This window comes from Pseudomonas sp. GW822-FHT04H02 (genome assembly GCF_058800645.1).
In genome coordinates, this window is record NZ_JBXAMM010000003.1 from 1 (window position 1) to 115,343 (window position 115,343).

General features: G+C 65.1%; 97 protein-coding genes (1 of these 97 running past the window's edge). 60 read left to right on the top strand and 37 right to left on the bottom strand.

Features of this window, described 5'->3' with window-relative positions; all coding sequences use genetic code 11:
- The first annotated feature begins 227 nt into the window (after positions 1-227).
- Positions 228-1,115 carry a threonine/homoserine exporter RhtA gene (rhtA, locus tag AC1RMG_RS12265; protein WP_011062422.1) on the top strand — a complete coding sequence of 296 codons (888 nt, stop codon included), beginning with the start codon at positions 228-230 and terminating at the stop codon, positions 1,113-1,115.
- 158 nt (positions 1,116-1,273) lie between these two features.
- Positions 1,274-1,555: a hypothetical protein gene (locus AC1RMG_RS12270; protein WP_011062423.1), complete on the top strand. Its 282-nt coding sequence runs from the start codon at positions 1,274-1,276 to the stop codon at positions 1,553-1,555.
- Positions 1,556-1,564: 9 nt separating this feature from the next.
- On the opposite strand, the gene AC1RMG_RS12275 is transcribed toward AC1RMG_RS12270, so the two are convergent.
- Positions 1,565-2,134: a TetR/AcrR family transcriptional regulator gene (locus tag AC1RMG_RS12275; protein ID WP_015636462.1), complete on the bottom strand. Its 570-nt coding sequence runs from the start codon at positions 2,132-2,134 to the stop codon at positions 1,565-1,567.
- 93 nt (positions 2,135-2,227) lie between these two features.
- Between AC1RMG_RS12275 and AC1RMG_RS12280 the strand changes: the two genes are divergently transcribed.
- Positions 2,228-2,968 (top strand): SDR family oxidoreductase, encoded by a 741-nt coding sequence (locus AC1RMG_RS12280; RefSeq protein WP_019092954.1) that lies wholly within the window; start codon positions 2,228-2,230, stop codon positions 2,966-2,968.
- Positions 2,969-3,005: 37 nt separating this feature from the next.
- Complete coding sequence (locus tag AC1RMG_RS12285; RefSeq protein WP_011062426.1) at positions 3,006-3,602, top strand: 2-hydroxychromene-2-carboxylate isomerase; 597 nt, start codon at positions 3,006-3,008, stop codon at positions 3,600-3,602.
- An 84-nt stretch (positions 3,603-3,686) separates the two neighbouring features.
- On the opposite strand, the gene AC1RMG_RS12290 is transcribed toward AC1RMG_RS12285, so the two are convergent.
- The 5 genes from AC1RMG_RS12290 to AC1RMG_RS12310 all read right to left on the bottom strand — a co-directional run bounded on the left by AC1RMG_RS12290 (position 3,687) and on the right by AC1RMG_RS12310 (position 8,309).
- Entirely contained in the window at positions 3,687-5,495 is a 1,809-nt protein-coding gene (locus tag AC1RMG_RS12290; RefSeq protein ID WP_015636465.1) for an aminopeptidase P family protein, read from the bottom strand.
- A 55-nt stretch (positions 5,496-5,550) separates the two neighbouring features.
- Positions 5,551-6,720 (bottom strand): cysteine desulfurase family protein, encoded by a 1,170-nt coding sequence (locus AC1RMG_RS12295; RefSeq protein WP_053159622.1) that lies wholly within the window; start codon positions 6,718-6,720, stop codon positions 5,551-5,553.
- 210 nt (positions 6,721-6,930) lie between these two features.
- Complete coding sequence (locus AC1RMG_RS12300) at positions 6,931-7,545, bottom strand: LysE family translocator (RefSeq protein WP_015636467.1); 615 nt, start codon at positions 7,543-7,545, stop codon at positions 6,931-6,933.
- 101 nt (positions 7,546-7,646) lie between these two features.
- Complete coding sequence (locus AC1RMG_RS12305; RefSeq protein WP_019092950.1) at positions 7,647-7,907, bottom strand: hypothetical protein; 261 nt, start codon at positions 7,905-7,907, stop codon at positions 7,647-7,649.
- Positions 7,908-8,090: 183 nt separating this feature from the next.
- Positions 8,091-8,309 carry a hypothetical protein gene (locus tag AC1RMG_RS12310; protein ID WP_370057823.1) on the bottom strand — a complete coding sequence of 73 codons (219 nt, stop codon included), beginning with the start codon at positions 8,307-8,309 and terminating at the stop codon, positions 8,091-8,093.
- Here AC1RMG_RS12310 and msuE point away from each other — a divergent pair.
- From msuE to AC1RMG_RS12330, 4 genes are all read left to right on the top strand, one after another.
- Positions 8,308-8,871: an FMN reductase gene (gene msuE / locus AC1RMG_RS12315; RefSeq protein WP_015636469.1), complete on the top strand. Its 564-nt coding sequence runs from the start codon at positions 8,308-8,310 to the stop codon at positions 8,869-8,871. The genes AC1RMG_RS12310 and msuE overlap by 2 nt on opposite strands.
- A 9-nt stretch (positions 8,872-8,880) precedes the next feature.
- On the top strand, positions 8,881-10,020 hold the full coding sequence (ssuD, locus tag AC1RMG_RS12320; RefSeq protein WP_011062432.1) for an FMNH2-dependent alkanesulfonate monooxygenase: 1,140 nt from the start codon (positions 8,881-8,883) through the stop codon (positions 10,018-10,020).
- Between the two features lie 134 nt (positions 10,021-10,154).
- Entirely contained in the window at positions 10,155-11,342 is a 1,188-nt protein-coding gene (locus AC1RMG_RS12325) for an acyl-CoA dehydrogenase family protein (RefSeq protein ID WP_011062433.1), read from the top strand.
- A gap of 24 nt (positions 11,343-11,366) precedes the next feature.
- Positions 11,367-12,467, top strand: a complete 1,101-nt coding sequence (locus tag AC1RMG_RS12330) for a sigma-54 interaction domain-containing protein (RefSeq protein WP_011062434.1) — start codon at positions 11,367-11,369, stop codon at positions 12,465-12,467.
- On the opposite strand, the gene AC1RMG_RS12335 is transcribed toward AC1RMG_RS12330, so the two are convergent.
- Complete coding sequence (locus AC1RMG_RS12335) at positions 12,464-12,829, bottom strand: antibiotic biosynthesis monooxygenase (RefSeq protein ID WP_011062435.1); 366 nt, start codon at positions 12,827-12,829, stop codon at positions 12,464-12,466. The two genes, AC1RMG_RS12330 and AC1RMG_RS12335, sit on opposite strands and share 4 nt — an antisense overlap.
- 108 nt (positions 12,830-12,937) lie before the next feature.
- Between AC1RMG_RS12335 and soxR the strand changes: the two genes are divergently transcribed.
- From soxR to AC1RMG_RS12360, 5 genes are all read left to right on the top strand, one after another.
- Positions 12,938-13,411: a redox-sensitive transcriptional activator SoxR gene (soxR, locus tag AC1RMG_RS12340; protein ID WP_011062436.1), complete on the top strand. Its 474-nt coding sequence runs from the start codon at positions 12,938-12,940 to the stop codon at positions 13,409-13,411.
- Between the two features lie 343 nt (positions 13,412-13,754).
- Complete coding sequence (locus tag AC1RMG_RS12345; protein ID WP_493169329.1) at positions 13,755-15,593, top strand: AAA family ATPase; 1,839 nt, start codon at positions 13,755-13,757, stop codon at positions 15,591-15,593.
- Positions 15,590-16,234, top strand: coding sequence for a 4Fe-4S cluster-binding domain-containing protein (locus AC1RMG_RS12350; protein WP_011062437.1), 645 nt, complete (start codon positions 15,590-15,592; stop codon positions 16,232-16,234). Before AC1RMG_RS12345 ends, AC1RMG_RS12350 begins: the two co-directional genes overlap by 4 nt.
- Before the next feature lie 15 nt (positions 16,235-16,249).
- On the top strand, positions 16,250-22,567 hold the full coding sequence (locus AC1RMG_RS12355; protein WP_493169331.1) for an AAA domain-containing protein: 6,318 nt from the start codon (positions 16,250-16,252) through the stop codon (positions 22,565-22,567).
- The gene (locus AC1RMG_RS12360; RefSeq protein WP_493169332.1) at positions 22,564-23,898 is read left to right on the top strand and encodes a coiled-coil domain-containing protein; all 1,335 of its coding nucleotides are present in this window, start codon (positions 22,564-22,566) and stop codon (positions 23,896-23,898) included. The genes AC1RMG_RS12355 and AC1RMG_RS12360 overlap by 4 nt, the downstream gene beginning before the upstream one ends.
- A gap of 168 nt (positions 23,899-24,066) precedes the next feature.
- On the opposite strand, the gene AC1RMG_RS12365 is transcribed toward AC1RMG_RS12360, so the two are convergent.
- The 3 genes from AC1RMG_RS12365 to AC1RMG_RS12375 form a co-directional block, all read right to left on the bottom strand.
- The gene (locus tag AC1RMG_RS12365; protein ID WP_011062440.1) at positions 24,067-24,837 is read right to left on the bottom strand and encodes a MetQ/NlpA family ABC transporter substrate-binding protein; all 771 of its coding nucleotides are present in this window, start codon (positions 24,835-24,837) and stop codon (positions 24,067-24,069) included.
- 82 nt (positions 24,838-24,919) lie between these two features.
- Positions 24,920-25,585, bottom strand: a complete 666-nt coding sequence (locus tag AC1RMG_RS12370; protein ID WP_011062441.1) for a methionine ABC transporter permease — start codon at positions 25,583-25,585, stop codon at positions 24,920-24,922.
- Positions 25,586-25,588: 3 nt separating this feature from the next.
- Positions 25,589-26,812, bottom strand: coding sequence for an SfnB family sulfur acquisition oxidoreductase (locus AC1RMG_RS12375; RefSeq protein ID WP_015636476.1), 1,224 nt, complete (start codon positions 26,810-26,812; stop codon positions 25,589-25,591).
- A gap of 283 nt (positions 26,813-27,095) precedes the next feature.
- Between AC1RMG_RS12375 and AC1RMG_RS12380 the strand changes: the two genes are divergently transcribed.
- From AC1RMG_RS12380 to AC1RMG_RS12425, 10 genes are all read left to right on the top strand, one after another.
- A complete protein-coding gene (locus tag AC1RMG_RS12380; protein WP_011062443.1) occupies positions 27,096-27,563 on the top strand; it encodes a VOC family protein in 468 nt (155 codons plus the stop codon).
- Positions 27,564-27,859: 296 nt separating this feature from the next.
- On the top strand, positions 27,860-29,083 hold the full coding sequence (locus AC1RMG_RS12385; RefSeq protein WP_053159635.1) for a PepSY-associated TM helix domain-containing protein: 1,224 nt from the start codon (positions 27,860-27,862) through the stop codon (positions 29,081-29,083).
- Positions 29,080-29,622, top strand: coding sequence for a PA2404 family protein (locus tag AC1RMG_RS12390; protein WP_011062445.1), 543 nt, complete (start codon positions 29,080-29,082; stop codon positions 29,620-29,622). Before AC1RMG_RS12385 ends, AC1RMG_RS12390 begins: the two co-directional genes overlap by 4 nt.
- Complete coding sequence (locus AC1RMG_RS12395; RefSeq protein ID WP_210458288.1) at positions 29,619-29,957, top strand: hypothetical protein; 339 nt, start codon at positions 29,619-29,621, stop codon at positions 29,955-29,957. The genes AC1RMG_RS12390 and AC1RMG_RS12395 overlap by 4 nt, the downstream gene beginning before the upstream one ends.
- Entirely contained in the window at positions 29,954-30,526 is a 573-nt protein-coding gene (locus tag AC1RMG_RS12400; protein WP_370057827.1) for a DUF6162 family protein, read from the top strand. The genes AC1RMG_RS12395 and AC1RMG_RS12400 overlap by 4 nt, the downstream gene beginning before the upstream one ends.
- Before the next feature lie 35 nt (positions 30,527-30,561).
- Positions 30,562-31,491, top strand: coding sequence for a metal ABC transporter substrate-binding protein (locus AC1RMG_RS12405; protein ID WP_011062448.1), 930 nt, complete (start codon positions 30,562-30,564; stop codon positions 31,489-31,491).
- Complete coding sequence (locus AC1RMG_RS12410) at positions 31,488-32,231, top strand: metal ABC transporter ATP-binding protein (RefSeq protein ID WP_015636481.1); 744 nt, start codon at positions 31,488-31,490, stop codon at positions 32,229-32,231. The genes AC1RMG_RS12405 and AC1RMG_RS12410 overlap by 4 nt, the downstream gene beginning before the upstream one ends.
- Complete coding sequence (locus AC1RMG_RS12415; RefSeq protein ID WP_047288112.1) at positions 32,231-33,130, top strand: metal ABC transporter permease; 900 nt, start codon at positions 32,231-32,233, stop codon at positions 33,128-33,130. Before AC1RMG_RS12410 ends, AC1RMG_RS12415 begins: the two co-directional genes overlap by 1 nt.
- On the top strand, positions 33,131-34,114 hold the full coding sequence (locus AC1RMG_RS12420; protein ID WP_011062451.1) for a metal ABC transporter solute-binding protein, Zn/Mn family: 984 nt from the start codon (positions 33,131-33,133) through the stop codon (positions 34,112-34,114).
- Positions 34,115-34,325: 211 nt separating this feature from the next.
- The gene (locus tag AC1RMG_RS12425; protein ID WP_493169335.1) at positions 34,326-35,153 is read left to right on the top strand and encodes a class I SAM-dependent methyltransferase; all 828 of its coding nucleotides are present in this window, start codon (positions 34,326-34,328) and stop codon (positions 35,151-35,153) included.
- A 154-nt stretch (positions 35,154-35,307) separates the two neighbouring features.
- Here the strand turns inward: AC1RMG_RS12425 and AC1RMG_RS12430 are convergent, their stop codons facing one another.
- The 4 genes from AC1RMG_RS12430 to AC1RMG_RS12445 all read right to left on the bottom strand — a co-directional run bounded on the left by AC1RMG_RS12430 (position 35,308) and on the right by AC1RMG_RS12445 (position 39,266).
- Complete coding sequence (locus tag AC1RMG_RS12430; protein WP_011062453.1) at positions 35,308-35,532, bottom strand: MbtH family protein; 225 nt, start codon at positions 35,530-35,532, stop codon at positions 35,308-35,310.
- A gap of 82 nt (positions 35,533-35,614) precedes the next feature.
- Positions 35,615-37,027, bottom strand: coding sequence for an aspartate aminotransferase family protein (locus AC1RMG_RS12435; protein WP_493169337.1), 1,413 nt, complete (start codon positions 37,025-37,027; stop codon positions 35,615-35,617).
- Positions 37,028-37,262: 235 nt separating this feature from the next.
- The gene (locus tag AC1RMG_RS12440) at positions 37,263-38,588 is read right to left on the bottom strand and encodes an ATP-binding protein (protein WP_011062455.1); all 1,326 of its coding nucleotides are present in this window, start codon (positions 38,586-38,588) and stop codon (positions 37,263-37,265) included.
- The gene (locus AC1RMG_RS12445) at positions 38,589-39,266 is read right to left on the bottom strand and encodes a response regulator (RefSeq protein WP_011062456.1); all 678 of its coding nucleotides are present in this window, start codon (positions 39,264-39,266) and stop codon (positions 38,589-38,591) included.
- A gap of 153 nt (positions 39,267-39,419) precedes the next feature.
- Between AC1RMG_RS12445 and dsbD the strand changes: the two genes are divergently transcribed.
- From dsbD to dsbG, 3 genes are read left to right on the top strand one after another with little or no spacing between them, the layout of a single operon-like run.
- Entirely contained in the window at positions 39,420-41,171 is a 1,752-nt protein-coding gene (dsbD, locus tag AC1RMG_RS12450; RefSeq protein ID WP_019092940.1) for a protein-disulfide reductase DsbD, read from the top strand.
- On the top strand, positions 41,171-42,034 hold the full coding sequence (locus AC1RMG_RS12455; RefSeq protein ID WP_493169340.1) for a prolipoprotein diacylglyceryl transferase family protein: 864 nt from the start codon (positions 41,171-41,173) through the stop codon (positions 42,032-42,034). Before dsbD ends, AC1RMG_RS12455 begins: the two co-directional genes overlap by 1 nt.
- The gene (gene dsbG, locus AC1RMG_RS12460) at positions 42,010-42,777 is read left to right on the top strand and encodes a thiol:disulfide interchange protein DsbG (RefSeq protein WP_493169342.1); all 768 of its coding nucleotides are present in this window, start codon (positions 42,010-42,012) and stop codon (positions 42,775-42,777) included. Before AC1RMG_RS12455 ends, dsbG begins: the two co-directional genes overlap by 25 nt.
- A gap of 114 nt (positions 42,778-42,891) precedes the next feature.
- Here dsbG and AC1RMG_RS12465 read toward each other — a convergent pair whose 3' ends face one another.
- From AC1RMG_RS12465 to AC1RMG_RS12500, 8 genes are all read right to left on the bottom strand, one after another.
- Positions 42,892-43,704 carry an alpha/beta fold hydrolase gene (locus tag AC1RMG_RS12465; protein WP_125063501.1) on the bottom strand — a complete coding sequence of 271 codons (813 nt, stop codon included), beginning with the start codon at positions 43,702-43,704 and terminating at the stop codon, positions 42,892-42,894.
- Positions 43,705-43,811: 107 nt separating this feature from the next.
- Positions 43,812-44,168 carry a DUF6124 family protein gene (locus AC1RMG_RS12470; protein WP_125063500.1) on the bottom strand — a complete coding sequence of 119 codons (357 nt, stop codon included), beginning with the start codon at positions 44,166-44,168 and terminating at the stop codon, positions 43,812-43,814.
- A 409-nt stretch (positions 44,169-44,577) separates the two neighbouring features.
- Entirely contained in the window at positions 44,578-47,019 is a 2,442-nt protein-coding gene (locus AC1RMG_RS12475; protein WP_015636487.1) for a TonB-dependent siderophore receptor, read from the bottom strand.
- An 86-nt stretch (positions 47,020-47,105) separates the two neighbouring features.
- Positions 47,106-48,065, bottom strand: a complete 960-nt coding sequence (locus AC1RMG_RS12480; protein ID WP_015636488.1) for a FecR family protein — start codon at positions 48,063-48,065, stop codon at positions 47,106-47,108.
- Positions 48,062-48,568 carry a sigma-70 family RNA polymerase sigma factor gene (locus AC1RMG_RS12485; protein WP_041752437.1) on the bottom strand — a complete coding sequence of 169 codons (507 nt, stop codon included), beginning with the start codon at positions 48,566-48,568 and terminating at the stop codon, positions 48,062-48,064. The genes AC1RMG_RS12480 and AC1RMG_RS12485 overlap by 4 nt, the downstream gene beginning before the upstream one ends.
- A 111-nt stretch (positions 48,569-48,679) precedes the next feature.
- Entirely contained in the window at positions 48,680-49,729 is a 1,050-nt protein-coding gene (locus AC1RMG_RS12490) for a hypothetical protein (RefSeq protein ID WP_053153012.1), read from the bottom strand.
- A 119-nt stretch (positions 49,730-49,848) separates the two neighbouring features.
- A complete protein-coding gene (locus tag AC1RMG_RS12495; protein WP_493169346.1) occupies positions 49,849-50,886 on the bottom strand; it encodes a hypothetical protein in 1,038 nt (345 codons plus the stop codon).
- Between the two features lie 227 nt (positions 50,887-51,113).
- Positions 51,114-64,130, bottom strand: coding sequence for a non-ribosomal peptide synthetase (locus tag AC1RMG_RS12500; protein WP_493169348.1), 13,017 nt, complete (start codon positions 64,128-64,130; stop codon positions 51,114-51,116).
- 373 nt (positions 64,131-64,503) lie between these two features.
- Between AC1RMG_RS12500 and AC1RMG_RS12505 the strand changes: the two genes are divergently transcribed.
- Entirely contained in the window at positions 64,504-65,052 is a 549-nt protein-coding gene (locus AC1RMG_RS12505) for an RNA polymerase factor sigma-70 (RefSeq protein ID WP_011062465.1), read from the top strand.
- 33 nt (positions 65,053-65,085) lie between these two features.
- On the opposite strand, the gene AC1RMG_RS12510 is transcribed toward AC1RMG_RS12505, so the two are convergent.
- From AC1RMG_RS12510 to AC1RMG_RS12520, 3 genes are all read right to left on the bottom strand, one after another.
- A complete protein-coding gene (locus tag AC1RMG_RS12510) occupies positions 65,086-65,445 on the bottom strand; it encodes a hypothetical protein (protein WP_041774396.1) in 360 nt (119 codons plus the stop codon).
- Between the two features lie 90 nt (positions 65,446-65,535).
- A complete protein-coding gene (locus tag AC1RMG_RS12515) occupies positions 65,536-66,330 on the bottom strand; it encodes a substrate-binding periplasmic protein (RefSeq protein ID WP_019095084.1) in 795 nt (264 codons plus the stop codon).
- 96 nt (positions 66,331-66,426) lie between these two features.
- Entirely contained in the window at positions 66,427-67,050 is a 624-nt protein-coding gene (locus AC1RMG_RS12520) for a TetR/AcrR family transcriptional regulator (RefSeq protein ID WP_015636493.1), read from the bottom strand.
- Between the two features lie 186 nt (positions 67,051-67,236).
- On the opposite strand from AC1RMG_RS12520, the gene AC1RMG_RS12525 reads away from it, so the two are divergent.
- From AC1RMG_RS12525 to ppnP, 8 genes are all read left to right on the top strand, one after another.
- Complete coding sequence (locus AC1RMG_RS12525) at positions 67,237-69,027, top strand: acyclic terpene utilization AtuA family protein (protein ID WP_015636494.1); 1,791 nt, start codon at positions 67,237-67,239, stop codon at positions 69,025-69,027.
- A gap of 10 nt (positions 69,028-69,037) precedes the next feature.
- Positions 69,038-69,907 (top strand): SDR family oxidoreductase, encoded by an 870-nt coding sequence (locus tag AC1RMG_RS12530; RefSeq protein WP_019095082.1) that lies wholly within the window; start codon positions 69,038-69,040, stop codon positions 69,905-69,907.
- Positions 69,908-69,910: 3 nt separating this feature from the next.
- A complete protein-coding gene (atuC, locus tag AC1RMG_RS12535) occupies positions 69,911-71,527 on the top strand; it encodes a geranyl-CoA carboxylase subunit beta (protein WP_072450595.1) in 1,617 nt (538 codons plus the stop codon).
- A 41-nt stretch (positions 71,528-71,568) separates the two neighbouring features.
- A complete protein-coding gene (gene atuD / locus AC1RMG_RS12540) occupies positions 71,569-72,726 on the top strand; it encodes a citronellyl-CoA dehydrogenase (protein WP_077934576.1) in 1,158 nt (385 codons plus the stop codon).
- Positions 72,723-73,520: an enoyl-CoA hydratase/isomerase family protein gene (locus AC1RMG_RS12545; RefSeq protein ID WP_125063824.1), complete on the top strand. Its 798-nt coding sequence runs from the start codon at positions 72,723-72,725 to the stop codon at positions 73,518-73,520. The genes atuD and AC1RMG_RS12545 overlap by 4 nt, the downstream gene beginning before the upstream one ends.
- A gap of 57 nt (positions 73,521-73,577) precedes the next feature.
- Entirely contained in the window at positions 73,578-75,533 is a 1,956-nt protein-coding gene (locus AC1RMG_RS12550; RefSeq protein WP_401022515.1) for an acetyl/propionyl/methylcrotonyl-CoA carboxylase subunit alpha, read from the top strand.
- A 149-nt stretch (positions 75,534-75,682) separates the two neighbouring features.
- Positions 75,683-76,222, top strand: a complete 540-nt coding sequence (locus AC1RMG_RS12555) for a 3'-5' exonuclease (RefSeq protein WP_011062475.1) — start codon at positions 75,683-75,685, stop codon at positions 76,220-76,222.
- A gap of 74 nt (positions 76,223-76,296) precedes the next feature.
- Entirely contained in the window at positions 76,297-76,581 is a 285-nt protein-coding gene (gene ppnP / locus AC1RMG_RS12560) for a pyrimidine/purine nucleoside phosphorylase (RefSeq protein ID WP_011062476.1), read from the top strand.
- 76 nt (positions 76,582-76,657) lie between these two features.
- On the opposite strand, the gene AC1RMG_RS12565 is transcribed toward ppnP, so the two are convergent.
- Together AC1RMG_RS12565 and AC1RMG_RS12570 are read right to left on the bottom strand one after the other, a co-directional pair.
- Entirely contained in the window at positions 76,658-77,461 is an 804-nt protein-coding gene (locus tag AC1RMG_RS12565) for an MOSC domain-containing protein (RefSeq protein ID WP_011062477.1), read from the bottom strand.
- Positions 77,462-77,543: 82 nt separating this feature from the next.
- Complete coding sequence (locus AC1RMG_RS12570) at positions 77,544-78,479, bottom strand: chemotaxis protein CheV (protein WP_011062478.1); 936 nt, start codon at positions 78,477-78,479, stop codon at positions 77,544-77,546.
- 561 nt (positions 78,480-79,040) lie between these two features.
- On the opposite strand from AC1RMG_RS12570, the gene AC1RMG_RS12575 reads away from it, so the two are divergent.
- The 3 genes from AC1RMG_RS12575 (at position 79,041) to AC1RMG_RS12585 (ending at position 81,565) form a co-directional block, all read left to right on the top strand.
- Positions 79,041-79,478: a hypothetical protein gene (locus tag AC1RMG_RS12575; RefSeq protein ID WP_015636500.1), complete on the top strand. Its 438-nt coding sequence runs from the start codon at positions 79,041-79,043 to the stop codon at positions 79,476-79,478.
- A 537-nt stretch (positions 79,479-80,015) separates the two neighbouring features.
- Positions 80,016-80,909, top strand: a complete 894-nt coding sequence (locus AC1RMG_RS12580; RefSeq protein ID WP_011062480.1) for a sensor histidine kinase — start codon at positions 80,016-80,018, stop codon at positions 80,907-80,909.
- Positions 80,906-81,565, top strand: a complete 660-nt coding sequence (locus AC1RMG_RS12585; RefSeq protein ID WP_011062481.1) for a response regulator — start codon at positions 80,906-80,908, stop codon at positions 81,563-81,565. The genes AC1RMG_RS12580 and AC1RMG_RS12585 overlap by 4 nt, the downstream gene beginning before the upstream one ends.
- A gap of 1 nt (position 81,566) precedes the next feature.
- Here the strand turns inward: AC1RMG_RS12585 and yegS are convergent, their stop codons facing one another.
- Positions 81,567-82,466 (bottom strand): lipid kinase YegS, encoded by a 900-nt coding sequence (yegS, locus tag AC1RMG_RS12590; RefSeq protein ID WP_072450599.1) that lies wholly within the window; start codon positions 82,464-82,466, stop codon positions 81,567-81,569.
- Between the two features lie 437 nt (positions 82,467-82,903).
- Here yegS and AC1RMG_RS12595 point away from each other — a divergent pair, with 437 nt between their 5' ends.
- From AC1RMG_RS12595 to AC1RMG_RS12655, 13 genes are all read left to right on the top strand, one after another.
- Positions 82,904-84,337, top strand: a complete 1,434-nt coding sequence (locus AC1RMG_RS12595; protein ID WP_258611044.1) for an undecaprenyl-phosphate glucose phosphotransferase — start codon at positions 82,904-82,906, stop codon at positions 84,335-84,337.
- Complete coding sequence (locus AC1RMG_RS12600; RefSeq protein ID WP_015636503.1) at positions 84,338-85,795, top strand: mannose-1-phosphate guanylyltransferase/mannose-6-phosphate isomerase; 1,458 nt, start codon at positions 84,338-84,340, stop codon at positions 85,793-85,795.
- Between the two features lie 68 nt (positions 85,796-85,863).
- Positions 85,864-86,640: a polysaccharide biosynthesis/export family protein gene (locus AC1RMG_RS12605; RefSeq protein ID WP_072450601.1), complete on the top strand. Its 777-nt coding sequence runs from the start codon at positions 85,864-85,866 to the stop codon at positions 86,638-86,640.
- Between the two features lie 18 nt (positions 86,641-86,658).
- Positions 86,659-88,653: a lipopolysaccharide biosynthesis protein gene (locus tag AC1RMG_RS12610; protein WP_072442890.1), complete on the top strand. Its 1,995-nt coding sequence runs from the start codon at positions 86,659-86,661 to the stop codon at positions 88,651-88,653.
- Complete coding sequence (locus AC1RMG_RS12615; RefSeq protein WP_011062487.1) at positions 88,653-89,849, top strand: glycosyltransferase; 1,197 nt, start codon at positions 88,653-88,655, stop codon at positions 89,847-89,849. Before AC1RMG_RS12610 ends, AC1RMG_RS12615 begins: the two co-directional genes overlap by 1 nt.
- Positions 89,839-91,134 (top strand): cellulase family glycosylhydrolase, encoded by a 1,296-nt coding sequence (locus tag AC1RMG_RS12620; RefSeq protein ID WP_315868963.1) that lies wholly within the window; start codon positions 89,839-89,841, stop codon positions 91,132-91,134. Before AC1RMG_RS12615 ends, AC1RMG_RS12620 begins: the two co-directional genes overlap by 11 nt.
- 2 nt (positions 91,135-91,136) lie before the next feature.
- On the top strand, positions 91,137-92,354 hold the full coding sequence (locus AC1RMG_RS12625; protein WP_015636507.1) for a glycosyltransferase family 4 protein: 1,218 nt from the start codon (positions 91,137-91,139) through the stop codon (positions 92,352-92,354).
- The gene (locus AC1RMG_RS12630; protein WP_493169354.1) at positions 92,345-93,445 is read left to right on the top strand and encodes a glycosyltransferase family 4 protein; all 1,101 of its coding nucleotides are present in this window, start codon (positions 92,345-92,347) and stop codon (positions 93,443-93,445) included. The genes AC1RMG_RS12625 and AC1RMG_RS12630 overlap by 10 nt, the downstream gene beginning before the upstream one ends.
- A complete protein-coding gene (locus tag AC1RMG_RS12635; protein ID WP_493169356.1) occupies positions 93,445-94,863 on the top strand; it encodes an O-antigen ligase family protein in 1,419 nt (472 codons plus the stop codon). Before AC1RMG_RS12630 ends, AC1RMG_RS12635 begins: the two co-directional genes overlap by 1 nt.
- Positions 94,860-95,681 carry an acyltransferase gene (locus AC1RMG_RS12640; RefSeq protein ID WP_493169358.1) on the top strand — a complete coding sequence of 274 codons (822 nt, stop codon included), beginning with the start codon at positions 94,860-94,862 and terminating at the stop codon, positions 95,679-95,681. The genes AC1RMG_RS12635 and AC1RMG_RS12640 overlap by 4 nt, the downstream gene beginning before the upstream one ends.
- A 9-nt stretch (positions 95,682-95,690) precedes the next feature.
- Positions 95,691-97,106, top strand: a complete 1,416-nt coding sequence (locus tag AC1RMG_RS12645) for a lipid II flippase MurJ (RefSeq protein WP_019095070.1) — start codon at positions 95,691-95,693, stop codon at positions 97,104-97,106.
- Positions 97,107-97,122: 16 nt separating this feature from the next.
- Positions 97,123-98,049: a glycosyltransferase family 2 protein gene (locus AC1RMG_RS12650; protein ID WP_041119361.1), complete on the top strand. Its 927-nt coding sequence runs from the start codon at positions 97,123-97,125 to the stop codon at positions 98,047-98,049.
- Positions 98,050-98,176: 127 nt separating this feature from the next.
- Entirely contained in the window at positions 98,177-98,431 is a 255-nt protein-coding gene (locus tag AC1RMG_RS12655; RefSeq protein WP_493169361.1) for a hypothetical protein, read from the top strand.
- 45 nt (positions 98,432-98,476) lie between these two features.
- Here AC1RMG_RS12655 and AC1RMG_RS12660 read toward each other — a convergent pair whose 3' ends face one another.
- Both AC1RMG_RS12660 and moaB read right to left on the bottom strand, forming a co-directional pair.
- The gene (locus AC1RMG_RS12660; RefSeq protein WP_493169703.1) at positions 98,477-99,664 is read right to left on the bottom strand and encodes a molybdopterin molybdotransferase MoeA; all 1,188 of its coding nucleotides are present in this window, start codon (positions 99,662-99,664) and stop codon (positions 98,477-98,479) included.
- A 22-nt stretch (positions 99,665-99,686) separates the two neighbouring features.
- On the bottom strand, positions 99,687-100,226 hold the full coding sequence (gene moaB, locus AC1RMG_RS12665; RefSeq protein ID WP_015636514.1) for a molybdenum cofactor biosynthesis protein B: 540 nt from the start codon (positions 100,224-100,226) through the stop codon (positions 99,687-99,689).
- Between the two features lie 242 nt (positions 100,227-100,468).
- On the opposite strand from moaB, the gene AC1RMG_RS12670 reads away from it, so the two are divergent.
- Entirely contained in the window at positions 100,469-100,690 is a 222-nt protein-coding gene (locus tag AC1RMG_RS12670) for a YgdI/YgdR family lipoprotein (protein ID WP_015636515.1), read from the top strand.
- Between the two features lie 73 nt (positions 100,691-100,763).
- On the opposite strand, the gene AC1RMG_RS12675 is transcribed toward AC1RMG_RS12670, so the two are convergent.
- The 6 genes from AC1RMG_RS12675 to AC1RMG_RS12700 form a co-directional block, all read right to left on the bottom strand.
- Entirely contained in the window at positions 100,764-101,654 is an 891-nt protein-coding gene (locus tag AC1RMG_RS12675) for a pseudouridine synthase (protein WP_041119365.1), read from the bottom strand.
- A 79-nt stretch (positions 101,655-101,733) separates the two neighbouring features.
- Positions 101,734-102,054, bottom strand: a complete 321-nt coding sequence (locus AC1RMG_RS12680) for a hypothetical protein (protein WP_011062499.1) — start codon at positions 102,052-102,054, stop codon at positions 101,734-101,736.
- A gap of 40 nt (positions 102,055-102,094) precedes the next feature.
- Complete coding sequence (locus AC1RMG_RS12685; protein ID WP_011062500.1) at positions 102,095-102,541, bottom strand: S24 family peptidase; 447 nt, start codon at positions 102,539-102,541, stop codon at positions 102,095-102,097.
- Positions 102,542-102,653: 112 nt separating this feature from the next.
- Positions 102,654-102,890 carry a glutaredoxin family protein gene (locus AC1RMG_RS12690; protein ID WP_011062501.1) on the bottom strand — a complete coding sequence of 79 codons (237 nt, stop codon included), beginning with the start codon at positions 102,888-102,890 and terminating at the stop codon, positions 102,654-102,656.
- A gap of 69 nt (positions 102,891-102,959) precedes the next feature.
- A complete protein-coding gene (locus AC1RMG_RS12695) occupies positions 102,960-103,931 on the bottom strand; it encodes an acyltransferase family protein (RefSeq protein WP_053153057.1) in 972 nt (323 codons plus the stop codon).
- Between the two features lie 36 nt (positions 103,932-103,967).
- Positions 103,968-105,062 (bottom strand): acyltransferase family protein, encoded by a 1,095-nt coding sequence (locus tag AC1RMG_RS12700; protein WP_015636519.1) that lies wholly within the window; start codon positions 105,060-105,062, stop codon positions 103,968-103,970.
- Positions 105,063-105,282: 220 nt separating this feature from the next.
- On the opposite strand from AC1RMG_RS12700, the gene AC1RMG_RS12705 reads away from it, so the two are divergent.
- Entirely contained in the window at positions 105,283-107,238 is a 1,956-nt protein-coding gene (locus tag AC1RMG_RS12705) for a monovalent cation:proton antiporter-2 (CPA2) family protein (protein ID WP_493169364.1), read from the top strand.
- A 62-nt stretch (positions 107,239-107,300) separates the two neighbouring features.
- On the opposite strand, the gene AC1RMG_RS12710 is transcribed toward AC1RMG_RS12705, so the two are convergent.
- On the bottom strand, positions 107,301-108,509 hold the full coding sequence (locus tag AC1RMG_RS12710) for an ammonium transporter (RefSeq protein WP_011062505.1): 1,209 nt from the start codon (positions 108,507-108,509) through the stop codon (positions 107,301-107,303).
- Positions 108,510-108,844: 335 nt separating this feature from the next.
- Here AC1RMG_RS12710 and AC1RMG_RS12715 point away from each other — a divergent pair, with 335 nt between their 5' ends.
- From AC1RMG_RS12715 to AC1RMG_RS12745, 7 genes are all read left to right on the top strand, one after another.
- The gene (locus AC1RMG_RS12715) at positions 108,845-109,159 is read left to right on the top strand and encodes an ElaB/YgaM/YqjD family protein (RefSeq protein WP_011062506.1); all 315 of its coding nucleotides are present in this window, start codon (positions 108,845-108,847) and stop codon (positions 109,157-109,159) included.
- Position 109,160: 1 nt separating this feature from the next.
- Positions 109,161-109,550 (top strand): phage holin family protein, encoded by a 390-nt coding sequence (locus AC1RMG_RS12720; protein ID WP_011062507.1) that lies wholly within the window; start codon positions 109,161-109,163, stop codon positions 109,548-109,550.
- Complete coding sequence (locus AC1RMG_RS12725) at positions 109,547-109,888, top strand: hypothetical protein (RefSeq protein ID WP_011062508.1); 342 nt, start codon at positions 109,547-109,549, stop codon at positions 109,886-109,888. Before AC1RMG_RS12720 ends, AC1RMG_RS12725 begins: the two co-directional genes overlap by 4 nt.
- 125 nt (positions 109,889-110,013) lie before the next feature.
- The gene (locus AC1RMG_RS12730) at positions 110,014-111,177 is read left to right on the top strand and encodes an EAL domain-containing protein (RefSeq protein WP_493169366.1); all 1,164 of its coding nucleotides are present in this window, start codon (positions 110,014-110,016) and stop codon (positions 111,175-111,177) included.
- Positions 111,178-111,402: 225 nt separating this feature from the next.
- Positions 111,403-112,734, top strand: coding sequence for a deoxyguanosinetriphosphate triphosphohydrolase (locus tag AC1RMG_RS12735; protein ID WP_103406973.1), 1,332 nt, complete (start codon positions 111,403-111,405; stop codon positions 112,732-112,734).
- Between the two features lie 769 nt (positions 112,735-113,503).
- Positions 113,504-115,228, top strand: a complete 1,725-nt coding sequence (locus tag AC1RMG_RS12740; protein ID WP_011062511.1) for a ShlB/FhaC/HecB family hemolysin secretion/activation protein — start codon at positions 113,504-113,506, stop codon at positions 115,226-115,228.
- Between the two features lie 104 nt (positions 115,229-115,332).
- Positions 115,333-115,343 carry the 5' end (the start) of a hemagglutinin repeat-containing protein gene (locus AC1RMG_RS12745; protein ID WP_493169369.1) on the top strand. It continues 4,948 nt past the right edge of the window, so the window shows 11 of its 4,959 coding nt (coding positions 1-11); the start codon lies at positions 115,333-115,335; the stop codon falls past the right edge of the window.

The window sequence follows — 115,343 nt, forward strand, 5'->3', positions numbered from 1 at the left end:
CAAGGAGTTTTCCGTTTCGACTGCGCCGGAAGTGGGGCGAATTATAGACCTGTAGAATCTGCCGTCAAGGGTTAATTTGCATTTTCTATGATCAGCCGCAAAACAGCCCATTCGCAGCTTCTATATAGAGGCGTAAAAAAGACCATGCGCACTATATTGCTCATCCGTGATTAGTTGAGCATCATGTTCCAGGTGCCCCTCCCCCAACACTCTGGATGACCCCTTGCATGAATGACCAACCGCGCAGCCTTGCCTCGACCCTGTTTCCGGTGGGGCTGCTGCTTATTGCCATGGCCTCGATTCAATCAGGAGCCTCACTGGCCAAGAGCATGTTCCCAATCGTTGGCGCACAAGGAACCACAACCCTGCGGCTGATTTTCGCCAGCATCATCATGCTGCTTCTATTAAGACCCTGGCGCGCCAAGTTCACCACCAACACCCTGCGCACCGTGATCATCTACGGCATGGCCCTGGGCGGCATGAACTTCCTCTTCTATATGTCCCTCAGGAGTGTCCCTCTGGGCATCGCCGTCGCCCTCGAGTTCACAGGCCCCCTCGCAGTAGCCATCTATGCGTCACGCAAGGCCATAGACTTCCTGTGGATCGCTCTGGCTATCGTCGGGCTGCTACTGCTTATTCCCACCGGAGCCACAGAAACAGCCATCGACCTGGTCGGTGCAGGTTATGCACTGGGGGCCGGGGTCTGCTGGGCGCTGTACATACTCTTCGGACAGAAGGCCGGAGCCGAGAACGGCATTCAGACCGCCGCCCTGGGCGTCATGATTGCTGCTCTCTTTGTTGCACCCATAGGCATAGTCCATGCCGGCGCCGCACTACTGACTCCCTCCCTGATCCCGGTTGCCCTGGGAGTCGCCATCTTGTCCACAGCCCTCCCCTATAGCCTGGAGATGGTTGCCCTGACTCGCATGCCAGCCCGGACCTTCGGCACCCTGATGAGTATCGAGCCCGCTTTCGGCGCGCTTTCGGGCCTGTTGTTCCTCCACGAGTACCTGTCCCTGTCCCAGTGGACGGCAATCGCTTGCATCATCCTGGCTTCCGTAGGCGCCACCATGACCATGCGCCGCGAGGCCAAACCAATAGTTGCAGTTGATTGAGATTCAACTCTGGTAATTGGTGCTCATTTAGGCCATGTTTAGCCGGCTACTCAACGTCGCCCAGGGAGTTGCCGGACAGGGATATCGCACACGCAAAAGACGACAGGTAATGCAGTCACACTCGGACGCCAGATCCGGGGCTAGCGATAAGGACGGGGATGAAACGATTTTTGATACTGTTGGCCGTACTTGCAATTGCAGGCTGCGCGGCGACCGCGAAAACCGAAGTCAAACGGGGCAAGAAAGGACTCCACATCAACTGCTCGGGCTTATCTTCTTCCTGGGAAAAGTGCTACACCAAGGCGACTGAGTCCTGCGGCCCCAAAGGCTACAAGGTCATCGCCAAGTCCGGTGATGCCGTGGAAGACCCAGGCGACTACCCCTTCGGCCTGAACCCTGCCGGCTACACCAGCCGCAGCATGATCGTCATCTGCAAATAGCCTTGCCGGTCAACTTGCGGGCAGCCGCTCCAGCTGCCCGATGATCTGCTCATGGCTGGACGCCAGTACCTGATGCTGAATGGCGGGGTTCACCAGCATTCGCGCTACCACCAACGCGCCAACGCACTGGGACAGGATCGACCAGGCCAGGCTCTCGCTGCCCAGAGTCTGCGCCCAAGCCTGGTGCAAGCGGCAGATCCAGTCCTGCGCCTCCTGCCGCACCTCTAGGGTCCCCCGGGCAATCTCCGCACCCAATGCCGGCAGTGCGCAGCCAGCACCCGGCTGTTGCAGATGCGCCACGCTCAAGTACTGCTTCAGGCAGCGACGCAACTTCTCCTGATTCTGCTGCCCCTCCCCGCCCAGGCGCGCCAGGCTCTGGCTCAACTCGCGCTCGACAATCGAGCTGAACAATTCGTCCTTGGAGGTGAAGTGGCTATAGAAAGCCCCGCCACTCAGGCCAATGGCTTTCATCAAGGCATCCACCCCCACAGTGGAAAAACCTTCGTTCTTGGCCTGCGCCGCGCTGCTTTGCAGCAGACGCTCGCGGGTTTCCTGCTTGTGACTGGCTGAATAACGCATTCCCTGACGGGCTCCCAAGTTTTCTTGACGACGGAAAAATCATAGCATAACGTTCGTTTAGTTAACGATCGTTTACCAAAGAGCGAACCTCCCATGACTGCAACCTTGAACAAGAACAAAGTCGTACTGGTAGTGGGTGCCGGCGACGCGACCGGCGGTGCCATTGCCAAGCGTTTCGCCGCCGAAGGCTTTATTGCCTGCATGACCCGCCGCAGCGCGGACAAACTGCAACCCCTGGTGGACGCCATCCAGCAGTCCGGCGGCCAGGCCCATGGTTTTGGCTGTGATGCACGCAAAGAGGAAGACGTGATCGCGCTGATCGAGCAGATCGAAACCCAGATCGGCCCTATCGAGGCCTTTGTCTTCAATATTGGCGCCAATGTGCCCTGCAGCATTCTTGAAGAAACCGCACGCAAGTATTTCAAGATCTGGGAAATGGCCTGCTTTTCGGGCTTTCTCAATGCCCGGGAAGTGGCCAAGCGCATGGCCAAACGCCAACGCGGCACTATTCTGTTCACCGGCGCCACCGCAGGCGTACGCGGTGCCGCCGGCTTTGCCGCCTTCGCCGGGGCCAAGCACGGCATTCGCGCCCTGGCCCAGAGCATGGCGCGGGAACTGGGCCCCCTGAACATCCATGTCGGCCATGTCATCGTCGACGGTGCCATCGACACCGACTTCATCCGTACCAGCTTTCCCGAAAAATACGCCCTCAAGGACCAGGACGGCATCCTCAACCCCGAGCATATCGCCGAAAACTACTGGTACCTGCACAGCCAGCCCCGGGACGCCTGGACCTTCGAGTTGGACCTGCGCCCGTGGAACGAACGCTGGTAAGGCCTTCTCCGATAACAACAATCAAGGAGTCTGAAACATGAGCAAAAAGGTGGAGTTCTTCTTCGACCTGGGCAGCCCGACCTCATACCTGGCCTATACCCAACTGCCAAAAATCTGCGCCGAAACCGATAGCCAGCTGGTGTATCAGCCCATGCTGCTGGGCGGGGTCTTCAAGACCACCGGCAACGCTTCCCCCATCAGTGTTCCCGCCAAGGGCCGGTACATGCTGCACGACCTGGCGCGCTTTGCCCGGCGCTATGGGGTGGAGCTCAACTTCAATCCGCACTTTCCCATCAATACCCTGCTGCTGATGCGCGCCACCACCGGGGTTCAACTGCGCCTGCCGGAACGTTTCGGCGAATTCCTCGACTGCCTGTTCCGTGCGCTCTGGGTGGACAAACGCAACCTCAACGACCCGGCCACCATCACCCAGGTCCTGGAGCAAGGTGGCTTCGACCCGCAGCAGATCCTCGACCTGAGCAATGACGAAGAGGTCAAGGCCGCCCTCAAGGACAAGACCGAACAGGCGTTGCAAAAAGGTGTGTTCGGCGCGCCCAGCATGTTCGTGGGAGACGAACTGTTCTTTGGCCAGGACCGCCTGGATTTCGTCCGCGAAGCCTTGAACGCGCCGTAACCTGCCCTGTCCCTGGCAGCGGCCGCGCCATTGCCAGGAGCCCATCGCGTGACGTCACCCGCCTTGCGCGGGTGACATCTTTCCTCAGATAGCCGCAGTACGAACCTGCAACCACTCCAGGGCCGGGCCCTCCAGCAGCGGGCTGAGGCGCCGGCGGACTTCGGCGTGATAGCCGTTGAACCATTCGCGCTCATCCTCGGTGAGCAGCGATGGCTCCAGGCAACGGGTATCGATCGGGCACAGGGTGAGGGTTTCGAAGTTCAGAAACTCACCGAACTCGGTCTTGCCCGCCTCACGGTTGAGCGCCAGGTTCTCGATTCGTACGCCCCAGCGGCCAGGGCGGTAGGTCCCGGGTTCGATCGAAGTGATCATCCCCGGTTGCATCGCGGTCTGCGGCGTCGCTGCGGCCTGATAGGCAATCACCTGCGGGCCTTCGTGAACGTTGAGAAAATAACCGACGCCATGCCCGGTGCCGTGCCCGTAGTCCACACCCTCGGCCCAGATCGGCGCCCGGGCGATGGCATCCAGCAACGGCGACAGAATGCCCCGCGGAAACTGCGCCCGGGACAGCGCGATAACGCCCTTGAGCACCCGGGTGCAATCGCGCTTCTGCTCGGCACTCGGAGTCCCCACCGGCACCATGCGCGTGATATCGGTGGTGCCCCCCAGGTACTGGCCGCCGGAATCGATCAGCAACAGGCCATCACCCTCGATCACCGCATGCTCTTCAGGCGTGGCGTGGTAATGGGGCATGGCGCCGTTGGCGTTGAACGCAGCAATGGTATTGAAACTCAGCGAGACATAACCCGGGCGCCGTTCACGGGCGGCCGTCAGGCGCTCATCGATGGTCAGTTCGGTAATGCGTTCACGCCCCAGGGCGCTGTCCAGCCAGGCGAAGAATTCGCAGAGCGCCGCACCATCCTGCTCCATGGCCTGGCGAATGTGCTCGGCGTCCGCCAGGCTCTTGCGCGACTTGGCCAGGGTGGTGGGGTTGAGCCCCTCCAGCAGCTTCACCCCGGGGTTCAGGTGCTCCAGCAAGCCCGCGGTGACGCGCGCCGGGTCGATCTGCAACGCTACGCCTTCCGGCACTGCCTGCAAGGCCGCGGACACCTCTGAATAGTCGCGCAGGCTGACGCCATCCACCTCCAGTTGCGCGCGCAATGCCTCATCGACCTTGCTCAAGGCCACGAACAAGGTCGCCTGCTGCTGGCTGATCAGGGCAAAGGAGACAAACACCGGGTTGAAGGACACATCGGCGCCGCGCAGGTTGAACAGCCAGGCAATGTCATCGAGGGTAGCGATGAAATGCCAGTCGGCGCCACGCTCCTTGAGAGTTGCGCGCAACGCCGCAAGCTTCTCGACCCGGCTCTGGGTGGCCTGGGGCGGCAGATGCTGATAGACCGGTTGATCGGGCAATGACGGGCGGTCGTCCCAAGCTTCTTGTAGCAGGTCGATATCGGTACGCAAGCTGGCCCCGCGTTCCTGCAGCTTGCTGCCCAGGGTACGGGCCGAAGCCAAGGCCATGACCGCGCCGTCCACCGCCACCACCGCACCTTGCGGGGTCTGTTCGGCCAGCCAGTCCAGGGGCCCGGGCTGGCCCGGTTGCAACTTCACCAGTTCGATGCCGCTGCCCTTGAGTTCCTTGGTGGCCTGCTCCCAGTAACGGCTGTCGGCCCATACGCCGGCAAAGTCAGCGGTCACGATCAAGGTCCCGACCGACCCATGAAACCCCGACAGCCACTGGCGCCCTTGCCAGTAGCCCGGCAGGTATTCCGACAGGTGCGGGTCGGCCGAGGGCACCAGCAAGGCGTGAATGCCTTCGCGGCTCATCAGCTGACGGACATGCGCCAAGCGCTGGGGGACCACTCCATTGGTCGAAGGCTGGGTACTCATTGTGTCTCCTTAACCGGCTTAATCATTGTTATGGAAGATCGAAGTCACTCGACCCTCAAGGTTGTGTTGTGGCCCAGAACGCAGGGGCTGAGGCGGTCGCCGCCTGGATCAGTTGAGCGGCGCGATCCACATCCTGTTCGCAGGTGAAACGCCCGAGGCTCAAGCGGATGGTCCGCGCGGCCTGCCCGGCATCATGCCCTAGCGCCAGCAATACATGGGAAGGCGCATTGCTTGCCGAGTTGCAGGCCGAAGTCGCGGAAAAGGCCAGGGCCGCGCCCAACGCCGCCCCATCAAAACCTCCCTCGGTGAAGGTCAGGCTCAGAGTGTGGGGAATGCGCTGGGTGACACTGCCATTCAAGCGCAGGCCGGCGATACCCGCCAGTTGCTCCAGCAGGCGCCCGCGCAGACGCACTATGGCGGCGGTTTCTTCCTCGAACAGTTCGCCGGCCAGGGCGAAGGCGGCGCCCATGGCCGCGATCTGGTGGGTGGCCAGGGTTCCGGAGCGCAAGCCGCCCTCATGGCCGCCGCCATGAATCTGCGCCTGCACGTGTTGCTGCGCCCGCGGCCCGACATACAGCGCGCCGATGCCCTTGGGGCCATATAGCTTATGGGCCGAGAACGACATCAGGTCCACCGGCCACCGGGCCAGATCGATGGCCACCTTGCCCGCACCCTGGGCGGCATCCACATGCAACAGGGCGCCACGCTCACGCACCACCTGGCCAATGGCCGGAATGTCGTTGAGGGTGCCCAGTTCGTTGTTCACCAGCATCAGCGACACCAGGAAGGTGTCGTCGCGCAGGGCTTCGCTGACCGCTTGCGCGGTGATCAGGCCATCGGCATCCGGCACCAGGTAGGTCACTGCGACCCCGGCCTCCTGCAGTTGCCGGGCGGTGTCGAGCACCGCCTTGTGTTCGATCTGGCTGGTGATGACATGGCCGCCGCTCACGCCCCGGGCCTGCATCACCCCCTTGAGGGCCAGGTTGTTGGATTCGGTAGCGCCGGAGGTCCAGACAATCTGCTCGGGCTGCGCGCCGACCAGTTGTGCCACTTGTTGCCGGGCGCGCTCGACGTAACCCCGCGCTTCCCGGCCGAAGGCGTGTGAACTGGACGCCGGATTGCCGAAATGGGCGTTGAAACCCAGGCACTCCAGCATGACCTGAATGACTCGCTCATCCACCGGCGTGGTGGCGGCGTAGTCGAAATAAAGAGGACGCTTGTTCATGACTGAAAACCCGCAGAGCTTGTTCCAGGGTCGGCATATGCTGGCAAAAAGGCGAGGCAGCCACGCGCCGTGCATAGGCTGCGCGGCAAATGCTGGCCTTGAGCAATACCCGATCGGATGCAGTTAAAGAAGAACATCTTCGTTTAAAAGTGCGTAGGAACGCTCCTGCATCGCAGCTTACAGGCTCGAGGCAGCGCCATGAAGCGCCGTTCAACTCATCTTTTCGAACAACAGCGGTGCCAGGGAAAGCACCAGCAAGGCGGCCATCAACAGATTGAACAGGCGCAACCAGCGCGGGTTGCGCAACACATTGCGCAGCAGGCTGCCGCACGCAGCCCAGAGGCTCACCGTGGGCGCATTGATCAGCGCGAACACCGCGGCAATCACCAGCACATTGGTGAAGTAGCCCTGCAATGGGGTGTAGGTACTGATGGCCCCCACTGCCATGACCCAGGCCTTGGGATTGACCCACTGGAACGCCGCGGCGCCCCAATAGCCCAGCGGCCGGCCGTGGTGCTGCTGTTCATCGGACAGCGGCCCGGAACGGGCAATCTTCCACGCCAGGTACAGAAGGTACGCTGCGCCAACGTAGCGCAGCACGCTGTACAGCAGCGGGTAGGCCTCGAACACCGCGCCCAGGCCCAGGCCGACCGCCAGCACCAGGACAAAGAAGCCGCAGCTGATGCCGAGGATGTGGGGAATGGAACGGTTGAAGCCGAAGTTCACCCCCGAGGCCAGCAACATGGTGTTGTTGGGACCGGGCGTGATGGAAGTGACCAGGGCAAACAGGGCGAAGGCCAACAGCAGGTCAGGGGAAAGGCTCATGGGGCAAGGTCCGGGGCAGGTCGATCAGGCCTCGACCCTAACCCAGCCTCAGGCTGAAACCCACGGACAGTTGCTGAAAACTTGGACCAGTACAGTTCTTCTCAACTGGCAGGTTGATGGCGACTGATATTGCGCTGCGCACTCATTTCACCCTGGCTGTCGAAGCTCGCCGGGCGGCCCAGCAACTCGGCCTTTTTCTGCTGGTATTCATCGAAGGACAAACCGCGCCGGTTCAACGCCTCCATAGCCAGCTCCCGGGTTTCCTGCGCGGTATAGGGCCGCAACTCCGGTGCACCGGGGCTGGCACAACCGGCCAGCACACTGGAAACCAACAACAGCAAGACAGCAGAGAAAGCCTTCATGGCGAGCACCTGGGGCGGGTTGCGAACAATGGACACAGGCTACTCGCGCGCCATCAGCGGCAAAAATCACCCTGCTCGATAGTGGCTATCGATCGTTCCAAGGCCAGGGCGCTGCTCACCCTTATATTCCATAAAACTCTATAAATATGGAAACAAGCTCTTTTGAGGAATAACAACAAGCCTTTATAACAGTCCCATCTCGCCCGCCAACTGTTGCCAGAGCAACTGTTGGCCAGGCAACAGCCGATCAACAAAACAGCGGTTGGGCAACAGCACCCGGCAACTGCAGATCAGCGCAAAACCGCGCCGTACAAGGGCTGCAAGTCTTTGGTACAGCTCTTGCTCCATTGCCTGGGACCTGCCACTGCTCGTTGAGCCACTGTTTAAAAAGGAACTGATCATGTCCCGCCCCTTGAACGTCGTAGCCCTTTCCGGTGGAACCTGGCGCCCATCGCGCACCCTGGTGCTGACCCAGGCCCTGCTGGCTGAACTGTCCGGGCACCTGTCCTTCAACGCCCACCTGATCGAACTGGGGGATATCGCCCGCCCGGTGGGTGCCGCCCTGTCGCGCCAGGAACTGCCGGCCGAGGTTGAAGCCGAACTCCAGGCCATCGAGAACGCCGACCTGCTGATCGTCGCCGCCCCGGTGTATCGCGGTTCCTATCCCGGCCTGCTCAAGCACCTGTTCGACCTGATCGATCTCAATGCCCTGATCGACACCCCGGTGCTGCTGGCCGCGACGGGTGGCAGCGAACGCCATGCCCTGGTTCTGGATCACCAGCTACGCCCACTGTTCAGTTTCTTCCAGGCCCTGACCCTGCCGATCGGCGTGTACGCCACCGAGGCCGACTTCAGCAATTACCAGATCACCAGCGACCTGCTCAAAGCGCGCATCCAGCTCGCCGCCGAACGGGCCGCGCCGCTGTTTCGCGCCCACCCGACCCACCTGCTGAAAATCGCCTGAGGAGCTGTCATGGATGTGTTCTGGTTTCTTCCGACCCACGGCGACGGCCATTTCCTCGGCACTGCCCAGGGCGCGCGCCCGGTCACCCTCAACTACCTCAAGCAAGTGGCGCAGGCCGCGGACAGCCTGGGCTACCACGGTGTGCTGATTCCCACCGGGCGCTCCTGCGAAGACTCCTGGGTGATCGCCTCGGCCCTGGTGCCCCTGACCGAACGCCTGCGCTACCTGGTGGCGATCCGCCCGGGGATCATCTCCCCCACGGTTTCCGCGCGCATGGCCGCGACCCTGGACCGGCTGTCCAACGGCCGCCTGCTGATCAACGTGGTCACCGGCGGCGACCCGGACGAAAACCGCGGCGACGGCAGCTTCCTCAGCCACAGCGAACGCTATGAAGTCACTGACGAATTCCTGCAGATCTGGCGTCGGGTGCTGCAAGGCGAAGCCGTGGACTTCGAAGGCAAGCACCTGCATGTGCAGAACGCCAAGGCGCTCTACCCGCCCGTGCAGAAACCCTACCCGCCGCTGTACTTCGGCGGTTCCTCCGAGGCCGCTCATGAACTGGCGGCGGACCAGGTGGATGTCTACCTGACCTGGGGCGAGCCACCGGCGGCGGTGGCGCAGAAACTGGCCGACGTACGCGAACGTGCAGCGCGCAAGGGCCGCACGGTGAAGTTCGGCATCCGCCTGCATGTGATCGTGCGTGAGACCGAGGACGAAGCCTGGAAAGCCGCGGACAAGCTGATCGAGCACATCAGCGACGACACCATCGCCGCCGCCCAGCAGTCCTTTTCCCGCTTCGACTCCGAAGGCCAGCGGCGCATGGCAGCGCTGCACGGCGGGCGCCGCGACCAGTTGCAGATCGCCCCCAACCTCTGGGCCGGGGTCGGCCTGGTGCGCGGTGGCGCCGGTACCGCCCTGGTGGGCAACCCGCAGCAAGTGGCCGAGCGCATCAAGGAGTACGCGGACCTGGGAATCGAGAGCTTCATTTTCTCCGGCTACCCGCACCTGGAAGAAGCCTATCGCTTCGCCGAGCTGGTGTTCCCGCTGCTGCCGGAGCCCTATGCCAGCCTGGCCGGCCGCGGTGTCACCAACCTCACCGGGCCGTTCGGCGAAATGATCGCCAACGACGTGTTGCCCAACAGCCGCTGAAATCCCCAATGCTGTTGCAGGAGCCGGCTTGCCGGCGAAGGCGATCTTCCGGCCCGCTTCGCTGGCAAGCCAGCTCCTGCAGCTCGCAGCACCTTTTCCCGGCCGCCACAACGGCCACGAACGAGGAACACCGCGTGACTGCCAAACCGCAAAGCGCCCTGTTGTCCCCCCTGCAGACCGCCCGCCAACTGGCCGCCGAGTTTGCCCTGACCGCCGTCGAACGCGACGAGCGCGGCGGCACCCCCAAGGCCGAGCGCGACGCGCTGCGCCAAAGCGGCCTGCTGGCCCTGAGCATTCCCAGCCAGTTCGGCGGGCTCGGCGCGCCCTGGAGCGAGACGCTGAACATCGTCCGCGAATTCGCCCGGGTCGACAGCTCCATCGCCCATGTCTTCGGCTTCCACCACCTGATGCTGGCCACCGTGCGCCTGTTTGCCAAACCCGAACAGTGGCAACCCTGGTTCGAACAGACCGCACGCAAGAACTGGTTCTGGGGCAACGCCCTGAACCCACTGGACACCCGCACCGTGGTCCGGAACCTGGGGGGCTGGCGCGAGTTTTCCGGCAAGAAGAGCTTCTGCTCCGGTGCCAGCGACTCGGAAATGCTCATTGCCTCGGCAGTAGATGAAAGCAATGGCGGCAAGTTGCTGATCGCCGCGATCCCCAGCGGCCGCAGCGGCATCACCCTGCACCACGACTGGAACAACATCGGCCAGCGCCAGACCGATAGCGGCAGCGCCACCTTCGAACGGGTACGGGTGGAGGAGTCGGAACTGCTGCTGGACCCCGGCCCGCTGAGCACGCCATTCGCCTGCCTGCGCCCGCTGATCGCCCAACTGACCTTTACCCACATGTTCCTCGGCATCGCCGAAGGCGCCTTCGAAGAAGCCCGGCAGTACACCCTCGGCGAAACCCGGGTCTGGCATAAGTCCAGCGCCCAGGACGTGCGCCAGGACCCCTACATACTCAGCCACTACGGCGAATTCTGGGTCGCCCTGGAAGGCATCCGCCTGCTGGTGGAGCGGGCCGCCGCGCTGCTGGACCAGGCCTGGGCGAAGGGCCCGGCCCTCAGCGCCGAAGAGCGCGGGCACCTGGCCACGGCCATCGCCACCGCCAAGGTCGCCGCCAGCCGCCAGGGCCTGGAGCTGTGCAGCCGCCTGTTCGAAGTCACCGGCGCGCGCTCGACCCACGCCTCCCTGGGCCTGGACCGGCACTGGCGCAACCTGCGCACCCAGACCCTGCACGACCCGCTGGACTACAAGCTTCATGAGCTGGGCGACTGGGCGCTGAACCAGTCCCTGCCAACCCCGACTTTCTACTCCTAGCCTTCTGTTCGACGGAGAGTGCCGATGCAGCTTCTGACCCTACCCCCTTCGCCCGCCCTGGCGACCTCGATCCGCGCCACCGCCCAGGTGTTCGAGGACCCGAAATCCCAGGCCCTGCTGGCGCACCTGCAACAGGTGGCACCGAGCGAAGCCAGCGTGCTGATCATTGGCGAAACCGGGACCGGCAAGGAGCTGGTGGCGCGCCATATACACAACCTCAGTGCCCGGCGCAACCGACCGTTCGTGGCGGTGAACTGCGGTGCCTTCTCCGAATCCCTGGTGGAGGCGGAACTGTTCGGCCATGAGAAAGGCGCCTTTACCGGCGCCCTCAGCGCCAAGGCCGGGTGGTTCGAAGAGGCCGACGGCGGCACCCTGTTCCTCGACGAGATCGGCGACCTGCCCATGGCCATCCAGGTCAAGCTGCTGCGGGTGCTGCAGGAGCGCGAAGTGGTGCGCCTGGGTTCGCGCAAGAGCATTCCCATCGATGTGCGCGTACTGGCCGCCACCAACGTGCAACTGGAAAAGGCCATCAACGCCGGGCATTTTCGCGAAGACCTGTATTACCGCCTGGACGTGGTCAGCCTGGAACTGAGCCCGCTGCGCGAGCGCCCCGGCGACATCCTGCCGCTGACCCGGCACTTCATCGAGGCCTACAGCCAGCGCCTGGGCTACGGCAGCATCAGCATCAGCCCCGAGGCCGAGCACAAGCTCAAGAGCTACAGTTGGCCGGGCAACATCCGCGAGTTGGAAAACGTCATCCACCACACCCTGCTGATCTGCCGCAACGGGGTGATCCAGCGCGACGACCTGCGCCTGTCGAACATGCGCATCGAACGCGCCGACGACAGCCACCCGAGCCACGACGACTCTGCCGAGGCCCTGCTGGAACGGGCCTTTGAAAAACTCTTCGCCGAACAGGCCGGGGCCCTGCACGAAAAGGTCGAGGATGCCTTGCTGCGCGCGGCCTACCGCTTCAGCCACTACAACCAGGTGCACACCGCCAACCTGCTGGGCCTGAGCCGCAACGTCACCCGGACCCGGCTGATCAAGATCGGCGAACTGGCGGTGAACAAGCGGCGCCCCATCGATGCGCCCAACGAGCGCACCCTGCAACTGTCGATCTAGCCCGGCAGGTCGCAGTGCAAGGCATTGTCGTGGCTACGGGCGATGCTGCTGCGCACTTGGAATGAACCGAAGGTCACGGTCTTGGCCTGGTGGGCGAGGATCAACTGCCAGAAATCCTGCTCGCCGTTCTCGAAGCGCCGGAACGCCGCTTCGCCGGCTTCCCGGGATTGCCATTGCAGGTAATTGAGCACCCGCCGGCCATCGTCGCTGGCCTGCACGCTGGCACTCAGAAAACCGCCATAGCCCTGGGCCAAGCGCTCGGTCTGCTCGGCCAGGGCCGATACCAGGGCCTGTTGCTGATGGGGCTCGATCTCGAACTCGATCAATTGGGTAAAGCTGCGGGTCTTTTCAAAGGCGCTCATGGATCACTCTCCACTGGGGGCAAACAGAATATTGCTGTTGAATGCGCCGCAGGGTAAAACCTCTAGTTAAGTCAAGGTCAAGCGTATTTTTCCTCCCGAGGTCCACTGATGATCGAACCCGACTCCCGACATAAAGAGCTGAGCGTCGGCCAACTGTCGGCCCGCAGTGGCGTAGCCGTCACCGCGCTGCATTTCTACGAAACCAAGGGCCTGATCCACAGCCATCGCAACGCGGGCAACCAGCGCCGCTACCCACGTTCGGTGCTGCGCCGGGTGTCGCTGATCAAGGTGGCCCAGCGCCTGGGCATTCCCCTGGCAGAGATCGGCCAGGCCCTGGCGACCCTGCCCGCCGACCGCGCGCCTACTGCCGCGGACTGGCAGCGCCTGTCGGAACAGTGGAGCCGCGAACTGGACGAACGCATCCGCCAACTGAGCCTGCTGCGCGAGCGGCTGAACCAGTGCATTGGCTGTGGCTGCCTGTCCATGGAAGGGTGCCCGCTGCGCAACTATGGAGATGCCCTGGGAGACGCCGGCCCGGGCGCCCGCCTGCTGGAGCCCGACGCCGCCACCGACACCCCGTAGCCGGCTTCCCTCGCAGGAACCGGCTTGCCGGCCAAGGCTGACTCTCGGGCCTCTTCGCTGGCAAGCCAGCTCCTACAGCCACATCGCCTTCATACCCGTAGGAGCCGGCTTGCCGGCGAAGGCGATCTCACGGACTTTTTCGCTGGTAAGCCAGCTCCTACAGCCACATCGCCTTCGTACCCGTAGGAGCCGGCTTGCCGGCGAAGGCGATCTCACGGGTCTCTTCCCTCGCAAGCCGGATTCCCGCTCAGCGCTGACAGGTAAGAAAACCTGTGCAGCATCGTAAGTAAAAACGTCCCTATGCTAATGTCGCGTCCTGCTTCCTACGACGAGCTCCGCTTCCATGCCAAGGACTGCCACTTTCGAAAAGCCACGCTGGCTGCGCGATCTGCTGCGCTTTCTACCCCTGAAAAGCCAATTCGTCCTGTCCGGCAACGTCCGCGACCTGCAAGCCAGTGAGGTGGCCCCCGGGGTCATTACCCCCCAGCCCTTCAACCTCAATCTGCGCGACGAACTGCTGGCAGCGGGCTATGCCCAGGTGCTGAGCTGGGATCCCCTTGGCGGCCTCAGGGTTTTGCTGCCCCCCGGCAGCGAGCCGGCCCAAGCCGACAACCTGCTGCGCGAGCTGGGCCTGACGCCGGTGGAAGGAGCGGCGCCGGCAGGCCTCGACCTGTTGTCGGCGACCTTGCCGCGCCTGGTGGAGCGCCAAGGCGCCCCCCTGGCCCTGATTGTCGATTTCGCTTCACGCCTGGTGATCCGCAACGACGCCCTGAGCGCCGCAGAACACCAGCTGTTCACCCAAGCCCTGGTGCTGTCCCACCAGGCCCGCAGCCGCCCGGCCGGGGAACAGCGCACGCCGTTCTTCAACAGCATTCTCTGGGTGGTGGAAAAGGAAGGCGACCTGCCCGACTGGATGCTGATCGACAACCCACGCCTGCGGCCCATTCCCGTGTCCAAACCCGACCAGCAGGCCCGCCAGGCCCTGGCTCCGGCGCTGTTGCGCGGCCTGCCCGGCGCCCAGGAGGCCAGCGAAGAAAGCCGCGACAGCGCGGTGCGGGCCTTCGTCGAAAACACCGAGGGCCTGCTGCTGCTCGACCTCAACGCGATCGTCCAGCTGGCCCGGGTCGAAGGCCTGGCCATGGAACGCATCGGCGATGCCGTACGCCGCTATAAAGTCGGGGTTACCGAAGACCCCTGGCTGAAGATCGACCGCCAGCGCATCCGCCAGGCCGACGGCTTCATTCGCCAGCGGGTCAAGGGCCAGGGCCACGCCGTGACCCACATGCTGGATATCGTCAAGCGCGCCATGACCGGGGTCGGCGCCAGCCGCAAGGGCAACCGGCCCCGGGGCGTGGCCTTTCTTGCCGGGCCCACCGGGGTCGGCAAGACCGAACTGGCCAAGACCATCACCAGCCTGCTGTTTGGCGATGAAAGCGCGTATATCCGCTTCGATATGTCGGAATTCAGCGCCGAACACGCGGACCAGCGCCTGGTAGGCGCGCCACCCGGCTATGTCGGCTACGACGTGGGCGGCGAACTGACCAACGCGATCCGCGAAAAACCCTTCAGCGTGGTGCTGTTCGACGAGATCGAAAAGGCTCACCCGCGGATCCTCGACAAGTTCCTGCAGATCCTTGATGACGGTGTGCTTACCTCAGGCCGGGGCGACCGGGTGTACTTCTCCGAGGCGCTGATCGTCTTCACCTCCAACCTGGGCATCTACCGCCAGGGCGACAACGGCGAGCGAGTCGCCAACGTCCAGCCCGGCGAAGCCTTCGAAGCGGTGCAAGGCAAGGTCCAGGGCGAGATCGAGCGCTATTTCAAACTGGTGCTCAACCGCCCGGAAATCCTCAACCGGATCGGCGAGAACATCATCGTCTTCGACTTCATCCGCCCGGACATCGCCGAGCAGATCTTCCAGCAGATGGTCGGCAATATCCTCGCCGACCTGGCGGCCCAGGCCCTGCATGTGCAGCTCGATGACGACTCGCTGCACAACCTGCGCCAGCTGTGCCTGCAGGACCTGTCCAACGGTGGCCGGGGCATTCGCAACCAGTTGGAGGCGCACCTGCTCAACCCCCTGGCCCGGGCCCTGTTCGACCAGGATGCGCAGCCCGGCCAATCCTTCGAAATCCGCCAACTGCAGGCCGGCGGCCTGCAACTGCTTGCCCGCGCCTCGTGAACATCAGCCTGTCGCGGGTGCACTTCCCGGTCACCACCCTGGGGCCGGGGCAACGCCTGGGCCTGTGGTTCCAGGGGTGCAGCATCCGCTGTGCAGGCTGCATTTCCGCGGACACCTGGGGGCCGGGCAAGCACCCCTTGCCGTTGGCCCAGGTGCTGGACGACCTGCAACCCTGGCTGGCCCGGGCCGAAGGCATCACCCTGTCCGGCGGCGAGCCCTTCGACCAGCCCGAGGCGCTGCTGGCCCTGCTTCGAGGCCTGCGCGAGCGCACCGGGGTCGACATCCTGGTCTACAGCGGCCACTCCCTGGAAACCCTGCAACCGCTATTGCAACAAGCCGAAGGCCTGCTGGATGCATTGATCTGCGACCCCTTCGAGCAACAACAGGCGCAAACGCTGGTCCTACGGGGCAGCGACAATCAGCGCCTGATCTTCTTGACCGAGCTGGGCCGCCAGCGCCTGTCCACCTACCAGCGCCCGCTGCACCACGAAGACCGCGCGCTGGATGTGATGTTCGACGACGACGGCAGTGTCTGGATGGCTGGAATTCCCCGGCGTGACGACGTGCTGCGTCTGCGCGACCTGCTGCACGACCAGGGCCACCAACTCCAGATCAGCGCCCACACCTCACGCCGCCGTTAACCGGAACCGCTATCGATGATACGTTTTTGCCCCAATTGCCAGACTGAACGCCCACTGGCCGAAATTTTCTGTGAAGGCCAGGTAGACAACCGGGCCTGCGGCTGGGAACTTTCCGCCGAAGCGATTCATCCCGAAGGCTGGCGCCCACAACCGGTCATCACCCTCGAAGCGCTTGAGCCGCAGCCACCGGTCGCGGCGGACAGCGGCTCCCCCCTGCTCTGCGGCAACGGTCATGCCATGGCGGACGGCGACTTGATGTGCCTGGTCTGCGGCGCCGACCCGCTCGCCCCGGAGCAACAGCCACCCGCAGCGCCCCCAGCCGCCGACAGTGAAACCGTGATCGAAGGCTGGCGCCTGCTGCGCCAGATCAGCAGCGGCGGCGTGCGCGAGCGCTTTATCGCCGAGCACCGGGAAACCGCGCACCAGGCGGTGCTGACCCTGTACCAGGCCGGCGCCGAACCCGACCCGTCGGTGTACGAAGCCCTCAAGCGCCTGCCCCGGGAACACGTGCCGGAAATCATCCTCACCGGCCGCTGGGACGAGCGCGCCTTCGAAGTGGCCGAGGAACTCACCGGCGGCACCCTGGCCGACCTGGGGATCGTGGTCAGCGACAGGGCCGCGGTGCAGCACATCGTCCGTGAACTGGGCCAGGCCCTGCATGCCTTCAGCGAAGCCGGCCTGCGCCACCGCGACCTGCGCCCGGCCACCTTGCTGGTGCGCAGCCGCGAGCCCCTGGACCTGGTGATCAGCGGCTTCGGTTCGGCGCGGCTGTCGGAGTTCGACCTGGACATCGTCTCGCCCCTGGAAACCAGCCGCTACATGGCCCCCGAAGCCATTGCCGGGGGCGTAGCCGCAGCCTCCGACTGGTGGAGCCTGGGGATGATCCTGCTGGAACAACTGACCCAGGGAGAATGCTTCGCCGGCATCAATGCCAACGCCTACCTGATCCACATTCTGGCCAATGGCGTACTGCTGCCGGACGACCTCGACCCGCGCCTGGAACTGCTGCTGCGCGGCCTGCTGGCCCGGGACCGCCACCAGCGCTGGCAATGGCCCCAGGTGCAGGCCTGGCTCCAGGGCGAAAGCCCCAGCGTCCCGGCCTCGGTCGCCAGTGAAGAGGACGCCGAGGAAGGCGCCAGCATCGCCCTGGGCAGCCGGCGCTTTCGCCGGCCAGGGCCGTTCGCCCTGGCTGCCGCCGAAGTCGAACACTGGCCCCAGGCCCTGGATCATCTGCTGCGCGGGGTGATCGTCACCTGGGCCGAACAGGCCGGTTTGCCCGCACGGCAGCTGGCGGGCCTGCGCCAGGTGGCCCAGCACGAAGGGCTGGACGATGACACCCGGCTGATGCTCGCCTTGAAACTGCTGAACCCGGAAATGCCCCTGATCCAGCGCGGCGAGATCGTCACCCCCGGCTGGTTGCTGGAGCATCCCCTGGACGGTTACCGCTTGATCAGCGGCCCGACCCCGGACCTGCTGGAACGCCTGGAGACCGAGCACTGGCTGTCGCGGCTCAAGCTGCGGGCCGAACAGGTACGCCAGCGCGCCCAGCACCAGGCCATCGAACTGGACGAGGAGCAACTGCGCATCTACCTGCTCTCCAGCTCCCGCGCCCGTCTGGCCGCACAGTGGGAAGAACGCCAGCGCCTGCTGCCGGACAGCGAGCACAACGGCATCCTGTCCCTGGCGGACCGCCGCTCCATCAGCGAAGAAGACCTGATCGTGCTGCTCAGCGCCGCCATCGGGCAGTTCCGCTCGGTGGACGCAATCCTCGAAGAAGCCGCCACCCTGGCCCGCGAAGCCGTGGTCCTGAGCTTCGATGCGGCCAGTGCGCGTGCCCTGCTGGGGCTGCCGCGCCCGGCCTTGTACCGTGAAGTCGACGAGCGCATCAGCGGCTTTGCCCGTTGTGGCGTGCCGAGCGTCGATGAATGGGCCGAGCAGTTCCGCCTGGAACGCCGCATGCCCCTGGCCAGGGCCCTGGTGCTGCTGGCCATCGGCGCAGAGCAGTGGCTGGAGCCGCAAAAGCAGCACTACGTGTCGCAGATCCTCGACTTCTTCGAGAAGAAGGTCGCCAGCGTGGTGCTGCGCGGCCCGCTGGTGCGCATGAGCATCGGCAAGACCACCGCCCGGGTCGACCTCAACGAATTGCACAGTGAGCGCAGCCCGGCCCCGGCGCTGCTGGATCACCTGGTGGCGCGCAACGCCCAGCCCATCAGCCTCGACCCGGCGTGCTTCGCCGAAAACCCGCAGCTGGATGCACGGCTCAACAGCCTGTACCGCCAGAGTTCGCTGTACAAGCGCGACACCGGGATCGATGGCCTGTACCTGGGCTTCCCTTTCCTCCTGACCCGGGACGCGCGTGGCACCACTCGCACTCGCATCGCGCCGTTGCTGCTGTGGCCGGTCAAGCTGCTGCTGGAAGTCGGCAGCCGCGGCAAGGTGGCCCTGGTCTTCGACAGCGAGCGTGAAGAGGTGCGCTTCAACCCGGGGCTCGACACCTTGCTGGGCATCGATGCCGCCAAGCTCTGGCGCAAGGCCGCCGACGAACTGCTGGGGCGCTCGGCGCTCAAGGCCGCCGACGTGATGGACGCCTTCGGCATGCTGGCCACGGCCAGCTCCCGAGTGCTCGGCAGCCTGCCGCCGCCGAGCACCGAAGTGCAGCCCTACCAGGATCAACTGGCCTGTGCCGCCGTGCTGTTCCATGTGGCCTTCATGGGCCAGGCCATTGGCGAGGACCTGCGCCAGCTCAAGGCCCTGCCTCCCGGCGGCACCGGCCTGGAAACCGCCCTGCGCCTGAGTCCGACGGAACCAGACAGCAGCGAAAGCCAGGCCACCCCGCTCCCGCCTGAACTGCAGCGCTTCTTTACCGTGGCCAGCGACCCTTCCCAGGAAGCCGCGGTGCTCCAGGCCCGCCACGCCCCTGGGTTGCTGGTGGAAGGCCCGCCCGGCACCGGCAAGAGCCAGACCATCGTCAACATGGTGGCCGATGCCATCGGTCGCCAGCGCAGCCTGCTGATCGTCTGCCAGAAACACGCCGCCCTGGAAGTGGTGCACAAGCGCCTGGTGGCCGAAGGCCTGGGCAACCGGGTGGTGATGCTCAACGACATCAACCGTGACCGCGAACCGGTGATCCGCAGTGTCCGCGAACAGCTTGAGGCCCTGTTCAAGGACGATGCCGTCCAGCAACCCTGGCTGCACCAGCGTGAACGCCTGGCGGCACGCATCGAAGCCCTGGAGGGCGAACTGGATCGCTTCCACCAGAGCCTGCACCGCATCGATGAACACTGTGGCTTGAGCTACCGCCAGTTGATCGGCGAGCTGATCGGCCTGGAACAGGGGCCAGCGGCCCTGGATGTCCCGGTATTGCGCCAGCACCTGGCGGCCCTGGACATCGCCAGCCTGACCCGCCTGGAAGAGGCCTGCGCGCCGCTGATCCGCCTGTGGCTGCCGGCCCGCTATGAACACAGCGCCCTGGCCCAGCTCCAGCCCTTCCCCACCGACGCCGCCACGGTGCAAGCGTTCAACCAGGGCTTCGAGCGCCTGCTGAGCTGCGAGGAACAGCGCCTGGAAACCCTGCAGGCGCACCCGGCCGACTTCGAAGTCGACGACCCGGCGCCCTACCGCGCCTGGCTCGACCAGCACCTGCACAGCCTGCTGGGCCTGGACGATGAGCGTCGCCAACGGCTGGCACGCTGGCTCCCGCTGTTTCGTGGCAGCAACGGCCAGGCCGCAGAAGGCGACGGGCTGATCCAGGCCCTGCAGGCACTGGCTCAACAACTGGAACAGTGCGACGCCACCGCTTACCAGGCCGACCTGGCGCCGGGCCTCAGCGCCCTGCCCGCGGCCCAACTGCGCACCCTGCAGCAACGCGCCCGCGCCGTTATCCAGGGTCGCTCCTGGCTGGCGCGGCTCAACCCGCTGCGCCTGATCCGCCAGCGCCAGTTGCTGGCCTTCCTCGCCGAACAGGGCGCCGCGGCCCAGCCGCAGCGCCTGCCGGAATTGCTGGCGGCGGCCCTGCTGGAAAGCCAGTGGCGACCCTTGCGCGCGCAGTTGCAACACCTGCATCAGCAACTGAGCCTTGCACAAATCGCCAGCGATTGCGGCCCGGGCCTGCTGCCGCAGGTACGCCAGGACCTCGGGCAACTGCAAGAAATGCGCGCCCTGGCCATGACCCTGGCGCAAGCCCCCCGGGTGGAGCAGTTGGATGCGGTGGTACTGACCGGCGAGCGGCGCTCTCTGGACAGCCTGCTGGCCGGCTACGACGCCGCGTTTATCCGCCACAGCGTGCGCCAGGACAGCCTGAATGCCCTGCAGCGCCTGGATCAATGGCTGCAACCCGAGCTGCTGGGCCAACTGCGCCAGCGCGTGGAGCACAACCAGGGCAATCAGTCGGCCCTCAACCGCCTGCGCGACGCCTTGCCGACCCTGAGCGCCTACCAGGCTTTCCGGGCCCGGGCCGGCCAGCTGTCGCCGGCGGACCTGGAGTTGCTGGTAGTCCTGCGCGATTACCAGGACGCGCTCGACGCCATTCCCGCCGAGCAACTGGAAGCCGTGGTGCGGCGCATGCTCAACCGCGAAGCACGGCTGGGCTGGAAGCGCCAGATCGAACAACGCCAACCCGAGCTGATGCTCGAGCACAGCGAAACCGCGGCGAAGATCGCCAGCCTGGGCGAAGCCGACACCCAGATGCGCAGCCTCAACCGCCAACTGCTCAGTGAAGGCATCGAGCTGTCGCGCCTGGGCACCCGCAAACAGTGGGAGGACGTCACCCGCCTCACCGGACGGCGTTCGCGCAGGCTGCGCGAGTTCATGGAAATGGGCGCCGGCCTGGGGCTGATGAGCCTGCGACCGGTGTGGCTGATGAACCCGGACGTAGCCAGCCGGGTGCTGCCGCTCAAGCCCGGGCTGTTCGATACGGTGATCTACGACGAAGCCTCGCAGATGCCGGTGGAGTTCGCCCTGCCGACCCTGTACCGGGGCCGGGTCACAGTGGTCAGCGGCGACGAGAAGCAGATGCCGCCCACCGCCTTCTTCTCCAGCCGGGTGGAAAGCGACGAAGCCGAACTGTTCGATGGCGACCAGCCGGACGCCGATGCCGACGAGGAACAACGGGAGGCCTTCGAAGATACCTGGAACCGCCGCGAAATCAAGGACTGCCCGGACCTGCTGCAACTGGCTCGCAGCTCTCTACCCGCCACCACCCTGCAGATCCACTACCGCTCGGCCTACCGCGAGCTGATCGGTTTCTCCAACGCCTCGTTCTACGGCAACCGCCTGAGCATCCCGGTACGCCATCCCCAGGCCAATATCCTCGCCATCAAGCCGCTGGAGCTGATCCGCGTGGACGGCGTCTATCAGCAGCAGGTCAACCCCGACGAGGCCGAACGGGTGGTCGACTACCTGGCCGAGCTCTGGCAGGCGCCCTATGCCGAACGCCCCTCGGTGGGGGTGGTGACCTTCAACCGCAAGCAGGCCGACCTGATCGAAGAGCGCCTGGAGCTGCGCGCCGAGCAGGACCCGGCGTTTCGTGCGGCCTACAGCCAGGAGCGCGAACGCAGCGAGGACGGCGAGGACATGTCGGTGTTCGTCAAGAACGTCGAAAACGTCCAGGGCGATGAACGCGACATCATCGTGTTCTCCTCGACCTTCGGGCGTAACAGCCAGGGCAGTTTCCGGCGCAACTTCGGGGTCCTGGGACAGACCGGCGGTGAACGCCGGCTCAATGTGGCGGTGACCCGGGCCCGGCGCAAAGTGGTGATGATCACCTCGATGCCGATTGCCGATATCTCCGACATGCTCACCACCCAGCGCCCACCCGCCAGCCCGCGAGACTACCTGCAAGGCTACCTGGAGTACGCCCGTGCCCTGTCGGCCGGTGAGTTCGCCAGCGGCCACAACCTGCTGGGGCGCCTGGTCACCGAGCGCCAGGATGCAAAGGTCCAGCACAACGCCCACAGCGACGGTTTCACCCAGGCGGTAGCGGCATTCATCCGCACCCTGGGCTGGAGCCCGGTCAGCGCCAACGAGGGGGATGCCTTTGGCCTGGACTTTGCCATCGAGCATCCCGATACCGGGCTCTATGCCCTGGGCATCGAATGCGACACCCCGCGCCATGGGCTGCTGACCCGCGCCCGCTCCCGGGAAATCTGGCGGCCATCGGTACTGCGCCGGGCCATTCCCCATCTGCATCGGGTCTCGTCGCAGGCCTGGTACCACGACCCGCAAAGCGAACGCGCTCGCCTGCAGGCCGCCATCGAGCAGGCCTTGCAGCCGCTGGCCGGCAGCGCATCACAGACGCAACCCCAAGCCCTGGCTGACACGGAGCAAACCCCATGAGCGGCCCGAAAGTGGTGCGTATCGTCACCCGCGAAGAAATCCTGGAAATCTGCGCCGGCCACCTGCGGCGCCTGGAACAGGCGATTGCCCGCTGGGAAGAACAGGCCCAGCGCCTGGGGCAACTGACCGAACAGGAGCGGGCCGCCACCCACGAGCGGTTCAAACAGTTGCGCCAATTGATCGAGGCCGATCGCCTGCAGGACCTGCAACAGCAGGTGCCGATCGAGATCGAGTTCCTCAAGGACGATCTGCAACAACGGGAAAACCGCGCGGTGCAGCAAGCCACGCAACAGCGCCAACTGGCCCGCCGCCAGCGGGAAAACGCCGCCACCCTGTTGGGCGCCCTGCAAGGCAAGCCGCTCGCAGCCCAATTGCTGGAGCCGTTGCGAGCGATTGCCGAGGGGCAGCCGATGCCGGCTGTGGAGTCGATCCTGGCCCAGGGTTTCGCCAGCCTGGGGGCGGCAGTCGAAGAACAGGGCCTGAGCGAGGCCCAGCAGCAACTGGCCCGGCGCCTGCAAGGCGAAACCCCAACCCAGACCCTGGCGCAGTGGCGCGCCGCCCATGAGCAAGCGGAACCCAGACTGGAACGCATCGAGCAGCACATTGCCCAGTTGCTGACCCTTGATGATCAGGCCAGCGCCGAACCCTACCTGGCCAAGTTGCGCCAGATAGATGCAGAAACCCGCGTGCAGCAGCGCAACCTGCTGCTGGACAGCCTGGTGCTGGAGCTGGCCCAGGCCACCCGCGACAGCCAGGAGCGCCGCGCGCGCCTGGCGCGCCTTGAGGAACTGGCCAGCGAAGTGGCGACCTTGTGCCCCGCAACCGCCGAGAACGAGCTGGCCCAGGCCGGCCAATGCAGCCTGGCCCATATGGCGCCAGTGGACGGGCTGATTGCCCGTTTCAGTGCGCTGATCGAAGCCGAGCTGCAACAACGCGCCGCCCTGGCCCGCCGCCAGGCGGTACTCGAAGGGCTGGCCAGCCTGGGCTACGAAGTTCGCGAGGGCATGGCCACCGCTTGGGCCCAGGACGGCAGGGTGGTGCTGCGCAAGGGCGCCACTCCGGGGTATGGCGTGGAGGTGGGCGGCAATGCCGACAACGGCCGGTTGCAGGTACGCGCGGTAGCCCTCAGCGCCCAGCGCGATACCCAGCGCGACAAAGACATCGAGACCATCTGGTGCGGCGAGTTCCAGCGGCTGCAAGCCCTGCTGGCGGCCCGTGGCGACGACCTGAGCATCGAGAAAGCCCTGGCCGTAGGGGCGGTGCCGCTCAGGGAGGTGCTGCTGGACGACACCCAGCAGCAATACCGGGAGCAGGCGCAACAGCGCACCTGACCCGCCTCGCCCTGTGGGAGCCTGCTTGCCGGCGAAGGCGATCTCGCGGGCCTCTTCGCTGGCAAGCCAGCTCCTACAATCCGCCTCCCCGTAGGAGCCGGCTTGCCGGCGAAGGCGATCTCGCGGGCCCGTTCGCTGGCAAGCCAGCTCCTACAAGGGGGCAGATGCTCAGAAGCCGGGGGCGATCTGGCCTTTGTAGCGGGTCAGGATGAACTGGCGCACGGCATCGGAGTTCAGCGCCTTGGCCAGTTTCTGGATCCGCGGGTCGTTGATGTTGTCCGGGCGCGCCACCAGAAATTCGATGTACAGGTCCTTGCCCTTCTCCACGATCAAGGCGCTGTTGGTATCGATCCCGGCTTCCAGGGCGTAGTTGGCGAAGACAAACGCCAAGTCCACCTGGCTTACCGAGCGGGCCAGCAAGGCGCCTTCCAGTTCACGGATCTTCAGGTGCTTGGGGTTCTCGACAATGTCGCGCTGGGTGGCCAGGGTGTTGCTCGGGTCCTTGAGCTTGATCAGCCCCGCTTCATCCAGCAGCACCAGGGCCCGGCCGGTGTTCACCGGGTCGTTGGGAATCGAAACGCTGGCCCCGTCCTTGAGCTCGGCGATGCTCTTGATCCTGGTGGAATAGGCGCCGAACGGTTCGATGTGCACCCCCACCACGGGCACCAGGTCGGTGTGCCGGGTCTTGTTGAAGTCATCGAGGAACGGCCGGTACTGGTAGTAGTTGGCGTCGAGGTTCTTCAGCGCCAGCTGCTGGTTGGGCTGGATGAAGTCGGTGAACACCTTGATCTGCAGGTCCACGCCTTCCTTGGCCAGTTGCGGTTTGACGAATTCGAGGATCTCGGCGTGGGGCACCGGGGTCGCGCCCACCAGCAGCTTTTCGTTGGCGTTGACGCTCAGGGACAGTACGGCGGCCAATACGGCCAGGGTCTTCTTCATGGGTTGCTCCTAAGGCAGAGGCAGGCAGCCGTCGTGGGGCGCACGTGGGGCCGTGTTTCGGGTTGGGTTCGAAGAAATCGCTTCAACGGCGGCTGTAGTGCGCCACCAGGCGGTCACCGGTCATCTGCAGGGCCTGCACCAGCACCAGCAGCAGGACCACGGTGACCACCATCACATCGGTCTGGAAACGCTGGTAGCCGTAGCGGATGGCCAGGTCGCCCAGGCCGCCGCCACCGATCACCCCGGCCATGGCGGTGTAGTCCACCAGCACGATGGCGGTCACCGTGACCGCCGCCAGCAGACCGCCCCGGGCTTCGGGCAGCAAGGTGTGGCGAATGATCTGCCAGGTGCTGCCGCCCATGGCCTGGGTCGCTTCCACCACCCCGCGGTCCACTTCCCGCAGGGCGGTTTCCACCAGCCGGGCAAAGAACGGCGTGCAGCCCACCACCAGCGGCGGGATAGTGCCCGGCACGCCAAGCGAGGTGCCCACCAGCAAGGTGGTCAGGGGAATCAGCACGATCAGCAAGATGATGAAGGGCAAGGAGCGCAGCATGTTGACCAGCACCGACAGCACCCGATACAGGCCCACCGCTTCATGCAACTGGCGCTTGCCGGTGAGAAACAGCAGCACGCCCAGGGGCAGCCCCAGCAGCACGGTAAAACCCAGGGCCGCGCCGAGCATGCTCAGGGTATCGACGCAGGCCTGGGCGATATCGGCCCAGTAAATGTTCTTGAACAGTTCGGCCATGGTTCAGGACCAGTCATGGCGCGGTGGCTTGATGTCGTTGAGCAGCCAGTTGCCCACCACGTGGTATTTCCAGCGCACCGGGTCGTGCAGGGTATGCACCCGGGCGTTGCGCCAGTGGCGGTCGAAGTTGTGGCGCTTGAGGGTGGAACGGGTGCCCCCCAGTTCGAACAGTTTGTTGCTGGCCTCGATGGCGATTTCGGTGGTCAGCACCTTGGCCTTGGCCACCGCCAGGGAGGCCCGCGCCACATTGTCTTCATCGGGTGCCGGGCGGGCCGCGTCCAGGGCCAGGCCGGCCCGTTCCAGCAGGGCCTCGGCGGCTTCCAGGCGAATGTCCAGGGCCCCCACCTGGATGATGGTCAGCGGGTCTTCACTGGCCTTCTCCACCCCTGCATCGATCCACGGCCGGGCATGCTCACGCACGAAGGCGATGGTGTCGCGCAGCGCCGCCCGGGCAATCCCGGCGTCGATGGCGGCCGTGGTCAGCTGGGCGAAGGGCCCGGCCAGGGTCGGGCTTTCGTAGGAACGGTAGGTGGGAAACAGGTTGAAGGCCGGCACCTTGAGGTCCTGGGCCAGTACGGTGCCACTGGACGTGGTGCGCTGGCCGATGCTGTCCCAGTCGTCGATCACCGCCAGCCCCTCGCTGCCCCGGGGCACGAAGGCCAGCTGGCCCCTGCCCTGCTCGTCCAGGGCCAGCACTGCCAGCCAATGGGCATACAGCGAACCGGTGCAGTAGCCCTTGCGGCCATTGATCACATAACCGTCACCCGAGCGGCGGATAGTGGCCTGGATGTCCTGGACGTTCTTGCCGCCGGTTTCCGACAACGCATTGGCAAAGCGATGGCCTTGCAGGGCCAGGGCGAAAAAGTGCGCCTGTTGCTCCGGCGTGCCCTGCAGGCGGATGTCTTCCAGCAGGCAGTAGTGGTTCTGCGGGATCTGCCCCAGGGACGGGTCGGCAGCGGAAATGATCGCGATGACCTCGGCCAGCACCGCATAGGACACCTGGGCGCCGCCGAATTCGCGAGGCACACTGATGCCCCACAAGCCACTGTTGGAGTACAGGTCGACCACCTGCGCCGGTACTTCCCGGGTACGGTCGCGCTCGGCGTCCTGCTCCAGCAGGATCGCGGCCACTTGCCGGGCCACGGCCAGGGCTTCGGCGCCATCGCGGATCACATGGGCAGCGGGAGTGTGCAGGGGATAAACGGCAGATTCAGGCAATGCAGGCATACGGCGCTCTCGGGCGAATGAAGGTGACTGCCGCTCATTGCAGCTTCTGTGCCTAAAGCCTGCCCCAATGAATTCAAGGACTTGGGTGGGTATTTCGCCCCTGCATCAGGCCCTCTGCCGGGCAGATTGCTGGAACGCTGTTGATGGGCCAACAGTAGGCCAGTGTTGCCTGGACGACACCTCGTCGGCCCGTGCCAGGCAGGCAAGGGCCCGGGTATAGAGTGAAGCCTGCTCCACGCGGCGTCAGCGTCGCCCCCAACAACAAGATCAAGGAGAAACCCTGATGAGCGTCAATCCCATTCCCGAAGGTTTCAGCGGCGTCACCCCCTACCTGGGCATCCAGCGCGCCGCCGAGGCCATCGAGTTCTACAAGAAGGCCTTCGACGCGGTGCAGATCATGCGCCTGGACATGCCCGACGGCAGGGTCGGCCATGCCGAACTGCGCATCGGCGGTTCGGCCATCATGCTCGGCAGCCCTTGCGAACAAACCCCGATGGGCAGCCCAGAAGCCCACAAGACGTCGGTCGGGCTGCACCTGTATGTGGAAGATGTCGACAGCCGCTTTGCCCAGGCGATCGCCGCGGGCGGCACCGAAGTGTCGGCGGTCAAGGACCAGTTCTACGGAGATCGCAGCGGCAGCCTGCGCGACCCTTTCGGGCATGTGTGGTTCCTCGCCAGCCGCAAGGAGGAACTGAGCGCCGAGGAAATCGGCCGGCGGGCCCGGGAAATGTTCCAGCAACAGGCTGGCTGAGCCTGCCCCTGTAGGAGCCGGCTTGCCGGCGAAGGCGTCTCGCGGACCCGTTCGCGGGCAAGCCTGCTCCTACGGGGCCTTGGGCATTGGCCAAACCAGTCAAGCAGCGGCTTTCACGAGGGTTTCGCAGCTTCGTAACATTTACTTTCATATCGCCTTTCGGGATTTACGATTCTCATTCGTCTTAATTAGATGCAGCAGGCCGCGTTGGCCCAGGCTATGCCCGGCGCTTTTTGTCCCGGGCCCGGTCCCGGGTTCCAGTGCCGCTCCATTCCTCGAATCAAGACGCCCATTCAATGTCGAAGAAGTCCCGTTCAAAAATCTGGTTTCTGGTGCACAGCTGGCTGGCCCTGCCCATCTGGTTCTTTGTGCTGATTGTCTGCGTCACCGGCACCCTGGCGGTGGTCAGCCAGGAGATCGTGTGGCTGGCCAACCCCGACGTGCGCGCCAGCAAGCCCAGCGATGATGCACAACCGCTGAATTACGACCAGATCGTCCAGGCCATCAAGCGCGCCGAACCCCAGACCCGGGTGGACACCATCGTCACCCCGGATGAAAGCCACTTCGCCCTGAGTGTCAGTGTCAGCTACCCGGACGGCCGCTCGCCGACGCTCTACGTCAACCCCTACACCGGGGTGATCCAGGGCACCAGCCCGCAGTTCGATTTCCAGGGCTTCACCCGCGCCCTGCACGGCTGGTGGCTGGTGCCCTTCACCAACGGCTACAGCTGGGGCTGGTACCTGGTGTCCTTGCTGGGCCTGCCCATGCTGGTGTCGCTGATCACCGGGCTGGTGGTCTACAAGAAGTTCTGGAAAGGCTTTCTCAAGCCGACCCTGCGCCTGCGCCATGGCGCACGGATCTTCTGGGGTGATTTCCATCGCCTGAGCGGTATCTGGTCGATCTGGTTCATCGCGGTGATCTCCATCACCGGCACCTGGTTCATGATCGAAGCGATTCTTTCGGACAACCACATCAGTATCTCCAGCGAACCCGTGGTCCCGGTGATCGCCCGCGAGCAAGTGCCGACCACGGGCGATGGCAGCCCGGCGCCGATGATCGGCCTGGACCAGGCCATCGGCATTGCCACACAGAAAATCCCCGGCTTCGACATCAGCTTCGTCAGCCTGCCGAGCAACGCCTACAGCCACCTGTATGTCGGCGGCCGCGGCTGGTATCCGCTGATGTACCAGACGGCCAACATCAACCCCTATACCGGCTCCCTGGACACCTCGCACCTGCTGGCGGACCGCAACACCCTGGAGTTCGTCACCGAATCCATGCGCCCGTTGCACACCGGTGATTTCGGCGGCCTCTGGATCAAGCTGATCTGGTTCTTCTTCGGCCTGGTGCTGAGCATGATGGTCCTCAGCGGCCTGCTGATCTGGACCAAGCGCACCGCCCTGGCCACCGCCAACGCCCTCAAGCGCGAAGAAAAGGCCGCCCGTGCGCGCCCCGCCAGCAAACCCGCCCAGGCACCCGCCCCGGCCATGAGCGCCGAAACCTCGGAGAGCACCCTGTGAGCCAGACCAGCACCGCCGCCGCGCCTTCGAACCTGAGCCGGCTCTGGCACAAGTGGCGCTTTCACCTGAACATCCTGCTGTTGCTGATTCCCCTGGGCTTCATGCCCAAATACTTCGCCGACGTTGCCCTGTTTCGCGGCGAAAGCGGCCTGGGTGAACGGGAGATCGGCGAAATCCAGGTCGGCCCCTGGAGCCTGCGCCTGGCGGAAATGCGCAACGAAGCGCCACGCAGCGATGGCCCCGCCGGTTACCTGAAAAGCTTCAACGCCGCCCTGTGCCAGGCCTGCATCGAGCCGGTCAAGGCCACCTACCTGCGCATCGGCAAGCCCCGCAGCCTGCGGGCCGCCGGGGTGATTTTCTTCGGCAGCCCGTACCGCATGGGCGCCAGCCTGCCCATCCCGGAAAAGACCAAGGCCGATTCCGAGCTGTGGATCACCATGGAAGGCTGGGACGGCAGCATGCACCAGGCATCCATTCCCCTGAGCCAGGCGTCACCCGCCACCGTGGCCTGGCTCGAAAAACAAGGAGGCAAACGATGAGTTGCGCAGTAATCCCACGGCGCCTTGGCGCCCTGGCCCTGTTGTTGCTGGGCGGCGCCTTCAGCCACAGCGCCCTGGCCCACAACCCGATGTGCGAGTGCAAGGCCATAGACGCCGAGCAGATCCGCTGCACCGGTGGTTTTTCCGATGGCAGCGGCGCACCGGGGGTGACCCTGGACGTGATCGGCTACGACGAAACCATCCTGGTGCCGGGCAAGCTGGGGGCCGACTCGACCCTGACCTTCAAGAAACCTTCCAGCGAGTTCTACGTACTCTTCGATGCGGGCCCCGGCCACGTGGTCGAGATCGACCAAGCGGATATCGAGGCCCCATGACTCCTGCCACCACCCAGGTCGTGCGCCCCGCCGGCGCCGGCCATGAAACCCTCTATGTGCTGTTGCTGTGTGCACTGATTCTGAGTGTGGCTGCCACCGTGGTGCTGTGGCGCGGCGAAGAAACCGCGACCGACAGTGTCGCCAGCCACCAGCTGGACGCGCGCCGCGACCTCAGCGCCGGCGAGCAGGGCATCTATGCCGACCTGCGGGTGACCCTCGACGAAATCCACCTGCTGCGCGCCGAAAGCCAGGACCTGCCGACCCCCGAGGAACTGGCCGGCGAAGGCTTCGCACCCTTCGCCCAGGACGCCAGCTCGGTGAGCCGCGGTGGCCATATCTGGACAGTGCAGAACCAGGCCTACCTGGGCCTGAGCCAGAACCCGCAAGTGGCCGGCTCCTTTCTGATGCGCATCGACGCCGAAGATGACACCCAGGTGGATATCTGGCTCAACCGCGCCCCTTCCGCCGCCCTGCCCGCTGACCTGGGCGACGAACCACTGGCCGCCGCCGGCTGGCAACAGGTGGTGGCGCAATTCGATGCCGGAGTGACCCGCCAGCATCGCCACTGATCATTCGCATTCACCCGAGAGAAGACCGCTTGCCCATGCCTATTTCATCTCAACGCCGCCCATTTCTACAGGTGCTGCTGGTCAGTCTGCTGGCCCTGATGCTCAGCCCCCTGGCCAGCGCCGACCCGGCCAAGCGCCTGCGCATCGGCATCACCCTGCACCCCTACTACAGCTACGTGGCCAATATCGTCGGTGACAAGGCCGAGGTGGTGCCGCTGATTCCCGCCGGCTTCAACCCCCACGCCTACGAACCCCGGGCCGAGGACATCAAGCGCATCGGCACCCTGGACGTGATAGTGCTCAACGGCGTGGGCCACGATGACTTCGCCGACCGCATGATCGCCGCCAGCGAGCGCCCGGACATCCCGGTGATCGAAGCCAACGAAAACGTGCCGCTGCTGGCCGCCACCGGGGTGGCCGCGCGAGGCGCCGGCAAAGTGGTCAACCCGCACACCTTCCTCTCCATCAGCGCCTCCATCGCCCAGGTCAACAACATCGCCCGGGAGCTGGGCAAGATGGACCCGGCCAACGCCAAGACCTACACCCAGAACGCCCGCGCCTACGGCAAGCGCCTGCGGCAGATGCGCGCCGACGCCCTGGCCAAGCTGACCCAGGCGCCCAATGCCGACCTGCGGGTGGCCACGGTGCATGCTGCCTACGACTACCTGCTGCGCGAGTTCGGCCTGCAAGTCACCGCGGTGGTGGAGCCGGCCCACGGCATCGAACCCAGCCCCAGCCAGTTGAAGAAGACCATCGACCAACTGCGCGAGCTGGACGTCAAGGTGATCTTCTCGGAGATGGACTTCCCCTCCACCTACGTCGACACCATCCAGCGTGAATCCGGGGTCAAGCTCTACCCGCTGTCACACATTTCCTACGGCGACTACAGCGCCGACAAGTACGAGAAGGAAATGAAGGGCAACCTCGACACCGTGGTCCGGGCCATCCAGGAGGCCGGGGCATGACCGCCATCGAGACCCTGCTGCGGGGCCCGGCCATCGAGTTCGACCAGGTCAGCCTGACCCTGGGCCGCACCACCATCCTCGATCGCGTCGCCTTCCAGGTGCAGCCCGGCAGCGTGCACGCCCTGGTGGGCCCCAACGGCGGCGGCAAGAGTTCGCTGATCAAGACCCTGCTGGGGCAGATGCCGCACCAGGGCCAGTTGCGCCTGCAGTGGCCGGATGCCCCCGGCACCATCGGCTACGTGCCCCAGGCCCTGGAGTTCGACCGCGGCCTGCCCATGACCGTGGACGACTTCATGGCCGCCATGTGCCAGCGCCGCCCGGCCTTTCTCGGCCTCAGCCGGCACTACGCCCAGGCCATTGGCGAGGCCCTGGAACGAGTCGGCATGCAGGACAAGCGCAAGCGGCGCATGGGCGCCCTGTCCGGCGGTGAACGCCAGCGGGTACTGCTGGCCCAGGGCCTGATCCCGGCACCGCAACTGCTGGTACTGGATGAGCCGATGTCGGCCCTGGACGAGGCCGGCATCCAGGTCTTCGAACGACTGCTCCACGACTGGCGCCAGAGCGGCATCACCCTGTTGTGGATCGAGCACGACCTGGAGGCCGTGGGCCGCCTGGCGGACCGGGTCACCGGCCTCAACCGTCGGGTGCTGTTCGACGGCCCGGCGCAGCAGACCCTGACCCCGGAGCGCCTGCTCAGCCTGTTCTCCACCCATCCACGAGCCGCCGGGAGCGCCGCCTGATGACCTATGAAGCTTTTCGCCTGATGGTCCAGGGCTGGGCTTCGGCCGGCTACCTGCCCGAAGCCCTGGCCTACGGGTTCGTGGTCAACGCCCTGCTGGCCGGGCTGCTGATCGGCCCGGTGCTGGGCGGCCTGGGTACCCTGGTGGTGGTCAAGCGCTTCGCCTTCTTCTCCGAAGCCGTGGGCCACGCGGCGCTGACCGGGGTGGCCATCGGCATCCTCCTGGGCGAGCCCTACACCGGCCCCTATGGCAGCCTGTTCGGCTACTGCCTGCTGTTCGGCATCTTGCTCAACTACCTGCGCAACCGCACCGGCCTGGCCCCGGATACCCTGATCGGCGTGTTCCTCTCGGTGTCCCTGGCCCTGGGCGCCAGCCTGCTGCTGATCCTCGCCGGCAAGATCAACGTGCACATCCTGGAAAACGTGCTGTTCGGCTCGGTGCTCACGGTCAACGGCAGCGACCTCCTGGTGCTGCTGATCGTCGGCGCCCTGGTGCTGGGCCTGAGCCTGCCGTTGTACAACCGCATCATGCTGGCCAGCTTCAACCCGCAGCTGGCGGCGGTACGCGGCGTAGCGGTGAAGGCCCTGGACTACCTGTTCGTGATCCTGGTGACCCTGATCACCGTGGCCGCGGTCAAAGTCATCGGCGCCATCCTGGTAGGCGCCCTGCTGGTGATTCCGGCCGCCGCGGCACGCCTGCTGAGCCAGTCGCTCAAGGGCTTCTTCTGGATCTCGGTGAGCATCGCCACCGTCAGCACCCTGTGCGGCATCCTGCTACCCATCGTCTTCGACCTGCCGGTGCCCTCCGGCGCCGCGATCATCCTGGTGGCCGGTGTCGCCTTCGCCCTGGCCGCCATCGCTCGCGGCACTGTCCCCAGCCTGAAAGGGAATATCGGATAAATGCACAGTTCATTGCCTCACCTGTCACTGCGTCGCCTGACCCTGGCCCTGGCCCTCGGCGGCCTGATCAGTACTCCGGCCCTGGCCGAGCGCGACCACTTCGAACCGATGCGCGTGGTCGCCAACCACGGCATGGGCAACACCGCGCTGCACAGCGCCACCTCAAGCAAATCACCGACGGTGCTGGCTTCCCTGCCGGTAACTTTCGGCCTGGGGCAGATCCTGCTGCAGGGTACCGACATCAAGCTGGAACGGGCCGCCCCGGCCAACCTGCCGGGCTCGCGGCAGACGGCCTATTTCACCGGGCGTGGCGCTCCGGCCCTGGCCAAGCTGGCACTCAATGCCGACGCAGTGATCGGCCTGCGCTCGATCTGGCCGGACGACCCGCTGTACCCCAACGCCCGGCGCAGCAACATCCGCATCGTCGAGATCGACGCTGCACGCCCGGTGGACGGCGCCCTGCCCGGGGTGGCCCTGCAACCGGGCAAGAGCGACGGGCTCAACGCCCAGCCCTGGCTGTCCAGCAACAACCTGGGGCGCATGGCCGACGTGCTGGCGGCGGACCTCGCGCGGCTGGCGCCCGAAGCCAAACCGCAGATCGAAAGCAACCTGGCGGGCCTCAAACAGCGCCTGCTGAAACTCAGCGCCGACAGCGAAGCGCGCCTGGCCGAGGCCGACAACCTCAGCGTGCTGAGCCTCTCCGAGCACTTCGGGTACCTGGTCAGTGGCCTGAACCTGGAACTGCTGGAAGTGGACGCCCGGGCCGACAACGAATGGACCCCCGAGGCCCTGAAAAAGCTGCAAGCCCGGCTCAAGGACAACGATGTGGCCCTGGTCCTGCACCACCGCCAGCCGTCCGATGCACTGAAAGCCGCCATCAGCGCCGGCGGCAGCCAGCTACTGGTGCTGGAAACCGACAGCGCCGACCCGCTCGCCGAACTGGAAGGCAACCTGCAGAAAGTCACCCAGGCCCTGAGCCTGTAGCCGCTGCCGCAGGCTGCGAACGGCTGTGCAGGAGACGCTGCTCTTCAGATCGCTGAAGGTCCTGCGGACCTTGGCGCAGCTTCGCCATGGCTCAGCAGCGGCTACAGTCGGGGTCAGGGGGCCGGGGCCGCTTACATATTCCCTCAAGATCGCGCGCATTTTCCGGTGCTAGTCTGCGCTTCGCCAAAAGCCCAGAGAAGAAGCCCGCGCCATGAGCGACTACGTAAAACTCAACAAGACCAACTGGGACGAACGCGCGCCCCTGCATGCCGCCTCGGCGGACTACGCGGTGCAGCGTTTTGTCGACGAAGCCGGCTATCTGTCCGACGTGGTGCAGTTCGACCGGCCCTTGCTGGGGGATATCCGAGGCCTGCGCGGGGTGCATCTGCAATGCCATATCGGCACCGACACCCTGTCCCTGGCCCGCCTCGGCGCGCAGATGAGCGGCGTGGATTTTTCCCCGGCGTCCCTGGCGGAAGCCCGGAGCCTGGCCCGACGCTGCAATACGCCTATCGACTACCACGAGTCCGACGTGTTCCTGGCCGCCGAGGTACTGCCCCAAGGCAACTTCGATCTGGTCTACACCGGCATCGGCGCCCTGTGCTGGCTGCCGAGCATCGAGCGCTGGGCGCAGACCGTCGGCGCCCTGCTCAAGCCCGGTGGCCGGCTGTTCATCCGCGAAGGCCACCCGATGCTCTGGGCCATCAACGAAGATCACGACGACTCATTGCGGGTGGAACTGCCCTACTTCGAAACCCGCGAGCCTCTGGTCTGGGACGACGAAAACACCTACGTGGAAACCGACAGCCCCCTCAAGGCCACCATGACCCACGAATGGAACCACGGCCTGGGAGAGATCATCAGCGCCTTGCTGGCCCAGGGCCTGGACATCACGGGACTGGTGGAGCACCAGAGCATCCCCTGGGAAGCCCTGCCCGGGCAGATGGTGGTGGATGAACGCGGCGAATGGCGACTCAAGGAAGCGCCATGGCGCCTGCCACTGAGCTACACCTTGCAGGCCGTCAAGCGCGGGGGCTGATCGCCCGGCATGAAAAACCGCCAAGCTCAAGAAGGCAGCGCCTCTGTAGCCGCTGCCGCAGGCTGCGAACGGCTCCGCAGGAGGCGCTGCTCTTGAGATCGCTGAAGGTCCTGCGGCCCTTTCGCAGCCTCGCAGGCTCGGCAGCGGCTACAGGTCAGCCAGCGACGGCCTGCTGGTCCATCTTCTGGCGCAGGCTCAGGGGGCGCATGTCGGTCCAGACTTCTTCGATGTAGGCCAGGCAGTCCTTCTTGAAACCGCTCTTGCCCACAGTGCGCCAGCCCTGGGGCACGGCCTTGTAGTCGGGCCAGATCGAGTATTGCTCTTCATGGTTGACCACCACCTGGAACAGGATGTCCTCACGGTCGAATACTGAAGTCATTGCTTGTCTCCATCACTGATAAGGTTCGCCGCGCTCAACGCACGGCGGTTGTGTAGAAGGAACGAAACGGCGGGGCAAAAAATTAGAGGCTGGCCACTGCCGCCGCTACGGCTTTGCTGAAGATCTGGGCCACCTGGTCGATCTGCGCTGCGGTGATTACCAGCGGCGGCAGGAAACGCACCACGGCGCCGTGGCGCCCGCCCAGCTCCAGGATCAGCCCGCGCTTGAGGCATTCGCGCTGCACCAGCGGTGCCAGGCGCGCATGCTGGGGTGGATGGCCCTGGGCATCTGGCACGCCGGCCGGGTCCACCAGCTCTACCCCGAGCATCAGGCCACGACCACGGATATCCCCCAGTTGCGGGAAGTCGCGCTGCAGGATCAGGAGGTGCTCGCGCAAGCGCTCGCCCATGGCCGCCGCGTGCTCGGGCACCCGGTGTTCCTTGAGGTAGCGCATCACCGCGGAACCGGTGGCCATGGCCATCTGATTGCCGCGGAAGGTGCCGGCGTGGGCACCCGGCTGCCAGGTGTCGAGCCAGTCGCGATAGACCATCACCGCCAGCGGCAGGCTGCCGCCGATGGCCTTGGACATCACCACCACATCGGGAATGATCCCCGCGTGCTCAAAGGCGAACATCTTGCCGGTGCGACCGAAGCCGCTCTGGATTTCATCGACGATCAATGCCACCCCGGCCTTCTCGGTGATGCGGCGCACACCTTGCAGCCATTCCAGGTCGGCCGGGATCACCCCGCCCTCGCCCTGCACCGCCTCGACAATCACTGCTGCTGGCAGGGCCACCCCGGCTTCCGGATCGGTGAGCAGGTTTTCCAGGTAATGCAGGTTGACCTTGACCCCTTCGGCGCCCCCCAGCCCGAACGGGCAGCGGTAGTCATAGGGGAACGGCAGGAACTGCACGCCGTTGTTCAGCAGCCCGGCCAGGGCGCGCTTGGGCCCCAGGCTGCCCATCAGGCTCAGCGCACCCTGGCTCATGCCGTGGTAACCGCCCTGGAACGACAGCACGGTGCTGCGCCCGGTAGCGGTACGCGTAAGCTTCAGCGCGGCTTCCACGGCATCGGTGCCGGTGGGGCCGCAGAACTGGATCCTGGCCTCGCCAGCCAGGGCCTCGGGCAACACGCCGAACAGGTCCTGGACGAACTGGTCCTTGACCGGGGTGGTCAGGTCCAGGGTCAACAGCGGCAATTCATCGGCCAGCACCTGCTGGATCGCGGCGATCACCACCGGGTGATTGTGGCCCAGGGCCAAAGTCCCGGCACCGGCCAGGCAATCGATGAAACGCCGGCCCTCGACGTCTTCGACGTGAATGCCGCTGGCCCGCTTCAGGGCCAGGGGAATGCGCCGTGGATAACTGCGGGCATTGGATTCCTGGCGGCTCTGGCGGGCCAGCAGGGGCGACTCGTCGAACTGGTAAAGCGTCTCTTGCGGGGCGGCGCCAAGGCCCACCGGCGAATCTTCCATCAGGCTGGTAACGGCTGACATGTCTCGAACCCTCACGCTGCAATTTGAGCAAAACGGCCACCGGCCGGATGCGCAGCCCAAGCGCGGGCGCGCACTGACAGGTTTTCCTGTTCTAAAAACGCTTCAGCGCGGTGGGGATTTACACCCCGGGGCGAGGAAATTGCACATGCCGCCCCGTAGGAGCCAGCTTGCTGGCGAAGGCGGTCTCAAAGGCCCCTTCGCTGGCAAGCCAGCTCCTACAGTGGACGGTGATGGGTCAGGCGCGGTGGGCTGGCAGGGTCAGCTCGACTCGCAGGCCATCGGGGCGGCTGTCGAAATTCAGCTCGCAACCGCAACGCTGGACGATGGCCTGGACAATCGCCAGGCCCAGGCCACAGCCACTGCTCTGGCTGTCGCGCCAGAAGCGCTGGGTCAGGTGCTGCAAGTCTTGCGCGGGAATGCCCGAACCATGGTCGCGGACCTGGAAACGCACCCGGGCGCCGACTGTCTCCAGGTTCAGCTCCACCGGGCATTCTTCAGGGGTGTGGCGCAGTGCGTTGTCCAGCAAGTTGCGCAAGGCGGCGATGGCCAGGGTCGAGGGCATTTCCACCGCAGCCTCGCCGGCCTTGCCGTGCATATGCAGCTTGACCCGGGCCCGAGCGCCCACGGCGGCGTCCTGGATCGCCAGGCGCGCCACCTGTTCGGCAGTACAGTGCACGCCGTCGTCGAACGACAGGCTGCCCTCGACCCGGGCCAGCAACAGCAACTGCTCCAGGGTGCGGTGCATGCGGTCGGCGCCCTCCTCGGCCCGGGCCAGGGACTGATCCCGGGCCGCACCTTCGGTCATGCGTGCCACTTGCAGGTGGGTCTTGATCGCGGTCAGCGGGCTGCGCAATTCGTGGGCGGCGTCACCGGTCAGGCGGCGTTCGCGCTCGATGGTCTTGGCAATGCGCTGGAACAGCTGGTTCTGGGTTTCCAGCAGCGGCCGCAGCTCGCTGGGCATGGGCTGGATCTGCAACGGTTCCAGGGAATCGGCGCTGCGGCGCATCAGCGCGTCACGAATCCGGTTCAGCGGGGCCAGGCTCTGGCCGATGCCCAGCCACAGCAGCCACAGGCAGCCGAGCAGGGCCACGCCCACCGGCACCGAAGCCGCCAGCAGCACCGACATGTTCAGGGCTTCGCGCTCGACCTGGCGATCCGCGGTGGTGATGCGCATGTCGCCGCGCACCAGGGTGAAGGTGCGCCAGGGCGCGCCGTCGATCATCTGGTCGTGAAAGCCCAGCTTCTCGGCTTCCAGCGGGTGCTCCGGAGTGCTATGGCTGCGGGCCAGGATCTGCCCACGCAGGGAACTGACCTGGCAGGCCATGCCGCCGGGGATGGTCAGGGCCGCGCTGTTGATCTGGTTGCTCGGGCCATGGGACGGCAGCGCCGGCATCTGCTCCAGCAGCCCGGCGACCATGCGCGCCGAAGCGACCAGGCGCTGGTCCAGGGAAAACATCATCTGGTTGCGCAGGTCACTGAGCATCCAGGCCGCGGCCAGGGCCCAGATCAGGATGAAGGCAGCGCCCAGGGTCATGCTCAGGCGCAGGCGCAGGCTTCTCACTTAGCGGTTCTCCTCACCGTCGGCCGGGCCCAGGCGATAGCCGAGGCCGCGCACGGTTTCGACGATGCCGTTGCCGAGTTTGCGCCGCAGGTGGTGGATGTGCACATTCAGCGCGTTGCTCTCCAGCTCATCGTTGAAACCGTAGACGCTGTCCTTGAGTTGCTCGCTGGACAGCACCCGGCCACGGTTGTGCAGCAGCGCCTGGAGCAGGGATTGCTCGCGCCGCGAGAGGTCCACCGGTTGGCCGCCGAGCAGGGTTTCCCGGGTGCTCGGGTCATAGGTCAGGCGCCCGTGCTCGATCAGGTTGACGCTGCGCCCCGCCACCCGGCGCAGCAGGGTGTGCAGGCGCGCCGCCAGTTCCCGCAGGTCGAAGGGCTTGAGCAGGTAATCGTCGGCACCGGCCTGCAAGCCATCGACCCGGTCGGTCACCGAGTCGCGGGCGGTGAGGATCAGCACCGGAATCTCCAGGCCCTGCTGGCGCTGCTGCTTGAGCAGCTTCAAACCGTCTTCATCCGGCAGGCCAAGATCCAGTACCATCACGTCGAAATCGGCCACGCCGAGCATGGCCCGCGCTGCCGAAGCGGTGGCCACATGCTCGACCGTCAGGCCCTGGGCCGTGAGGCCGGCGACTATCCCGCTGGCAATCAGCTCATCATCTTCACAGACAAGTACGTGCATGGTCGGTCCTGTACAAAGGCGTTGATTAAGCGGGCTGCGGATTAAGCGGACATTATGCCCGCCGTTTCCTGGCCACAAGCCAAGTATGGTTAATCATCGGTTAATCAGGACCGGCCATTGTGCTCGCAACTTGCACCGGTTTAAGGCTTGGCCATGCGTCGATTGTTTCTCCTGTTGTTCATGCTCTTCACCACACTGGCGCACGCCGGCAACAACCCGTTCGAGGTCAAGCCCGACTTCCTGCCGGTGGGCAAGGCCTTCGTCTTCACCTCCGAGCGCCTGCCTTCAGGGGAAACCCAGCTGTTCTGGCAGATCGCCGACGGCTACTACCTGTATCAGAAGCGCCTGAAATTCGACGGCGTGGCGCCAGAGCTGCAACCCACCCTGCCGGCCGGTGAAGACCACAGCGACGAATTCTTCGGCCAGCAGACGGTGTATCGCCAGGGCCTGGAAGTGAAGCTGCCGGCCGCCGCCAGCGGCAAGGTCAAGCTGGGCTGGCAAGGCTGCGCCGACGCCGGCCTGTGCTACCCGCCGCAAACCCTGGAAGTGGACCTGGGCGGTGCGCCCGCAGTGGCCGCCAGCAACGTCGCGACCACCAGCAATGGCTCGGCCCAGGACCAGTTGCTGGCCAATGACCTGCAACACAAATCCTGGGGCCTGGGCCTGCTGGCCTTCTTCGGTTTCGGCCTGCTGCTGGCCTTCGCCCCCTGCTCGCTGCCGATGCTGCCGATTCTGGCCGGCATGGTGGTGGGCAGCGGCGCCAGCCCGCGCCGGGGCCTGGCCCTGGCCTCAAGCTATGTGCTGTGCATGGCCCTGGTGTATGCCGGCATGGGGGTAATCGCCGCCCTTTTGGGCAGCAACCTGCAAGCCTGGCTGCAACAACCCTGGGTCCTGGGCAGCTTCGCCGCGCTGTTCGTGCTGCTGTCGCTGCCGATGTTCGGCTTCTTCGAGCTGCAGATGCCGGCCCTGCTGCGCGACCGCCTGGAAGGCGCCAGCCGCCAGCGCCAGGGCGGCAGCCTGATTGGCTGCGGCATTCTCGGCGCGCTGTCGGCCCTGTTGGTGGGCCCGTGCATGACCGCGCCACTGGCCGGCGGCCTGCTGTACATCGCCCAGACCGGCAACGCGCTGTTTGGCGGCCTGGCCCTGTTCGCCCTGGGCCTGGGCATCGGCCTGCCGCTGTTGCTGCTGGTGACCCTGGGCAACCGCTTCCTGCCCAAGCCCGGCCCGTGGATGAACCTGCTCAAGGGTGTATTCGGCATCCTGTTCCTGGGCACCGCCATCTACATGCTACGCCCGGTACTGAACCCCGGCCTGTGGATGGGGCTGTGGGGCGCCCTGGCCCTGGTGGTGGCCTACTGCGCCTGGCAGCAACGGGCGATTGCCGGCCGCTTGCTGCACCTGTTCGGTGCCGGCGCGCTGCTGTTCGCGGCCTGGGGCGGCATGCTGCTGGTGGGTGCCGCCGGTGGCGGCGACGACCTGTGGCGGCCGCTTAAGGTCTACAGCGGTGGCCCTGTGGCCAATAGCGTCACGGCCCATGATGCCTTCACCACGGTGAAGTCCCCCGCCGAGCTGCAAGGCGCCCTGGACAGCGCCCGGGCCCAGGGCCAGTGGGTGCTGCTGGACTACTACGCCGACTGGTGCGTGTCCTGCAAGATCATGGAGAAAACCGTGTTCGGCCAGCCTCAGGTGCTGGAGGCCCTGAAGGATGTGCGCCTGCTGCGCCTGGACGTGACCCTGGACAACGCCGACGGCCGCGAACTCCTGAGCCGCTACAAGGTGCCGGGGCCACCGAGCATGCTGTGGATCGGCCCGGACGGCAGTGAACGCCGCAGCCAGCGCATCACCGGCGAAGTGGATGCCAACGCCTTCCTGCAACGCTGGACCCAGACCCGGGAAGCCCGTTGATGCTGACCTTTACCATCGGCACCTTTGCCATCGCCCTCAACCACCTGCTGCTGATCAGTGCCCTGGCCCTGGCCACCCTGGTGGGCTGGCGCGTGGCCAAGCGCGGCGGTGACAACCCCGAATCCGTGCTGTTCAGCCTGTTCCTTTTGGGCATGCTCGCCGCCCGGGTCAGTTTCGTGCTCGCTTACTGGAAGCACTACCAGCACGACCTGTGGATGATCATCGACCTGCGCGACGGCGGCTTCCTGGCCTGGCCGGGGGTGATCGTCATGCTCCTGGCGGCCCTGGCCTGGGGCTGGAAACGCCCGGCGCTGCGCCGCCCATTGGGTGCCGGGGTGGCCAGTGGCCTGGCCTTCTGGCTGCTGGCGACCCTGGCCCTGACCCTCTACGACCAGGGCACGCGCCTGCCGGAAGTGGCCCTGCGCAACGCCGCCGGCAAAACCGTGCAACTCACCGACTACCAGGGTGGCCCGCTGGTGATCAACCTCTGGGCCACCTGGTGCCCACCGTGCCGGCGGGAGATGCCGGTACTGGAACGAGCCCAGCAGCAACGCCCGGACCTGACCTTCCTGTTCGTCAACCAGGCTGAAAGCATGCAAAGCGTCAGCACCTTCCTGGCCACCCAGGACCTGAACCTGAACAACGTGCTGTTCGACGGCAGTGGCCGCCTGGGCAAGGCCGTGGGCTCCATGGCCCTGCCGACTACGCTGTTCTATAGCGCCGATGGCCGCCTGCTGGGCAGCCACCTGGGGGAACTCTCGGAAGCCAGCCTGGCCCGGGCCCTGGAAAACTTCGACGGCGCCCACCCGACCTCGGTCGCCCCTTCAAGGAAACTGCCATGCCCTTCATCCGCCACTTGCTGAGCCTGTCTTTGGGCGCGGCGTTGCTCAACGCTCCGCTGCTACAGGCCGAGGAACTGCCTGCGCCCATCCGCAAGATCGAAGAAAAAGGTGCCAAGATCATCGGCAGCTTCGACGCCCCGGACGGCCTCAAGGGCTACGCCGCTCAGTACCAGAACCGCGGCATGACCCTGTACCTCACCCCTGACGGCAAGCACGTGCTGCTGGGTAACCTCTACGATGCCGACGGCAAGGACCTGAGCGCCGAACCGTTGCAGAAACTGGTCTACGCGCCCATGGCCAAGGAAGTCTGGGGCAACCTGGAAAAGAGCAACTGGATCGCCGACGGCAAGGCCGATGCACCACGCATCGTCTACCTGTTCAGCGACCCCAACTGCCCCTACTGCAACATGTTCTGGGAACAGGCGCGGCCCTGGGTCAAGGCTGGCAAAGTGCAGTTGCGGCATATCATGGTGGGCATCATCCGCGAAGACAGCCCGGGCAAATCCGCCGCCCTGCTGGCCTCCAAGGACCCGCAGCAGGCCCTGCAGGATCACGAAAAGGCCGGCAAGGGCAGCGCCCTGAAACCCCTGGCCAGCATTCCCGCAGCGGTGCAGGCCAAGCTCGACGCCAACATGAAACTGATGGAAGAGCTGGAGCTGTCGGCAACCCCGGCGATCTTCTACCTCGACGACAAGGGCGAGTTGCAACAGCAGCAAGGCGCCCCGGCCCCGGGCAAGCTGACGCAGATCCTCGGCCCCAAATAACCCCGCCCCTTCCCCGTAGGAGCCGGCTTGCCGGCGAAAGCGCCCGTCAGGCGGGCACCTGGCTTGCAGGCCTCTTCGCTGGCAAGCCAGCTCCTACGGCAAGAGAGTCAGGCTTCAGCCGTTGCGCTGTAAAAACGCCAACAAGGCCCGGGTCACGAACTCCGGGTTTTCCCGGCTGGAAATATGCCCCGCGTCAGGAACCCACTGGTAAGGGCAGCCAATGCGTTCGGCCATCTCGAGGGTTTCCGCAGGTGGTCGCGGCTTGTCCTGATCACCACACAGCAACAAGGTGTTCGGCCCATCCAGGTGCTGCAGCTGATCCAGCACATCCGCCCGGCTGAAAGTGATGCGCCCCATGGGAATCACGCTCTGGCGCAGGCGCTCGGCCGGCAGTGCCGCGAGGCTGGCACGAAAATCCTGGAACAGCGCCGACTGCCGATCGATCCCCGGACGGAAGAAGATCGGCACCACGATATCCAGCAGCGGCTCGGCGATCAGGCCGCTGTCCTCGATCTGCTGGAACAGGGAAAAGTAATACTGCCGGGTCGGCTCAGGCTCGGCGCCCAGGTAAGTGTCCATCAGCACCAACCCGTCGATACGCTGCGGCGCCGCCAGGGCCAGGCGCGCGCCCCACATGCCCCCCACCGACAAGCCCACCAGGGTTACTCGCTCGATCTGCAAATGGTCGAGCAAGGCCAGCATCTGCCGCGCCACATCATCCAGCGACGCCGTGCCCTCAGGCAGCGCCCCGGACTGGCCATGGCCCCACAGGTCCACGGCGATCACCCGATACTGCGCCGACAGCGCCTCGATCTGCGGCGCCCACATGCCGGTGTCCCACAAATAACTGCCGGCCAGGAACACCACCGGCCCCTGGCCCTGGTCGAGGTAGTGCAGCGGTTGTCCATCGATGGTTGCGAAAGGCATGGGCTAGCTCCTGCAGGAAATGACGAAAAAGGTCCGACAGACTGTGCCGTGAAAAAAGCCCAGTCAATCGGACCCGTCCGACAAAACGTATCAGGAGATGCCCGGATTCAACGCCCGCGCTGACCGTCGAGCAAGGCTTCGACCACGGCCCTGGCCATTTCCACGGAATGCACCATGGACCAGATCAGCCCGCGCTTCAGGCCGCTGCCCTGCTGGGTGATTTCATCGCACACCTCCTCGGCACATTTGAGCAGCAGCGCCACATGCACCAGGGCTTCTTCGGCGCTGACGCCTTCGCGCACGCTGAACAGCGAGTCGGGGGAAACGGGTTTGGCTAGGGTCGTGAGCTGGAACAGCGCGGGGTCCAGCGGTTGCCGGGCCAGGGCCACGCGCAGGGTGGTGTTGGCGGCCTTGAGGGCGGGATCGCGATAGGACGAGGGGGGATCGGGGACGAGCTTTTTCATGGTGTAACTCCGATATGAACTCAAAGGAGCCGTCACCGTTCGCTTGCACACGAATAGGGTGGCAGCCGTACGCAGGTGTGCAAGACCGGGCATATCGGAACCCGGCAGACTCGAAAGTCTCCCACGCACGGCTGCCATAACGCAGAAACAACGGGCAAAAAACCCCGAACTGCTTTTGACAACGATGCGCCGACATGACCGGACTTGCACATCCGAGCCATCGATTGAGCGATGGCTCCGGAACCCTAGCCCGCCCACCAGGCGCATTCAAGCGGCCCGCAGTTTCTCGGATTTGCCTTACAAAAGAAAGCGAACCGCCTGACTATCAGACGTTGTTCCTCGACATTCGGAGCCACTACGTTCCAGGGCAGCAGGCGCCTTCACGGCCATCTGCTCCCCTGGCCCTGCGTTACCAGTCGTAGCTCATTTCCACCGAAGCCACCCGCTCCTGGCCGTAGTAGCAGCCGAAGTTGTAGTTGCAGTCGGAGACGTATTCCCGGTCAAACAGGTTCTGCACGTTGAGGCTGCTTTTCAGCCCGCGCAGGCTCGGGTCGAGCTTGCCCAGGTCATAGCTGACGGTGGTGTCGTACACCACATAGGCTGGTGTGCTGAAGGTGCTGCCCGAGTCCCCCGGCTTCCTGCCGGTGTAGCGCGCGCCCACGCCAAAGGTCAGGCCGCTGAGCGCCGCCTGGGTGAAGTGGTAGTCGACCCAGGCACTGGCCGAGACCGGCGCTTGGGCTTCATTACGGTTGCCCTTGGTGGAGTCATTGGCCTTGGTATAGAAGGAATCGATGTAGGTGGCGGCAGCCATCACATCGATGTTGTCCAGGCTGGACTTGATTTCCAGCTCGATGCCCCGGGAACGAATCTCGCCCTGCTGCGCGTTGTATTCGGGGTAGTCGATGTCGTTGGTCAGGGCGTTCTTCTGCTTCACCTGAAACACCGACGCGGTCATCAGCGTCTTGTCCACGGGCTGGTACTTCACCCCCACTTCATACTGCTCGCCCTCGGTCGGCTTGAAGGCCTTGGCACCGCGCTCCGGGGCGCTGGTGCCCACGGTCGGCAGGAAGGACTGGGAGTAGCTGACATAGGGCGCCAGACCGAAATCGGTCACGTAGGTCAGGCCCACCCGACCGGTGAACTTGTGGTCCCGCTGTTCAACGATGCTGCGGGCCAGCAGGTCCTTGTTTTCCACTTCGGCCCAGTCCTGGCGGCCGCCGAGGGTCAGTATCCATTGGTCAAGCTTGATCTGGTCCTGGACGTAGACGCCGGTCTGGCTGACGGTGTTGTCCCAGCGCGTGGTCAGTTCGGGGGTGACGCTGCTGGTGTCGTAGTTGTTCTTGCCGTACAGGTCTACCGGCAAGACCCCGTAGGCGTTGTAGCCGGTGTACTTGCGATTGAAATGGCGATAGTCCACGCCCGCCAGGGTGGTGTGCTCCAGGGCACCGGTGTTGAAGCGGTACTCCAGGTTGTTGTCCAGGGTGTAGGCCGTGTTGTGCTGCTGCCAGTCGAGCTTGGTGCGGGTAGCTCGAGTGTAGTCGGTCACACCGCCAGCATCGGTGACGAAGCCACGCAGGTAAAAGCCCTTGTAGCGGTCGCGCACGTCGATGTAGCGCGCGGTGGAACGGAATTTCAGGTCGTCGTTGAGGGCCTGGCTCAACTCGTAGCCAAGGATGTACTGGTCGCGCTTGTAGTCGTTGTAGCGCGAATCGCCATTGAAGAAATCGCGGTCGATCTTGCGCCCATCGGGGCCGCGTTCGAGGGTGCCGATTTTCGGCAACGCCTGGTAGTCGGCCAGCCCGTCGTCGCGCTGGATCTGCGCAAACAGCGTCAGGCGCGTGGCGTCGCTTGGGCTCCAGGTCAGGCTCGGCGCCAGCAGGGTGCGCTGGCTGTTGGTGTGAGCCACCTGTTCGTTGCCCTTTTTCGCCACGCCGATCAGGCGATAGGAGAACTCTCCCTGATCATCCAGTGGGCCGCTGCTGTCCAGGGCGCCATAGACCCGGTTGTAGCTGCCCAGGCCGAACTTGACCTGATGTTGCGGCGTACTGCTGGGGCGTTTGGACACTAGATTGACCAGGCCACCGGGCTGGTTCTGTCCATAGAGCACCGACGACGGCCCCTTGAGTACCTCGACGCGCTCCAGGGTGTAGGGATCGATTTGCGGCGCCCCGCCCAGGCTGCCGGCATAGGGCAGGTAGGCGCCGTCCAGGTACAGCGGGGTCGGGGCGAAACCGCGGCTGGTGATCTCGTCGGCAATGGTATTGCGGTCGGTGTAGCCGTTGACGCTCAGTCCCGGCGTGTAGCGCAGGACCTGGGTCAGGTTGCGCGCGCCCTGGGTCTGCACCTGATCGGCAGTGACCACGTTGATGGTCTGAGGAATTTCCAGGATCGGCGTATCGGTCTTGGTCGCGGTGGCGCTGCGAGTAGCCACGTAGCCATCCACTGGCCCCCAGGCCTGCTCCTGATCCTGGCCCTGAATATGGGTCGGCTGCAGTTGCAACGCCGACCCCGTGGGCAACAGGTACAGGCTCCAGGTGCCACTGGGGGTGGTGGTCAGGCCCAGGCCGCTGCCCACCAGGGCCTGCTGCACAGCCTGCTCGGGAGTCAGTTGGCCACTGACCCGACTGGCGCGCTTGCCGCTGAGCAACTGCGGGGCCACCGACAGCACCCGGCCGCTGTCCCGGGCGATGCGGCTCAAGGTCTCACCCAGGTCACCGGCGGGCAGATCGAACGCTCGGGTGGCCTGAGCCTGCTGCGGGTCGGTCGCGGCATGGGCGACAGTGGGCAGAGCGGCGTAACTCAGAACGACAGCCATCGCCAGCAAGCTGGGACGGAAAATAATCTGGGACATGGAAAGGGCTCGTTATTAGGTTGGCTTTCCATAACCAGGACACGGGAAAAACCGAACCCCCTCACTGTTCCTGGCTTTTTTAACAATCAGCGCAGCTCGATACGGGTCAGCCAGAAGCCATAGCGAGTCACCTGGATCGGCAGGGTTTCGCCGAGGGAGCGCAGCACCTGATCGCTGTCATCCAAGGGGAACACCCCATAGACCCGGACCCGCGCCGCTTCCGGGCTGATGCGCAACAGGCCGCTGCGGTAGGGCCGCAGCAGCTCGATCAATTCGCCCAGGGGCTCGTTGCGCACATCGATGCGGCCGTCGAGCCAGTCCACCCGGGTACGCAACGACGGTGCCTGACGCTCGATGCCTTGAGCGCCGAAAGCAAAGGCTTCACCGGCCTCGACCCGCTGCTGGCGCCCCTGGGCGGTGGTCAGCAGCACGCTGTGTTGCTGCACGGAAACCAGACTGCCGAGATCGTTGCGGCTGACCATGAAACGGGTGCCCAGGGCCTGCACCCGCCCCTCGCGGCTTTCGACGATAAACGGCCGCGCCGGGTCGGCGGCGACGTCGACCTGCACCGTGCCTTCACGCAGGACGATGCGCCGCTGCCCGGCATCGAAGCGGATATCCACGGCGCTGCGGGCGTTCAGGTGGAGCCGACTGCCATCGGCCAGGATCATGGACTGACGCTGGCCGGTGGCAGTATCCAGGTCGGCCAGCACCTGACCCAAGGGCAACACGCGGTTAACCAGCCCGGCAGCACCGCCTCCCAGCACCAGCAACGCCAGCCCGCCGCCCAGCACTTTGCGCCGCGCTGGCGAAGGCAGCGATCGCAAGGCCCGGCTGGCCGCCTGCAGTTGCTCGCTGCTCTGCAGTTGCTGCAAGGGCTGGCTGAGCACGGCGTTGACCCGCTGCCAGGCAGCGGCGTGTTCGCCGCTCTGCGCCAGCCAGTGGGCAAAGGCTTGCTGCACGGCATCTCCCTGGCTGCTGGATTCCAGCTTCAGCAACCAGTCCACGGCGGCGCGATTGGCCTGGTCGCTGGCGGTACGGCTCATGCGGCGCGCTCGCTGAGGCAATGCAGGAAGGCTCGCCGCAGGTCGCGCTCGACGGTCGCCAGAGAAACTCCCAGGCGCTCGGCGATCTGCGGCTGCGCCAGGCCTTCAAGGCGATGCAGGATAAAAGCATGGCGCACCCGTTGCGGTAGACCTTCGAGCAGCCGGTCGATCAGTTCCAGCGCTTCGCGCACCAGCGCCAGCTCCTCTTCGGAGGGGCTGAAGGCCTGCGGCATCCGCGCCAGTTCCAGCAGGTACTGCTGCTCCAAGGCACGGCGCCGGAACAGGTTGCTCAACAAGCGCCTGGCCACCGTGGCGAGAAAGGCCCGCGGTTCGTTGAGATCGGCCAGTTGGCCGGCGGTCAGCGTGCGCACGAAGGTGTCCTGAGTCAGATCCGCGGCATCCTGCGGGCACTGCAATCGGCGATACAGCCAGGCACGCAACCAGCGGTAATTCTCGCTATAGAGGTTGGCAACTATGGCTTTGGTGTCTACGGGACTGTGCATCGAGACCGGCACGCTAATGGTAATTGTTATCATTATCCAGTTTGCCGGTCATGAAAATCAACGTTCGTCGTTGCAAATCCCCCAGCGCCGCGGCAAATCCGGGGGTGGCGATCAGCGGTACTCTTCCGGCGCTTCGCGTTCGAGGATTTCCTCCAGGTCGCTCAGGTCGCCGCGTTCCTTGAGGATGCCGCTGACCTGGTCGATCCACGCCTGCTCCGAGGCAATCCCCGCCCAGGACTGGCTGCCGAAGCCGTGATACGGCCGGTCGTCGAACGTGCTGATCAGCAACTGGTTGAAGCGCCCGGTGTCCAGTTTTTTGCGCTGGATTTGCACTTGCAGCGCCCCCAGCACCTTCTGCTGCTCTTGCGGGTTGGGGCGATAGCGGTAGAGCCGCGGCGAGCTGAGCACCAGAAACTCCGGCGGCAGGTTTTCATCGATGGCCGCCTGCAGGCGGTAATGGCCATCGAGAATCAGATAGCAGCTCAGACCGGTGACATACCACAGCAGGATCGGCGGCAAGCTGCCTTCGCGGGCTTTTTTGCGCCACCACTTCAAGCGCCCGGAATGCGGGTCCACGGCATGCAGGCCGACTACTGCGCCACCGTACTCCCCCAACCCGACCCAGCGCGCCGTACCGGCCTGTTGGTTGTCGAGGATGTTGCGACCATAGATCGCCCACTGCGGCATATGGCTCAGGGCATCTTCACCGCCCTTGAAGTACCAGGCTTCGGTGCCGCTGAGCAGCGGTCGCATCGGTTTCTGCGATGCCGGGCGCAGGGCCCGCACCAGCCAGTAGCCGGGGTAAAAGAAGTCCGGCTGGTGCTGCATCAGTTGCTCGACGAAGAAGCGGCTCCAGGCCTTGAGGCGCAGTGCCGGATCGAGGCGCGCCTGTTGTTCCACCTGAGGCGAGTCGATGGGGCCCACCAGGGTTTGCGGCAGTTGCTCCGGCAGGTGATTACGCACCAGCCATACGCCATACAGGCAGCGGGACATGGTGCCCCAGAGCAGGGTCTGGTCGCCGAGCACCAACTGCATACGGCTGTTGTTGCCACTGAGCAGGCACAGGTTGGGCTTGCCACTGGCCGGGCGTTTGACGTCCACGCCGAGGCCGTTCCAGTGGCCGGCCAAATCCTCGATATCACGCCAGAAAATCTGTTCCACGATTGTCCCTAATCCTTGATCAATGACCGGCCCTGCGGCGGGCAGGCGCGACTATAGCAGAGGGCTGGAGGGCGCATTCGCCTGTAGGAGCTGGCTTGCCAGCGAAGGCGGCCAGCGCCTTACCCATGGCGGCCAATGACCGCGTCTACTTCGTCTGCCAACCCTTGCCCGCCCAGGCACTGACGCACCTCGTCGCACCACTGCGACTCCGGCTCATTGCCGGCCCAGGCCGGGGTAGCGCTGCGGTACTGCGGCCGGTCATCGAAGGCCTGGATCAGCACCCGGTTGAGGTTGTCGGTGCTCAGGGCCTGGTTGCGCGGCACCGCATCGCCGCGCTTGCGCAACGAGTCCATGACCCGTTGCTGATGCTCGGGGCTTGGCGCGAAGTCGCGCACGCGGGTGGCGCTGAGGACGATGAACGCCGGCGCAAGATTTTCCGCCAGGGCCGCCTGCAGACGGTAATGGCCGTCGATCACCACATAGGACGCCAGCCCGCCGACATACCACAGCAGCACCGGCGGCAGGCTGCCTTCGCGAGCCTTTTTGCGCCACCACTTCAGACGCCCAGCCTCGGGGTCGACCCGGTGCAGGCCGATAAGCTTGCCGCCGCCGTGCCACCAGTCGATCCACTCCAGGGGCTGGGGTTGCAGGTTGTCGAGAAAATCCTCGCCGTACAGGTGCCAGTTGGGCACATGGGTCAAAGGGTCGATCACCGAGGTGAAGCGCCAGTGGTCCAGGCCGCTCGCGGTGCTGGAGGGCTCCGGCAGCAGGCCCTGGGCCAGCCAGAAACCGGGGGTGAGGAAGTGCCGGGCGCTTTCACTGAGACGGCTGACGAAATAGCGGCTCCAGGCCTTGATCCGCAGCTCGGGCGCCAGGGCGGCGTGCTGCTCCACGGTGGGTGAGTCGATGGGTGCCAGCAGCCGGCATTCGGCGCCGTCCGCCAGCGGGTTGCGTACCAGCCAGACGCCGCCGTGGTCCCAGGCCAGGGTGGCCCAGAACAACGGCGTGTCGTGGTGCATCAGCTTGATCCGGGCATTGGCGCCGGTGCGCAGGTACAACGGCGGTCTGTCCGTGGAGCCCGGTTCGACCTCGACACCGAGGCCACTCCAGTTGCCCAGGGAATCTTCGATATCGCGCCAGTAAAGCTGTTCTGCCATGGTTCCGGTCCTTGAATGAAAACGCCCGGCGCAGGTGCTTGGACCTGGGCCGGGCGCGATCATAGCAGAGGACCTGCGGGCCTCTTCGCCCGTAGGAGCTGGCTTGCCAGCAAAGGCGTCGGCCAGGACGATGCAAGGCTTGCGGGCCTCTTCGCCGGCAAGCCGGCTCCTACGCCAGATGTCGGTCCTCCTGCTGCGCGAACAACGCCCCACCGCTCATCCGTCGATCACAGCCCCTCCAGCTCGGCCATCAGATCACTCAGCCGGTCGACCTTCTCCTCGCTGATCTCACTCCCGGCCAAACCGTCGATGTACGCGGCCAACTCCTGCACCGTGCTGCATTCGAACATGGCCCGCAGCGGCACGTTGCGTTGCAGGGTCTTCTGTACCCGTGAAGCGATCTGGGTCGCCAGCAGGGAATGCCCGCCCAACTCGAAGAAGTTGTCGCGCACGCCCACCCGTTCGACCTTGAGCACCTCGGCCCAGATGTCCGCCAGGGTTTGCTCCAGTTCATTGCCCGGGGCCAGGTAGTCCTGGCTCTGCAGCTGGCCGATCTCCAGGGCCGGCAGGGCCTTGCGATCGAGCTTGCCGTTGGCGTTGAGGGGCAGGCGCGCAAGCCACAGCCAATGCAGCGGCACCATGTATTCCGGCAGTTCGGCGCGCAGCCGCGGCTTGATCCGCTCCAGGCACTCGCTCGGGCTCAGGTTCGTGTCACTGGCCACCAGGTACCCAACCAGGTGCTTGCCGTTGACGCCCTCCTGCACGCCCACGGCGGCATCGCGCAGTTCCGGCTGTTCGTGCAGGCGCGCTTCGATTTCCCCCAGTTCGATGCGATAGCCACGGATCTTCACCTGATGGTCGATCCGGCCAACGTATTCCAGTACGCCGTCGCTGCGCCGGCGTGCCAGGTCGCCGGTGCGGTACAGGCGTTCGCCCGCAGCACCGAACGGATGGGGCACGAAGGCCAGCGCGGTACGCAACGGGTCGCTGACATAGCCACGGCCAACACCGGTGCCAGCCACGCACAATTCACCCACCGCTCCCAGGGGCACCAGCTCCAGGGCTTCGTCCATCAGGTACAACTGGTTGTTGTCGGTGGGCGTGCCGATGGGCAGGTAGGCGCCCCGGGTCGAAGCCATGTCCACACGGAAGAAGGCCACGTCATCGGAGCATTCCGCCGGACCGTAGGCGTTCACCAGGCCGACCTGTGGATAACGCAGCAGCCATTGGTGCGCCAACTCCGGTGGCATGGCCTCGCCGGTGGGTAGCATCCAGCGCAGGCCATCCAGGGCGATGGCGTCCTGGGCGAGCATGCCCTGGATCAGCGACGGCACGCTCTCCAGCACCGTGATGCCCTGCTCCTGGACGTGAGCCAACAGGCCCTGGGGATCGTGGGCGATGGTGTTGGGCACGATGTCCACCCGAGCGCCGAACAGCGGTGCGGCAAGGAACTGCCAGACCGAAATGTCGAAGCTCTGGGACGCGGTCTGGGCGATCACGTCGGCCTCACTCAGTTGCAGGTACGGCACCTTGCTCAACTGGTTGTTGAGCATGCCGCGCTGCTCCACCATCACGCCCTTGGGCAGGCCGGTGGAACCGGAGGTGTAGATCACGTAGGCCAGGTTGTCCGGCGCGCTGTAGCGGCCCGGGTTGTGCTCGGCATGCCCGGCGGCTTGCAGCTCTTCCCAGACCAGCAGCCGCGGACGCCCGGCACAGCCGAACTCGTCCAGCAGGGCCTGGGCCTGTTCGCGGCAGGCCGCGCTGCACACCAGGATCGGCGTGCGGCTGAGCTCGATGATACGGCCCAGGCGCTGGCCCGGCAGGCCCGGGTCCAGGGGCAGGTAGCCGGCCCCGGCCTTGAAGCTGCCGATGATCATGCCCAAGAGTTCCAGGCCGCGCTCGGCCAGCAGGGCCACCGGCTGATCAAAGCCTACGCCGTTGGCAACCAGGGCGTGGCCCAGGCGGTTGCTGCAGCGGTTCAACTCGGCATAGCTGTAACGCTGGTCCAGGCAGCTGGCGGCAATGCGTTGCGGATGGGCCGCCACCTGGGCCTCGAACAGTTCCACGTAGCTGCGCTCCAGCGGGTACTCATGCTCGCTCTGGTTGCAGCCGGCCAGCAGGAAGTCCTGCTCCTCTTCACCCAGCAGCGGCAGTTCGGCCATGTCGCCATGAAAGCCCTGCATCAGGGCCAGCAGCAGGCGCTTGAACTCGCCGAGCATGCGCTCGATGGTCGCCTGCTCGAAGTAGCGCTGGTCGTAGGACAGGTGCAGGCCCAGGTCGTCCCCCGGGTAGCACACCGCGGTGATCGGGAAGTTGGTGTGGGTACGGCCGGAATCCGAACTGGCGTTCAGGCTCTGGGCACGGTCCAGCACCGAGACTTCCACCGGCGCGTTCTCGAACACGAACAGGCTGTCGAACAGCGGCTGGCCCTTGGGCAGTTCGCTGGTTTCCTGGATCGCCACCAGCGGCAGGTACTCGTATTCGCGCAGCTGCATGTTGCTGTCGAGCAAGCCGCTGAGCCACTGGCGCACGCTGCAGCGCTCACCGTCCTGGGGCAGCTTGACCCGCAGGGCGATGCTGTTGATGAACAGGCCGACGGTGCGTTGCATCTCCGGCATTTCCACCGGGCGCCCGGCCACGGTGACCCCGAACAATACATCGCGATCGCCGCTCATGCGCCGCAGCACCAGGGCCCAGGCCGCCTGGGCGAAGGTGTTGACGGTGAGCTGGTGCTGCTGCGCCAGTTCCCGCAGTTGCGCACCATCCCGGGCATCCAGGCGGGTGTAACAGTCGCCGACTGTCATGCCGCCGCTGTCACCGGCGTGTTCGCGCAGGAACGGCCGGTCGCTGGGGATCGGCGTGGTGCGTTCAAAACCTTCAAGGTTCTGTCGCCACCACTGCCGCGCCTCGGACAGGCTCTGGTGCTGCAGCCAGCCGATGTAGTCGCGGTAACGCGGCGGTACCGCCAGCTGCGCCTCGCGGCCTTCGCCCAGGGCGGTATAGATTTCGAAGAAGTCGTTCATCAGCAGCGAGCGGCACCAGGCATCGATGAGGATGTGGTGGTTGCTCATCATGAACCAGTAACGGGCCGCACCGACGCGGATCAGCCGCAGGTGGAACGGCGCCTGGTTGAGCAGATCGAAACCGGCCTCGCGCTCCTGCTTATGCAAGGCTTGCAGCTTGGCTTCTTGCTCGGCCTCGGGCACCGCGCTCCAGTCGAGGAACTCGATCGGGGTGCGGCCCGGCTTGTGGATAACTTGCAGCATGTCTTCGCCGACGTTCCAGCAAAAAGACGCGCGCAAGGCTTCGTGGCGCGCCACCACCGCCTGCCAGGCCTGGGCGAAACGCTCCGGGTCCAGTTCGCTGTTGATGCGGTAGCGGTCCTGCATGTAATACAGGCCGGTGCCCGGCTCCAGCAGGGTGTGCAACAGCATGCCCTCCTGCATCGGGGTCAGCGGGTAGACATCCTCGATCTGCACAGCCGGTACCGGCAGGCCATCGAGCTGGGCCTGGGTCAGGCGCGCCAGGGGGAAGTCCGACGGCGTCAGGCCACCGGCATCGTCCTTCAGGCAATGGGCGATCAGGCTGTGCAGCTCGCCCAGGTAGGCGTCCGCCAGCTCGCCGATCAGCTCGGCGTCGAAACGTTCGCTGCTGTAGGTCCAGCGCAGCACCAGCTCGCCGCCATACACCTGGCTGTCGATGCTCAGTTCGTTGGGCAACGGTGCTTCCGGTGCATGGGCCGGGCCCACGGATTCATCCAGCGGACGCAGCAGTGCGTCGGCGCCGAAGCTCTGGTCGAACTGCCCCAGGTAGTTGAAGGTCACCGGCGCCAGCGGCAACGCCGCCAGGGCCTCGCGGCAGCTTTCATCCGCCAGGTAGCGCAGCACGCCGTAACCCAGGCCCTTGTGCGGCACGGCCCGCAGTTGTTCCTTGATGGCCTTGATCGAGGCCCCCTGCCCGGCCGCTTCTTCCACCTGCAACGGGGTCAGGCGCAGTGGATAGGCGCTGGTGAACCAGCCGACGGTGCGGGTCAGGTCGATCTCGTCGAACAGCGCCTCGCGGCCGTGGCCTTCCAGTTGCACCAGGGCCGAAGGCTGCCCGCTCCAGCGGCACAGCACCCGGGCCAGGGCGGTCAGCAGCAGGTCGTTGACCTGGGTACGGTAGGCCGCCGGCGCCTGTTGCAGCAGTTGCCGGGTGCGCTCGGCATCCAGGGTCACGCTGTGGCTGCGGGCCTGCTGATGCTGCTGGCTGCCAGCGGCATTCAAGCCTGGCAGTTGCGCGGCCGGGCCGGCCAGTTGCTGCTGCCACCAGCCGAGTTCTTCACGCAGGGATTCGCTGCCGGCATAGGCCAGCAGGCGGCTCGACCAGTCCCGCAGGGCACTGGTCTTGGCCGGCAGGTTCAGGGCCTTTCCGGCTTGCAACTGACGATAGGCGTTTTGCAAATCTTCCAGCAACACGCGCCAGGACACACCGTCCACCACCAGGTGGTGGATGGCCAGCAACAGGCGTTGCTCGCCTTCAGGGCCGTCCACCAGCACCGCCCGCAGCAGCGGCCCGTGTTCCAGGTCGAGGCTGCGCTGGGCATCGGCGAACAGTGCCTCGCAGGTGGCCATGGACGGCACCCGCACCTGCCACAACAAGGGAGCATCGGACAACGGCAGGTACTCGGCGCGCCACTGCCCGCCCGCCTGGTTGAAGCGCAGGCGCAGGGCGTCGTGCTGCTCCACTAGCGCCAGCAGGGCTTGCTCCAGCAACTGGGCATCAAGGACACCCAGCGGCTCCAGCAGCAGCGCCTGGTTCCAGTGCTGCGGCTGGGGAATGCGGCTGTCGAAGAACCAGTGCTGGATCGGCGTCAGCGGCGCTTCGCCACTGAGCTGGCCCTGCTCGGCGCTGACGCGCTGAGTGTGGCTGGCGACCCGCGCCAGGGTTTGCACCGTCTGGTGCTGGAACAGATCCCGCGGGGTGAAGTGGATCCCCAGCTGGCGGGCGCGGCTGACCACCTGGATCGACAGGATCGAGTCGCCCCCCAGTTCGAAGAAGTTGTCATTGAGGCCCACTTGCTGCACGTTCAGCACTTCGCCCCAGACCCTGGCCAGGGTCTGTTCCAGCGCGTTGCTCGGCGCCACGTACTGCTGGCGGTTGAGCTCCGGATCCGGCAATGGCAGGGCCCGGCGGTCGAGCTTGCCGTTGGCGGTCAACGGCATGCTGGCCAGGAGGATCAGGTGGGTCGGCACCATGTAGTCCGGCAGCTGGGTTTTCAGCTGCTGCTTGAGGGCTTCACGCAGGTTGGCCTGCTGCACCTCGTTGTGCTCGGCCACCTCGGTCACCAGGTAACCAGCCAGCTGCTTGCCGGCCGGGGTATCCAAGGCCAGCACCACCGCTTCACGCACGGCCGGATGATCCAGCAGGCGGGTTTCGATTTCCCCCAGCTCGATGCGGAAGCCGCGGATCTTCACCTGATGGTCCACCCGGCCGATGTATTCCACCTGGCCGTCGGCGCACTGGCGCACCAGGTCCCCGGTGCGGTACAGGCGCCCGCCATCGGTGGCGAACGGATCGGCGACAAAACGCTCGGCACTCATCCCCGGACGACGGTGATAACCCTGGGCCAGACCGGCGCCGCCGACATACAGCTCACCGGTCGCCCCTTGGGGCACCAGCGCCAGATCGGCATCGAGGATATAGGCCACCCGGGCCCCGACGATGCTGCCGATGGGCACGCTGGCCACGCCTTCGGCCAACTGCTGCGGCGCCAGGCTGGCCAGGGGCATGACCACGGTTTCGGTGGGGCCGTAGGCGTTGAAGAACAGGTTCGGCTGGAAGGCCGCACGGATGCGCTGCAGGTGTTCGCCGGTCAGGGCCTCGCCGCCGGTGATGCACATGCGCACCGGCAGGGTCTGCTGCTGGGTCGCCAGATGCTGGGCCAACTGGCTGCCGTAGCTGGGGGTGAAACCGAGGATGCTGATGCGGTGCTGACGGATCAGTTGGCAGATCTCTTCGGCGTCCCACTGGCCCTGGGCCCGCAGTACCACCTGGGCGCCGCTGAGCAGCGGCACCAGCAAGCGCTCGGTGGCGGCGTCGAAGTTGATGGAATAGAAGTGCAGCTCGCAGTCGTCCGGGCGCATGCCGAAGCGGCGGATCACCGCCTGGCAGTGCATGGCGATTTCCCCGTGGGACACCACCACGCCCTTGGGCTGGCCGGTGGAACCGGAGGTGTAGATCAGGTACGCCTGATGCTGGGGCAGGCTGATGAAGGGCAACTCGCTGGCCGGGTAGTCGGCCAGCAGCGCACCGTCCTCTTCCAGGCACCAGCGGCCGACTCCGGCCGGCAGCTCGCCCAGGGCGGCGAACATCCGCGCATCGCTGAGCAGCAGGCCGATGCCGCTGTCTTCGATCATGTAGTGCAGGCGGTCCAGGGGGTATTCCGGGTCCAGGGGCACGTAGGCGCCGCCGGCCTTGAGAATCGCCAGCAGGCCGACGACCATTTCCAGGGAACGCTCCAGGGCCAGGCCGACTCGCACCTGCGGGCCCACGCCACGCTCACGAAGCATCCAGGCCAGGCGGTTGGCGCGGCTGTCCAGCTCGCTGTAGCTCAGGGTCTGCCCGGCGAAGGTCAGGGCCGGGGCGTCCTTGCGGGCCAGGGCCTGTTCGCTGAACAGGTGGTGGATGCACTGGTCCAGACGTTGCTCGCCGGGCTCGACGCTCAAACTGTCCAGCAGGTGCTGCTGTTCATCGGCCTGCAGCAGTGGCAATTCGCACAGACGCCGTTGCGGGTCGTCGATCAGGGCCTGCAGCAGATTGCGCCAGTGGCCGGCCATGCGCGCAATGCGCGGCTCGTCGAACAGGTCGGTGCTGTAGGTCAGGCAGCAGCCCAGGCGCTGGTCCAGGTCGGTGACTTCCAGATTGAGGTCGAACTTGGTGGCCCGGGCATCGTTGACCAGGTATTCCACGGTCATGCCCGCCAGTTGCCGGCTTTGCTGGAATTCCCAGCGCTGGACGTTGCACATCACCTGGAACAGCGGGTTGTAGGCGGTGCTGCGCGGCGGTTGCAAGGCTTCCACCAGATGATCGAACGGCAGGTCCTGGTGCGACTGGCCCTCGATCACGGTGTGGCGTACCTGCTCCAGCAACTGACCGACGCTCATCTGCCCGTCGAGCTGGCAACGCAGCACCTGGGTATTGAGGAAGGCGCCGATCAGCCCTTCGCTTTCCGGGCGGATGCGGTTGGCCACCGGCGCACCGATGCGCAAGTCGCTCTGGCCGCTGTAGCGGTACAGCAGCAGCGACAACGCGGCGGTCATGGTCATGAACAGGGTCAGGCCGTGCTCGGCATTGAAGGCCCGCACCCGGGCCGCCAGCTCGTCGCTCAAGTCGAAGCGGTACAGCTCGCCCTGGTGGCTTTGCACCGCGGGCCGTGGCCGGTCGCTGGGCAGTTCCAGCAAGGGGTGTTCGCGGCCCAGTTGCCCGGTCCAGTAGTCCAGCTGGCGCTGGCGCTCGCCGGATTCCAACCACTGGCGCTGCCACACGCTGTAGTCCAGGTACTGCACCGGCAAGGGTTCCAGGGGCGATTCGCGGTCGTCGAGGAAGGCTTCGTACAGCGCGCCCAGCTCGCGGGCGAAGATGTCCATGGCCCAGCCTTCGGTGACGATGTGGTGCAGGGTCAGGACGAAGTAGTGCTCATGCTCGCCGGCCTTGACCAGGCAGGCGCGCAGCAAGGGGCCGGTCTCCAGGTCGAAGGGCTGGTGCGCTTCGCTGTCCGCCAGTTGTTGCAGGCGTTGTTGCCGGGCATCCGGGGCCAGGGCCGAGAAGTCCTTCCAGGCCATGCGCAGGCCGGTGTCGGCATGCACCTGCTGATGGGCCACGCCATTGACGCTGGGGAAGGTGGTGCGCAGGGTTTCGTGACGCAGGATCAGCGCTTGCAGCGCGGCCTCGAAGCGGCCCACGTCGAGCACGCCAGACAGCCGCGCCATGCCACCGACGTTGTAGGCCGGGCTGTCGGGCTCCATCTGCCAGAGAAACCACATGCGCTGCTGGGAATAGGACAGCGGCACCGGCTGGCTGCGGTCGACCCGGGCAATCGGCGGCTGCTGGTTGCGCGCGCCGGACTCCTGGATCAGCAGCACCTGCTCGGCAAAGTCCCCCAGCTCGCTGGCTTCGAACAGCGCCCGCAGTGGCAGCTCGACGTCGCAGGCCTGGCGGGTGCGGGAAATGATCTGGGTGGCCAGCAGCGAATGCCCGCCCAGGGCGAAGAAATCGTCCTTGAGGCCGATGCGTGGCTGGCCCAGCACTTCGCGCCATATAGCCGCGATCTGCTGTTCCAGTTCGGTGCTCGGTTCGACGTGCTCGCGCACCTGCCATTGCGGCTCCGGCAGGGCCCGGCGGTCGAGCTTGCCACTGGGGCTCAGGGGCATGGCGTCCAGCCGCAGCAGTTGCGCCGGCACCATGTATTCCGGCAGCTCGGCGGCCAGGGCAGTTTTCAGCCGGGCGCTTTGCTGCTGTTCATCTTCATCGTGCGCATTGGGCGTGTAGTAGCCGATCAACTGCGGGCCGGCCAGGGTGTCGCGCACCAGCACAGCGGCCTGGGCCACGCCGTCCTGGGCCAGCAGCCGCGCTTCGATTTCCTGCGGCTCGACCCGAAAGCCCCGCAGCTTGACCTGCTGGTCGAGGCGACCGAGGTATTCCAGCACGCCGTCGGCGCACCAGCGTACGCGGTCACCGGTGCGGTACAGGCGCGCGCCCTCCTCACTCAGGGGGTCGACCACAAAGCGTTCGGCGGTCAGCGCCGGGCGTCCCAGGTAACCCCGGGCCAGGCCCTGGCCGCTGATGCACAGCTCACCCGGAACTCCTGCCGGCAACGGATTGAGGTCCGCGTCCAGCACCCGGCACACCACGTTGCCCAGGGGCCGGCCAATGGGCGAACGCTCGCCGTCATCGACTGAACACTGCCAATGGGTGACGTTGATCGCGGTTTCGGTCGGGCCATAGCGGTTGTGCAGTTGCGCATTGGGCAACTGCTGCAACAGGCGATTGCGCAGCTCGGCCGGCAGGGCTTCGCCACCGGAGAACACCCGGCGCAGGCTGTGGCATTCGGCGCTCAGCGGCTCATCGACGAACAACTGCAACAGCGGCGGCACGAAGTGCAGCGTGGTGACGCCGTACTCCTGCACCAGCTGGGCGATGCGATGGGGATCGCGGTGCTCGCCGGGGGCGGCGATCAGCAGGCGGCAGCCGGTGATCAACGGCCAGAAGCACTCCCACACCGACACGTCGAAGCTGATGGGAGCCTTCTGCATCAGCACATCGTCGGCTTGCAGCTGGTAGCTGTCCTGCATCCATTGCAGGCGCTCCATCAGCGCGCGATGGGTGTTGCCGACGCCCTTGGGCTGGCCGGTGGAACCGGAGGTGTAGATCACATAGGCCAGGTGTTCGCCGTGCAGGTGCAGGCCCGGCGCGTGGCTCGGCCAGCTGTCGAGCTTGAGGCTGTCCATGGCGATGGCGCTGACACCCGGGGCTTCGGGCATCCGGCCCAGCAGATGGGTCTGGGTCAGCAGCAGGCCCACGCCGCTGTCTTCGAGCATGTAGGCCAGGCGTTCGGCAGGGTAGTCCGGGTCCAGGGGTACGTAGGCGCCGCCGGCCTTGATGATTGCCAGAAGGCCGATCAGCAGTTGCGGCGAACGCTCGGCGGCGATGGCCACGCACACGTCCGGGCCGACGCCCTTGTCCCGCAGGTAATGGGCCAGGCGGTTGGCCTGGGCGTGCAGTTCGGCAAAGCCCAGTTGCCCGCCGTCCCAGACCAGCGCGGTGCGTTCCGGGCTCTGGCGCAGTTGTTCGTGCAGGCGCTCCGGCAGCCACTGCTCGGCCGGCGCGCAGGGGGCCACGCTCCATTGCTGCAGTTGCGCCGCTTCGGCGTTGCCGAGCAACGGCAAGTCGCCCAGGGCGCAGTCCGGTTGCAGACAGGCATGCTCCAGCAGGCTGATGAAATGCCCGGCCAGACGCTCGATGCTGGCCGCGTCGAACAGCTCGTCGGCGTAGTCGAAGGCCAGGCTCAGGCGGCCGTTGCGGTCCTCTTCGCTGTGCAGTTGCAGGTCGAACTTGGCCTCGCGGCTGTGCCACGGCAGCTCTTCGGCCAGCAGCCCCGGCAGGCGGCGCAAGGCACTGAGGTCGCGCTGCTGGTGGTTGAACATGACCTGGAACAGGCCCTGCTCGCGGGCTTCGGGGAAGGCTTCGAGCAATTGTTCGAAAGGCAGGTCCTGGTGGGCCTGGGCCTCCAGGGCGGTGCGGCGGGTCTGCTGCAGCAGGTCGGCGAAGGACTGGCGCGAATCCAACTGCCCGCGCAATACCTGGGTGTTGATGAAAAAGCCCAGCAGGCCCTGGGTTTCCAGGCGCGGGCGGTTGGCGTTGGGCACACCGATGCGGATATCGCTCTGCCCGCTGTAGCGGTGCAGCAGGGTCTGGAACGCCGCCAGCAACAGCATGAACGGCGTGGCCTGCCGAGCCTGGGCGGTCTGGCGCACGGCTTCACTGAGGCTCGCGCTCAGGCGCAGGTCATGGCGCGCGGCGCTGTGGCGGACCTGGGCCGAACGCGGGTGGTCGGTGGCGAGGCTCAACACCGGGGCTTCGTCCGCCAACTGCTGTTTCCAGTAGTCCAGCTGGCGCTGGCCTTCGCCCTGGGCCAGCCACTGGCGCTGCCAACTGCCGTAGTCGGCGTATTGCAGGGCCAGGGGCGCCAGCTCCAGGCTCTGGCCCTGGGCCGCGGCGGCATAGAGCCGCGAGAACTCGTCGATCAGCACATTCAGCGACCAGCCGTCGGCGATGATGTGGTGCAGGGTCAGCAGCAGTTGGTGTTCTTCGTCATCCAGGCGCACCAGGGTCGCCCAGTACAGCGGCCCCTTCTCCAGATCGAACTGGGTCCGGGCCTCGTCTTCGCGGATCTGCCGCGCCCGGGCTTCACGCTCGGCCGGTGGCAGGTCGCTGATATCGATCACCTGCAGGTTGAATTCGCCGGCGGCATCCACCTGTTGCAGGGCCTGGCCGTCACGCTCGAAGAAGCGCGTGCGCAGCGCTTCGTGGCGCTGGATCAGTTGCTGGAAGCTGGCGCGCAGGGCCTCTTCGTCCAGCTCGCCGCGCAAGCGCAGGCCGCCGGGAATGTTGTAGGCGCTGCTCTGCGGGTCCAGTTGCCAGGTGATCCACAGGCGGTTCTGCGCCAGGGATTGGGGCAGCGGCTGCTGGCGCGACAGGGCGTTGATACTGCCCTGGGCCACGCCGCCGTCCTGCTGCTGGCGCGCCACGGCAGCGCTGAAGGCACCCAGGGTCGGAGCCTCGAACAGCAGGCGCAAGCCCAGTTCCAGCCCCAGCTCTTCACGCAGGCGGGCGATCACCTGGGTAGCGGCAATCGAGTTGCCCCCCAGGAGGAAAAAGTGATCGTCGGCGGCCACTGAAGCGCATTGCAGTTGCTCCTGCCAGATCCGCCCGATCAGGTTTTGCAGCTCATCGCCAGAACCTTCGCCGACGTGGGCGGGTTCGCTGCCGGCCTGCGGGAACAGCGCGTAGTAATCCAGGCTGCCATCGGCCAACCGGGTGCGGCAGGCGGAACGCTGCAACTTGCCACTGGAGGTTTTCGGCAGGGCCCCGGGGTTGAGCAGCACCACCACGCTCGGCGCTTCCTGGCAGGCTTCGGCCACCGCCTGGCGGATGGCCTTGATCAGCGCCTCGGGGGGCAGGATCTTCTGCACGCTGCGGCTGATTTCCGCGGCGATGCCGATGCCTTCCTGGCCCTGCTCGGTGACCGCAAACGCCGCCACCCGGCCCTTGCGCACCACTTCCACCTCGCGCTCGATGGTCTTTTCGATGTCCTGGGGGTAGAGGTTGTGCCCGCGCACGATCAGCAGGTCCTTCAGGCGCCCGGTGATGAACAGCTCGCCATCGCGGATAAAGCCCAGGTCACCGGTGCGCAACCAGGTACGACCGGCATGCTGGACGAAGGTCTTGGCGGTGGCTTCAGGATTGCGCCAGTAGCCATGGGCAATGCTCGGCCCGGCGGCCCAGACTTCGCCAATACGGTTGTCAGGCAATTCGCCCAGTTGCTGCGGATCCATCACCAGCACGGCGTGTTCCGGCTGGCTGAAGCCGCAGCTCATCATCGCGCTGCCCTGCCCCGGCTCGGCGCGGTTCTGCGCCAGGGCCTGGTCGTCCAGGTGCAGGGCCGGAATGCCCTGGCCGCGCACGCCACCGGCCACGAACAGGGTGGCTTCGGCCAGGCCGTAGGAGGCGAGGAAGTTTTCATGGCTGAAACCGCAGGCGCTGAACTTCTCGGCGAAACGCTCCAGGGTGTCCAGGCGGATCGGCTCGGACCCCGAATAGGCCACGCGCCAGCCGCTGAGGTCGAGGCGCTCCAGGGCCGACTCGCTGACCCGTTCGCTGCACAGGCGGTAGGCGAAATCCGGGCCGCCGCTGATGGTGCCGCCGTATTCGCTGATCGCTTCCAGCCAGCGTACGGGCCGCGCCAGGAAGTAGGCCGGTGACATCAGCACACAGGGCACGCCGCTGAAAATCGGTTGCAGCAGGCCGCCAATCAAGCCCATGTCGTGGTACAGCGGCAGCCAGCTGACGATCACGTCGTCCGGGTTGAGGTCGATACCGAAGCCGCGACGGATCAGCAGTTCGTTGGCCACCAGGTTGCCATGGCTGACCTGCACGCCCTTGGGTAGCGCGGTGGAGCCCGAGGTGTATTGCAGGAAGGCGATGTCGTCGCCCTGCAGCGCCACGGCCTGCCAATCTTCGGCCAGCCCGGCTTGCAGGGTGTCCACACACAGCAGTTGCGGCGCGCCCGCGGCCTTGAGTTCGTCCATCTGCAACAGTGAATCCCGCAGCCCGGCGCTGGTCAGCAGCAACCGTGGCTCGGCGTCGGCCATGATGGAAATCAGGCGCTCCTGGTGATGACGACGGGTGGACTCCGGCGGATAGGCCGGCACCGCGATCACCCCGGCGTACAGGCAACCGAAGAACGCCGCGACGTAGTCCGGGCCGCTGGGAAACAGCAATACCGCGCGATCGCCGAATTCGGCGTTGGCTTGCAGAGCCGCAGCAATGGTGCGCGCACGAAGGTCCAGGTCCCGGTAACTGAGGACCACGCTCTGATCCTGCTCTTCGGCGAGAAAGCGCAACGCCACTTGATCAGGTGCCAGGACTGCCCGGCGTTGAAGGGCTTGGGCCAGGGTGCTGGGGAGTTCGAACGCGTCCGTCATGGGGTTTCCTGCCAGGATTGTGCTTGCAATGGAGAGCGGGCCCTGCTCTCCCATAACTTTAATAACTATCTATAAATCAAATAGTTATAAGAAAGTCGTGGGCATCCGGAGGGCGCCGTGACCGGGTCTGCTACCCGGAATCTTTCTCCAATGAGAACGGATGACGTCTTGAAATAATTAGTCCGCATCCTGCCCTTCAAGGCCTGATCCAGCCCACTGACGAGCAGCCGTTCGCAATCTGCACTGACAGAGAGCATTAGTTCTTTTTCTCAATTGACAATCATTATCATTCAGCCTAATTTGTCGCTCGATGTGTAGGACGGGTCAGATTTTTCTGACGTCCCACTAACCTCTTTGCAACAAGGTGATTTCCATGACGGAACAAGTATCCACAAGCAGGTGCGATTCACCGTTACTCCAGGCTTTTGTCGACAACCGTCTGATCCTGGTGAAGATTGCAGCCCGCATTACCGGCTGCCGATCCCGGGCTGAAGACGTGGTTCAAGATGCGTTTTTCCGCCTGCAGTCGGCGCCGCAGATCACCTCCTCGTTCAAGGCCCAGCTCAGTTACCTGTTCCAGATCGTGCGCAACCTGGCCATCGACCACTACCGCAAGCAGGCGCTGGAACAGAAGTACTCGGGTACTGAAGAGGAAGGCTTGAATGTGGTTATTCATGGCGCTTCACCTGAAACCTCCCACATGAACTTTTCCACCCTGGAAAACATCGCCGAAGCCCTGACCGAGCTGCCCAGCCGTACGCGCTACGCCTTCGAGATGTACCGCCTGCATGGCGTCCCGCAAAAGGACATCGCCAAGGAGCTGGGGGTATCGCCGACCCTGGTCAACTTCATGATTCGCGATGCCCTGGTGCATTGCCGCAAAGTCTCGGGCAACCGCCCCGATACCTTCGCCCGTCGCTGACTGGCGCCCTGCATGACCCGGCTTGAAGGGTGCCTACACCTCAAGCAGGCCACTGCGGCCAAGCACCAGTAACGCTGCACGTTTATGCAACAGATCGAACTCCTGCTGGCAGAACCGACAACGGTCATGCGCAGCACAGGGCGGCGCGTGGGCGCCTGGCGCCGGCCGCTGCGCACCTGGCGGGTCCAGATACAGGGCATGTACCTGGGCCGACAGCCAGAAAGCCAGCCGATCCTGGCGCGCCGCCTCGGCTGCCTGGGCATCCACCGGCACGGGCGCCTGCCCCCGGCCCCGCAGAGACTCGAACAGCCTTTGGCGGGCGATGACCTCATCGATTCCCGTGAGCTGGCTAGTGGGCAGGGCTGCAACATTCAGCGGATCAACAGGGGACATGGCAGCGCTCACCGTCGGTTGGGCATTCAACCAAGTGACGTGGGCCGCCGCCGGAAATTTAGCCCGTCGCGGGCCGGTCGCTGCGTGATGTCAGGCGTGGGGCACGCTCATCACCACAATGCGATAGGGATCGAAGATCTTGTGCATCTGGCCGTTGTCCCGCAGTTTTTGCAGGAGCCCGGAAAAGTCTTCGGCCGTGATCGGCGCCTTGGGCCGGATCAGGGCGTAATGGTGGTAGACCTGATCGATGCGTTCGGAAACCAGCAACTGCTCCGTGCTTTCGGCATTGCGCGCCAGGAAGTCGCTGAGGTAGGAGCGGGTCACCAGGGCGATGTCCGCCCTGCCCCGCAGGACCATCAGCAGGTTGCTGTCGTGGGAATAGGTCAGGGTGGCGTTGTAGGTGTCGGCCAGGAACTTGGGGTCGGCGTTGAACTGGGCGAAGGCGTAGTGATAACCGCTGAACAGGGCCAGGCGCTTGCCCTTCAGGTTGGCGAAATAGTCCTGCTGGCGCCCGCCCTGACGCTGGGCGACGAAAATTTCCGCGTCTTCCAGGCCCATGTCGACACTGGTGTGGGCAATGTTCTGCCAGCCCCAGGCCGGGTTCTCGAAGATCGCCAGGTCCACCCGGCCCTGCTCGAAATCGCGAAAACGCCGGGGAATCGAGGTGGGCACCAGGACGAACTGATAGTCGCTCTGGGACTGGTTGAGGGCTTCCACCAGTTGCGGCAGCAAACCGGTGTCGGCACCGGTTTCTGGACGGACGGTATAAGGCGGGAAATGCGCCGCCGCGACCCGCACCAGCTGCGCCGAGGAGGCCGGACAGACCCAAAGTGTTGCCAGCGCCAGCAAGAGCATTCGCAAGGCTGACCGCAGCGGCAAGGACATCAAGGCAACACACCTCAAGGAAATGAAAATGAATGAGCTAAAGCTAGGCGTTTTCAGCCACTTCGACAACGTTGCCACGCACAATTAGCCAGCCGCTCAATGATCCTTGAGCACCAGCAGCAGGGCCTCCTGGGCCAGCTGTTCCAGAGTCATGCTGCCCTCGGCGCGAAACCAGGTGGTGGTCCAGGACAGGGCGCCGGTGAGAAAGCGCCGGGTAATGAACACATCGCCCTTGATGAACCCCGCCTCCTTGGCCTCCCCCAGCACCTGCAGCCAGATCTGTTCGTAGATATCGCGCAGCGCCAGGACGGCTGCCTGGCCTTCCGGGGACAGTGAGCGCCACTCGTACACCAGCACTGCCATGGCTTCACCGCTGCCGCCCATGATCGACTGCAGTTCACAGCGGATCAGCGCCAGCACCCGTTCGCGCACGCTGCCGGCCTCGGCCAGTTCAGCGCGCATCAAGGCGGTGTTGTAGTGGATGGTTTCCTGCATCACCGCCCGCAGGATGTCGTCCTTGCTCTTGAAGTGATGAAAGATGCTGCCCGACTGGATGCCCACCGCGCTGGCCAGGTCACGCACGGTGGTGCGCTCGTAACCCTTGTTGCGAAACAGGTGCGCTGCGGTTTGCAGCAGCTTGCCCCGGGCGCTCTCGGGGTCGGTCACCTGGCCACTGGCGATCAGCTCGCGTACTACCTGCAGGGCTTTTTGCTCGTCCACCGGTGTTCTCCTACCTTCACGTCATCAATAGCTCAGCGTAACCCGGCAAATCCGGGCGCGGCGCGCGCAATTTAAGCCTCTGCCGGTTACCAAGCAAGCGCTTGGCCAGAAGAATAGGCCAACGTATTTACAAACCAAGCGCTTGCTTGGTAGCCTCCTCGCAGTTCTTCATTCGAGAGCCCTGTCATGACCAAGACCGTAAGAATCGGCTGCGCCAGTGCCTTCTGGGGCGACACCAGCAGCGCCGCAGCGCAGTTGGTGCAAGGCGGCCGCCTGGACTACCTGGTGTTCGACTATCTGGCAGAGATCACCCTGTCGATCATGGCCGGGGCGCGCATGAAGGACCCGACGGCGGGCTACGCCACGGATTTCGTCGAGGTGCTCAAACCCTTGCTGGGCTCGATCCGCGAACAGGGCATCCGGGTCATCAGCAACGCCGGCGGGGTCAACCCGCAGGCCTGTGCCAGTGCCTTGCAGGCCGCCTGCGAACAGGCCGGGGTGGCGCTGAAGATCGCCGTGCTGCTGGGGGACGACCTGCAACCGCAGTTCAAGCAGTTGAGCGACGCCGCCATTGTGGAGATGTTCAGTGGCGCGCCCCTGCCGCCAATGTGCGTCTCCACCAATGCCTACCTCGGTGCCCCCGGCATCGTCGAAGCGCTGCGCCTGGGGGCGGATATCGTGATCACCGGCCGCGGCGTCGACAGCGCGGTGGTCAGCGCCGCCCTGGTCCACGAGTTCAACTGGTCCTGGCAGGATTACGACCGCCTGGCCCAGGCCGCCCTGGCCGGGCACATCATCGAATGTGGCGCGCAGTGCACCGGCGGCAATTTCACCGACTGGCGCCAGGTGCCGGACTACGAACATATCGGCTTCCCCATCGTCGAGGTCGGCGCTGACGGCCAGTTTGTGGTCGGCAAGGCACCCGGTACCGGAGGGCTGGTGAGCCCGCTGACGGTGGGCGAACAACTGCTGTACGAAATTGGCAACCCCAGGGCTTATCTGCTTCCGGATGTGGTGTGCGATTTCTCTCAGGTGGAACTGCGGCAACAGGGCCCGGAAAGGGTTCATGTACAGGGTGCCAGGGGCCTGCCCCCCAGCCACCAGTACAAGGTCAGCGCCACCTACCCGGACGGCTTCCGCTGCACCGCCAGTTGCCTGATGGCCGGGATCGACGCGGTCGCCAAGGCGCACCGGGTCAGCCAGGCGATCATCGACAAGACCAGCGAGATGTTCGCCCAGCGCGGCTGGGGGCCCTACAGCGAAGTGAACATCGAACTGCTGGGCAGCGAGGCCACCTACGGCCCCCACGGCCAGCGCCAGGACAGCCGCGAGGTGGTGATCAAGCTGGCAGTGCGCCACCCGAACAAGGCGGCGCTGGTGCTGTTCTCCCGGGAAATCGCCCAGGCCGCCACCGGCATGGCCCCAGGGCTCACCGGCATCGTCGGTGGCCGGCCGACGGTGTACCCGGTGATCCGCCTGTTCTCCTTCCTGCTGGACAAGGACGCCTGCCGGCTGGAGATCGACCTTGCCGGCCAGCGTCACCCTTGCGCCCTGCCGCACACCGACCGCCTGGACCCGGCAGCCCTGCCCGCCCCCCATTCCCTGCCCGCCCCCCGCGGCCGCGCCGATGCCAGCGTGGCGCTGGTGAAGCTGGCGGTGGCACGCTCCGGCGACAAGGGCAACCACAGCAATATCGGGGTCATGGCGCGCCACCCCGACTACCTGCCGTGGATCGCCGAAGCCCTGACTCCCGAGGTGCTGGTGGACTGGATGGGCCATGTGCTGGACCCGGTGCATGGCCGGGTCCAGCGCTGGTACCTGCCGGGCACCCATAGCCTCAACTTCCTGCTGGAGAACGCCCTGGGCGGCGGCGGCGTCGCCAGCCTGCGCATCGACCCGCAAGGCAAGGCCTTTGCCCAGCAGTTGCTGGAAATCCAGATCCCGGTGCCGCAGAGCATCGCCGACGCCGTCAATTAAAGGAGCTGCCGTGGTGTACGACTCGATTTTCAAAGCGCAATTGTTCGCCGGCCAGACCATCATCGTCACCGGCGGCGGCAGCGGTATCGGCCGCTGCACTGCCCACGAACTGGCGGCCCTGGGGGCCCAGGTGCTGCTGGTGGGGCGCAAGGCGGAAAAACTGCAGAAGGTCGCCGGCGAAATTGCCGAGGACGGCGGCAAGGCCGACTGGCAGGCCTGCGACATCCGCGACGAGGAAGCGGTCAAGGCCCTGGTGGCCCGGCTGATGGAGCGCTTTGGTCCGATCCATGGCCTGGTGAACAATGCCGGCGGCCAGTACCCGGCGCCCCTGGCCTCGATCAACCAGAAGGGTTTCGAAACCGTGCTGCGCACCAATCTGGTGGGCGGCTTCCTCATGGCCCGGGAAGTGTTCAACCAGTCCATGAGCCGCCACGGCGGCAGCATCGTCAACATGCTCGCCGACATGTGGGGCGGCATGCCCGGCATGGGCCACTCCGGTGCGGCGCGCTCGGGAATGGACAATTTCACCAAGACCGCCGCCTATGAATGGGGGCACGCCGGGGTGCGGGTCAACGCGGTGGCGCCGGGCTGGATCGCTTCCAGCGGCATGGACACCTATGAAGGCGCGTTCAAGGCAGTGATCCCCACCCTGCGTGAACACGTGCCGCTCAAGCGCATCGGCAGCGAATCGGAAGTCAGCGCCGCCATCGTTTTCTTGCTCAGCCCCGGCGCGGCCTTCATCAGCGGCAGCACCCTGCGCATCGACGGCGCCGCCAGCCTGGGCAGCCGTGCCTGGCCCCTGGGCAAGGCACGCAACAGCGAGTCCTACAACGGCTTCCATCGCGCCTACCTGCCCGACGTACTCAAGGGCGAGGAATAAGCCATGCCGGTGATCCAGTCCCAACTCGACCCCCACGGCCCGCAGTTCGCACAAAACCGCGCAGCCATGCTGGCGGGCCTGCAACAGTTGCAGGAACTGCAACAGAACCTGCTGGCCAAGGCCGCCGAAGCCAAGGCCAAGTTCGACCGGCGCGGCCAACTGCTGCCCCGCGAACGCCTCAACCTGCTGCTGGACCCGGGCGCGCCGTTTCTCGAGCTGGCCAGCCTGGCCGGCTACAAGCTGCACGACGACAAGGACGGTACCCAGGCCGGCGGCGGCCTGATTGCCGGCATCGGCTATGTGTGCGGCGTGCGCATGCTGGTGGTGGCCAACAACTGCGCGATCAAGGGCGGGACCATCTCCCCCAGCGGTCTGAAGAAATCCCTGCGCCTGCAACAGATCGCCATGGAGAACAAACTGCCAGTGGTGACCCTGGCGCAAAGCGGTGGCGCCAACCTCAACTACGCCGCGGAAATCTTCGTCGAAGGTGCACGCAGCTTCGCCAATCAGGCGCGGATGTCGGCCATGGGCCTGCCACAGATCACTGTGGTCCACGGCTCGGCCACCGCCGGCGGCGCCTACCAGCCCGGGCTCTCGGACTACGTGGTGGTGGTGCGTGGCGAGGCCAAGCTGTTTCTCGCCGGCCCGCCGCTGCTCAAGGCCGCCACCGGTGAAGTGGCCACCGATGAAGAACTGGGGGGCGCCGAGATGCACGCCCAGGTGGCCGGCACCGCCGAATACCTGGCGGAAAACGACGCCGACGGCATCCGCATCGTCCGCGAGATCGTCAGCCTGTTGCCGTGGAACGCCCGACTGCCAGTGCAGCCCGCCAGGACCTGGAACGAGCCGCTGTACCCCATCGACGAGTTGCTCGGGCTGATTCCCGACGATCCGAAGAAGCCCTACGACGCCCGGGAAATCATCGCCCGCCTGGCAGACGGCTCGCAGTTCCTGGAGTTCAAGGGCGAGTTCGATGCCCAGACCCTCTGCGGCCACTTGCAGATCCAGGGCCGGCCCTGCGGCTTTATCGGCAACAACGGCCCGATCACGCCCCAGGGCGCGAGCAAGGCCGCGCAATTCATCCAGCTCTGTGACCAGAGCCAGACCCCGCTGCTGTTCTTCCACAACACCACCGGCTTCATGGTGGGCACCGAATCCGAGCAGCAGGGGGTGATCAAGCACGGGGCGAAGATGATCCAGGCGGTGGCCAATGCCCGAGTGCCGAAGCTGACCATCGTGGTCGGTGGCTCCTACGGCGCCGGCAACTATGCGATGTGCGGCCGTGGCCTGGACCCGCGCTTCATCTTCGCCTGGCCCAACAGCCGCACCGCGGTGATGGGCGGCGCCCAGGCCGGCAAGGTGCTGCGCATCGTCACCGAGGCCAAGCATGCGAAGAACGGCCAGGAAGCCGACCCGAAGATGCTCGACATGCTGGAACAGGTCACCGCGCAGAAGCTCGACAGCCAGTCCACGGCGCTCTACGGCAGCGCCAACCTGTGGGACGACGGGCTGATCGACCCGCGCGATACCCGCACTCTGCTGGGCTACCTGCTGGACATCTGCCATGAGGCGCAGGTGCGCGAGCTGGCGCCCAACAGCTTTGGCGTGGCGCGGTTTTGATAGGACATTTCGCGGTCTGACCCCACTTGAGGAGAACAACAATGATCTTCACCCAGGAACACGAAGAACTGCGGCGCACAGTGCGCCAATTTGTAGACCGCGAGATCAACCCCCACGTCGAGGAATGGGAAAAGGCCGGGCGCTTTCCCATCCACGATATTTTCCGCAAGGCCGGTGAACTGGGGCTGCTGGGCATCTCCAAGCCGGAAAAATTCGGCGGCATGGGTCTGGACTACAGCTACTCCATCGTCGCCGCCGAGGAATTCGGCACCATCCATTGCGGTGGCATTCCCATGTCCATCGGCGTGCAGACCGACATGTGCACCCCGGCCCTGGCGCGCTTCGGCTCCGATGAACTGCGCGACGAGTTTCTGCGGCCGGCCATCACGGGCGAGCAGGTCGGCTGCATCGGCGTCTCCGAAGTCGGCGCCGGTTCCGATGTGGCCGGGCTCAAGACCCACGCCCGCAAGGACGGCGACGACTACGTGATCAACGGCAGCAAGATGTGGATCACCAACTCCCCCAGCGCCGACTTCATCTGCCTGCTGGCCAACACTTCGGACGACAAGCCCCACGTCAACAAGTCGCTGATCATGGTGCCGATGAACACCCCGGGCATCAGCCTCAGCTCGCATCTGGACAAGCTCGGCATGCGCAGCTCGGAAACCGCCCAGGTGTTCTTCGACAATGTGCGGGTGCCTCAGCGCAACCGCATCGGCCACGAAGGCGCCGGTTTCATGATGCAGATGCTGCAGTTCCAGGAGGAACGGCTGTTCGGCGCGGCGAACATGATCAAGGGCCTGGAGTACTGCGTGGACAGCACCATCGAGTACTGCAAGGAGCGCAAGACCTTCGGCAGCCCGCTGATCGACAACCAGGTGATCCACTTCCGCCTGGCCGAGCTGTCCACCGAGATCGAGTGCCTGCGGGCCCTGGTCTACCAGGCCACCGAGCAGTATGTACGCGGCCAGGACGTGACCCGGCTGGCTTCCATGGCCAAGCTCAAGGCCGGGCGCCTGGGCCGCGAGGTCAGCGACAGTTGCCTGCAATACTGGGGCGGCATGGGCTTCATGTGGGACAACCCGGTGGCCCGGGCCTATCGCGATGTGCGCCTGGTGTCCATCGGCGGCGGTGCCGACGAGATCATGCTGGGGATCATCTGCAAGCTCATGGGCATCCTGCCGGGGAAAAAGAAATGAACCCGCTCCCTGCCTGCCAGACCCTGCTGCTGGAGCCGCGCAACGGCGTACTGTTCATCAGCCTCAATCGCCCGCAAAACCGCAATGCCATGAGCCTGCAGATGGTCGCCGAACTGCGCACGGTGATGGCCGCGGTCCGTGACCGGCGCAGCATCCGTGCCCTGGTGCTGCGCGGCACCGGCGAGCACTTCTGTGCCGGTGGCGACCTCAAGGACATGGCCGGCGCCCGTGCCCATGGCAGCGCCGCCTACCGTGAACTGAACCGGGCCTTCGGCGCCCTGCTGGAAGAAGCGCAGCACCTGCCCCAGGTGCTGGTGTGTGTGCTGCAGGGCGCGGTGCTGGGGGGCGGTTTCGGCCTGGCCTGTGTCAGCGACATCGCCATCGCCGAGCACTCGGCCCAGTTCGGCATGCCGGAAACCAGCCTGGGCCTGCTGCCCGCGCAAATTGCCCCGTTCGTGGTGCAGCGCATCGGCCTGGCCCAGGCCCGGCGCCTGGCCCTGACCGCCGCCCGTTTCGATGGCGCCCAAGCCCTGGGCCTGGGCCTGGTGCACTTTGTCGAGAACGATGCCAAGGCCCTGCAGGAACGCCTGGAGCAGCAGCTTTCCCTGGTGCTGCGCTGCGCCCCGGGGGCCAACGCGGCGACCAAGGCCTTGCTCCTGGCGAGTGTCGACCAACCGCAGGGGCCATTGCTGGACCAGGCCGCCAACGACTTCGCCAATGCAGTCCTGGGTGAGGAAGGGGTCGAGGGCACCCTGGCCTTCGTGCAGAAACGCAAACCGGCCTGGGCCAACTGAGCCCTTGTAGGAGCCGGCTTGCCGGCGAACGCCCCCCACCGATTCCCGGGAGCCTGTATGCCCAATTTCAACAAGATCCTGATCGCCAACCGTGGCGAAATCGCCTGCCGCATCCAGCGTACCGCCCAGGCCCTGGGCTATCGCACCGTGGCCGTGTTCAGCGATGCCGATGCCGAGGCCCTGCATGTGCAACTGGCTGACGAAGCGGTGCATATCGGCCCGTCCGCGGTACAGCAGTCCTACCTCGACGGCGCCGCGCTGCTGGAAGCGGCACGGCGCACCGGTGCCGACGCCATTCACCCGGGCTACGGCTTTCTTTCGGAAAATGCCGAGTTCGCCGCCGCCTGTGAAAGCGCCGGCCTGGTGTTCATCGGCCCCAGCGCTGCCGCCATCGAGCTGATGGGCAGCAAGCGTCGCTCGAAGATCGCCATGCTCGAAGCCGGCGTGCCGTGCATCCAGGGCTATCAGGGGGCGGAACAGGACGACGCCACCTTGCAGCGCGAAGCCCAGCGCATCGGCTATCCGCTGATGATCAAGGCCAGCGCCGGCGGTGGCGGGCGTGGCATGCGCCTGGTACACCAGGCCGGCCAGTTGCTGGAGCAGATCCGCACGGCCCGCTCCGAAGCCCTGCACGCCTTCGGCAGCGACGAACTGATCCTGGAGCAGGCGCTGATCGAGCCGCGGCACGTGGAGGTGCAGCTGTTCGGCGACCAGCATGGCCAGTTGATCTACCTGGGTGAGCGGGATTGCTCGATCCAGCGCCGCCATCAGAAGGTCATCGAAGAGGCGCCCTGCCCGGTCATGACCCCGGAGCTGCGCCAGGCCATGGGCGAGGCAGCGCTCAAGGCCGGGCGGGCGGTGAACTATGTGGGCGCCGGTACCGTGGAATTCCTCCTGGATGCGAGCGGGCAGTTCTATTTCCTGGAAATGAATACCCGGCTGCAGGTGGAGCACCCGGTCACCGAACTGGTAACGGGCCTGGACCTGGTGGCCCTGCAACTGCAAGTGGCGGCCGGCGAGCCGCTGCCCCTGGGCCAGGAGCAGGTGCGCCTCGACGGCCACGCCATTGAAGTGCGGCTGTATGCCGAGGACCCGGCACAGAACTTCCTGCCGCAGACCGGCCAGATCCTGCGCTGGGAGCCGGCACCGGGGATCCGCACCGACCATGGCTTGCAGGAAGGCCAATGGGTCAGCCCGTTCTACGACCCGATGCTGGGCAAGCTGATCGCCCACGGTGCTACCCGCGAAGAGGCGCGGCGCAAGCTGCTGCGTGGCGTCGAGGATTGCGTGCTGCTGGGGCTGGAAAGCAACCGCCGGCTGCTGGCCAACCTGCTGCGCCACCCGGTGTTCGCCAGCGGCCACTTCAGCACCGCCTTCATTGCCGAGCATTTTGCCCAGGACCCGAGCCTGCAACCCCAGGAGCCCACTGCCGAGGAACTGGCCATCGCCGCTGCGCTGTTCCACCACCACAGCGCCAGCGCCCATGGCCCGGCGCTCAATGCCTGGAGCAACAACGCCGGGGTGCCCCTGGACTACCGGCTCGGGGTGCAGGACCGACAATGGTCGCTGCACCTGAACGCACTGCCCTCGGGCGCCGTGCAGGTGCGCCAGGGCGATGGGCTGCTGGAGCTCAAGGTGCGCAGCGCCGATGGCCGGCGGGCCAGCCTGGAGATCAACGGCATTCGCCGCCCGTGCGCCTATCGGCTGGAGGGCGGGGAGCTGTGGCTGAGCAACGCCAAGGGCAGCCTGCACCTGGTGGATCGTACCCATGCCCCGGCCCAGGGCCAGAACACCGCCTCCAGCGGTACGCTCAAGGCGCCCATGGACGGGGCGATCGTCGATGTACTGGTCAGTGAGGGCATGCACGTAAGCAAGGGCCAATTGCTGCTGGTGCTGGAGGCGATGAAGATGGAGCACCCGCTCAAGGCCGGGATCGACGGGGTGATCACCCGGGTCCAGGTCAACCTCGGGGACCAGGTGAAAAACCGCCAGGTACTGGTGGAGGTGGAGTAGCCCGGGCACCTTCCAGCAGATCCAGGCAGACGGGGCATCGGTCGGGACGATGCCCCCTCGATGCGCTCAAGCAGCCGTCCCCCTAGGCGGATGCCTCGGCTTTGGCTACGCTCAAGCCTCTTCAGGATGTTTCAAGGCTGGAATTCGTGATGCCCCACTGGCTGGTAATAGATCTGGAAGCCACGACGGATGAAGGGGGCTGGCCGGTGAGCGAGATGGAAATCATTGAGATCGGCGCCACCCTGGTCAACCGTCAGGGCCGGGAACAGGACCACTTCCAGCGTTTCGTCCGCCCCTTGCGGCGCCCCATGCTGACGCCGTTCTGCCGCGAACTGACCCACATCACCCAGGCCAATATCGACAGCGCCGCGCCCCTGAGCGAGGTCTGGGGCCTGTTCGAGCGCTGGCTCGGCCAGCATCAGCCGCGTCTGGAAGGCTGGGCCAGCTGGGGCGACTACGACCGCAAGCAGTTGCAGCTGGAATGGCACAACCAACAGCTGCACAGCCTGCTCAATGAGGTGCCGCACATGAACCTCAAGCAGCGCTTCGCCAAGGCCCGGCGCCTGGAGCGGCCCCTGGGGCTCAATGCAGCCCTGCAACTGGCCGGCATGCAGTTCACCGGCCAGCAGCATCGGGCCCTGGAAGATGCGCGCAATACAGCACGCTTATTACCGCTGATTCTTCCTTGACGGCGGCAGGTGACGGCCCTGAAGGCCTTGTGCATACTGGCCGCCCTTTTTGACCCTTTCTTGAGGAATCGCCCATGTTTAAAGTCAACGAGTACTTCGACGGCACCGTCAAGTCGATTGCCTTCGGCACGGCCGAAGGCCCAGCCACCATTGGCGTCATGGCCCCGGGCGAATACGAGTTCGGCACCGCACAACGGGAAATCATGCACGTGGTCTCCGGCGCCCTGACCGTGCGCCTGCCAGACAGCGCAGACTGGGAAACCTTCCCGGCCGGTAGCCAGTTCAACGTTCCGGCCAACAGCAAGTTCCAGCTCAAAGTCGCGGTGGACACCGCCTACCTGTGCGAATACCGCGGCTGATCGAGCATCGCGGCGTTACCCCGGAATAAAAAATGCCCGTCTCCCAGGAGACGGGCATTTTTCGAGGTGGCACCGGTTATTCGATGACCGTCACCGCCATCCCTACCTGCAAGCGACCGTTGCCATCATTGACCAGGTTCTGGCCGAACATCGCCCCATCGGCCTGGGCCCGGTACTTCTGCAAGGTGGCCAGAGGTTCGCGGTCGGCACTGCGCTCGCCGGTCTGCGGATCGATGGTGGTGAGAATGCAGCGCGAGCATGGCTTGACCACACGGAACTCGACATCGCCGATACGCACGCGTTTCCAGTCGTCCTCGGCAAAGGCCGCACTGCCCTCGACCACCAGGTTCGGTCGAAACCGCAGCATCTCCAGGGGCCGGCCCACGCGAGCGACCAGGTCATCCAGGGAGGCCTGGCCAATCAGCAGCAGGGGAAAACCATCGGCGAAGGCCACCTGGTCATCGTCCCTGCCATAACCGGCGGCGGTGCTCCGTGCCCGCTGCGCAGGAACCTGCACCAGGCGGCTGGGCTTGCCGATGAATTCGCTGACCCAGGCCGCGGCTTCGTCCCCCGCATCGGGAACCCGCAAGGTGTCCTGCCAGATGGTCACGCCGCGCAACGGTGCATCCGCACCCGGCAGCGCTACTTCAAGGGTGGAGTGGCCTGGGGCGCTCAGGGTCAGGCCACCCTGGTCATTCCATAAGGCCGACAGCTGACTCATCCGCGCTACGGCGCGCTGGGTCAGGAAACGCCCGCTGGCCTCATCCACCAGCATCCAGCGGCGATCCCCTTGCAGCCCGAGCTTGTCCAGGCCGATCTGTTGCAGGGTTTCGCCCCTGGCGGATTTCAACGGGTATCGGTAAAGCGCGCTAAGACGCATGTCCAGCTCCCTGTATGGGCAAAAGCGCTCACCCTATACCAGCATTTAGCCGAAACAAAGGAGCGCCGGCGCAAGGCCCGTGTCAGGCGTCGGCTTCGTCCAGCATCAGCCGTTGGCGGACCACGTCCACCAGCTTGTCCGGCTGGAACTTGGACAGGAAGTTGTCGCAACCGACCTTCTTCACCATCGATTCGTTGAAGCTGCCGGACAAGGACGTGTGCAGCACCACATAAAGCCCGCGCAGACGCGGATCGTTGCGGATCTCGGTGGTCAGGCGGTAGCCGTCCATTTCCGGCATTTCCGCATCGGTGAACACCATCAGCAGCTTGTCGGTCATCACCACGTCAGTGTCGGCCCAGGCCTTGAGCATGTTCAGGGCCTTGAGGCCATCACTGGCGATGTGCATCTTGACCCCGAGCTGGCCGAGGGTGTCGCGCAATTGCGAGAGGGCCACGTTGGAGTCGTCCACCAGCAGCACTTCGCGGCCACGGGCACGCTCCAGCACCGGATCTTCCAGCTTGTCCCGGGAAACCTTGGCGTTGTAGGGCACGATTTCCGCCAGGACCTTTTCCACGTCGATGATTTCCACCAACTGGTCATCGACCTTGCTGATGGCGGTCAGGTAATGCTGGCGCCCGGCGCTGGTGGGCGGCGGCATGATGGCTTCCCAGTTCATGTTGACGATGCGGTCCACGCCACCGACCAGGAACGCCTGCACCGAGCGGTTGTACTCGGTAACGATGATGGTGCTGTTGGGCCCCGGGACCAGCGGGCGCATGCCGATGGCCTGGGACAGATCGATGACCGGCAGGGTCTGCCCGCGCAGATTGACCACCCCACAGACAAAGGGATGGCGCTGAGGCATCAGCGTCAGCTTCGGCAGTTGCAGCACTTCCTGGACCTTGAACACGTTGATCGCGAACAGTTGCCGGCCGGCCAGGCGGAACATGAGGATTTCCAGGCGATTCTCACCCACCAGTTGCGTGCGTTGATCTACCGTGTCGAGAATGCCGGCCATTAATGACTCCTGGGCTTGTTCTGATGAATTCACTAAAGACAGATATCGGCCGGGTCTGCCGTATCTTGACCCGCATGCAAATTGCCACACAAAGCCGTTGATGTCACATTAACATCATGCTTTACTGGCGCGGTCAATTCAGCACCACCCTCTGCGCCGGCCAGACCTCTATTTCGGTGCAAGGTTCCCGTGCCTAGGGGAATCCCCTATCAACAATCAGGACCAGCCTGATATTCGCGATATCCAATAGCCATTAATGTGACGCCATTCTCATTGCATGAACGGAGTCAGGCTTTTGTTTTTGATCGCAGAAAGGTGGCTTGGCCCCCTTTCAAGCCCCACTACCCTCGCTCATCCTGCCCCAGCGCGCTTGCGCCGCCTTGCTGTGGCCGGCATGCGCGCACGGACCGGGTTCGAGGCCACTCGACTCGCTCGGCAGGCTGCGACCGCAGGCAAGCATTCAGCTATAACGTCAATCCAGCTGCACCTATCGCGTCCAACTTGCAAACCGTTCAGCCAACGCCCTATCAAGCCATCGGACACGCAGTCATGGAGATAAGCATGCTAAAGGACGGCCACGAGTGCGCCACACCGCTGCCCGAGTTCCTGCTTGAAGCCCAGGCCCTGCTGGCCAGATCGGAAGACTGCCTGAGCCACCTGCACCTGATCAGAAACGATGAAGAAGCCATCAACTGCCTGCTCGCCAGCCTGCTGAGCCTGGCCCAGGCCGCGGCCCGCCACGCAGTCAGCCCGCTGGCCGAATTCTCCCTGCATATTCATGGCGTGCTCAAGCGCACCCCCCATCCCCTGGACCTCAACGATCCGATCCTCGATGCCTTGAAGAGCTGCCTGACGCTGATGGCCTGGCAACTGGAACTGATCGACCCGCGCAACGGCCAGCTCAATCTGGACGACAGCGAACAAGTCATGCTGATCGAAGAACTGACAGAGCAAGTGGGACAAAACTGTAACTGCACATATCCATCTTGCAGCCACTGAAGTTGTATTTATCCGGCGGGGCAGCGGATAAAACTCTCGCCAATCACCGCCCTACTGCACAACATCGACAAAATATCGGGCCAACTGCCAAGCACCCGGTCGTTATTGATTAATTCATACCCAAGAGCGACATCAATCACTCCATAAAGCCAACTAGCAAGGTCACCGGGACTTGCTGTTCAATGCGCTGTGCCTGCGGGCAAACCCGCTCCCCAGCACACTTTGCGCGATGTTCGGGCGCACGTGGCGCCAATGGTACCGACGTACCGCTACCCTCCGGTTCCTGACTCTGAAGTCCTATATGACTGAGCGTATAAACGCGACCGACGGTATCTTCGGTGGTATTATGCGGCGCATAAACGGACACAGTTAATGGCACATTGATTCCAATGGCGGCAGTTACTACTCAGCCTGTACAACACGAACAGACAGCGTTGATTGAAACCGGGTATTCAAAGAGCATCGTTTCCCAAACAAGCCTCGTCATCCATACTTGACCGGGCTCTTCGCAGCGAACATCCATTGGCTCCATCCGCTATGTACGCCAGCCTCAAGTCATTCTTCTCTTGGCCCCCCTCCCGTGATCACCTGCGCTGGCTCAGCCTGTTGCTGTGCTCCTGCTCGACCCTGGCCAGTGTGCTGGTCTACTGGCTGGGCCGGCCTCTGCCTCTGGGGTTGCTGGTCATCAACGTGGCGGCGCTGGCCTGCATCTGGATGCAATACGGTTATTCGCGCAAATCCATCCGCTTCCAGCCCCAGGAACTCGCCGAGCGCCTGCTGGAGGTCAAGGAAAACGAACGGCACCGTCTGAGCCGAGAACTGCATGACGACATCGGCCAACTGCTGACCGCCGCCAAGCTGCAGACCGACTGGCTCAAGCGCCGCCTGCCGGACGAGCTGCAAGAACATTGCGCAGTGCTGGGCACCACCCTGGAAGAGACCCTGGCCAAGGTGCGGGACGTCTCCGCCATCCTCAACCCGCGGCAACTGGCCAGCCTCGGGCTGGAAGCCAGCCTGCGCGCCCACCTGCTCAAGACCCTGGAAAACACCTCGGTGCACTGGAGTCTGGAGTGCCACCAGCGCCTGGCGGGCATTCCCGAGGAAATGGCCGTCGCAGCGTTTCGCATCACCCAGGAAGCAGTGACCAACATCCTGCGCCACGCCCAGGCGAAAAACCTGCTGGTACGCCTGCAACGACTGCCCGAAGGCCTGTCGCTGTTCATCAGCGATGATGGCCAGGGTTTCGCCCCGGCCAGCGACCCGGGCGCCCAGGGTCAGCGCGGCATGGCCGGAATGCAGGAACGAATCAGTCAGTTGGGCGGCCTGTTGAAGGTCACCAGCGAGGCCGACCAAGGCACACAGATCGAAGCACTCTTTCCCTGGGCCCCTCGCACTCTGGAGCGGGCCAGCACGAATAAGGTTTTACATTGACCTGTAATTTACTCTTGGTGGATGACCACTCGCTCATCAGGGCTGGCGTGCGTGCCCTGGTCATGGACATTCCCGGATACGCGGTGATCGGTGAAGCGGATGACGGCTCGTTCCTGCTGGAAATGGTCGAAAGGCTGCATCCGGACATCATCCTGCTGGACCTGTCGATGAAACACACCGGCGGCCTCGACGCCCTGCGCCGGCTCAAGGCGCTCCACCCGCAGAGCAAGGTGCTGATCCTGTCGATGCACACCGACCCGGCCCTGATCATGCAGGCCCTGGAATGCGGCGCCCACGGCTACCTGCTCAAGGACACCACCGCCACAGAACTCGAGCATGCCCTCCAGGCCCTGCGCAACAATGAACGCTACCTGAGCCCGGCCATCGCCCACACGGTGATCAACCAGGCCCTGACCCGGGCTCAGAAGCAACCTCCGCCACCGGAGCAGAACCACAACCTGACGGCCCGCCAGCTGGAAATCCTGCGGCTGATCGTGCGCGGCAAATCCACCCGGGAGATCGCCCTGGGCCTGGGCCTGAGCATCAAGACCGTGGAAACCCACCGCTCGCAGATCATGAAACGCCTGCAGATCTTCGACGTTGCCGGGCTGGTGCTGTTCGCCGTGCGCGAACGCATCATCAGCCTCGACGACTGACTCAGCGGGCGCCTCCCAGCAGCGGCGAATCCTCGGGCAGATGCACCTGCAACGCGCCAGGACGGGCGGTGAAACGCAAGGTATCGCCCTGCAGCGGCTCGCCGTCGAGGTTGATGTCCAGGCCTCGGGACGCCTTGATCTCGACCCAGGGCAGGCGTGCCCGGACAAACAGATTGTCGATCCCCAACCCGCCCGCCAGCAGGTTCTTCAGCGTGCCGACCAGTTCCTGGGGCGCCGGCAGGATGCTGATATCCAGCAAGCCGTCATCGGCCAGGGCCCCCGGGCACAACTCGTGCCCGCCGCCCGCTTGACGGCCGTTGCCGATGCCCAGGGCCAGAAGTTCGCCATGCCAGTGGAAACCCGGCCCCTGCAACTCGCCATAGGCCGCGCTCAGCTCGGCAAAACGTGACAGACCGGTGAACAGGTAGGCCGCGCCCCCCAGGACCTTCTTCAAATCCTCCGAGGTGTTGGCGGTGACCTGGCTGCCAAAGCCGCCCGTGGCCATGTTGAGGAACATCTGCCCGCCGACCTCCCCCAGGTCGATCGCCCGCGCCGGCACATCCAGCAGGTCCAGGGCCGCCGCCGGGGTCAGCGGCACGCCGGCAGCCCGGGCAAAGTCGTTGGCCGTGCCCAGCGGCAACAGCACCAGGCTGGCCGGGGCGTCGGCATTGGCCAGGGCTTCGGCGATGTCCCGCAGGGTACCGTCGCCACCGCCGGCAATCAGCCGGGTATGGCCGGCAGCCAACGCCTCCTGCACCAGGCGCTGGGCATCCCCCGCCTCCCAGGTCAGGCGCACCTGCAAGTCCCAGCCGGCGGCGCGCCGGGCCTCGACGGCCGCGCGCACCTCCTCGTTGAGGGCCTGTTTGCCGTGCAGTATCAACAATGCCTTGCGCTCACTCATCAGCCCTGACTCCGGTTATGGACTCCATGAAGGATGTTGACCCTGCCGCCCGCAGAAAAAGTCTGTCGTCGGAATTTATTTTTTTGCCGGAAGCAGTCTGGCCATGGCCCCCCGGCAATCCGGCAGCTTAGCCGCAGGGAGGCAAGGATTCGTCCGGCACGGTTCGGCTTTCAATTAGCGGGTCGCTGTTTCATGAGCTTTACTGACCCTGTCGTTTAGATGAGGAAGTGCAGGTCATCACCTTGACCGGCGCCGGGGGCCCCACCTGAATATGCAGAGGGCCCGGTTTTCCCACTTGAATGCCGACCACGCCTGGGGATGAAGGGACGTGGCTTTTTTCGGTGCCGGGACCAGACGACGGGAAGTCGCAAACATTGCGAACTTCCTCGCGATCTCTCCAGTCAACCGGTGTGCCTTAGGTCGAGGGAATTGATCTTATGCGGTTGCAACCTGTAGACAGCCTGTTACTGACTCGCCCCAGCATGGTCGAGTACTTCCTGTTCGGCATCCGTGTGGTTCATGGGCTGACTGCAATCCTTCCCGGGCTGTTGCTGATCCTGCTGTCCAACAACAGCCAGGAAGCCTTGAAAAGCGACCTGACCCTGCTGGTGTTCTTCGCCCTCATCAGCGTGCTGATCTTCCAGGCCCTGGGGGTGTACGCCGAATCCATCTTCAGCAACCAGTTGCGCTTCCAGCTGACCCTCTTCGCCTGGGCCTCGTCCTTTTGCGTGCTGCTGTTCATGCATCACTCCATGAAGATGTTCAACACCATCGGCAACCCCGAGCTGTTCGGCTGGTTTGCCGGCAGCTTCGTGCTGTTCGGCATCGAGCGCCTGGTGCTGCTGACCCTGTTCCAGCAGTTGATGCAGCGCGGCGTGTTCCTGCAGAACGCGGTGATTCTCGGCGCCACGGAAAACGGCCAGCGCCTGGCCGAATACCTGGCCCAGCATCAGGACATCCGCTCCGGAGTGACCGGTTTCATCGACGACCGCATCGGCCGCCTGCCCAAGACCCTGTGCAACCTGCCGCTGCTGGGCAACTCCAGCGACCTGGAGCGGCTGATCCGCGAGGAAAAGGTTACCCAGGTCCTGGTGGCGCTGCCCTGGTCGGCGGAAAACCGCATGGCCTATGTCATCCGCGAGTTGCGAAGGCTGCCGGTGAACGTGCTGCTGGTGCCCGACATGGTGGCCTTCCGGCACGCCCACAACCGCATCACCGAAGTCGCCAACCTGCCGATGTTCAACGCCTCCGAAGTGCCGTTGCGGGGCTGGTCGCCGTTCTTCAAGCGCCTGGAAGACATGGTGCTGTCGAGCATCGCCCTGGTGCTGCTGTCACCGGTGATGCTGCTGGTGGCACTGGCGATCAAGCTGGACTCCAGCGGCCCGGTGCTGTTCAAGCAGAAACGCTACGGCTACAACAACCGGCTGATCGAGGTCTACAAGTTCCGCTCGATGCACCAGCACATGGCCGATGCACATGCCGAAAAGCAGACCACCCGGGGCGACCCGCGCATCACCCGGGTCGGGCGCTTCATTCGCAAGACCAGCCTCGATGAACTACCCCAGCTGTTCAATGTGTTCGGCGGCAGCATGTCCATGGTCGGACCGCGCCCCCATGCCACCGCGACCAAGGCCGCCGGCATTCTCTTCGAAGAGGCGGTCAAGGAGTACACCTCGCGCCACCGGGTCAAGCCGGGGATTACCGGCCTGGCGCAGATCAACGGCTATCGGGGCGAAACCGATACCCTGGAAAAAATCGAGAAACGTGTCGAGTTCGACCTGGAATACATCGAAAACTGGTCGGTCTGGTTCGACCTGTACATTCTCTTCCGCACTGTTCCATCCGTGATCATGACCCGCGAGGCCTTCTGAATGAGCACACTCATTCCCTGCATCATTGCTGGCGGCGCCGGCACCCGCCTGTGGCCGGTATCCCGCGAGGCGATGCCCAAGCCCTTCATGCGCCTGCCAGACGGCGAAAGCCTGCTGCAGAAAACCTTCGTGCGCGCCACCGCGCTCAAGGACGTCGGCCGCCTGTTGACGGTGACCAACCGCGAAGTGTTCTTTCGCACCCTCGACGACTATCGCCTGCTGAACAAGGCCAGGGTGGAGCTGGACTTCATCCTTGAGCCGTTCGGGCGCAACACCGCACCGGCCATCGCTGCCGCCGCCCTGCACGTGAGCCGCCTGTATGGCGATGATGCACAGCTGCTGGTGCTGCCCGCCGACCACCTGATCAAGGATGTGCAGGCTTTCGCCAACGCCGTGGACAGCGCCCGGCAATTGGCCGAGCAAGGCTGGCTGGTGACCTTCGGCCTGGTGCCCACCCACGCCGAGACCGGCTTTGGCTATATCGAGAAAGGCCAGGGCCTGAACAAGGACAGCTTCCAGGTCAGCCGCTTCGTCGAGAAACCCGACGCCGCCACCGCCCAGCGTTATGTCGATGGCGGCCTGCACCTTTGGAACGGCGGGATGTTCTGCATGCGTGCCGACGTGATCCTGCAGGAACTGCGCGAGTTCGTGCCCGAGGTGGTCAGCGCCGTCGAACACTGCCTGGAGCAGAGCCACCGCAAGGAGGGCAAGCACGAACTGCAAGTGGAGCTGGACGGCGACAGCTTTGCCCAGGCCCCGGACATCTCCATCGACTACGCGGTGATGGAGCGCTCGAAGAAAGTCGCCGTGGTGCCCTGCCAGCTGGGCTGGAGCGACATCGGCTCCTGGCAGGCAGTGCGCGAGCTGACCCCGGCGGACGAACATGGCAACCAGTGCAACGGCGAGACCGTGCTGCACGATGTCAGCAACTGCTATATCGACTCGCGCAAGCGCCTGGTGGGCGGGGTCGGGCTCAACAACCTGATCATCATCGACACTCCGGACGCCCTGCTGGTGGCCGACGGCAACCGCAGCCAGGACGTCAGGCTGATCGCCCAGGAACTCAAGCGCCTGGGCCACGACGCCTACAAGCTGCACCGCACCGTGACCCGTCCCTGGGGCACCTATACCGTGCTCGAGGAAGGGCCGCGCTTCAAGATCAAACGCATCATGGTCAAGCCCAATGCCTCGCTGTCGCTGCAGATGCACCACCACCGCAGCGAACACTGGATCGTGGTCAGCGGCATGGCCCGGGTCACCAATGGCGAGGACGAATTCCTGCTCAATACCAACGAGTCCACCTTCATCAAGCCCGGCCGCACTCACCGCCTGGTCAATCCCGGGGTGATCGACCTGGTGATGATCGAAGTACAGAGCGGGGAGTACCTCGGCGAAGACGACATTGTGCGCTTCAACGACATTTACGGGCGGGCTCCCGCCGAAGCCGCCAAGACCTGAACTGACGCTCCAAGCAGCAATCTGGCCCGACAGGGAGTTGTGACTATGCACGCCAGGAAGACCGCTCGATGAAAAGACTCCTGCTGATTTCCAGTGTTCTCATGCTCTGCGCCTGCTCCATTCCGGCAAAGGTGGAACTGCCGCCCAGCCAGGACCTGGAGGCCGCCCATCGAGCCGGTGATGCCCTGGCCGGCCAACCGTTGCCGCCACAGCGGATTCGCCCGGGGGACACCCTGCGCATCGTCCGCAACACTGGTGAGGCGCCATCGATCTCGGCATTCACCGCCAACTCGATCTACGAACTGACGCTGTTCACCGTGCTCAACGATGGCACCTTCGCCTACCCCTATGCCGGGCAGGTCAAGGCCGCGGGGCTGACTCCGCAGCAACTGACCCAGGTCCTGGAAAACAAGCTGAAGAACATCTACCAGGACTCGGCACTGACCGTGAACATCAACCAGGCACCGGGCAACACCGTGTTCGTCGGCGGCTCGGTACGCAACCCGGCGTCCCTGCCGGTGACCGTGACCACCACCCTGGAGCAGGCCATAGTCGGCGCCGGGGGCCTCTTGAATGTGGGCGACAGCCGCAATATCGCCCTGCTGCGCGAGGGCGAGGACGGCCGCTACAAGACCTATTTCTTCGACTACCGCAAATTCATGATCGCCGGCAACGCCGGCGCCGCCCCGGTGCTGCTGCAACGCGGCGACGTGGTGTTCGTGCCCAAGTCCAGCGTCGGCAACGGCATTGAATGGGTGGATGTGTACCTCAACCAGTTGATTCCGTTCACCAAGTCGATCGGCATCGGGGCGAGTTACGAAATCAACCGTCAATCCACCAATTGATCGCCAAGGACAGCACTCATGATCAATATCCGTTCCTTTCGCGATCTGCTGCGGTTGTTCTTCATCTTCAAGCGCGAGGTCAAGATCACCGTCCTGGTGACCTTCGTCATCATCCTGCTGGGCGCCTTCCTGCTGCCCAATCGCTTCGAGTCCACCGCCCTGCTGCTGGTCAAGCCGGGGCGCGACACCAGCACCCTGCCGATCGAGATCGCCGATCGCCAGGCTGTGGTAATTCCCAGCGCCCAGCGTGATCCGATCATCGATGAGGAGCGCATCCTCGGCGGCGAGCCCATCGCCCGCAAAGTGGCGGAAAAGTACCTCGACGACCTGTCCCGCCAGCCCCAGCCAAGTGGTGCCCTGGCCACCCTCAAGAACGCAGTGAAAGGCGCGGTGGAAGGCATCGTCGACCTGCTGCGCGGGGCCCTGCAACTGGTGGGCCTGGTGGAGAAGCAGACCCCGGTGGAACGCCTGACCGAACGCATGTTGAAAAGCTTCAGCGTGACCCACGCCGCAGGCTCCTCGGTGATGGAAGTGAGCTTTACCTGGAACGACCCCAAAGTGGCCCAGACAGTGGTCAAGAGCTGGATCGAGCAGTACCAGCAGGAACGCGCGCAAACCCTCGGGCGCAAAAGCCTGTACGCCTTCTATGAAACCGAAAGTGGCGCCACCAACCAGCGCATCCTCGGCTACAAGAAGCAGATCGCCGACTACCTGAACCAACTGGGGGCGGTGAGCATCGAGGAGCGCCTGAACGATATCTCGCGCAACCTCAACAACCTCAAGGGCGAACACCTCAATACCACCCGAGCAGTGGCGTCCACTCGCAGCGGCCTGGAGACCATCCAGAAGCAGCTCAACAGCATGAAGAAAGAAATCAGCATCGGCCGCCAGATGAGCCTCAACCCGGACCGCCAGGACCTGCAGCAGCGGATCAACGCCAAGCAGATCGAGCGTCAGGAAATGCTCCGCACCTTCAAGGAAGGCGCCCCTCCGGTCCGCGCCATGGATGCGGCAATCGCCAACCTGCAAGCCTTGCTGAAATCGGAAAGCGGCACTGTGCAACGCAGCGAAAACCTGGCCCCGAACCCGGTCTATACCCGCCTGCAGAACAGCTTCGCCGACCAGCAGGCCAGCCTCAGCCGCCTGCAGACCCAGGCCGCCCAACAGGAAACCCAGTTGCTCAAGCTCGAACAGGAACGGCGCCAGGCGCTGGCCGTGGAACCTGAACTGGCACGCCTGCAACGGGAACTGAGCGCGGCGGAGAAAAGCTTCGCGCTGTACAGCGACAGCACCGAGAAAGCCCGCATCGACCGCGAGCTGGACCAGAGCCAGATCAGCAACATCGCGGTGATCGAAGAAGCCACCTTCAAACCCAGCCGGGTCTTTCCCAAGAGCCTGAGCATGCTGCTCGCCGCCATCCCCCTGAGCCTGGCGGTGGGCCTGCTGGCGCTGTACTTCTTCTATCTGCTGGACCAGCGCATCCATGACGGCGACCAGATCGAGGAGCGCTTCGGGGTCAAGGTCTGGACCAGCCTGCAGGACCTCGACAGCCACCTGCCGCAACGCAACAGCGCCTTCACCGCCAGCCTCTACCGCCTGTACGGCATCCTGCCCCTCAAGCAAGTGGCGCTGCAGGGGCTGGTGATCGGCCTGACCTCGGCACGCCGCGGCGAAGGCGTGAGCTTCGTCACCGCGCACCTGCGCGACCTGCTCCAGGAGCGCGGGCACGTGGTGCGGGTCAATGGCGCCCCCAACGCGGTGCCCGGCGAAATCGTCCTGCTGGAAGCCTCGGGCTTCTTCTCCAACCAGGAAGCCTTCGTCAGCCTGCGCGAGGCCGACCTGATCGCCCTGATCGTCGAAGCCGAAACCACCACGGTGCCCGTGCTGCAAAACGCCCTGTCGATTCTCACCACCGCCTTCAAGCGGGTCGACGGAATCATCATCAACCGCCGGCGCTTCGGCATCCCGGAGAACGTGCTGAACTTCCTGGCGCGGATCAGGAGCCCTCACTGATGCACATTGCCCTGCTGGCACCCATGCCTCCCGAGCAGAACGGCATTGCCGACTACGCCGCGCACCTGCGCGCCGCGCTGGAAGGCCTGGGGCTGAAAGTCAGCACGCCCCTGGCCGGGCTGGGCAACGACCCGCAACGCGCCATCGAGCGGGTGGCGCACAGTGACTGGCAGGGGATCGACCTGGTGCACGCCGAGCTGGGCGGTGGCCGGCTGGCGGAGTTTCATGCCCTCAAGGCGTTGCGCGAGCGTTTCCCCAGCCTGCCGCTGAGCGCCACGGTGCACGACCCCGAACGCCTGGTCTGGCGCCGGGCCAGCCTGCCCTGGCCGCTGTCCCTGGCCACGCGGCTGCCCTCACCGCTGCCACAGATCGCCACGGTACTGACCGACCCCTTGTGCCTGCACGAAGAAAAGCAGCTGGCCCGCAGCCTCACCCGGCTGATCACCCTGACCCACGCCGGCGGCGCCTGCCTGCGCCAGCGCATGGGGTTGCGTGCGGAGCAGATGGTGGTGATCCCCCACGGCAACCTGGCCATCCCCGCCCGGCCGCTGCCGCCGCTGAGCCCGTTGAGGCTGCTGTATTTCGGCTTCATCTACCGCGGCAAGGGCATCGAGGATCTGCTGGATGCACTGGCCATGGCCTTCGCCCAGCAACCGGCAATGCGCGAGCGCATGCGCCTGACCCTGGCCGGGGGCAGTGAACCGGAAATGGCCTTCGGTAGCGCCGGCAGCTACCTCGACCAGTTGCGCCAGCACATCCAGCGCCTGAACCTGCAGGACAGCATCGACTGGCAACTGGACCTGCCGGCCACGGACATTCCCAAGGTGATCCAGGCCCACCACGTGATGGTCCTGCCCTACCGCGAGTCGAGCAAGCTCAAGCTCCTGGGCACGCTGCGGGGGACCAGCGGCGCCCTGTCCTGGGCGGTGGCCTGCGGTCGCGGCGCCATCACCTCCGACGCCCGCTCCTTCGCCGAAGAGGTGGCCCAGGACAACGGCGTGATCTTTCCCCAGGGCAACGTCGCCGCCCTGGCCGCCGAACTCAGCCACTTGTGCGCCAGCCCGGAACGGGTGGAGCGCTGGGCCGAGCACGCCGCGGTGATCGGCTCCCGGCGGGTCTGGAGCCATACCGCCGAGCGCTTTGCCCGGGTGTTCAGCGATGCCTGTGGAGGCCCGGCCCATGCCTATGCGACGTAGCTCGGCGATTGCCCTGCTGGTGCTCGCCTGCCTGTCCTGGAACGCCCTGGCGGATACCACCCTGCGCGCGCCGCGAGCGGTGGTGTGGAAGGATTTTCTCGGGGTCAACGCGCAGTTCCAGTACTTCACCCCCGGCGTCTACCAGAAGCAGATGGACCGGCTCGATGCCCTGGGCCTGAGCTGGGTCCGCCTGGCCATTCACTGGGCCATGATCGAACCCAGCGAGAATGACCTGCAGCTGGACACCCTGGACGCCGCGATGAACGCCATGCAGGGCCGCCAGTACCGGGTCCTGGCCTACATGGTGGGTTCGGCGCCCTTCGCCGCCAACGTGCCCAGCGGCTCACCCCCTTCCGACCAATACCCGCCCAAGGACTTCAACGTCTTCGCCCAGCGCATGAAAATGCTCGCCCAGCGTTATCCCCAGGTGAACACCTGGCAGGTGTGGAACGAACCCAACATCGTCTGGCTGCCCAAGGAAGACCCCGACGCCTACGACCAGTTGCTCACGACCACCACCAGCGCCATTCGCGCGGCGATTCCCGACAAGCCTGTAGCGACCGCGGGCATGGCCTACTACAGCCAGATGCGCAGCACCCCGGGGCTGATGCTCGAAGACCTGCTGCAACAGGGCCTGGGCACGGAAAACCTGATTGCCGCCTACCACCCCTATTCCGAGCTCCCGGAAGGCGACGATGCCGCGGCCCAGGATTTCCTCGTACGCGGCAACTTCCTCAACAACGCGCTGCACAGCCAGGGCGTGCAACAGGTCTGGGCCACCGAGTGGGGCTGGTCGAGCTACACCAGCGGAGCCCGGGAAATGCAGGCGATGATCGGCGTCAACGGCCAGGCCGACTACACCCTGCGCCGCCTGGCCCTGATGGCGGCCATGGACTACCAGCGGATCTTCCTGTTCAACCTCAGCGACCTGGATGCCCGCGCCAGCAACCGCGACCAGTCCTACGGGCTGGTGGACCTGGCCGGCGAACCCAAGCCGGTCTACAACGCCCTCAAGTATTTTCTCGACACCACCGGGCCGAGCCTGGCCCCGGCTGATCCCCCCGGCCTGAGCAACGCCCCGGGCGACTTGTACAGCATCGCCTGGACCCGGCCCGACGGCTCCCACGTCTGGATGTTCTGGAGCGCCAGCGGCGCCAGCCTGCAGGTTCCCGGGCTCAACGCGGCCACGCTGCATGATCCGCTGACCGGCACCCGCACCGAGCTGAGCGGGCAAGCGGGCCTGAGCGTGCCGTTGAAAACCAGCCTGCAACTGTTGGTGTGGTGAGCATGAAAATCCTCTGGACCCTGCCCTACCTGCCCTGGCCCGCCACCAGCGGCGGCAAGACCCGGCAATACCACCTGCTGCGGGCCCTGGCCGCCCGCGGGCACCGCATCACCTTGCTGGTGCAATCGAAAACCCCGTTGGACGACGCCACCCGCGCGGCCCTGGAGCCCTGGCTGGAACGCCTGATCGTGCTGCCGCGGCGGCCGTTGCGCAGCCTCAAGACCCTGTTCTCGGTGCTGTTCGCGCCCTACCCCATGCTGGCCGACGTCAACGGTTTGGCCGCGCCGCTGCAACAGCGTTTTCGCGAGCTGTTGGAGGAACCCTGGGACGTGATCCAGATCGAGCACAGCTACAGCTTCCAGCCCTTCGAACAGCCGCTCAAGCAATTGCAGCGCCCGTTCATCCTCACCGAACACAACGTCGAGTCGGCCCTCGGTGCCGCCAGCTACGACCGCCTGCCGGCCTGGTCGAAACCCTTTACCCGTTACGACCAATGGCGCTACCGGCGCTGGGAACGCCGGGTGTTCCAGCAGGCGGCCCGGGTCATCGCGGTGACCGAACAGGACGCCCTGACCCTGGCCCGGCTGAGTGGCAAACCGGCCGCGGTGGTGGTCAACGGCGTGGACTGCGGGCACTACGCCGCGGTGCAACCGGACCTTGGCAGCCAGCGCCTGCTGTTTATCGGCAACTACGAATACAGCCCCAACCTGGATGCGGTGCAATGGGCCCTGGAAGAGATACTGCCGCGCCTGTGGGCCATCAACCCCGAGGTGCACTTCGCCATCTGCGGCTACGCCCTGCCGGACAGTTTCCGCCAGCGCTGGACCGACCCGCGCATCGAGTGGCAGGGTTTTGTCCCCGACCTGCGGGACCTGCAACGGCGCTCGGCGCTGTTCTTCGCCCCGCTGCGCCAGGGCGGCGGTTCCAAGCTCAAGGTCCTGGAGGCCATGGCCGCCGGCCTGCCGGTAGTCACCACGGCCCAGGGCAGCTCCGGGCTGCAGGTAGAGAACGGCCAGCATTACCTGGGCAGCGAAGACCCCGGGGCCCTGGCGCAGATTCTCGCCCAGGCCCTGGCCGACCCCGAGCGCCTGCAACGCATCGGCGCCGCCGGGCGCGACTACGTGCTGGCCCACCATGACTGGAGCGCCGCCGCGGCCCAGCTGGAAGCGGTCTATCACCAACTCCCCTCTGACAAAGAAGAAGTGTCCGTATGCGCATAGGTCTGGATTACCGCCCCGCCGCGGGCTACAGCAACAGTGGTATCGGCCGGCAGAACCTGGCACTGGAAGACGCCCTGCGCGCCAATCCGCAGGTCAGCCTGCAATTGTTCGGCGTCGCTCCGGAAGACCATCCGCTGCGCCGCCGGGTGCATTGCCCCAGGTGGGGCGCACCACTGCAGGGGGTGCATCGCCTGCCGAACCGGCTGCGCTTCGAGGGCGGTTTTCTGCCCGGGGCCCTGCGTGAGGCCGAGGTGGAGCTGTACATCTGCAACTTCAACATGGGCCTGCCCCTGGGCAGGAAACCTAAGAACCTGCGCTATGTATTGCAACTGCATGACCTGTTCCAACTGACCCTGACCAACAGCCATGGCTCGCGGCTCAAGGAGCGGGTCTATGGCCTCACCGACAAGCTCTCCATCGGCCACTCGGTGAAGCAGGCGGACCGCATCTGGACACCTTCGCAGTACACCGCCGACGAACTGGTGAAGCTCTTTCCCCAGGCCCGGGACAAGGTCCGGGTGCTGCCCAACCTGGTTACCGGTTTCCAGGGCGAACCCGCCGACATCCGCGACCTGCAACTGCCCGAGCGCTACTGGCTGGCGGTGGGCACCCGCGAGCCGCGCAAGAACATCCCCTGGTTCGTCGCTGCCTGGCAGGCCGCACGCCAGCAATCCCCGGATGTACCGGAACTGGTGCTGATCGGCGCACCGGAACACCTGCCCAGCGAGCTGCGCGCCGTGCATGGCCTGCACTTTCTCAGCGACCTCAGCGACAGCCAGTTGCATGGGGTGTACCGCCAGGCCCAGCGCCTGTGGCAGCCCTCCTACGCCGAGGGCTTCGGCCTGCCGGTGATCGAGGCCCTGAGTGTCGGCACTCCGGTGGCGGTGGCCAGCGGCTCGGCCCTGGACGAGATCACCCCGGCGAGCAGCCCGCGCTTCTCGCCCACCGACAGCGCCGCGCTGAGCCAGTTGATGGTGCAACTGGCCAGCGCCCCGCCGGAAGACCCCGCCCCCCTCAAGGCCTGGGCGGCCGGCTACGCCGAGGATGCCTATCGCCAGCGCTTCAATGAATTGCTCGAGGAGCTCAAGTAATGCCCATCGCCCTGCCGCTGGCGCTGATCTTCGGCCTGGTTTTCGGCGTGCTGATCTGGTTGCTGCCAGCGCTCAAGGTGCTGGTGCTGATGGTCGGCATCGCAGCGGCGGTGACCGTGGTCCGCCAGCCCATGCGCGGGCTGCTGCTGTTCGCGGTACTGGCGACCTTCCTGCCCTATTCGACGGTGCAGATCGGCCTGCGCACCACCGTCTCCGAAGCCCTGCTGCTGTTGGTCTGGGCCAGCATCCTGGCCCAGGGGCTGTTCTCCAATCTGCCCCGGCCGCCCAGGCTGCTGCGTACCGAGAAGCTGCTGCTGGCCCTGATGGCCTTCAGTGCCCTGCCCTTCATCATCGGCCAGGTGACGGTGAACGCCGATGGCAATGGCCCGGTGAACTGGGTCCGCTGGTTGCTCAACCTCTCGGCGCTGTTTCTGGTGCGACGCCTGTTGCAGCAAGCCAAGGCCCGGGAGCAACTGGTCTGTGGCCTGTTGCTGGGGACCCTGCTGCTCCTGCTGCTGTCGATCCCGGTGTTTCTGAAGAACGGCAGCGCCACGGCCATGACCCCGATCCTCGAAAAGCTCGGCTACGGCGGCATCGCGGTACTGGGCGACAGCCTCAGCGCCCTGGCCAATCGCATGGGCTCGCCGTGGATGCACCCCAACGTCACCGGCGGCGCCATGGCCCTGCTGCTACCCCTGGCCTTCTGTTTCGGCCTGACCCGCAGCGGCTGGCAGCGTAACCTCGGCCTGGCGGTGGCCTTGCTGGGGGCCGCCGGGCTGCTGCTCTCCGGTTCTCGCGGAGCCTTGCTCAGCCTGCTGATCGTGCTGATCTGGATGGCCCGCCAGCGGGTGCCCTACACCGGGCGCATGCTGATGGGTGGCTTCGTTCTCGGGGCCTTGCTGCTGATGTCCTATCCGCCCTTGCAGGACCGCCTGCTGACCCTGTTCACCTCCAACGATGCCAGCACCAGCGTGCGGGTCGACGAGTACTCGCACTTCCCCGCCGCCATGGCGATGTTCCCCTTCGGCATCGGCTTCAAGGTCGACCCACCCGTGCCCGGCACCGGCCTGTGGGGGATTTCCAACCTGTGGCTGAACTACATCTACAAGATCGGCGTGCCCGGCATGCTGCTGTTCGTCGCGGTGATCTGGAGCTGGTGGCGGGAAACCCGGGTTCCCGGGGTGGCCATCCAGTTGAATCGGGACAACGCCCTCTGGCTGGGCAGCGGCGCCGGCCTCAGCGCCGCACTGATCAGCGGCCTGTTCGACCATTACTTCAGCTTCACCCAGGTGTTGATCGCCCTGTTCTGGCTGCTGCTGGGCCTGAACCTGCATGAAGCCAGGCGCCTGCGACTCAAGGCCGGCGCTGCGTCACCCAGGGTTACTCCAGACTCCCCACCCTCAGGAATCCAGCCATGAAACATCGCCTCTTCCACTCGCAGAACCTGAAACAGGCCTTGCCTGACTATGCGCAGAAAATGGGGGTGAGCCTTACAGAACTGGAGGCGGCCTATCAGTGGATGCTGGAGAACGATGTCGTGTTCGAGCAACCGCTCAAGGGCAACGTGCTGACCTACATCAGCTACCTGAACATCGAATCGAAGATCGAGCCGCCCCTGCCCCGGCGCTTCTACAAACTGCTGGGCCGCGAACTCAAGGGAGCGCTGATTCCCATGTACGGAATCAACTGGCCGACCCTGCGCGACCGCATGCTGCGGGTCTGGGAGCAGATCTACAACATCCTCATCTGCAAGATCCCCAGCCACACCCTGCGCCTGTTCTGGCTGCGCCTTGGCGGCGCGAAGATCGGCAAGGGCTCCACGGTGTGGCGCAATACCGAGGTGCTGGGTGTCGACAGCCTGCGCATCGGCCAGGACAGTACCGTGGCCTGGCACTGCCAGTTGGACGCCCGGGGCGGGCTGATCATTGGCGACCATGTGACCATCGCCTCCCATGTGCTGATCATCGCCGGTGGCCACGACCTCAAGGAGCCGGAATTCTGGGCGGTAGGCGGGCCGATCTACATCCATGACTACGCCTGGATCGCCAGCCGCGCCCTGCTGTCGTTTGGCGCCGAGATCGGCGAAGGCGCGGTGGTCGGCGGGCAGACCGTGGTGTCCAAGCCGGTACCACCCTACGCCATCGTCAGCGGGCCGGACGCGGCGATCAAGGGCGAGCGCTGCCGCAACCTCAACTACAAAGTGGGCGGCAAAGGCCTGTTCACTTTGTTCCACTAAGCCCGGCCCATGTTCGGCGCGACGCTGTGGTTGACCCTGGCCACCCTGACCGGGCTGGCCGCCGGCTTTGCCCGGGAATGGCTGCTGGTGGCGGCCTGGGGCGCCGGTGGCCAGAGCGATGGTTTCCTGGTGGCGATGTTCCTGCCCGAGGCCCTGCGCATGGCCCTGGCTGCGGGCCTGCTGAGCGCCGCCGCGCTGCCGCTGTACCAGCAGCGCTCGGCCGGGGAGCAACAGGCCTGGCTCAGTGCCCTGGCCCCCCGCCTGTTGCTGTGTGGGCTGCTGCTGGCGCTGCTGCTGAGCCTCGGCGCGCCGCTATGGGTACGCCTGATCGGCCCCGGCCTGGGCAGCGACGGTTATGCCCTGGCCAGCGGCGGCCTGCACTGGCTGGCCTGGTGCGCACCGGGGTTCATTCTTCACGGCCTGTTCTGCGTCCCTCTGCAGGCTCGCGCCCGCTTTGTCCTGGCGGGCCTGGGCTCGCTGCTGTTCAACCTGCCGCCAGTGATCTACCTGGCGAGCCTGCACCATGCCGCCACCCCCACCGGGCTGGCCGCGGCCTGTGTGCTCGGCAGCCTGCTGATGCCAACGGTGCTGTTGCCGAGCCTGCTGCGCGATGGCTGGCGGCCCTGGCGCATGCAGGCCGCGCCCGGGGCCGGGCGCGAGTTGCTGCAACGCATCGGCCCGCTGCTGAGCAGCAACCTCGCCAGCCAGGGCCTGGCCCTGCTGGAGCGCATGGCGGCCTCATTGCTGGGTGAAGGGGCGGTCACCTGGATCAACCTGGCACGCAAGCTGATCAACCTGCCGCTGATCGCCCTGATGAGCCTCAACCAGGTGCTGCTCGGGCTGATGAGCGGCAGCTCCGGCGAACAGCGCCTGGACCTGCTGCGCAAAGGCCTGAGCAGCGCCACCCTGCTGACCATTCCTGCAGTGGTCGGGCTGATTGGCGCCGCCGCCGCGCTGGTGCACCTGCTGCTGCCCAATCAAGCGGCGGACAGCCCCTTGCCGGAGCTCTTGGCCTGGTTCTCGGTACCGCTGATGTTCGGCGCCTGGAACGCCCTGCTGGCGCGCTACGCCTATGCCGCCGGCGACACCCGCATGCCGCTCAATTGCGAACTGGCCGGCAGCCTGCTCAATGCCCTGCTGCTGGCGGCGCTGCCGTATTTCCTCGGTTTGATCGGCATCGCCCTGGCGGCGATCTGCGGGGTGATCCTCACCGGCCTGCTGCTGATGCGCCGCCAGCAGTTGCTGGGGCTGGTGCCTTGGCGCAGTCATTGGCTGATCGGCCTGGGTGGCATGGCCCTGGCGGCGCTCTTCCTGCATCCGCTGACCTCGATCTGGTGGCAACTGGGCCTGAGCAGCGCCTGCGGCCTGCTGCTGTTGCTGATCCTCGCGGCCTGGCTGCGGCCCTGGCGCCAGAACCTGACCTGAACCGGAGGCTTGGACAATGTCGACACTGCGCGTGGCCTGTGTGATTCCCACCTACAACGGTTGCCAGGACCTGGCGCGGCTGCTGGATTCCCTGGAAATCCAGAGCGCGCCCTTCGATACCCTGATCGTCGACTCCAGCTCCAGCGACGGTACCTACGAGCTGGCGCTGGCACGCTGCGCCAATGTGCTGCGCATCGACAGCCGCGACTTCAACCACGGCGGCACCCGGCAACTGATGGTGGAGCGCAACGCCGATTACGACCTCTATGTGTTCATGACCCAGGATGCCTACCTGGAGGATGCCGAAGGTCTCGCCCGCATCGTCGCGCCCTTCGCCGACCCGCAAGTGGGAGCCGTGTGCGGTCGCCAGTTGCCGCACCTCGATGCCAGCCCCCTGGCCAGCCATGCGCGGTTGTTCAACTACCCGCCGACTTCCCAGGTGAAAAGCCTGGCCGATGTGCCGGCACTGGGGATAAAGACCGCCTTCATGTCCAACTCGTTTTCCGCCTACCGGCGCGAGGCGCTGATGCAGGTCGGCGGCTTTCCCAACCATGTGATCCTGTCCGAAGACATGTATGTGGGCGCGAAGATGCTGCTGGCCGGCTGGAAGGTTGCCTATGAAGGCAGCGCCTGCTGCCGCCACTCCCATAACTACAGCCTCAAGGAAGAGTTCCGCCGCTACTTCGACATTGGCGTATTCCATGCCCGGGAACCCTGGATCCGCCAGGCCTTCGGTGGCGCCGGTGGCGAAGGCCTGCGCTACGTCCGGTCCGAACTGCGCTTCCTCGGCCCCGGGCGCCTGGGGCAGTGGCCCGGGTCGCTGCTGCGCAACGCGGTGAAGCTCTTCGCCTACAAACTCAGCCAGCAGGAGCGCTACCTGCCCCTGGGCCTGAAAAGAAAACTCGGCATGTACAAGCGCTATTGGGACAGCCCCTATGCCTGAACCGAGCCCCCAGGCCTAAAGTGAATTTTCTGACCGAAGAAAGAGAATCACCTGAATTGACCCTGCGGGGCCAATCAGTGACTGTGCATGTCAGGCACTGACGCCTCATACAAGGAAGTGCACCGTCATGAAAGACAAGGAGTTTTATCCGCAAGCGCGATCACCGCTCAAGCATCTGCAGGGCCAGCCCTGGGTGACCGCCCGCTCCCCCCGGGAGCTCGACCTGCCTCTCTCCTCGCAGCCGCTGCCGAGTCATTGTCGGCACCTGTCGTGGCTCAAGCGCCTGGCCAGGGCGGTACTGGCCGCTGCACTGCTGGCGGGCCTGGTGACCTGGGGTTTGCACAGCCGCTTCGGCCTGTTGCTGCTGTTGCTGCTGCGCTAAACCGCTCGGCGCGGGCCGGTGGCAGCCGGGCCCGCGCTGCCGGGGTCAATCCAGCACTTCACTCAGGGGAATGAAGTTGACCCGATCGCCCTGCACCAGGGTCCGCCCTTCAAGCACCTCCACCAGCCCTTCGGCCCAGGCCGCACTGCGCAACACGCCCGAGCTCTGGTTGCGGTAGATAGTCGCCTGCCCGTTCTCCAGGCGCCCCCGCAGGTATTCGCGGCGATTGCCGGGCTGGGGCCAGGCAAAACCCGCCGGTACCTGGAAGCTCAGGGGCTGCACCTGCTGCACGCCCTGGCGACGCAACAGGTAAGGGCGCGCCAGCAGGGCGAAGGTCACCAGGGTCGATGCCGGATTGCCGGGCAGGCCGATCACCGGCACACCGCGAAAATGGCCGAAGGTCAACGGCTTGCCGGGCTTGATCGCCAGCTTCCACAGGGCCAACTCGCCCTCTTCGCGCAGGGCGATGCCCAGGAAGTCCGCCTCTCCCACCGAGACACCACCGGTGGACAGGATCAGGTCGACCTCCCCCAGTTCCGCCAGGCGCTGGCGGGTCGCGGCCAGATCGTCAGGGAGGATTCCCGCATCCAGCACCTCACAGCCCAGGCGCTGCAACCAACTGCACAGCACCACCCGGTTACTGTTGTAGATCTGGCCCGGCCCCAGGGGCTGGCCAGGTTCCACCAATTCGTCACCGGTGGACAGCACCGCCACCCGGACCCGGCGCACCACTTCAAGCTCGGCGCAGCCCAGGGAGGCAGCCAGGCCTTGCTCGATCGGCCCCAGGCGAGTGCCAGCCGCGAGCACCTGCTCGCCCACCGTAGTTTCCTGGCCCTGAGGGCGAATGTTCTGCCCCAGTTGCAGAGGTTCGCTAAACAGCACGCGCTGATCGTCCTGGACCTGGGCGTTTTCCTGCATCTCGACGCAGTCCGCCCCGGCCGGCACCGGCGCACCGGTGAAAATCCGCGCGCAGGTCCCGGGCTGCAGTGGCTCAGGCGCCTGACCGGCAAAGATCCGCTGACTGACCGGCAGGGGTTCCCCCCGCCAGTCCTCCAGGCGCAGGGCGTAACCGTCCATGGCGCTGTTGGGCCAGGGCGGCAGGTCCAGGCTGGAGATCAGCGCCTCGGCCAGCACCCGGCCCTGAGTCGCCGCCAACGGCAAGCGCTCACGCTCGAGGATGGGGGCCGAACCGGCCATCGCCAACAGGCGCTCCAATGCCTCTTCCACCGGCATCAGGGCGCCCTGCTTGCCCGGCTTACCCGCGGGATTCACAGGGTGCCGCCTGTTTCAGGTGAGGAACGAAATTGCACGGCCGGTGCCGCGAATCCAGCTGTTCGGCGAGGATGCCGTCCCAGCCGGTGCGCACCGCATTGGTGGAACCCGGCAGGCAGCACACCAGGGTCCCATTGGCCAGCCCTGCCAGTGCCCGGGACTGCACAGTGGAGGTGCCGATATCGGCGACCGATATCTGCCGGAACAGTTCGCCAAAGCCGTCGACCTGCTTGTCCAGCAGGCAGGCCACGGCTTCCGGGGTGCTGTCACGGCCAGTGAAGCCGGTACCACCGGTGATCAGCACCACCTGCACCACGTCGTCGGCAATCCAGGTCGCGACCTGGGCGCGGATCTTGTACAGATCGTCCTTGAGCAGCACCCGTGCCGCCAGACGATGGCCGGCGGCGCCCAGGCGCTCGACAAAGACCTGCCCGGAGGTGTCGGTTTCCAGGGTGCGGGTATCACTGACAGTCAGTACCGCAATGTTCAGCGGCGCAAAAGGTACATCAGCCTTGGCTTTCATAGGCTCGATCCAAAGGTAGGAGAAACAGCCCGTTGTTATATCACAGCGCTCCGGCCTGCCGCCGCTGTGGCCTCGGCAATAGCCCCCAGTGGGTGGACGCTGTTGCGAACTCGGCTAATCTGCCGCGGCGAACGCCTGCGATCTGCCCGGCAACGTGGCAGAATGTCCCTGGCCAAGGAACTTGCAGACGTTGTATACGTCTGAAGACCAGCACTCAAAAGTACTCATTTCGGAGACACACAATGACTCAACGGACCCTCGCCACTCTCATGCTCGCACTGGGCCTGGCCACTCTCGCCGGTTGCGCCTCGCCGACAGTGATCACCTTGAATGACGGTCGCGAAATCCAGGCCGTCGATACCCCTAAATACGACAAGGATTCCGGTTTCTACGAGTTTGAACAGCTGGACGGCAAGCAGACTCGCATCAACAAGGATCAGGTCCGTACCGTCAAAGAGCTGTAAGCCTGACGGTTGTCGACCTGAAAACAATAAAACCCGCCTGGTGCGGGTTTTATTGTTTCTGCGCCTGGGGTATTCACCACTGCAGGCTGATGCGGCTCTCGAACTCGCGTTCCTGCCCGCTCAACGGGTCGATGAAACGCAGCCCCTGGGCCAGCAGCTTCAGCGGCCGGGCATAGTCGTCCTCGATGTCCTTGAGCACCTCGGGATAAAAGGGATCGTTGCAGATCGCCGCTCCCAGGGCATTCATATGCACCCGCAGTTGGTGCTTCTTGCCCGTTACCGGGTACAGGGCGTAACGCCACAACTCGCCGTGTTTCTCCCTGACCTCGATGGCTGTTTCGGTATTGCTTGGCCCCTGCGCTTCCTGCATGCGGAAGAAGGGCTCACCGTCCACCAGCCGGCTCTTGTGCAGCAGCGGAAAGTTCAACTGCGGCAAGGCAGCGGCAATCGCCTCGTAGCGTTTTTCTATCTTGCGGGTGGGAAACAGCGCCTGATAGGCCGAGCGACTGTCTGGGTTCGCGGAGAACAGCACCAGCCCCGCCGTATGCCGGTCGATACGATGCAGGGGCACCAGGTGCGGGTTGCCCAGGCGCCGGATCAAGCGCCGCAGCAACGTCTGCTCGACGTACTCTCCTGCCGGGGTCACCGGCAGAAAGTGCGGCTTGTCCGCCACCACCAGATGCTCATCGGCGTAGAGGATGGTTTCCTCGACCGGAATCACCTTTTCATCCGGCACCTCGCGAAAGTAGTGAATCCTCAAGCCTTCGCGATAGGCCAGCTCCAGACTGATGGGCTGGCCCTGCCCGTCCAGCACCCGGCCACGGGCGATACGGTCCAGCCACTGCTCGCGGCTGATGGCCTTGAAGTGATCACACAGGCAATCCAGCACCGTCGCCCAGGAGCCCGGGGGCAGGTACAGGGTACTGGCCTGATGCTGTGCAGCGGAAAAAGGTGCGGATGACATACAAAAAGCTCGAAGGATCAATGCAGGGCGGCATTATCCAACAGCCGCCACAAGGAACCTAGGAACAGTTTCCGAGGTTTCAGGCGCAGGACTGCTTGGCCTGGGCCGCGGCCTCGGTGAACTCCTTGAGCCAGCGCAATACATCCACCGCCTCCCAGCGGCCCGGATCGTAGAGGGCGTACAACAGCCCCTGGTAACCCACCACGTCCAGTTGCCGGTGGTAGCCCGCACGCTGGAACAAGGCTTCGATCTCGGCAAAGCAGGTGTTGAAGTGCAGCTTGTTGAAGGGCGTCTTGCCTTCGGTGACCAACCCGTCCAGGCGCAGCTCAAGCACCGCTTCACGCACCACATCGGTGGGCATGCTGTTCACGCTGTTTTTCAGTTGTTCGACATTGACCATCATCTATTCCTTTAACGGTTTGAAGCGTCCACCACACTCATCAGGGCTGCTTGCGCCCCACATAACTGACCACCCACAACACCACGCCCCAGATCTCGATCGAGCCCAGGTCATCCAGAACGATGGAGGGGATTGAAGGGCGCGCCGCCTTGAGCAGCAAGCCGCCACGAGGATCGGGCGCCAGCAGGCGCAGCGAGTATTCGCTGGCGCCCTGGGCCCGAACCACCAGGTACTGGTCGACCGCCGGAGTGGCCGAGCGGTCGACGATCAACCGGTCACCGGGGTAGATGCCGAACCCCAGCAGGTTGTCATCGTCCACCAGCAGGCCATGGATCTGCGGCGCGCCCAGGCCCAGGGTCCGGTCGAGGGAAAAACCGCTGCCGCTGGGGCCATCGGCCAACGCGGCAGGCTCGCTGTCACCCAGCGGCGCAAAGCGGGCTGGCATCGGTTGCGAGCGTTCGGTACCGGTCAGGAAAGTGAGAGACATGGCGAGACTCCTCGATAGCTGTATATGCATACAGTAAACCAATCGAGAGCTCTCGCCAATGAATTCGCACGATGAGCGACGGGCGGAAACCCTGCCCGCCCCCCCTGGTGCATCAGCGCAGGAAGGCCACCACTTGCTCGGCGTCGAAGGGCCAGCCCAGCTCGGCGCCGGTATCCACCCGGCGCAGTACCGGGATGCGCAGGCCGTAGCTGTCGAACAGTTGCTGGCTGTCGGCGATATCCACCAGTTCGACCATCAGGCCGTGTTCCACCAGGGGCATCAGCTCGGCCTCGGCCAGTTCGCACAGGTGGCATCCAAGGGTGCCGAACAATTGGCATTCAGGGGGCATGACTGGGCAACCAAAAAAGAACAGGTGCCTATTCTAGGCCCGAGAGAAAAAGCCGTCGACCAAGCGCCCTCAGAGAATGAAACGGACCCGGCGACTGGCCATGATCAACAGCGGCGCAACGCCAAAGGCCAGCAGCAGGACCAGCCCGGCCATGCCGTTGCCATAGGCCATGCCCAGGGACAAGGCGCCGAAGATGAACCAGGGATGCACGTAATACACCGCCGAAGACAGCTTGGCCGCGAAGTTGCTCCGGGAGGCCCGGAAGTACACCTGGGGCAACAGGAACAGGGCCGGGGCAATAACCAGCAACGAGGCGAGGAAGTCGAAATTCTGCTCTACATCGGCGCGCAGGGCGAAGTTCAGCGCCGCCTCGGCCAGGATCAGCCCCAACCCCAGCACTAGCCAGCAGCACACCCCGCGCCGGCTGAGCCGCTCTGCCAAGCGATGCCGGGCACAAAGAAAGCCGATGGCCATGAACGGGAAGCCCATGAACAGGAAATTGCGCGCGGTGTAGTCGTTCTGATTGAAGTGCTGGAGAAAGCCGTTGGGCAGTTCGTAGTAGACCCGCGCGTACTGCAGGCCCAGACCGATGAGGAACGCCGTCAGGGCCAGGCCGATCAGCGCACTTGAACGCCAGCGACGCAGCACCAGCAGCATCGCTGCGCCGCCGAGCATGCCCACCAGGTACCAGAGGTGGAAATAGCCGATCAGCAGCTTCTTCACGACCCCCAGCACCCCGCCCAGGCTGGCGATCGTGCTCGGGTCGATGTACTGCGGGCTGTAGACCAGCATCCAGAACAGGTAGAGCAGAAGGCCGCGCTTGAACCACTGGGCGAAGGAGTGGCCGCTCTCCAGGGTCTGGAAGAGGTAGTAGCCGTTGATGATGAAGAACGTCGGCACCGCCACCCGGAACAGGCCGTTGCACAGCAAGTAGCCGACCCAGGTGTAATTGCCCCCCAGCAGCTTGCAGTGCAGCGCCACCACCATCACCGCCAGCAGGACTTTCAGCGCGTCGAGGTTTGCGTTGAGCACTTTCGGCATCGATGGCTACCCGAGTAAGCAGGAAGGACCGGACGACTACACCGGATCGTAGTGTTTGCGACGGGGGGCGGTACTGAACCGGCGCTTGCAGTAGGCCGTGGCACGATCGAGGATCGGCTTTTCATAAAAGTGATAGCCAACCCAGCCATAGCAGACCACCGCCGTCATCATCAGCACGATGAAGGCCAGGTTATCCACATAGCTCTCGGGCCAGGCGCCGATCACCTGCCAGGCCCGGCCGACGACCCCCAGCACCAGTAAGTGGGATAGATAGATGGTGTAGGACATATCACCGGTGGCTGTAAGAAACCCTGGCATACGGATCAGTTGCCGCCGCTCCAGCAAGGCCAGGGACAGGGTCAGGGTACCGAAGGTCAGGCCCACCGCGAGCATCCTCGGCAAGCCCTCGGTGAAGAACAGCTGGTAGGCGTAGATCAGCGGAAACCCCACCAGCAGAGCCGCCGCCAGCGCGACCCAGACCAGCGCCGTCGGCACCCTGGCGCTATGGGGTCCGTAGAAGAACAGCGCCAGGGCACTGCCGGCAATGAACTCCAGGGCGTAGGGATGGAGGATGATCTTCAGCGCCGGGGAATAGTCCTGCCAGTTCTGCAGCAGGTTGAACAGCACCAGCGCCACCGCCCACAGCAGCAGGATCAGCGGCAGGCGCTTTTCCTTGAAGAACAGGAACAGGGTGAACATCAGGTAGAACCACAGCTCGAACAGCAGCGACCAGGCCACCATCACCAGCAGCACCCGGTCATTGGGCAGCAGCAGGAAGGACATCCACAGGTTGGAGCCGCCGTGGGAGCTGTTCACCAGCGCCGGCTGCCACAGATACACCCCCAGGGTGATGAAGAAATACAGCCAGTAGGTGGGGTAAATCCGGGACAGGCGGTTGAACAGGAAGCGCTGGGTCTCGACGGTTTTCTGAAAGCGCCCACGACTGACGATGACCATCACGAAGCCGCTGATGACAAAGAACAGGTCGACCCCGAGCTGGAAGAAATTCAGCATGACCGGCAGCAGGATGTCACCGCCCGAATACTTGATTTCCACCGACATCATGTGGAACAGCACCACGCCCAACACCGCGGCGCCCCGCAACCCTTGCAGTGAATACAGACGCTCCATACACCTCTCCGACACCTCACTGGCAGGGTCCTGTGGATAACCCCGTCACCCGGGCACCGCCTTTATCGACAATTTCTGAGCATAGCGAAGGCTCATGAATATGAGACATTCTCGACAAACAATGACCTGAATCAGCGTCACTCTCTGCGGCCCGGGTAATCCTCGCGCCTTTTTTTGCCTCTAGGCTTTGCCTTGCCCGCCCCCTGTCCGGAGATGCCCGTTGTTTGCCAATCTGCTGATCATTCTTGCCTCCTCGCTGGTGGTGATTGCGTTGTTCCGGCGCCTGAGCCTGCCCCCGGTGCTGGGCTATCTGTCGGTGGGCCTGATGGTCGGCCCCACCGCACTGGACTGGGTCAACGACAGTGAGGACCTGCCCGACCTGGCGGAACTGGGGGTGGTATTCCTGCTGTTCTCCCTGGGCCTGGAGTTCTCCTTGTCGAAGATGCTTGCCCTGCGCCGCGTGGTGTTTGGCCTGGGCAGCCTGCAAGTGCTGTGCACCGGCTTGATCCTCGGGGTCCTCCTGGCCCTGTTCGGCATGCCCCTGACCGCAGCGCTGATGCTCGGTACCGGGCTGGCCCTGTCCTCCACCGCCATCGTCAGCAAGGAACTGACCAGCCTTGGCGAGATCTTCAGCAGCCACGGGCAGAACGCCATTGGCGTGCTGCTGTTCCAGGACGTGGTGGCGGTGCTGTTGCTGACCCTGGTGCCGGTCTTCGCCGGCAGCAGCGAGCACGCCTGGTACTGGGCCCTGCCGGCGACCCTGGGCAAGACCGTGGTGCTGTTCGTCGGCCTGCTGCTGGCCAGCCGCTGGCTGTTGCCGCGGCTGTTCCATGAAGTGGCCGCTTCGCACTCCGCCGAACTCTTTGTGCTGCTGGCCCTGGTGATCGTCCTGCTCACCGCCTGGCTCACCCACCTGCTGGGCCTGTCACCGGCCCTGGGGGCCTTCCTCGCCGGCATGCTGCTGGGGGAAAGCCATTACCGGCATCAGATCGAGGCCGACATCCGCCCGTTCCGCGACATTCTGCTGGGGCTGTTCTTCGTCAGCATCGGCATGCTCATCGACCTGCAACTGTTCATCGACCATGCCCTGCTGATCACCGGCCTGACCCTGGCCCTGCTGCTGATCAAGGGTTCGGTGGTGGCGACCCTGCTCAAGCTGCGCGGCAGCGATGGCGAAACCGCCTGGCGCAGCGGCCTGGCCCTGGCCCAGGGCGGTGAATTCTGCTTCGCCCTGATGGCGCAGATGCAGCTCAGCCAGATGATCCCGCCCGACATCAGCAGCCTGCTGCTGGCCGCCACGTTCTGCTCGATGCTGGTAACCCCGCTGTTGCTGCGAGCGGCGCCGGTCATCACCGCCCGCCTGCACCGCAAGCCCAACCAGGCCGCGCAACTGGAGGAAATCAGCGCGCAGAACGCCGAGCTGCAAGGCCATGTACTGATTTGCGGGTATGGCCGGGTCGGCCAGTCCATTGGCCGCTTCCTGCGCCACGAGCAACTGCGCTACATCGCCCTGGACGACGATCCGGTGCGGGTCCAGGAAGCGTCTGCGGGAGAAAGCTGCGTGCACTACGGCGACTGCCGGCGCGGCGACCTCCTGGCCGCAGTCGGCCTGGAACGGGCGCGGCTGCTGGTGATCGCAGTGGACAAGAGCGATATCGCGCTGACGGTGCTCAAGGCGGCGCGCCGCCTGGACCGCACGGTGCCGATCCTGGTGCGCACCCGCGATGACAGCCAGTTGGCGGAACTCAAGGCCGCCGGCGCCAACGAAGTGGTGCCCGAACTGCTGGAGTCGAGCCTGATGCTCGCCTCCCATGCCCTGATCATGCTCGGCCTGCCGGAGCAGCGAGTGCAGCGCACCGTGGATGAAGTGCGCCACAGCCGCTACCAACTGTTGCACGGCTTCTATCACGGCACCCAGAACAGCGCCCAGGACAACCGCGAACCGCCGGCGGTGCAGATGCACGCCGTCAGCCTCGACGCCGATGCCTACGCCTGCAACCGGCCATTGCAGGAGTTGGGCCTGGAGGCACTGGGCGTGGATATACGCGGGGTGCAACGCAATGGCAACGACCTGCCGCTGAACCCCAGCCCGCGCCTGCAAGCCGGCGACCGGGTGCTGGTGTCCGGCCCGCAGGCGGCCATCGAGGCTTGCGAAGCACGCCTGCAAGCCGGTTGAAGCCACCCAGACCAAACCCCGGGCGGCGAGCGCCCAGGGTCATCAATAGCAGGGGCGTCGTCTCAGTCCTGGCTCACCGCGCCGATCTTGTGCAGCGACAGGTCGGCGCCGTAGTACTCCTGTTCCTGGGTCAGGCGCAGCCCGCAGACCGCCTTGATCACCCCATACACGGCCAGGCCGCCCAGCAGCGCCACCGCCACCCCGAGGCCGGTGCCGATCAACTGGCTGACCAGGCTGACCCCACCCAGGCCGCCCAGGGCACTCTGGCCAAAGATCCCGCAGGCAATGCCGCCCCATACACCGCACAGGCCATGCAACGGCCAGACCCCGAGCACGTCGTCGATCTTCCATTGACTCTGCGCGGCGATGAAGCACCAGACGAACAGCGCTCCGGCAATGGCGCCGGTGATCAAGGCGCCCACCGGGTGCATCAGGTCCGAGCCGGCGCAGATCGCCACCAGCCCGGCCAGCGGGCCGTTATGCAGGAAGCCGGGGTCGTTGCGGCCGACGATCAGCGCCGCCACCGTACCGCCCACCATGGCCATCAGCGAGTTCACCGCCACCAGCCCGCTGACGCCCTGCAAGGTCTGGGCGCTCATGACGTTGAAGCCGAACCAGCCGACAATCAGGATCCACGACCCCAGGGCCAGGAACGGAATGCTCGACGGCGCGAACGCCACCAGCTTGCCGTCGCGGTAGCGGCCATTGCGCGGCCCCAGCAACAGCACCGCGGCCAGGGCCAGCCAGCCTCCCATGGCGTGCACCACCACCGAGCCGGCAAAGTCATGGAAGCCGGCACCAAAGCGCTGCTGCAACCAGGCCTGCACCCCGAAGTTGCCGTTCCACACCAGCCCTTCGAAAAACGGGTAGACAAAGGCCACGATCAGCACCGTGGCGCACAATTGCGGCACAAAACGCGCGCGCTCGGCGATGCCACCGGAGATAATCGCCGGGATCGCCGCGGCGAAGGTCAGCAGGAAGAAGAACTTCACCAGGCCGTAGCCGTGATCGGCACTGATCACCGCCGCCGGTTGCAGGAAGCTCACGCCGTAGGAGATCCAATAGCCTATAAAGAAATAGGCCAGGGTCGAGACGGCGAAGTCACTGAGGATCTTCGACAGCGCATTGACCTGGTTCTTCTGCCGGACGGTGCCGACTTCGAGGAAGGCAAAGCCGGCGTGCATGGCCAGGACCATGACCGCCCCGATCAGGATGAACAGGGTGTTGGAACCGTGGACCAGGGTGTCCACAGCGCTTTGCAGATTTTCCATGGAGTAGGCAGATCCGAAATCGGCCAGCCGTTCCCTGGCAGGGCGCCCCGCTCCTTGCACCAAGTTGGCTCCCGGGCGCGCCATTGCACGCATTCGGTGAACCGTTTTGGCGCGCCGGGGGCGGCACGACAAACCACGGGGTGAGGACTGACCTGAGGTTATGGTTTTCTTGGCCAGGGTTTACGCGGGCTACAGCGCGACCCTCGCTCGTTTTCGGCGCAGGCCCGGGGCCTGGCGCACCAGGACAAAGCAAAAGCTGTACCAGACAATTGCAGTGAACCTTCGCCCAGGGCTCACACTCATAGCTCACACAAGCAACTAACGGAGATGGAACCATGGCCAGCAAAACGGCAAAGACGGCTCAAGAAGTACTGATGGCGGATTTTCAGGCACTGGTCAGTGACACGGAGCGTCTGCTGGAACACACCGCGACCCTGGCCGGCGACCAGGCCGACGAGTTGCGCGAGCAGATCCACGACAGCCTGCTCAAGGCCCGGGAGACCCTGCAACTGACCGAAGACTCCCTGCGCCAGCGGGGCCAGGCAGCGGTCACCGCCGCCGAGGACTATGTGCAGAGCAACCCTTGGCAATCGGTGGGCATCGCTGCCGGCGTGGGCTTCCTGATCGGCCTCCTGGCGACGCGGCGCTGATATGGCTATCGGCGAATCCACTTCGTCCGGCAGCGGCCCGAGCGCGTCTTCGCGGCGCCTGGGGGCGGCAGTCCTGGGGCTGCTGCACAGCCATGTCGAGCTGTTCGGCATCGAGTTGCAGGAGCAGAAAGCACGCACCGTGAGCCTGCTGCTGTTCGCCGGGCTGGCCCTGGTGTTCGCCCTGCTGTTGCTGGTGGGGCTGTCGGCACTGGTGCTGATCCTGTTGTGGGACAGCTATCGCCTGGCTGGAATCATCGGCCTGTGCGTGTTTTATACCCTGGCGGCGATCTTCTGCGGATTGCGCCTCAAGGCAGCGATCTTCGATGAATCCTCACCTTTCCACGCCACCCTCGAAGAGTTGGCCAATGATCGGGAGCGTCTCCTGCCATGAAACTGCCTGAAGTCCCGCAGAACACTTCACGCCGGGAAATGCGCAAGGTACTGATCCGCCTGCGCATGGAAATGCACCGCCAGGAAATCCGCCACGAGTCCCAGCAACTGCTGCAACCCCTGCAACGGGTCCGCGGCCTGGGGCAGAGCTGGCAGGAAGGCTTGGGCATCAAGCACGCCCCGCTCTGGGGCGTGGCAGTGGTGACGCTACTGGGCTTCATCACCGGCAAGGGTGCCAAGAGCGGCGGTGCCGGCGGCCTCACACGCCTGGTTCGCCTGGGCACCACGCTGGTGCCGCTGATCAAGCTGGTGATGCAAGGCTCCTCGCGCAAATCCTGAGCGGCGCTATCTGGCTGCATTCTTGCTAAGCAACCCGGATCGGCCCCTTTACCCAGGGGCCGGTTCGTGGCCGCCTCCCCGTCAGCCACGGCCCTACTCCACCCAGACTCTTGTAAGGAGGCCCTGTGATCGACGGGCAACCGCTCGCCTGCTTCCAGCCCTTCATCGACACCGCCACCGGGCGTATCGCCGGGGTCGAAGCCCTGGGCCGCCTGCGCCAGGACAATGGCCCACTGGCGTCCGTGGGGCCGCTGTTCGCCGATCCTCGAACCCCCTCCAGCGCCCTGCGCCGCCTTGACCGGCTGATCCGCGACGACGCCCTGCGGCGCCTGCACGAGGCACCCGCGGACTGGTTCCTGAGCCTGAACATTTCCCCCCGATGGATCAGCCGCCTGCGCCCCGGGCAGCCCTTGCCCAGCCTCAAGCAATTGCAGCAGAACCGCGTAGACCCGCGGCGCATCGTGTTCGAGATCACTGAACTGGGGGGCAACAGCCAACGCCTCAGCGAAGTGGTGGCGCGCTACCGCCAGGCCGGGGCACGGATCGCCATCGACGACTTCGGCGCCGGCTACTCGCAACTGGACCGGGTGCTGGCCCTGCAACCGGACATCCTCAAGCTCGACATGCGCCTGTTCCAGGCCGCGGCCCGGGGTGGCCCCAGCAGCGACGTGGTCAAGGCCCTGGCGCAGATGGCGGAGAAGACCGGCTGCTGGATCATCGCCGAAGGTGTGGAAACCGAAGCCGAACTGGATTTCGCCCTGGAGTGCGGCTCGCGCTATGTACAGGGCTTCCTGTTTGCCCAGGCCGAGCAACAGTTTTACCCCAGCGATGCCTTCGTCCAGCCCTTCGCCCGCCTGCGCGAGCGCTACGTGCGGCACAAGCTGGCCGAACGCAACCGGCTGATGCGCATGCGCCTGCAACTGGCCGAGCTGATGAACCTGCTGCAGGCCTGGGCCCAGGCCCAGGCGCCCATCAGCCAACTGCCCCGGGTCGAGGCCTTTCCCTGGCTACTGCGTTTCTATCAGTGCGACCGCCATGGCACCCAACTGACCCCGAACCTGGAATGGCGCCACAACAGCTGGCAGGCCGACAGCAGCTACGTTGGCCACAACTGGTCCTGGCGCCCGTACTTCTATCACCTGCTGGCCGAAGGCTGGGAGGAGCGACGCCTGACCCTGTCCAACACCTACCGCGACGCCACCAGCAACCAGTATTGCCTGACCGCCGGGCAGTTTTTCGACAACGGCCAGCGCCTGCTGCTGATCGACATCGACGCGGCCGGCCTGTAACCCCGTCCCGTTTGCCGGCGAACGCAGCGCCACGATGGATGCACGAACTGCGGGCCCTTTCGCCGGCAAGCCGGCTCCTACAGGTGGGCCGCAGGCCAGGTCATTTCCGTGCAGGAGCTGGCTTGCCAGCGAAGGCGTCGACACAAGCGCAGACCATGCGCCTCTTGCGGCCACGCCCGAGAAACCGGAAGCTCTGCCCTTCAGTTTTTTTCGGAGAGACCCGCCTTGGATTGGCAGACCCTGCTCAACCGCGAACGCCTCGGAAAGCCAGTGCACAGCCCGGAAGAACTCGGCCGTAGCCCTTTCCACAAAGACCACGACCGCATCATCTTCTCCGGTGCCTTCCGCCGCCTGGGGCGCAAGACCCAGGTGCACCCGGTGTCCAGCAACGACCATATCCACACCCGCCTGACCCACTCCCTGGAAGTCAGCTGTGTCGGTCGTTCCCTGGGCATGCGCGTCGGCGAGACCCTGCGCAGCGCCCTGCCCAACTGGTGTGAACCCAGCGACCTGGGGATGGTGGTGCAATCGGCCTGCCTGGCCCACGACATCGGCAACCCGCCCTTCGGCCACTCCGGGGAAGACGCCATCCGCCACTGGTTCCAGCAAGCCGCCGGGCGGGGCTGGCTGGATGCGATGAGCGAGGCCGAACGCCAGGACTTCCTCAACTTCGAAGGCAACGCCCAGGGCTTCCGGGTGCTCACCCAGCTCGAATACCACCAGTTCGATGGCGGCACCCGGCTCACCTACGCCACCCTCGGCACCTACCTCAAGTACCCCTGGACCGCGCGCCATGCCGACTCCCTGGGCTACAAGAAGCACAAGTTCGGCTGCTACCAGAGCGAGCTGCCGCTGCTGGAACAGATCGCCCACAAGCTGGGCCTGCCCCAGCTGGAAGACCAGCGCTGGGCCCGGCACCCGCTGGTGTACCTGATGGAAGCGGCGGACGACATCTGCTATGCCCTGATCGACCTTGAGGACGGCCTGGAGATGGACCTGCTGGAGTACGCCGAAGTCGAGGCGCTGCTACTCGGCCTGGTGGGCGACGACCTGCCGGAAACCTATCGCCAGCTGGGCCCCAGCGATTCGCGCCGGCGACGCCTGGCGATCCTGCGGGGCAAGGCCATCGAGCACCTGACCAACGCCGCCGCCAGGGCCTTTGTCGAACAGCAGGACGCCCTGCTGGCCGGCACCCTGCACGGCGACCTGGTGGAGCACATGCATGGTCCGGCCAAGCGTTGCGTACTCAATGCCAAGGATGTGGCGCGACGCAAGATCTTCCAGGACAAGCGCAAGACCCTGCACGAGATCGGCGCCTACACCACCCTGGAGATCCTGCTGAACTCCTTCTGCGGCGCGGCACTGGAACAGCACGGCGGCAAGACCCCCTCGTTCAAGAACCGGCGGATCCTCGATCTGCTGGGCAATAACGCGCCGGACCCGAACTGGCCGTTGCATACCTCGTTCCTGCGCATGATCGATTTCATCGCCGGCATGACCGACAGCTATGCCAGTGAGATGGCCCGGGAAATGACCGGGCGCTCCAGCCCGCAATAACCGTCATTCATCAAGTGCCCGGCCACTGTGCCAGGCACTTGATATGACCTGCGACATCCAATCTGCAACTAAGGGAATCCCCTAGCCAGAGTATCGCTATATAGTTTTCTATACGTCGATAATTTCACCGGCGACACCACCAGAAACTATGGGTGCAGTGCAGAATTCTTACCACCAAGACATCTAAGGAGATCCCCTAGCAACAACAGCCCGATTAGACAAGAACATCAATAGAGCAACTACTCAAACAGAAAGAGCAAGTAGCCGAAGACACTTGGCGCTCGCAAGTTGATATACGAACTGACGATTACAGAATTAAACATCCAGTTAGCCATTCAACCAAACATCCTACGTTTGAATAATTCACCCGAGCGCCACACCCCTTGCCAATCAGGGCTGACAAGCAAATTTCGTTAGCCTTCTATGTATTTACAATTTACGTACAAATAGCCTTTTGGGTTTCGGATAGTCTCGATTTCACAGGCTATTCCCCCCCGCTGACCCCCCCCGGAAAAATTAATTTTGCACTGCGCTGTAACGTTTCCACTGCAACTCACTCAACCCTTTTGTCATACCTGAATTTGCACTAACCCATCCGGCACTTACTCAGGAACTGTCACTTCCGAGCACTTGAGCACTGAACCTCAGATATAGATATCGAAGGTATTTAGCGTTCACAGGGCAGAACTAAAAGCGACGCCACTAGTTGAGCCTCATACCCGGCTTTCCGAGTGTCTGTCACTTCGTCTTATTACAGTAAGGATGCCAAGTGCCCTATTCATTACGCACTGACCGCTCCCTTCTCCCCCACACCAGCACTTGGTGCCTGGGACTGCTGCTGGGCCTGACGTACCTGACGCCGGCCCTGGCCGATAACCTGCAACCGGGCCAGGAAGCCCTGCGCCTGCAGCAACAACAGCAACGGGACCTGCAACAACTGCAACTGGAACAGCGCCAGCGGCAGATGCAGCGCGGCAGTTTCAGCAGCACCCCGGCGGCCCCCAGCCAACCTGCGCAGACTGCCAGCGACGAGCGCTGCTGGCCCCTGAGCGGCACCCGCATCGGCGGCGTCAGCCTGTTCGACAAGGCCCGGCTCAATGACTACATCAAGCCGTATGTCGCGCCGTGCATGGGGGCCAACCAGATCAACCAGCTGCTGGCGGCCATCACTCGCCTCTATGTAGAGGCCGGCTACATCGCCAGCCGCCCTTACCTGGCCAGCACTCCGGCGGCCGGGCACAGCCTGGATATCCTGGTAGAGGAAGGCTACGTCGAAGCCATCGAACTGGCCGACCAGAGCCTGCCGGTGTCCCTGCGCGGTGCTTTCCCGGGCATGCTCGGCAAGCCCCTGTACCTGCGGGACCTGGAGCAGGGCCTGGATCAACTGAACCGCCTGCGCTCCCTGGACCTGACCGCCGACATCGCCCCCGGCAGCCAGCCCGGGGCCTCGCGGATCATCCTGCGCTCGCGCAGCAGCGCCGCACGCTGGGGCCTGGGCCTGGGGGTGGACAACCTGGGCAGCGCCGGCACCGGGCGTGACCGGCAGTCGATCAACCTCAACCTCGACAGCCCGTTGCAGATCAACGATGCGCTGAACCTGAACTACAGCGACACCCTCAACCACGGCCCGCGCTACAGCCGCAGCAGCAGCCTGTTCTACTCGGTGCCCTACGGCTACTGGACCTACAGCCTGTTCGCCAGCCATGCCGAATACCGCGCGCCGCTCAAGCTGCCCCGCACCACCTTGTACAACAGCGGGCGTACCGACATGGTCAGCGGCCGCGCCGACCGGGTGCTGTGGCGCGACCAGAGCCACCAGCTCAGCGCCAACCTGCAACTGGCCTACAAGGACGTGGACAGCTACCTGCAGAAGGCCCACCTGCAGATCCAGAGCCCGACCCTGACCGTGGCCGAAGCCGGGCTCAACCTGTTCTGGCTCGACAGCGCAGTGTGGAACCTGGATGTCAATTACGCCCAGGGCCTGACCTGGTTCGGCGCCGACCGCGACTCGCAGCAGGTACAGCGCAACCTGCCCCAGGCGCAGTTCCGCAAGTACCGCGCCGGCCTCAGCCAGTGGCGCAACGGCCAGCTGGGCACCCAGCGCTGGCAGTGGCAGAGCCAGCTCTCGGCGCAGTACAGCCCGGACCCGCTGCCGGCCATCGAACAACTGCTGGGCACCGACGATTCGGCGGTGCGCGGCTATCGCATCAACAGTGCTTCCGGCGCCATTGGCGCGGTATGGCGCAACACCCTGCGCCTGCCGCTCGACAACGACCTGCCGGTCAAGATCACCCCGCGCCTGGGCCTGGACAACGGCTGGATCAAGGCCGAGCACGGCGCCCGGAGCCGGCAGCTGAGCGGTGCCAGCTTGGGGCTCAACCTGAGCTGGAAAAAACTCCAGGTCGACCTGGACTACCAACGCAGCCTCAACACCCCAGAAGGTTTCCGAACGGAGCCGGAAGTCTGGCTGGCCAGGTTCAGCCTGCAGATTTGACCCGACCGCCGATTAGCCTGAATCAACCGACGAACCTGAGCATCACGCGCCGTTGCCCCCTTAGAAAGCAACGCCCGGCTCACCCCACTCAGAACGAGGTTCTCATGCCTGACAA

Excerpts from the sequence above, each read along its gene's own strand:
- rhtA (WP_011062422.1), top strand. The coding sequence starts at position 228 with ATGAATGACCAACCGCGCAGCCTTGCCTCGACCCTGTTTCCGGTGGGG.
- AC1RMG_RS12270 (WP_011062423.1), top strand. The coding sequence starts at position 1,274 with ATGAAACGATTTTTGATACTGTTGGCCGTACTTGCAATTGCAGGCTGC.
- AC1RMG_RS12275 (WP_015636462.1), bottom strand. The coding sequence starts at position 2,134 with ATGCGTTATTCAGCCAGTCACAAGCAGGAAACCCGCGAGCGTCTGCTG.
- AC1RMG_RS12280 (WP_019092954.1), top strand. The coding sequence starts at position 2,228 with ATGACTGCAACCTTGAACAAGAACAAAGTCGTACTGGTAGTGGGTGCC.
- AC1RMG_RS12285 (WP_011062426.1), top strand. The coding sequence starts at position 3,006 with ATGAGCAAAAAGGTGGAGTTCTTCTTCGACCTGGGCAGCCCGACCTCA.
- AC1RMG_RS12290 (WP_015636465.1), bottom strand. The coding sequence starts at position 5,495 with ATGAGTACCCAGCCTTCGACCAATGGAGTGGTCCCCCAGCGCTTGGCG.
- AC1RMG_RS12295 (WP_053159622.1), bottom strand. The coding sequence starts at position 6,720 with ATGAACAAGCGTCCTCTTTATTTCGACTACGCCGCCACCACGCCGGTG.
- AC1RMG_RS12300 (WP_015636467.1), bottom strand. The coding sequence starts at position 7,545 with ATGAGCCTTTCCCCTGACCTGCTGTTGGCCTTCGCCCTGTTTGCCCTG.
- AC1RMG_RS12305 (WP_019092950.1), bottom strand. The coding sequence starts at position 7,907 with ATGAAGGCTTTCTCTGCTGTCTTGCTGTTGTTGGTTTCCAGTGTGCTG.
- msuE (WP_015636469.1), top strand. The coding sequence starts at position 8,308 with ATGTCCCGCCCCTTGAACGTCGTAGCCCTTTCCGGTGGAACCTGGCGC.
- AC1RMG_RS12310 (WP_370057823.1), bottom strand. The coding sequence starts at position 8,309 with ATGATCAGTTCCTTTTTAAACAGTGGCTCAACGAGCAGTGGCAGGTCC.
- ssuD (WP_011062432.1), top strand. The coding sequence starts at position 8,881 with ATGGATGTGTTCTGGTTTCTTCCGACCCACGGCGACGGCCATTTCCTC.
- AC1RMG_RS12330 (WP_011062434.1), top strand. The coding sequence starts at position 11,367 with ATGCAGCTTCTGACCCTACCCCCTTCGCCCGCCCTGGCGACCTCGATC.
- AC1RMG_RS12335 (WP_011062435.1), bottom strand. The coding sequence starts at position 12,829 with ATGAGCGCCTTTGAAAAGACCCGCAGCTTTACCCAATTGATCGAGTTC.
- soxR (WP_011062436.1), top strand. The coding sequence starts at position 12,938 with ATGATCGAACCCGACTCCCGACATAAAGAGCTGAGCGTCGGCCAACTG.
- AC1RMG_RS12345 (WP_493169329.1), top strand. The coding sequence starts at position 13,755 with ATGCCAAGGACTGCCACTTTCGAAAAGCCACGCTGGCTGCGCGATCTG.
- AC1RMG_RS12355 (WP_493169331.1), top strand. The coding sequence starts at position 16,250 with ATGATACGTTTTTGCCCCAATTGCCAGACTGAACGCCCACTGGCCGAA.
- AC1RMG_RS12360 (WP_493169332.1), top strand. The coding sequence starts at position 22,564 with ATGAGCGGCCCGAAAGTGGTGCGTATCGTCACCCGCGAAGAAATCCTG.
- AC1RMG_RS12365 (WP_011062440.1), bottom strand. The coding sequence starts at position 24,837 with ATGAAGAAGACCCTGGCCGTATTGGCCGCCGTACTGTCCCTGAGCGTC.
- AC1RMG_RS12370 (WP_011062441.1), bottom strand. The coding sequence starts at position 25,585 with ATGGCCGAACTGTTCAAGAACATTTACTGGGCCGATATCGCCCAGGCC.
- AC1RMG_RS12375 (WP_015636476.1), bottom strand. The coding sequence starts at position 26,812 with ATGCCTGCATTGCCTGAATCTGCCGTTTATCCCCTGCACACTCCCGCT.
- AC1RMG_RS12380 (WP_011062443.1), top strand. The coding sequence starts at position 27,096 with ATGAGCGTCAATCCCATTCCCGAAGGTTTCAGCGGCGTCACCCCCTAC.
- AC1RMG_RS12385 (WP_053159635.1), top strand. The coding sequence starts at position 27,860 with ATGTCGAAGAAGTCCCGTTCAAAAATCTGGTTTCTGGTGCACAGCTGG.
- AC1RMG_RS12395 (WP_210458288.1), top strand. The coding sequence starts at position 29,619 with ATGAGTTGCGCAGTAATCCCACGGCGCCTTGGCGCCCTGGCCCTGTTG.
- AC1RMG_RS12400 (WP_370057827.1), top strand. The coding sequence starts at position 29,954 with ATGACTCCTGCCACCACCCAGGTCGTGCGCCCCGCCGGCGCCGGCCAT.
- AC1RMG_RS12405 (WP_011062448.1), top strand. The coding sequence starts at position 30,562 with ATGCCTATTTCATCTCAACGCCGCCCATTTCTACAGGTGCTGCTGGTC.
- AC1RMG_RS12410 (WP_015636481.1), top strand. The coding sequence starts at position 31,488 with ATGACCGCCATCGAGACCCTGCTGCGGGGCCCGGCCATCGAGTTCGAC.
- AC1RMG_RS12415 (WP_047288112.1), top strand. The coding sequence starts at position 32,231 with ATGACCTATGAAGCTTTTCGCCTGATGGTCCAGGGCTGGGCTTCGGCC.
- AC1RMG_RS12420 (WP_011062451.1), top strand. The coding sequence starts at position 33,131 with ATGCACAGTTCATTGCCTCACCTGTCACTGCGTCGCCTGACCCTGGCC.
- AC1RMG_RS12425 (WP_493169335.1), top strand. The coding sequence starts at position 34,326 with ATGAGCGACTACGTAAAACTCAACAAGACCAACTGGGACGAACGCGCG.
- AC1RMG_RS12430 (WP_011062453.1), bottom strand. The coding sequence starts at position 35,532 with ATGACTTCAGTATTCGACCGTGAGGACATCCTGTTCCAGGTGGTGGTC.
- AC1RMG_RS12435 (WP_493169337.1), bottom strand. The coding sequence starts at position 37,027 with ATGTCAGCCGTTACCAGCCTGATGGAAGATTCGCCGGTGGGCCTTGGC.
- AC1RMG_RS12445 (WP_011062456.1), bottom strand. The coding sequence starts at position 39,266 with ATGCACGTACTTGTCTGTGAAGATGATGAGCTGATTGCCAGCGGGATA.
- dsbD (WP_019092940.1), top strand. The coding sequence starts at position 39,420 with ATGCGTCGATTGTTTCTCCTGTTGTTCATGCTCTTCACCACACTGGCG.
- AC1RMG_RS12455 (WP_493169340.1), top strand. The coding sequence starts at position 41,171 with ATGCTGACCTTTACCATCGGCACCTTTGCCATCGCCCTCAACCACCTG.
- dsbG (WP_493169342.1), top strand. The coding sequence starts at position 42,010 with ATGCCCTTCATCCGCCACTTGCTGAGCCTGTCTTTGGGCGCGGCGTTG.
- AC1RMG_RS12465 (WP_125063501.1), bottom strand. The coding sequence starts at position 43,704 with ATGCCTTTCGCAACCATCGATGGACAACCGCTGCACTACCTCGACCAG.
- AC1RMG_RS12470 (WP_125063500.1), bottom strand. The coding sequence starts at position 44,168 with ATGAAAAAGCTCGTCCCCGATCCCCCCTCGTCCTATCGCGATCCCGCC.
- AC1RMG_RS12475 (WP_015636487.1), bottom strand. The coding sequence starts at position 47,019 with ATGTCCCAGATTATTTTCCGTCCCAGCTTGCTGGCGATGGCTGTCGTT.
- AC1RMG_RS12480 (WP_015636488.1), bottom strand. The coding sequence starts at position 48,065 with ATGAGCCGTACCGCCAGCGACCAGGCCAATCGCGCCGCCGTGGACTGG.
- AC1RMG_RS12485 (WP_041752437.1), bottom strand. The coding sequence starts at position 48,568 with ATGCACAGTCCCGTAGACACCAAAGCCATAGTTGCCAACCTCTATAGC.
- AC1RMG_RS12495 (WP_493169346.1), bottom strand. The coding sequence starts at position 50,886 with ATGGCAGAACAGCTTTACTGGCGCGATATCGAAGATTCCCTGGGCAAC.
- AC1RMG_RS12500 (WP_493169348.1), bottom strand. The coding sequence starts at position 64,130 with ATGACGGACGCGTTCGAACTCCCCAGCACCCTGGCCCAAGCCCTTCAA.
- AC1RMG_RS12505 (WP_011062465.1), top strand. The coding sequence starts at position 64,504 with ATGACGGAACAAGTATCCACAAGCAGGTGCGATTCACCGTTACTCCAG.
- AC1RMG_RS12510 (WP_041774396.1), bottom strand. The coding sequence starts at position 65,445 with ATGTCCCCTGTTGATCCGCTGAATGTTGCAGCCCTGCCCACTAGCCAG.
- AC1RMG_RS12515 (WP_019095084.1), bottom strand. The coding sequence starts at position 66,330 with ATGTCCTTGCCGCTGCGGTCAGCCTTGCGAATGCTCTTGCTGGCGCTG.
- AC1RMG_RS12525 (WP_015636494.1), top strand. The coding sequence starts at position 67,237 with ATGACCAAGACCGTAAGAATCGGCTGCGCCAGTGCCTTCTGGGGCGAC.
- atuC (WP_072450595.1), top strand. The coding sequence starts at position 69,911 with ATGCCGGTGATCCAGTCCCAACTCGACCCCCACGGCCCGCAGTTCGCA.
- atuD (WP_077934576.1), top strand. The coding sequence starts at position 71,569 with ATGATCTTCACCCAGGAACACGAAGAACTGCGGCGCACAGTGCGCCAA.
- AC1RMG_RS12545 (WP_125063824.1), top strand. The coding sequence starts at position 72,723 with ATGAACCCGCTCCCTGCCTGCCAGACCCTGCTGCTGGAGCCGCGCAAC.
- AC1RMG_RS12550 (WP_401022515.1), top strand. The coding sequence starts at position 73,578 with ATGCCCAATTTCAACAAGATCCTGATCGCCAACCGTGGCGAAATCGCC.
- AC1RMG_RS12555 (WP_011062475.1), top strand. The coding sequence starts at position 75,683 with ATGCCCCACTGGCTGGTAATAGATCTGGAAGCCACGACGGATGAAGGG.
- ppnP (WP_011062476.1), top strand. The coding sequence starts at position 76,297 with ATGTTTAAAGTCAACGAGTACTTCGACGGCACCGTCAAGTCGATTGCC.
- AC1RMG_RS12565 (WP_011062477.1), bottom strand. The coding sequence starts at position 77,461 with ATGCGTCTTAGCGCGCTTTACCGATACCCGTTGAAATCCGCCAGGGGC.
- AC1RMG_RS12570 (WP_011062478.1), bottom strand. The coding sequence starts at position 78,479 with ATGGCCGGCATTCTCGACACGGTAGATCAACGCACGCAACTGGTGGGT.
- AC1RMG_RS12575 (WP_015636500.1), top strand. The coding sequence starts at position 79,041 with ATGCTAAAGGACGGCCACGAGTGCGCCACACCGCTGCCCGAGTTCCTG.
- AC1RMG_RS12580 (WP_011062480.1), top strand. The coding sequence starts at position 80,016 with ATGTACGCCAGCCTCAAGTCATTCTTCTCTTGGCCCCCCTCCCGTGAT.
- yegS (WP_072450599.1), bottom strand. The coding sequence starts at position 82,466 with ATGAGTGAGCGCAAGGCATTGTTGATACTGCACGGCAAACAGGCCCTC.
- AC1RMG_RS12595 (WP_258611044.1), top strand. The coding sequence starts at position 82,904 with ATGCGGTTGCAACCTGTAGACAGCCTGTTACTGACTCGCCCCAGCATG.
- AC1RMG_RS12600 (WP_015636503.1), top strand. The coding sequence starts at position 84,338 with ATGAGCACACTCATTCCCTGCATCATTGCTGGCGGCGCCGGCACCCGC.
- AC1RMG_RS12605 (WP_072450601.1), top strand. The coding sequence starts at position 85,864 with ATGAAAAGACTCCTGCTGATTTCCAGTGTTCTCATGCTCTGCGCCTGC.
- AC1RMG_RS12610 (WP_072442890.1), top strand. The coding sequence starts at position 86,659 with ATGATCAATATCCGTTCCTTTCGCGATCTGCTGCGGTTGTTCTTCATC.
- AC1RMG_RS12615 (WP_011062487.1), top strand. The coding sequence starts at position 88,653 with ATGCACATTGCCCTGCTGGCACCCATGCCTCCCGAGCAGAACGGCATT.
- AC1RMG_RS12620 (WP_315868963.1), top strand. The coding sequence starts at position 89,839 with ATGCGACGTAGCTCGGCGATTGCCCTGCTGGTGCTCGCCTGCCTGTCC.
- AC1RMG_RS12625 (WP_015636507.1), top strand. The coding sequence starts at position 91,137 with ATGAAAATCCTCTGGACCCTGCCCTACCTGCCCTGGCCCGCCACCAGC.
- AC1RMG_RS12630 (WP_493169354.1), top strand. The coding sequence starts at position 92,345 with ATGCGCATAGGTCTGGATTACCGCCCCGCCGCGGGCTACAGCAACAGT.
- AC1RMG_RS12635 (WP_493169356.1), top strand. The coding sequence starts at position 93,445 with ATGCCCATCGCCCTGCCGCTGGCGCTGATCTTCGGCCTGGTTTTCGGC.
- AC1RMG_RS12640 (WP_493169358.1), top strand. The coding sequence starts at position 94,860 with ATGAAACATCGCCTCTTCCACTCGCAGAACCTGAAACAGGCCTTGCCT.
- AC1RMG_RS12645 (WP_019095070.1), top strand. The coding sequence starts at position 95,691 with ATGTTCGGCGCGACGCTGTGGTTGACCCTGGCCACCCTGACCGGGCTG.
- AC1RMG_RS12650 (WP_041119361.1), top strand. The coding sequence starts at position 97,123 with ATGTCGACACTGCGCGTGGCCTGTGTGATTCCCACCTACAACGGTTGC.
- AC1RMG_RS12655 (WP_493169361.1), top strand. The coding sequence starts at position 98,177 with ATGAAAGACAAGGAGTTTTATCCGCAAGCGCGATCACCGCTCAAGCAT.
- AC1RMG_RS12660 (WP_493169703.1), bottom strand. The coding sequence starts at position 99,664 with ATGCCGGTGGAAGAGGCATTGGAGCGCCTGTTGGCGATGGCCGGTTCG.
- moaB (WP_015636514.1), bottom strand. The coding sequence starts at position 100,226 with ATGAAAGCCAAGGCTGATGTACCTTTTGCGCCGCTGAACATTGCGGTA.
- AC1RMG_RS12670 (WP_015636515.1), top strand. The coding sequence starts at position 100,469 with ATGACTCAACGGACCCTCGCCACTCTCATGCTCGCACTGGGCCTGGCC.
- AC1RMG_RS12675 (WP_041119365.1), bottom strand. The coding sequence starts at position 101,654 with ATGTCATCCGCACCTTTTTCCGCTGCACAGCATCAGGCCAGTACCCTG.
- AC1RMG_RS12680 (WP_011062499.1), bottom strand. The coding sequence starts at position 102,054 with ATGGTCAATGTCGAACAACTGAAAAACAGCGTGAACAGCATGCCCACC.
- AC1RMG_RS12685 (WP_011062500.1), bottom strand. The coding sequence starts at position 102,541 with ATGTCTCTCACTTTCCTGACCGGTACCGAACGCTCGCAACCGATGCCA.
- AC1RMG_RS12690 (WP_011062501.1), bottom strand. The coding sequence starts at position 102,890 with ATGCCCCCTGAATGCCAATTGTTCGGCACCCTTGGATGCCACCTGTGC.
- AC1RMG_RS12695 (WP_053153057.1), bottom strand. The coding sequence starts at position 103,931 with ATGCCGAAAGTGCTCAACGCAAACCTCGACGCGCTGAAAGTCCTGCTG.
- AC1RMG_RS12700 (WP_015636519.1), bottom strand. The coding sequence starts at position 105,062 with ATGGAGCGTCTGTATTCACTGCAAGGGTTGCGGGGCGCCGCGGTGTTG.
- AC1RMG_RS12710 (WP_011062505.1), bottom strand. The coding sequence starts at position 108,509 with ATGGAAAATCTGCAAAGCGCTGTGGACACCCTGGTCCACGGTTCCAAC.
- AC1RMG_RS12715 (WP_011062506.1), top strand. The coding sequence starts at position 108,845 with ATGGCCAGCAAAACGGCAAAGACGGCTCAAGAAGTACTGATGGCGGAT.
- AC1RMG_RS12720 (WP_011062507.1), top strand. The coding sequence starts at position 109,161 with ATGGCTATCGGCGAATCCACTTCGTCCGGCAGCGGCCCGAGCGCGTCT.
- AC1RMG_RS12725 (WP_011062508.1), top strand. The coding sequence starts at position 109,547 with ATGAAACTGCCTGAAGTCCCGCAGAACACTTCACGCCGGGAAATGCGC.